This window comes from Pseudomonas sp. S12(2018), assembly GCF_024355235.1.
GTDB lineage: Bacteria > Pseudomonadota > Gammaproteobacteria > Pseudomonadales > Pseudomonadaceae > Aquipseudomonas > Aquipseudomonas palmensis.
In genome coordinates this window covers 618,431-710,822 of the sequence record NZ_QLAD01000003.1, presented here as the reverse complement: position 1 = coordinate 710,822, position 92,392 = coordinate 618,431, and the positions used below count along the sequence as shown (strand labels likewise).

77 protein-coding genes and 2 pseudogenes are annotated in these 92,392 nt (G+C 65.5%); 42 read left to right on the top strand and 37 right to left on the bottom strand.

Going from position 1 to position 92,392, the window contains the following annotated elements:
- From DN388_RS10340 to lexA, 3 genes are all read right to left on the bottom strand, one after another.
- Positions 1-1,171 (bottom strand): DNA polymerase Y family protein (locus DN388_RS10340; RefSeq protein ID WP_254999517.1); only part of this gene is annotated, 1,171 nt, incomplete at its 3' end.
- Positions 1,172-1,177: 6 nt separating this feature from the next.
- Positions 1,178-1,795 (bottom strand): translesion DNA synthesis-associated protein ImuA, encoded by a 618-nt coding sequence (gene imuA, locus DN388_RS10335; protein ID WP_043862945.1) that lies wholly within the window; start codon positions 1,793-1,795, stop codon positions 1,178-1,180.
- Entirely contained in the window at positions 1,795-2,412 is a 618-nt protein-coding gene (gene lexA, locus DN388_RS10330) for a transcriptional repressor LexA (protein WP_054915390.1), read from the bottom strand. Before lexA ends, imuA begins: the two co-directional genes overlap by 1 nt.
- A gap of 91 nt (positions 2,413-2,503) precedes the next feature.
- Here lexA and DN388_RS10325 point away from each other — a divergent pair, with 91 nt between their 5' ends.
- The 11 genes from DN388_RS10325 to DN388_RS10275 all read left to right on the top strand — a co-directional run bounded on the left by DN388_RS10325 (position 2,504) and on the right by DN388_RS10275 (position 17,475).
- The gene (locus tag DN388_RS10325) at positions 2,504-3,160 is read left to right on the top strand and encodes an HAD family phosphatase (RefSeq protein ID WP_054915391.1); all 657 of its coding nucleotides are present in this window, start codon (positions 2,504-2,506) and stop codon (positions 3,158-3,160) included.
- A gap of 428 nt (positions 3,161-3,588) precedes the next feature.
- Entirely contained in the window at positions 3,589-5,151 is a 1,563-nt protein-coding gene (gene glgA / locus DN388_RS10320; protein WP_058541106.1) for a glycogen synthase GlgA, read from the top strand.
- Between the two features lie 13 nt (positions 5,152-5,164).
- On the top strand, positions 5,165-6,937 hold the full coding sequence (treZ, locus tag DN388_RS10315; RefSeq protein ID WP_058541107.1) for a malto-oligosyltrehalose trehalohydrolase: 1,773 nt from the start codon (positions 5,165-5,167) through the stop codon (positions 6,935-6,937).
- On the top strand, positions 6,930-9,002 hold the full coding sequence (malQ, locus tag DN388_RS10310) for a 4-alpha-glucanotransferase (protein WP_054915393.1): 2,073 nt from the start codon (positions 6,930-6,932) through the stop codon (positions 9,000-9,002). The genes treZ and malQ overlap by 8 nt, the downstream gene beginning before the upstream one ends.
- Complete coding sequence (locus tag DN388_RS10305) at positions 8,999-11,803, top strand: malto-oligosyltrehalose synthase (RefSeq protein ID WP_254999512.1); 2,805 nt, start codon at positions 8,999-9,001, stop codon at positions 11,801-11,803. Before malQ ends, DN388_RS10305 begins: the two co-directional genes overlap by 4 nt.
- A complete protein-coding gene (locus tag DN388_RS10300; protein ID WP_043862952.1) occupies positions 11,800-12,102 on the top strand; it encodes a DUF2934 domain-containing protein in 303 nt (100 codons plus the stop codon). The genes DN388_RS10305 and DN388_RS10300 overlap by 4 nt, the downstream gene beginning before the upstream one ends.
- A gap of 102 nt (positions 12,103-12,204) precedes the next feature.
- Complete coding sequence (gene glgX, locus DN388_RS10295; protein WP_043862953.1) at positions 12,205-14,370, top strand: glycogen debranching protein GlgX; 2,166 nt, start codon at positions 12,205-12,207, stop codon at positions 14,368-14,370.
- 318 nt (positions 14,371-14,688) lie between these two features.
- Positions 14,689-15,747 (top strand): autotransporter outer membrane beta-barrel domain-containing protein, encoded by a 1,059-nt coding sequence (locus DN388_RS10290; RefSeq protein WP_043862954.1) that lies wholly within the window; start codon positions 14,689-14,691, stop codon positions 15,745-15,747.
- Between the two features lie 118 nt (positions 15,748-15,865).
- Positions 15,866-16,951: a helix-turn-helix transcriptional regulator gene (locus DN388_RS10285; protein WP_043862955.1), complete on the top strand. Its 1,086-nt coding sequence runs from the start codon at positions 15,866-15,868 to the stop codon at positions 16,949-16,951.
- On the top strand, positions 16,948-17,193 hold the full coding sequence (locus tag DN388_RS10280; RefSeq protein ID WP_058541109.1) for a hypothetical protein: 246 nt from the start codon (positions 16,948-16,950) through the stop codon (positions 17,191-17,193). The genes DN388_RS10285 and DN388_RS10280 overlap by 4 nt, the downstream gene beginning before the upstream one ends.
- 30 nt (positions 17,194-17,223) lie before the next feature.
- Complete coding sequence (locus DN388_RS10275; protein ID WP_043862957.1) at positions 17,224-17,475, top strand: hypothetical protein; 252 nt, start codon at positions 17,224-17,226, stop codon at positions 17,473-17,475.
- Here DN388_RS10275 and DN388_RS10270 read toward each other — a convergent pair.
- Entirely contained in the window at positions 17,472-17,822 is a 351-nt protein-coding gene (locus DN388_RS10270) for a hypothetical protein (RefSeq protein ID WP_043862958.1), read from the bottom strand. The two genes, DN388_RS10275 and DN388_RS10270, sit on opposite strands and share 4 nt — an antisense overlap.
- Positions 17,823-18,126: 304 nt before the next feature.
- On the opposite strand from DN388_RS10270, the gene DN388_RS10265 reads away from it, so the two are divergent.
- The 5 genes from DN388_RS10265 to fdhE all read left to right on the top strand — a co-directional run bounded on the left by DN388_RS10265 (position 18,127) and on the right by fdhE (position 23,995).
- The gene (locus DN388_RS10265) at positions 18,127-18,273 is read left to right on the top strand and encodes a YceK/YidQ family lipoprotein (protein WP_254999503.1); all 147 of its coding nucleotides are present in this window, start codon (positions 18,127-18,129) and stop codon (positions 18,271-18,273) included.
- A gap of 230 nt (positions 18,274-18,503) precedes the next feature.
- Positions 18,504-21,554: a formate dehydrogenase-N subunit alpha gene (gene fdnG, locus DN388_RS10260; protein WP_254999500.1), complete on the top strand. Its 3,051-nt coding sequence runs from the start codon at positions 18,504-18,506 to the stop codon at positions 21,552-21,554.
- 19 nt (positions 21,555-21,573) lie between these two features.
- Positions 21,574-22,464 (top strand): formate dehydrogenase subunit beta, encoded by an 891-nt coding sequence (fdxH, locus tag DN388_RS10255; protein ID WP_269210608.1) that lies wholly within the window; start codon positions 21,574-21,576, stop codon positions 22,462-22,464.
- The gene (locus DN388_RS10250; RefSeq protein WP_043862960.1) at positions 22,461-23,108 is read left to right on the top strand and encodes a formate dehydrogenase subunit gamma; all 648 of its coding nucleotides are present in this window, start codon (positions 22,461-22,463) and stop codon (positions 23,106-23,108) included. Before fdxH ends, DN388_RS10250 begins: the two co-directional genes overlap by 4 nt.
- The gene (gene fdhE / locus DN388_RS10245; RefSeq protein ID WP_236176885.1) at positions 23,105-23,995 is read left to right on the top strand and encodes a formate dehydrogenase accessory protein FdhE; all 891 of its coding nucleotides are present in this window, start codon (positions 23,105-23,107) and stop codon (positions 23,993-23,995) included. Before DN388_RS10250 ends, fdhE begins: the two co-directional genes overlap by 4 nt.
- Here fdhE and DN388_RS10240 read toward each other — a convergent pair.
- A complete protein-coding gene (locus tag DN388_RS10240; protein WP_100633888.1) occupies positions 23,992-24,444 on the bottom strand; it encodes a GNAT family N-acetyltransferase in 453 nt (150 codons plus the stop codon). The two genes, fdhE and DN388_RS10240, sit on opposite strands and share 4 nt — an antisense overlap.
- 112 nt (positions 24,445-24,556) lie before the next feature.
- Between DN388_RS10240 and DN388_RS10235 the strand changes: the two genes are divergently transcribed.
- The gene (locus DN388_RS10235; RefSeq protein WP_254999476.1) at positions 24,557-26,080 is read left to right on the top strand and encodes an FAD-dependent oxidoreductase; all 1,524 of its coding nucleotides are present in this window, start codon (positions 24,557-24,559) and stop codon (positions 26,078-26,080) included.
- 5 nt (positions 26,081-26,085) lie between these two features.
- On the opposite strand, the gene DN388_RS10230 is transcribed toward DN388_RS10235, so the two are convergent.
- Positions 26,086-27,279, bottom strand: coding sequence for a sugar transporter (locus tag DN388_RS10230; protein WP_043862964.1), 1,194 nt, complete (start codon positions 27,277-27,279; stop codon positions 26,086-26,088).
- Between the two features lie 368 nt (positions 27,280-27,647).
- Between DN388_RS10230 and DN388_RS10225 the strand changes: the two genes are divergently transcribed.
- The 4 genes from DN388_RS10225 to DN388_RS10210 all read left to right on the top strand — a co-directional run bounded on the left by DN388_RS10225 (position 27,648) and on the right by DN388_RS10210 (position 31,007).
- Complete coding sequence (locus DN388_RS10225) at positions 27,648-28,361, top strand: GNAT family N-acetyltransferase (protein ID WP_229589264.1); 714 nt, start codon at positions 27,648-27,650, stop codon at positions 28,359-28,361.
- 137 nt (positions 28,362-28,498) lie between these two features.
- Positions 28,499-29,191 (top strand): N-acetyltransferase, encoded by a 693-nt coding sequence (locus DN388_RS10220; protein WP_254999467.1) that lies wholly within the window; start codon positions 28,499-28,501, stop codon positions 29,189-29,191.
- 234 nt (positions 29,192-29,425) lie between these two features.
- Entirely contained in the window at positions 29,426-30,115 is a 690-nt protein-coding gene (locus DN388_RS10215) for a hypothetical protein (RefSeq protein ID WP_043862966.1), read from the top strand.
- A 304-nt stretch (positions 30,116-30,419) separates the two neighbouring features.
- The gene (locus DN388_RS10210; RefSeq protein ID WP_254999464.1) at positions 30,420-31,007 is read left to right on the top strand and encodes a biliverdin-producing heme oxygenase; all 588 of its coding nucleotides are present in this window, start codon (positions 30,420-30,422) and stop codon (positions 31,005-31,007) included.
- Between the two features lie 90 nt (positions 31,008-31,097).
- Here the strand turns inward: DN388_RS10210 and DN388_RS10205 are convergent, their stop codons facing one another.
- On the bottom strand, positions 31,098-32,498 hold the full coding sequence (locus DN388_RS10205; RefSeq protein ID WP_054915402.1) for an amino acid permease: 1,401 nt from the start codon (positions 32,496-32,498) through the stop codon (positions 31,098-31,100).
- A gap of 334 nt (positions 32,499-32,832) precedes the next feature.
- Here DN388_RS10205 and gcvA point away from each other — a divergent pair, with 334 nt between their 5' ends.
- From gcvA to DN388_RS10165, 8 genes are all read left to right on the top strand, one after another.
- Positions 32,833-33,723: a transcriptional regulator GcvA gene (gene gcvA / locus DN388_RS10200; RefSeq protein ID WP_088515400.1), complete on the top strand. Its 891-nt coding sequence runs from the start codon at positions 32,833-32,835 to the stop codon at positions 33,721-33,723.
- A gap of 90 nt (positions 33,724-33,813) precedes the next feature.
- Positions 33,814-35,064 (top strand): aspartate aminotransferase family protein, encoded by a 1,251-nt coding sequence (locus DN388_RS10195; RefSeq protein WP_054915403.1) that lies wholly within the window; start codon positions 33,814-33,816, stop codon positions 35,062-35,064.
- Positions 35,065-35,134: 70 nt separating this feature from the next.
- Entirely contained in the window at positions 35,135-36,043 is a 909-nt protein-coding gene (locus tag DN388_RS10190; RefSeq protein WP_254999460.1) for a YncE family protein, read from the top strand.
- Between the two features lie 128 nt (positions 36,044-36,171).
- Entirely contained in the window at positions 36,172-36,630 is a 459-nt protein-coding gene (locus tag DN388_RS10185) for a (2Fe-2S)-binding protein (RefSeq protein ID WP_254999459.1), read from the top strand.
- Positions 36,630-38,888 (top strand): xanthine dehydrogenase family protein molybdopterin-binding subunit, encoded by a 2,259-nt coding sequence (locus DN388_RS10180; protein ID WP_254999457.1) that lies wholly within the window; start codon positions 36,630-36,632, stop codon positions 38,886-38,888. Before DN388_RS10185 ends, DN388_RS10180 begins: the two co-directional genes overlap by 1 nt.
- Positions 38,889-38,912: 24 nt before the next feature.
- Positions 38,913-40,262 carry a cytochrome c gene (locus DN388_RS10175; protein WP_123752488.1) on the top strand — a complete coding sequence of 450 codons (1,350 nt, stop codon included), beginning with the start codon at positions 38,913-38,915 and terminating at the stop codon, positions 40,260-40,262.
- Positions 40,263-40,315: 53 nt separating this feature from the next.
- Positions 40,316-41,362 (top strand): XdhC family protein, encoded by a 1,047-nt coding sequence (locus DN388_RS10170; RefSeq protein WP_254999448.1) that lies wholly within the window; start codon positions 40,316-40,318, stop codon positions 41,360-41,362.
- Positions 41,346-41,933, top strand: coding sequence for a nucleotidyltransferase family protein (locus tag DN388_RS10165; protein WP_254999446.1), 588 nt, complete (start codon positions 41,346-41,348; stop codon positions 41,931-41,933). The genes DN388_RS10170 and DN388_RS10165 overlap by 17 nt, the downstream gene beginning before the upstream one ends.
- Before the next feature lie 45 nt (positions 41,934-41,978).
- On the opposite strand, the gene DN388_RS10160 is transcribed toward DN388_RS10165, so the two are convergent.
- Entirely contained in the window at positions 41,979-43,124 is a 1,146-nt protein-coding gene (locus tag DN388_RS10160; protein ID WP_236176877.1) for a serine hydrolase domain-containing protein, read from the bottom strand.
- A gap of 187 nt (positions 43,125-43,311) precedes the next feature.
- Positions 43,312-44,379: a fatty acid desaturase gene (locus DN388_RS10155; protein ID WP_043862977.1), complete on the bottom strand. Its 1,068-nt coding sequence runs from the start codon at positions 44,377-44,379 to the stop codon at positions 43,312-43,314.
- Positions 44,380-44,676: 297 nt separating this feature from the next.
- On the opposite strand from DN388_RS10155, the gene DN388_RS10150 reads away from it, so the two are divergent.
- Positions 44,677-45,240 (top strand): recombinase family protein, encoded by a 564-nt coding sequence (locus DN388_RS10150; protein ID WP_043862978.1) that lies wholly within the window; start codon positions 44,677-44,679, stop codon positions 45,238-45,240.
- 56 nt (positions 45,241-45,296) lie between these two features.
- Here the strand turns inward: DN388_RS10150 and DN388_RS10145 are convergent, their stop codons facing one another.
- Positions 45,297-46,790 carry a DUF1254 domain-containing protein gene (locus DN388_RS10145; RefSeq protein WP_043862979.1) on the bottom strand — a complete coding sequence of 498 codons (1,494 nt, stop codon included), beginning with the start codon at positions 46,788-46,790 and terminating at the stop codon, positions 45,297-45,299.
- 33 nt (positions 46,791-46,823) lie between these two features.
- Positions 46,824-48,278 carry a DUF1254 domain-containing protein gene (locus DN388_RS10140; protein ID WP_254999440.1) on the bottom strand — a complete coding sequence of 485 codons (1,455 nt, stop codon included), beginning with the start codon at positions 48,276-48,278 and terminating at the stop codon, positions 46,824-46,826.
- Positions 48,279-48,453: 175 nt separating this feature from the next.
- On the opposite strand from DN388_RS10140, the gene DN388_RS10135 reads away from it, so the two are divergent.
- From DN388_RS10135 to DN388_RS10105, 7 genes and pseudogenes are all read left to right on the top strand, one after another.
- The gene (locus DN388_RS10135) at positions 48,454-50,628 is read left to right on the top strand and encodes a TonB-dependent siderophore receptor (RefSeq protein WP_254999438.1); all 2,175 of its coding nucleotides are present in this window, start codon (positions 48,454-48,456) and stop codon (positions 50,626-50,628) included.
- A gap of 279 nt (positions 50,629-50,907) precedes the next feature.
- Positions 50,908-51,426: a sigma-70 family RNA polymerase sigma factor gene (locus DN388_RS10130; protein ID WP_054915411.1), complete on the top strand. Its 519-nt coding sequence runs from the start codon at positions 50,908-50,910 to the stop codon at positions 51,424-51,426.
- Entirely contained in the window at positions 51,423-52,376 is a 954-nt protein-coding gene (locus DN388_RS10125) for a FecR domain-containing protein (RefSeq protein WP_054915412.1), read from the top strand. The genes DN388_RS10130 and DN388_RS10125 overlap by 4 nt, the downstream gene beginning before the upstream one ends.
- A 117-nt stretch (positions 52,377-52,493) precedes the next feature.
- Entirely contained in the window at positions 52,494-54,941 is a 2,448-nt protein-coding gene (locus DN388_RS10120; protein WP_254999436.1) for a TonB-dependent receptor, read from the top strand.
- An 80-nt stretch (positions 54,942-55,021) separates the two neighbouring features.
- Positions 55,022-56,152 (top strand): annotated as a pseudogene (locus DN388_RS10115) (PepSY-associated TM helix domain-containing protein); the annotation flags it as partial.
- An 810-nt stretch (positions 56,153-56,962) separates the two neighbouring features.
- Positions 56,963-57,595 carry a hypothetical protein gene (locus tag DN388_RS10110; protein WP_054915425.1) on the top strand — a complete coding sequence of 211 codons (633 nt, stop codon included), beginning with the start codon at positions 56,963-56,965 and terminating at the stop codon, positions 57,593-57,595.
- Between the two features lie 420 nt (positions 57,596-58,015).
- On the top strand, positions 58,016-58,324 hold the full coding sequence (locus DN388_RS10105; protein ID WP_058541125.1) for a DUF3077 domain-containing protein: 309 nt from the start codon (positions 58,016-58,018) through the stop codon (positions 58,322-58,324).
- 126 nt (positions 58,325-58,450) lie between these two features.
- Here DN388_RS10105 and DN388_RS10100 read toward each other — a convergent pair whose 3' ends face one another.
- Positions 58,451-59,419: an AraC family transcriptional regulator gene (locus tag DN388_RS10100; RefSeq protein WP_043862992.1), complete on the bottom strand. Its 969-nt coding sequence runs from the start codon at positions 59,417-59,419 to the stop codon at positions 58,451-58,453.
- Between the two features lie 103 nt (positions 59,420-59,522).
- Here DN388_RS10100 and DN388_RS10095 point away from each other — a divergent pair, with 103 nt between their 5' ends.
- Positions 59,523-60,770, top strand: coding sequence for an MFS transporter (locus DN388_RS10095; protein WP_254999424.1), 1,248 nt, complete (start codon positions 59,523-59,525; stop codon positions 60,768-60,770).
- 95 nt (positions 60,771-60,865) lie between these two features.
- Here DN388_RS10095 and DN388_RS10090 read toward each other — a convergent pair whose 3' ends face one another.
- The 18 genes and pseudogenes from DN388_RS10090 to paaF all read right to left on the bottom strand — a co-directional run bounded on the left by DN388_RS10090 (position 60,866) and on the right by paaF (position 80,217).
- The gene (locus tag DN388_RS10090; protein ID WP_147303882.1) at positions 60,866-61,255 is read right to left on the bottom strand and encodes a hypothetical protein; all 390 of its coding nucleotides are present in this window, start codon (positions 61,253-61,255) and stop codon (positions 60,866-60,868) included.
- A 128-nt stretch (positions 61,256-61,383) separates the two neighbouring features.
- Entirely contained in the window at positions 61,384-62,250 is an 867-nt protein-coding gene (locus DN388_RS10085; protein ID WP_043862995.1) for a transporter, read from the bottom strand.
- A gap of 88 nt (positions 62,251-62,338) precedes the next feature.
- Positions 62,339-64,432, bottom strand: a complete 2,094-nt coding sequence (locus DN388_RS10080) for a PQQ-dependent dehydrogenase, methanol/ethanol family (RefSeq protein ID WP_054915430.1) — start codon at positions 64,430-64,432, stop codon at positions 62,339-62,341.
- A 235-nt stretch (positions 64,433-64,667) separates the two neighbouring features.
- A complete protein-coding gene (paaZ, locus tag DN388_RS10075) occupies positions 64,668-66,722 on the bottom strand; it encodes a phenylacetic acid degradation bifunctional protein PaaZ (protein ID WP_254999420.1) in 2,055 nt (684 codons plus the stop codon).
- Between the two features lie 32 nt (positions 66,723-66,754).
- A complete protein-coding gene (locus DN388_RS10070) occupies positions 66,755-67,996 on the bottom strand; it encodes an OprD family porin (protein ID WP_043862998.1) in 1,242 nt (413 codons plus the stop codon).
- Between the two features lie 31 nt (positions 67,997-68,027).
- A pseudogene (locus tag DN388_RS10065) lies at positions 68,028-69,590 on the bottom strand (cation acetate symporter); the annotation flags it as partial.
- Entirely contained in the window at positions 69,587-69,895 is a 309-nt protein-coding gene (locus DN388_RS10060; protein ID WP_043863000.1) for a DUF485 domain-containing protein, read from the bottom strand. The gene DN388_RS10060 and the pseudogene DN388_RS10065, both read right to left, overlap by 4 nt.
- 170 nt (positions 69,896-70,065) lie before the next feature.
- Positions 70,066-71,142: a 1,2-phenylacetyl-CoA epoxidase subunit PaaE gene (gene paaE / locus DN388_RS10055; protein ID WP_254999416.1), complete on the bottom strand. Its 1,077-nt coding sequence runs from the start codon at positions 71,140-71,142 to the stop codon at positions 70,066-70,068.
- Between the two features lie 31 nt (positions 71,143-71,173).
- Positions 71,174-71,707 carry a 1,2-phenylacetyl-CoA epoxidase subunit PaaD gene (gene paaD / locus DN388_RS10050; protein ID WP_054915435.1) on the bottom strand — a complete coding sequence of 178 codons (534 nt, stop codon included), beginning with the start codon at positions 71,705-71,707 and terminating at the stop codon, positions 71,174-71,176.
- Positions 71,694-72,458: a 1,2-phenylacetyl-CoA epoxidase subunit PaaC gene (paaC, locus tag DN388_RS10045; protein WP_254999414.1), complete on the bottom strand. Its 765-nt coding sequence runs from the start codon at positions 72,456-72,458 to the stop codon at positions 71,694-71,696. Before paaC ends, paaD begins: the two co-directional genes overlap by 14 nt.
- 8 nt (positions 72,459-72,466) lie before the next feature.
- Entirely contained in the window at positions 72,467-72,748 is a 282-nt protein-coding gene (paaB, locus tag DN388_RS10040) for a 1,2-phenylacetyl-CoA epoxidase subunit PaaB (RefSeq protein WP_043863004.1), read from the bottom strand.
- A gap of 25 nt (positions 72,749-72,773) precedes the next feature.
- Complete coding sequence (paaA, locus tag DN388_RS10035) at positions 72,774-73,763, bottom strand: 1,2-phenylacetyl-CoA epoxidase subunit PaaA (protein ID WP_054915436.1); 990 nt, start codon at positions 73,761-73,763, stop codon at positions 72,774-72,776.
- Between the two features lie 228 nt (positions 73,764-73,991).
- Positions 73,992-75,308, bottom strand: coding sequence for a phenylacetate--CoA ligase PaaK (paaK, locus tag DN388_RS10030; RefSeq protein WP_054915437.1), 1,317 nt, complete (start codon positions 75,306-75,308; stop codon positions 73,992-73,994).
- A gap of 82 nt (positions 75,309-75,390) precedes the next feature.
- Positions 75,391-76,596 carry a 3-oxoadipyl-CoA thiolase gene (gene pcaF / locus DN388_RS10025; RefSeq protein WP_123752470.1) on the bottom strand — a complete coding sequence of 402 codons (1,206 nt, stop codon included), beginning with the start codon at positions 76,594-76,596 and terminating at the stop codon, positions 75,391-75,393.
- The gene (gene paaI, locus DN388_RS10020; protein ID WP_043863008.1) at positions 76,589-77,038 is read right to left on the bottom strand and encodes a hydroxyphenylacetyl-CoA thioesterase PaaI; all 450 of its coding nucleotides are present in this window, start codon (positions 77,036-77,038) and stop codon (positions 76,589-76,591) included. The genes pcaF and paaI overlap by 8 nt, the downstream gene beginning before the upstream one ends.
- On the bottom strand, positions 77,031-78,605 hold the full coding sequence (gene paaH / locus DN388_RS10015) for a 3-hydroxyacyl-CoA dehydrogenase PaaH (protein ID WP_043863009.1): 1,575 nt from the start codon (positions 78,603-78,605) through the stop codon (positions 77,031-77,033). The genes paaI and paaH overlap by 8 nt, the downstream gene beginning before the upstream one ends.
- 2 nt (positions 78,606-78,607) lie before the next feature.
- Positions 78,608-79,399 (bottom strand): 2-(1,2-epoxy-1,2-dihydrophenyl)acetyl-CoA isomerase PaaG, encoded by a 792-nt coding sequence (gene paaG, locus DN388_RS10010; RefSeq protein ID WP_043863010.1) that lies wholly within the window; start codon positions 79,397-79,399, stop codon positions 78,608-78,610.
- A 44-nt stretch (positions 79,400-79,443) separates the two neighbouring features.
- Positions 79,444-80,217 carry a 2,3-dehydroadipyl-CoA hydratase PaaF gene (paaF, locus tag DN388_RS10005; protein WP_254999403.1) on the bottom strand — a complete coding sequence of 258 codons (774 nt, stop codon included), beginning with the start codon at positions 80,215-80,217 and terminating at the stop codon, positions 79,444-79,446.
- Between the two features lie 261 nt (positions 80,218-80,478).
- On the opposite strand from paaF, the gene paaY reads away from it, so the two are divergent.
- The 3 genes from paaY to feaR all read left to right on the top strand — a co-directional run bounded on the left by paaY (position 80,479) and on the right by feaR (position 83,047).
- A complete protein-coding gene (gene paaY, locus DN388_RS10000; RefSeq protein ID WP_043863012.1) occupies positions 80,479-81,075 on the top strand; it encodes a phenylacetic acid degradation protein PaaY in 597 nt (198 codons plus the stop codon).
- A 73-nt stretch (positions 81,076-81,148) separates the two neighbouring features.
- The gene (gene paaX / locus DN388_RS09995) at positions 81,149-82,072 is read left to right on the top strand and encodes a phenylacetic acid degradation operon negative regulatory protein PaaX (RefSeq protein WP_054915441.1); all 924 of its coding nucleotides are present in this window, start codon (positions 81,149-81,151) and stop codon (positions 82,070-82,072) included.
- 66 nt (positions 82,073-82,138) lie between these two features.
- The gene (feaR, locus tag DN388_RS09990; protein WP_043863014.1) at positions 82,139-83,047 is read left to right on the top strand and encodes a transcriptional regulator FeaR; all 909 of its coding nucleotides are present in this window, start codon (positions 82,139-82,141) and stop codon (positions 83,045-83,047) included.
- Between the two features lie 23 nt (positions 83,048-83,070).
- Here feaR and DN388_RS09985 read toward each other — a convergent pair whose 3' ends face one another.
- The 7 genes from DN388_RS09985 to DN388_RS09955 all read right to left on the bottom strand — a co-directional run bounded on the left by DN388_RS09985 (position 83,071) and on the right by DN388_RS09955 (position 91,148).
- A complete protein-coding gene (locus DN388_RS09985) occupies positions 83,071-84,570 on the bottom strand; it encodes an aldehyde dehydrogenase family protein (RefSeq protein ID WP_058541132.1) in 1,500 nt (499 codons plus the stop codon).
- Between the two features lie 179 nt (positions 84,571-84,749).
- Positions 84,750-85,178 carry a MarR family winged helix-turn-helix transcriptional regulator gene (locus tag DN388_RS09980; RefSeq protein WP_043863016.1) on the bottom strand — a complete coding sequence of 143 codons (429 nt, stop codon included), beginning with the start codon at positions 85,176-85,178 and terminating at the stop codon, positions 84,750-84,752.
- The gene (hemE, locus tag DN388_RS09975; protein WP_054915444.1) at positions 85,171-86,256 is read right to left on the bottom strand and encodes a uroporphyrinogen decarboxylase; all 1,086 of its coding nucleotides are present in this window, start codon (positions 86,254-86,256) and stop codon (positions 85,171-85,173) included. The genes DN388_RS09980 and hemE overlap by 8 nt, the downstream gene beginning before the upstream one ends.
- A 27-nt stretch (positions 86,257-86,283) precedes the next feature.
- Positions 86,284-86,970: a ribulose-phosphate 3-epimerase gene (gene rpe, locus DN388_RS09970; protein ID WP_043863018.1), complete on the bottom strand. Its 687-nt coding sequence runs from the start codon at positions 86,968-86,970 to the stop codon at positions 86,284-86,286.
- Between the two features lie 12 nt (positions 86,971-86,982).
- Positions 86,983-87,909 (bottom strand): alpha/beta fold hydrolase, encoded by a 927-nt coding sequence (locus tag DN388_RS09965; RefSeq protein ID WP_043863019.1) that lies wholly within the window; start codon positions 87,907-87,909, stop codon positions 86,983-86,985.
- A 58-nt stretch (positions 87,910-87,967) separates the two neighbouring features.
- Positions 87,968-89,545: a class I adenylate-forming enzyme family protein gene (locus tag DN388_RS09960; protein ID WP_254999374.1), complete on the bottom strand. Its 1,578-nt coding sequence runs from the start codon at positions 89,543-89,545 to the stop codon at positions 87,968-87,970.
- Complete coding sequence (locus DN388_RS09955) at positions 89,532-91,148, bottom strand: phosphopantetheine-binding protein (protein WP_254999364.1); 1,617 nt, start codon at positions 91,146-91,148, stop codon at positions 89,532-89,534. The genes DN388_RS09960 and DN388_RS09955 overlap by 14 nt, the downstream gene beginning before the upstream one ends.
- 451 nt (positions 91,149-91,599) lie before the next feature.
- On the opposite strand from DN388_RS09955, the gene DN388_RS09950 reads away from it, so the two are divergent.
- A partial coding sequence (locus DN388_RS09950) for a cbb3-type cytochrome c oxidase subunit I (RefSeq protein WP_254506365.1) occupies positions 91,600-92,392 on the top strand: 793 nt, incomplete at its 3' end.

Here is a 92,392-nt window from a genome sequence, read left to right as displayed (position 1 = left end):
CGCCGCCAGCCGCCTGCCAGGCGCACTCGGGGCGGTGGTCGGCAAAAGCCTGCACAGCCCGCACGCTCTCATCGCCCAGGCGTGCACGCAAACGCTCGCGCAACTGCTCCCAGCCCTGTTGCTGCTGGGGCCGCGCATTGAACAGCTCACCCGGTTGCGGCACGAACGCCGGCAGGTCGTCGGCCACCAGGCGCACGCTGCGCACCGGTGCGGGCAGGCTCAACTGCTCCAGGCGCCCGCGTGCCAGCTCGAACAGCATGCCCGCCTCGCGTTCGGCGGCCAGCAGGCCGACCACCACCGGCGTGGCGACGCCCCGGGCATGTTCCAGGTGCAGGGTAAAACGCTGCACGCCGCCGTCACGGCTGGCCAGGAACGCCGCCAGGTCGGCAATCAGCCGGCGCAACGGAAACAACAGCGCCTGGTGCGATTCCACATCGAAGTTGAGTTCCAGGCGCGCCTCGAACCGGTCCGGCGGCCGGTAGCACGCCAGCGCCATGGGGCGCAGGCCCAGCAGGCGATCCAGGTGCACCTGCACGCTGGCGGCAAAACGCCTGGCCAGGGTGTCGCGCGGCAACCCCAGCACCTGCCCAAGGTCGCGCAGGCCCATGCGCGACAAGGCCGTGGCGGCCTCCACCGGCAGGCCGATGCGGTCCACGGGCATCTGCGCAAGGGCGGCGCGGGTGGCCTGGGGGTCGTTCAGTGCCAGCCCGTCATGGGCGTTGGCCAGCATGCGCGCCGCCACCGGGTTGCTGGCCAGCACGATGCGATGACGCAGCCCCAGCTCGCCCAGCTCCTTGCGCAGGCGGGCCTCGAACAGCGGCCAGGGCCCGAACAGGCCCAGGCTGGATTCGACTTCGAGCAACACGGTGCGTGGGTAATGCAGGCTGACCTGCGAACTGAACTGGTAGGCCCAGGCGGCCAGCAATTGCTGCAACTGCTCGACCGCCGCCGGGTCATGCTCGACGCAGGTAAAACTGCTGGCCAGCGCCTGCGCGGTGCTCAGGCTCTGCCCGGCGCGCAGCCCCAGGGCCCGGGCCGCCGGGTTGACCGCCTGCAATACGCGCCGCTGCGCCGGGCCGCTGAGCAGCACCAGCGGTGCCTGGGGGTCGTCGCGACCGCGCAGCACGCTGTCGAGTGCCAGTTGCGGCAGCAGGATGCAGGCCCACAGCATCGCCCATCACCCTCGCCCGGCCATGGCGATCGGGGTGGCCGGGGCCAGCCCGCCACGGCACTTGAGCACCCGCCACTGCGCCGGGTGCAGGTCGACGGCAATGCGCAGCGCGGCCGGCGACGGGTTGAGTGCCGCCTGCTGCGGGCGGCAGGCAAAGGCCAGGGTCTGGCCGGTTTCGGCAGCCACCTGCAGGCGGCGCAGGGCGCGGTCGTCGACCTGCTGCGGCCAGCACAGCACCGCGCCGCAACTGCCCGAGCGCAGGCACTGCTCGGCGGCCCACAGGGCCTCGACGCGGGAGGCCTGGATCAGCGACAGCCAGCGCAGGTCGACACCGGCTGCCAGCCAGGCGGGCGGGTACGGAATGAACGGCGGCGCCACCAGCACCACCCGTTCGCCGCTGGCAGTCAGGCGCGCCAGGCTCGGCCAGAGCAGGTGCAGCTCGCCGGCGCCCTCGGCAGCCAGCAGCAGTTCGCTGAGCGCACCCGGTGGCCAGCCGCCGCCGGGCAGCACCGCGTCCAGCGCGGCATGCCCGGTGGGTTGCAGGCCCCGGGGCTGGGCCAGCGGGCGCCCCTTCCAGACCCGCCGCTCGTCGAGCAGCCCGTCGAGGCTGACCACCGCGCCCATCAGTCGCGCCTCAACAGGCCGCAGAACACCCCTTCGATCACGAAGTCGCGTTCTGGCCCCACGTCTATCGGTGCATAGGCCGGGTTGCGCGGCAGCAGGCGGTAGTGCGTGCCTGCGCGCTGGAAGCGCTTGATGGTGACCTCGCCATCGAGCCGGGCCACCACGATCTGCCCGTCGCGGGCATCGGGCTGCTGGTGAATGCCCACCAGGTCGCCGTCGAAGATACCGTCGTCGATCATCGAGTCGCCGCGCACCTTCAGCAGGTAGGTGGGGGTACGGCTGAACAGGTGCGCATCGAGCATCAGCTGTTCGTGGATGTCCACGTCGGGCCCGATCGGGCGGCCGGCGGCCACCTGGCCCAGTACCGGGATCTCCAGCACCTCGGGGCGGCGCAGCGCACCGGCCAGGCGGATGCTGCGCGCCTGGTTGGGGGTGACCTCGATGAAGCCGGCCTCGCACAGCGCCTGGATGTGCTTGCGCGCCACGCTGCGCGAGGCAAAACCGAAGGCCTGGGCGATGTCGGCCAGGCTCGGGGGCTGCCCTTGCTGCGCGATGCGGTCGCGGATGAAGGTCAGGATGGCGGCACGTTTGGGCGATAGTCTGTTCATGGAGCACATTTGTACTCTTTTCGGGTTTATCTGACCAGCCCCGCTGATCGCCACGGCAAAATGGTTATGATGGCCCGCCGTGCAATGGAAACCGCGCCCCATGCTTGAAGCCCTGCTGTTCGACCTCGATGGCACCCTGACCGACACCGATACCCTGCATTTGCAGGCACTGCAGCAGTTGCTGCGTGAGCAGGGCCGCGAACTGAGCGAGGCCGAGTTCGACGCCCACGTCAGTGGCCGGGCCAACGCCGACATGTGCCGCTACCTGTTCCCCGGGCGCCCGGTGGCCGAGCATGAGGCATTCGCCGACCGCAAGGAGGCGCGCTTTCGTGCGCTGTCGCCGACCTTGCAGCCCACTGCCGGCCTCGAACGCCTGCTGGCGCATGCCGAGCGCCGCGGCATCGGCATGGCCGTGGTCACCAATGCGCCACGGGCCAATGCGCAGCACATGCTGGCAGCCATGGGCCTGGCCGAGCGCTTCGAGCATGTGCTGGTGGCCGAGGAACTGGCACGGGCCAAGCCCGATCCCCTGCCCTACCTCACCGGCCTGGAGCGCCTGGGGGCCAGGGCAGACCATGCGCTGGCGTTCGAGGATTCGGTGCCGGGCGTGACGGCAGCGAGCCGCGCGGGGATCCTTACCGTGGGCCTGTCGACCAGCCAGGCGCCGCAGGTACTGCTGGAGGCCGGTGCGCAGCTGGTGGTGAAGAATTTCGACGATGAGCGCCTGTGGCAACTGATTGCGCAGATGAGCGGCTGAAGACCCACCGCGCCGGTTTCGCCAGCCGGGCTGGCACGTGCACCATCGGGGGTCACCTTCGAGCGGTGCACGCTCGCTGTCGGTGCACCCCTGTGCCGGCCAATTCACAAAACATGACCAACGGGTCACATTTATCCCGCCCCTCTCCTACACTGTTCAATCGACCTGATACCGTCCGGAAAACTCGATCGAAAATAGTCGAAACTTCTGCAAACCCGGTAGGTCAGCAACTAAGTAGGCCAACGACTCTGGTTACCCAGGCGCAGCCCACCCCCCACTCGTCAGCACGCCATCGGCAGGAGCGCCGGCTGGCGTAGCGCTTGCACGTGTGTCCGGGGCGTTTCACCGCATCACATGACATAGCGAGAACAACAGTACAGACATGCAGCGGGTGGGATACGCCCGCAGAACAAGGGACGGAGACAAGTATGATCAGCGCCGCTGTCGAACCTCATGCAGAGCATTTCAACCCGGATACCAGCGCGCAGGTGCGTGCTGCCCAGATCGTCACGACAGCCAAGGCCCCTGCCCTCGATACCCGGCGCAACCCGAACAAGCGCAAGGTGCTGTTCGTGACCTCGGAAATCGCCGACCTGGTCAAGACCGGCGGCCTGGGCGACGTCTCCGCCGCCCTGCCCCGCGCCATGCGCCACCTGCACGATGTACGCGTGCTGATCCCCGGCTACCCGCAGGTACTCGAAAGCGACAACCCGATCCACCTGGTGGGCGAGCTGGGCGGCCATGCCGCACTGCCCCCGTGCAAGATCGGGCGCATGGACCTGGCCGACGGCCTGGTCATCTATGTACTGATCTGCCCCGAGCTGTACCAGCGCGAAGGCACCCCCTACGGCGCCAACAATGGCCGTGACTGGCCCGACAACCATATCCGCTTCGCCCGCCTGGGCCTGGCCGCCGCCGAAATCGCCGCGGGCGAGGGCATGGTGCACTGGAAGCCCGATCTGGTGCACGCCCACGACTGGCCTGCCGGCCTGGCCCCGGCCTACATGCACTGGCGCGGCCTGAACACCCCCACCCTGTTCACCATCCACAACCTGGCCTACCAGGGGGTGGTCAGCCGCGGCTGCTGCCCGGAACTGGCGATTCCCGAACACGCCCTGCAACAGGAAGGCATGGAGTTCTACGGCAAGCTGTCGTTTCTCAAGGCCGGCCTGGCCTACTCCAGCCACATCACCACGGTCAGCGCCACCTATGCCCGGGAAATCACCACCCCGGCCTTCGGCTGCGGGCTCGACGGTTTTCTTGGCAGCAAGGCGCAGCAGGGCCTGCTCAGCGGCATCCCCAACGGCATCGACGAAAGCTGGGATTCGGCCACCGACACCCACCTGACCCACCGCTTCAGCATCAACGACTGGGAAGGCAAGGCGGCCAACAGCAGCCAGGTGCGCGAGCTGTTCGAGCTGGAGCCCTCCACCGGCCCGCTGTTCGCCGTGGTCTCGCGCCTGGTGTACCAGAAGGGCCTGGACCTGACCCTGGGGGTGGCCGAGTACATCGTCGAACAGGGCGGCCAGATCGCCATCATCGGCCGCGGCGAACCGGAGGAAGAACAAGCCATGCGCGAGCTGGCCAGCCGCTTCCCGGGCCGCGTGGGGGTGCGCATCGGCTTCAACGAGACCGACGCACGGCGCATGTTCGCCGGCAGCGACTTTCTGCTGATGCCCTCGCGCTACGAGCCCTGCGGCCTGAGCCAGATGTACGCGCAGCGCTTCGGCTCGCTGCCGGTGGCGCGCAACACCGGCGGCCTGGCCGACACCATCGAGAATGGCGTCACGGGCTTTCTGTTCGACGAATCGAGCGTGGAGAGCTACCGCGAAGCACTCTCGCGGGCCTTCTACGTATACGGCAAGAAACACCTGCTCAATGCCATGCGCTGCCTGGCCATGACCCAGCCATTCAACTGGTGTCAGGCCGTGGAACCCTATGCCCACCTGTACGAGGAACTGGTGACGCGCGCCACGCTCAACGCAGGCTGAGGAGAACTGCCGTATGCCCTTCAGGTCACAGGAACACGCGACCCACGGGGCCGTGATGCTGGACAGCCACACCACCCGCTTCGCCCTCTGGGCGCCCGATGCCCGGCAGGTGGAGGTGGAATGTGAAAACGCCGCCCCGCAACCCATGCAGCGCAGTGACGACGGCTGGTTCGTGCTGCGCCTGCCCTGCCCGGCCGGTACGCGCTATCGCTACCGTATCGACGGCGACCTGTCGGTCGCCGACCCGGCCAGCCGTGCCCAGCCCGACGGCGTGCACGGCCCCAGCCAGGTGCTGAGCACCGAATATGCCTGGCAACACCCCGACTGGCAGGGCCGCCCGTGGCACGAGGCAGTCATCTATGAAGTGCACGTGGGCCTGCTGGGCGGTTACGCCGGCGTGGCCAGGCACCTGCCGCGCCTGGCCGCACTGGGCGTGACCGCCATCGAACTGATGCCCATCGGGCAGTTTCCCGGCCAGCGCAACTGGGGCTATGACGGCGTGCTGCCGTTCGCCCCGCAAGCGAGCTATGGCACTGCGCAGCAACTCAAGGCGCTGATCGACCAGGCCCACGCGCTGGGGCTGATGGTGCTGCTGGATGTGGTGTACAACCACTTCGGCCCCGACGGCAATTACCTGCACCGTTATGCCCAGGGCTTCTTTCGCGAAGACCGGCATACGCCCTGGGGCGCGGCCATCGATTTTCGCCGCCGCCAGGTGCGCGACTTCTTCATCGAGAACGCCCTGATGTGGCTGCACGACTACCGCTTCGACGGCCTGCGCCTGGATGCGGTGCACGCCATCGACGACCCTGATTTTCTGCATGAGCTGGCCCGCCGCGTGCGCGCCAGCACCGCACCGGGCCGGCAGGTGTGGCTCACCCTCGAGAACGAGCGCAACCAGGCGCACCTGCTCCAGGAGGGCTACGATGCCCAGTGGAACGACGATGGCCACAACGCCCTGCACGTGCTGCTGACCGGCGAGCAGGAAGGCTACTACGTCGATTACCGCGAGGCGCCGCTGAACAAGCTGGCGCGTTGCCTGAGCCAGGGGTTCGTGTTCCAGGGCCAGCCGGACCGCAACGGCGAACCGCGTGGCGAAGCCAGCGGCCATCTGCCGCCCAGTGCCTTCGTGCTGTTTCTGCAGAACCATGACCAGATCGGCAACCGCGCGCTGGGCGAGCGGCTCGAGCGCCTGTGCCCGCCCCAGGCCCTGCGCGCCGCCACCGGGCTGCTGTTGCTGGCACCGATGATCCCGCTGCTGTTCATGGGCGATGACTGGGGGTGCCGCCAGCCCTTCCTGTTCTTCACCGATCACCACGACGACCTTGCCACCGCCGTGCGCGAAGGCCGACGCGCCGAGTTCAAGGGGTTCAAGGCCTTCGCCGACCCCGAGCAACGGGCGCGCATCCCCGACCCGAACGCCGCCCAGACCTTCCTCGACTCGCAACCGCAATGGGGCGAGGACAGCGAGCAGTGGGTGGCGCTGTACCGTCGCCTGCTGTACCTGCGCCACCAGCACATCATCCCGCGCCTGCCGGGCACCCGCGCCCTGGGCGCCCAGGTGGTCGACGGCCAGGGCGTGAGCGCCCGTTGGCAACTGGGCGATGGCAGCGAGCTGCGCATCGACCTCAACCTCGGCCAGCAGCCACTGGCCCTGGACCTGCCGGCCCGCGAGCGGCACCTGTTCGAAAGTTGCGAACTGCCCCCGGGCCCACCCTGCCTGCCGCCGTTGAGCTGCGTGGTGAGCCTGACCCCTTCCTGCCCCACGGAGCCTGTGCATGCCTGACCTACCCTTGCTGCAACTGGCCGAACGCGCTGGCCTGGCGGTGGACTGGATCGACGCCAACGGGCGCGCCCAGCGTGTCAGCGAACCGGTCCTGCGGCGCATCCTGGCCGCCCTTGGCCACCCGGCCGCCGACGACATCGCCATCGCCAACAGCCTCAAGGCCCTGGAAAAAGCCCACGATTCCCGTCACCTGCCGCCACTGCTGACGGTCGACCAGCACCAGCCGCTGGACCTGTCGCGCTACTTCGCGGCCAACAGCCGCTGCGAGGTGCAGCACGAGGACGGCACCCGCCAGCAGCTGCAGCTGGATGCCCAGGCCCTGCTGCCGCCAGGGCTGCCACTGGGGTATCACCAGCTGCATATCGACGCCACCACCTTCACCCTGGCCGTGGCCCCGGCGCAGTGCTACAGCCTGGCCGATGCGCTGGGCACCCCGCACCCACGGTGCTGGGGCCTGAGTGCCCAGCTGTACAGCCTGCGCCGCCCGGGCGACGGCGGGCTGGGCGACTGCCTGGCACTGGAGGGCCTGGCACGCAGCGCCGCCGAGCGTGGCGCCACGGCCCTGGCCATCAGCCCGGTGCACGCCATGTTCACCCGCAACCACCCCAGCTACAGCCCGTATTCGCCGTCCAGCCGGCTGTTTCTGAACAGCCTGTATGCCAGCCCCCAGGCGGTGATCGACGAGCGCACGGTGCGCATCACGGTCCAGGCCCTGGGCCTTGAGGCCCAGCTCGAACAGCTCGAAGGCCTGCCATTGATCGACTGGCCACGGGCGGCCGGGGCACGCCAGCAGATATTGCAGGCGCTGTACCAGGGCTTTATCAAGGGCGAGCAACCGCAGCGCGCCGACTTCGACAGCTTTCGCCACGCCGGCGGCCAGGCGCTGGAAGACCACTGCCGCTTCGAAGCGCTGCTCGATGCCGCCGCCGAACGCGGCGAAAGCCAGGACTGGCGCCAGTGGCCGGCCGCCTGGCTCGACCCGCGCAGCGCCGAGATTGCCGCGTTTGCCGCCGACCACGTCGAGCAGATCGGCTTCTATGCCTTCTGCCAGTGGCTGATCGCACGCAGCCTGGAACGTGCCCAGGAAGCGGCGCGCGGCAGCGGCATGGCGGTGGGCCTGATCGCCGACCTGGCAGTGGGGGCCGACGGCACCGGCAGCCAGGCCTGGAGCCGCCAGGACGAGCTGCTGGCCGAGCTGCACGTCGGCGCCCCGCCCGACATCCTCAACCGATCGGGGCAAAGCTGGGGCATCTGCGCGTTCTCCCCCGAGGGCCTGCGCCGCAACGGCTACCGCGCCTTCATCGAGATGCTGCGGGCCAACTTCGCCCACGCCGGGGGCCTGCGCATCGACCATGTGATGGGCCTGCAGCGCCTGTGGCTGATCCCCCAGGGCGCCGCCCCCAGCGAAGGCGCCTACCTGCACTACCCACTGGACGACCTGCTGCGCCTGCTGGCCCTGGAGTCGGTGCGCCACAAGGCCATCGTGCTCGGCGAAGACCTGGGCACGGTGCCCGAAGGCCTGCGCGAAAAGCTCGCGGCCCGCGCGATCCTGGGCATGCGTGTGCTGCTGTTCGAGCAGGACCCGCCCGGGCAGTTCACCCCCATCCTCGACTGGCCCGACAACGCCCTGGCCACCACCAGCACCCACGACCTGCCCCCGCTGGCAGGCTGGCTGCAGGCCCGCGACATCGACTGGGGCCAGCGCCTGGGGGCGATCGACGCGATCACCGAGCGCGACTGGCGCGACAGCCGCCAACATGAAATCCAGGGCCTGCGTCGCCTGCTGCACAGCAGCTACGGCGACACCAGCAGCGAAGCCGACACCCTGATCGACGCCAGCCTGCGCCTGCTCGGGCATACCCGCGCGCCGCTGGTGCTGGTACCGCTGGAAGACTTGCTGGGCGTGGACGAACAACCCAACCTGCCCGGCACTGTCGACACCCACCCCAACTGGCGCCGCCGCTTCGCGTTGCCCGCCGCACAGCTGCTGGACGACAGCGATGCGGCGCGACGCCTCGAGCTGCTGGCCCAGGCCCGTGAACAAGCCTTCGAGCGTGACCGATGAACAGCCTCACCGCCACACTGCGCCTGCAATTTCATGCCGACTTCAGCCTCGACGATGCGGTGCCGCTGGTGCCCTACTTCGCCCGGCTGGGCATCAGCCACCTGTACGCCTCGCCCCTGTTGCAGGCGCGGCCCGGTTCGCGCCACGGCTACGACGTGGTCGACCCGACCCGGGTGAGCCCCGAACTGGGTGGCGAGGCGGCGCTGGAACGCCTGGTGGCCGCGCTGCGCCAGCACGGCATGGGCCTGATCCTGGACATCGTGTCCAACCACATGGCCGTGGGCGGCGCACACAACCCCTGGTGGCAGGACCTGCTGGCCTGGGGCCGGCGCAGCCCCTACGCCGAGTTCTTCGACATCCAGTGGCATTCGCCCGACCCGTTGCTCAAAGGCCAGTTGCTGTTGCCGTTCCTGGCCAGCGACTATGGCGCGGTGCTGCAGGCCGGGGAAATCCCGCTGCGTTTCGACGCCCGCCACGGGCGCTTTCACATCGAGCACCACGAACACCGCTTCCCGATCAGCCCGCCGGACTATGCGCGCATCCTGTGCGTCAGCGGCCACCCGGAACTGAGCGAACTGGGGGCACGCTTTGCCGCCTTCGAGGGCCAGCGCCACGCCCCGGCCAACGTCGAGGCGGTGCACCAGGCCCTGGCCGAACTGGCCCGCGAGCCGCGCATCGGCCAGGCCATCGAACAGGTGCTGGCCGCCTTCGACGGGCGCACCCCCAGCGGTTTCGAGCACCTGCATCAACTGCTCGAACAGCAGCACTACCGCCTGGCCAGCTGGCGCACCGCCGGTGACGACATCAACTGGCGGCGCTTTTTCGACGTCAACGAGCTGGGCGGCCTGCGCGTGGAGCGCCCGGCGGTGTTCGAGGCCACCCATGCCAAGGTGTTCGAGCTGATCGAGCGCGGCCTGGTCGACGGCCTGCGCATCGACCACATCGACGGCCTGGCCGACCCACGCGGTTACTGCCGCAAGCTGCGCCGACGCGTAGACGGCCTGCTCCCACGCCGGCCGCTGAGCGCTGCGCTCGAGCACTTTCCGATCTACGTGGAGAAGATCCTCGGCCCCGGCGAGCGCCTGCACGACGACTGGCGGGTGGACGGCAGCACCGGCTACGAATTCATGAACCAGGTCTCGCTGTTGCAGCATGACCCGCAGGGCGAAGCCGAACTGACCGCGCTGTGGCACGACCTGAGCGAGCGCCCGGCGTTCGTCGAGGAACTGCGCCTGGCCCGCCAGCTGGTGCTCAATGCCAGCCTGGCCGGCGACTTCGAATCGGTGGCCCAGGCCCTGCTGCAGGTGGCGCGCAACGACATCATGAGCCGCGACCTGACCCTGGGCGCCATCCGCCGCGCGTTGCAGGCGCTGGTGGAGCACTACCCGGTGTACCGCACCTACATCAATGCCTGCGGGCGCCCGGCGATGGACGAGGGGTTCTTCCAGCAGGCCCTGGCCGATGCGCGTTCGAGCCTGGGCGAAGCCGACTGGCCGCTGCTGGACTACCTGCAGCGCTGGCTGGGCGGCCAGCCCTGGCGCGAGCTGGGCCCGGGGCGGGCGCGCAAGCAGTTGCGCCACGCCTGCGTGCGCTTCCAGCAGCTGACCTCGCCCACCGCCGCCAAGGCCGTCGAAGACACCGCCTTCTATCGCTCGGCGGTGCTGTTGTCGCGCAACGACGTGGGCTTCGACGCCGAGCGCTTCAGCGCGCCGGCCGAGGCCTTCCATGCCAGTTGCCAGCAACGCCTGGCGCACTTCCCCGACAACCTGCTGGCCACCGCCACCCATGACCACAAGCGTGGCGAAGATTGCCGCGCACGCCTGGCGGTGATCAGCGAACGCAGCCACTGGTTCTGCCAGCGCGTGGAGCTGTGGCGTGAACTGGCCTGGCCCCTGCGCACACAACTGGCCGATGGCGTGGCACCGAGTGCCGGCGATGAACTGCTGCTGTACCAGACCCTGCTCGGCAGTTGGCCGATGACGCTGCGCTGCGATGACACCCAGGCCTTGCGCGGCTACGCCGAACGCCTGCGCCAATGGCAGCGCAAAGCCCTGCGCGAGGCCAAGCTGCGCAGCAGCTGGAGCGCCCCCAACGAGGCCTACGAGCAGGCCTGCGCACGCTTCATCGACGCCCTGCTGCTGGAGCCGCAATGCCAGCAGCTGCGCCAGTCGGTGGCCGAGGCGGCGCAGGCCCTGGCCTGCCCGGGCGCGCTCAACAGCCTGGTGCAGAGCCTGCTGCGCATGACCGTGCCGGGGGTGCCCGACCTGTACCAGGGCAACGAATGCTGGGACCTGAGCCTGGTCGACCCGGACAACCGCCGCGCGGTGGACTACGCCGCGCGCCGCCAGGCCCTGGACGACAGCCTGCCCCCCGCCGAACTGCTCGGGCACTGGCAGGACGGGCGGGTCAAGCAGGCCCTGATCGCCCAGGTGCTGGAGCAGCGCCGGGCCTACCCAGAGCTGTTTCGCCACGGCCGCTACCAACCCCTGGAGGTACGCGGCAAACACGCCGAGCGGGTGCTCGCCTTTGCTCGTATCGGCGAGGCGCAACGTGCGGTGGTGGTGGTGCCGCGGCTGGCCTCGGGCCTGCTGGGCAACGCCACGCAACCCTTGATCCCGGCACAGAACTGGGACGATACCCGTGTGCTTTTACCGTTCGCCTTGTGCGCTGCCAATTGCACGGGACTTTTCGCCCAGGGCGCAGTCACACCCTCTAACGAGCTGTGGCTGAGCACTGCGCTCAAAGCCTTCCCCGTCAATCTCTTCATAGAACAGACTGAGTCATCAGGAGCGTCGAGATGAGTGCTGAGGAAAAACGTATCCGCGAATTCGCCTACCAGATCTGGGAGTCGGAAGGTAAACCCGAAGGCCAGGAGGAGCGCCACTGGGAGATGGCGCGCAAGTTGGCCGAAGCCGAGGCCATTGCGCCCAAGGCCGCCCCGCGCAAGCCCCGTACCACCCCGCCAGGCGCACCGCCGGTAGCCCCTGGCGCCAAGCCAAAGCCCGGCGCCGCGGCGTCCAAGGCCAAGCCACCGGCCCCTGCGGCCAAGCCCGACCCGGCAAAGAAGCCGCGTACCGCGAAGAAGCCCGCCACGCCCTGACGCCGCCGTACCTTGCGTCACTACCGCCCCGGGGCAGCGCAACGCTGCCCCGGCGCCCAGTGCGTCGCCTTTCGCCCCCCAAGGATCGCTACAAGGATTGCCATGACCCAGCCCAAGTCCAAACACAACACCCAGCCCGACGCCATTGAACCTTCGCGCATCCGCGAGGGCCTGCCCTTCCCCCTGGGCGCCACCTGGGACGGCCTGGGTGTGAACTTCGCACTGTTTTCGGCCAACGCCACCAAGGTCGAACTGTGCCTGTTCGACGCCAGCGGCGAACATGAGCTCGAGCGCATCGAACTGCCCGAGTACACCGACGAGATCTACCACGGCTACCTGCCCGACGCGCACCCGGGGCAGATCTACGGCTACCGCGTGTACGGCCCCTACGAGCCGCAGAACGGGCACCGTTTCAACCCCAACAAGCTGCTGATCGACCCGTATGCCAAGCAGCTGGTCGGCGAGCTGCGCTGGTCCGAGGCGTTGTTCGGCTACACCATCGGCCACCCCGATGGCGACCTCAGTTTCGACGAGCGCGACAGTGCGCCGTTCGTGCCCAAGTGCAAGGTCATCGACCCGGCCTACACCTGGGGCCGCGACCAGCGCGTGGGCGTGCCGTGGGACCGTACCGTGTTCTACGAAGCGCACGTGCGCGGCATCAGCATGCGTCACCCGGCGGTGCCGGAAGCGGCGCGCGGTACCTTCGCCGGGCTGATGAACGACGAGCTGCTGGGGCACATCAAGGGCCTGGGCGTCAGCTCCATCGAGCTGCTGCCGATCCACGCCTTCGTCAACGACCAGCACCTGCTGCAAAAGGGCCTGAACAACTACTGGGGCTACAACAGCATCGCCTTCTTCGCGCCCCACCCGCGCTACCTGGCCAACGGCAAGATCGCCGAGTTCAAGGAGATGGTCGCGCACCTGCACGACGCCGGCCTGGAGGTGATTCTGGACGTGGTCTACAACCACACCGCCGAAGGCAACGAGCAGGGCCCCACGCTGTCGATGCGCGGTATCGACAACGCCTCGTACTATCGCCTGATGCCCGACGACAAGCGCTACTACATCAACGACTCGGGCACCGGCAACACCCTGGACCTGAGCCACCCCTGCGTACTGCAACTGGTCACCGACTCGCTGCGCTACTGGGCAGGCGAGATGCACGTTGATGGCTTTCGCTTCGACCTGGCGACCATCCTGGGCCGCTACCACGAAGGCTTCGACGAGCGGCACAGCTTTCTGGTGGCCTGTCGCCAGGACCCGCTGCTGAGCCAGGTCAAGCTGATTGCCGAACCCTGGGACTGCGGCCCCGGTGGCTACCAGGTGGGCAACTTCGCGCCGGGCTGGGCCGAATGGAACGACCGCTTTCGCGACACCGTGCGCGCCTTCTGGAAAGGCGACGAAGGCCAGCTGGCCGACTTTGCAGCGCGCATGACCGCCTCCGGCGAGCTGTTCAACCGCCGCGGCCGGCGCCCCTATGCCTCGGTCAACTTCATCACCGCCCACGACGGCTTCACCCTGCGCGACCTGGTGTCGTACAACGACAAGCACAACGAGGACAACGACGAGAACAACCAGGACGGCAGCAACAACAACATCTCCTGGAACCACGGGGTCGAGGGGCCCACCGACGACCCCGAGATCAACAGCCTGCGCCAGCGCCAGATGCGCAACTTCTTCGCCACCCTGCTGCTGGCCCAGGGCACGCCGATGATCGTGGCCGGCGACGAGTTCAGCCGCACCCAGCACGGCAACAACAACGCCTACTGCCAGGACAGCGAGATCGGCTGGATCAACTGGGACCTGGACGAGCAAGGCAGCGCCCTGCTCAAGTTCGTCAAGCGCCTGACCAAGCTGCGCCTGGCCTACCCGATCCTGCGCCGCAGCCGCTTCCTGGTGGGCGACTACAACGAGGCGATCGGGGTCAAGGACGTGACCTGGCTGGCGCCGGACGCCAGCGAGATGAGCGTGGAGCAGTGGGAAGACCCGCAAGGGCGCTGCCTGGGCATGCTCATGGACGGGCGCGCGCAGGTCAGCGGCATCCTGCGCCCGGGGGCAGACGCCACCTTGCTGCTGATCGTCAACGCGCACCACGACGGCGTGGACTTCACCCTGCCCGACGTGCCCGAGGGCGAGTACTGGAACTGCCTGATCGACACCGACCGGCCGCAGCTGCGCAAGGCCCAGCGCCTGGAATTCGGCAGCGTGTTCAACGTCACCGGACGCTCGTTGCTGCTGTTGGAACTGCAACGGGACGAGGACGCCTGACGCTTTAGCAATCATTCGAAATAGCCAGCCGCGTTGTCATTCGCAACGCGGCTATGCCCAATCAGGAACCGCTATTTTTCAACCGCTTACCCCCTCCAACACGGCCATCACAAAATAATCACACTATCTTGACGCCTGCCTGCGACTCTCCTTAGCTACACCTAGAACCACCGTGTTCAACTTCATTCCGGGCCTCTGGCACGCGGCTTTGCGCGCGCCATGGGGCAGGTTTGCTGGTTTGGGTCGCTCTCTGTTCCTGCCTTACAGCCCGTGACATCAGGCCAGACCTTTGGCTGTAACACACAGAGGAGATCGGCCATGAAAAGCGCACCCTGCCCTTCGGGGCTCGAGTATGTTTTCTACGCACTGTCGACGTCGCTGCTGCTGGCAACCCCGCTGGAAAGCCTGGCGGCGGGGCTGGAAGACGACGACCCGATGTTCAACCCGGCACACGGCCTGGCGCTGCCGTCGCTGGTCCCGGCCAGCGTGTCGGGGCTGAGCCTGGGTACGCTGGGGGCGTTTTCCGAACGCCTGGCAGAGCGCACGGCGGTGTTCGGCGACGAAGGCATTGCCAGCCAGTGGGCGCAGTTCTTTCCCACCCCGGTCAGGACCGCCCCGCAACGCCTGGATGCCCCCAACCAGAACCTGCAGATCGCCCCCGACCTGTTCGTGCGGGAAACCGCCGGCGGCAACACCCACCGCGCCGGGATCTTCATGGGCCACAGCAACCTGCAGGGCGGCCTGGACAATCGCCGGCCACAGCTGGGCGACAAGCAGAACGCCGTGCGCCTGGAAGGGCAAAGCCTGGGCATGTACTGGAGCCTGCAGCATGACCAGGGCTGGCATGTGGATGCGGTGGCCATGGGCACCCGTTTCGACGCCAGCGGGCGCGGCAGCGACGGCGAACGGCTCGATGGCAACGGCCACGCGCTGACCTTCTCGGTGGAGGGCGGCTTCCCCATCGGCCTGGGCAAGCACTGGGTGATCGAGCCCCAGGCGCAGTTGATCAACCAGCAGTACTACCCCGGCAACGACGCCCAGGCCCAGACCCTGCAGGCCTATGACAGCCAGCCGAGCTGGACCGGCCGGGTGGGGGCGAAGCTGTCGGCCCGCTACGAGGTGCGCGGCATGCCCATCGAACCCTATGTGCGCACCAACGTGTGGTACGACTTCTCGAACGCCGACACGGTGAGCCTGGACAAGGTCGACAAGATAAGCAGCGGACGCAACGCCACCACCGTGGAGGTGGGCCTGGGCCTGGTGGCACGGGTGACGCCCAAGGTGGCGCTGTTTGTCAGTGCCGATTACAGCAGCGACGTGGACGACAACGACTTGAACGGGTTGATCGGCAACCTGGGGGTACGTGTGCGCTGGTGAGCGGCGCTGAATGCATCGCGGGTCAGGCCCGCGATGCGACGCGCATACCCCCGTCAACCTGAGGTTGACAGCTTATGTATACTGGCCGGCCATGCCCTCGCCAAGGACACCCCAGCGCATGACCGAAAACAGCTTCGCCTTTCGCCTCAAGGAACTGCTCGAACACCACAAGCTGACGCTGCAGGCGGTAGGCACGGCCCTGGGGATCTCGCGCACCGCCGTGCACAAATGGACCCGCGGCGGCGAGATCGACTACGCCAACCTGCGCAAGCTGGCCGACTTTCTCAAGGTCAACTGGATCTGGCTGCGCTACGGCGAAGAAGCCCTGCAGGACGTGCAGCAGACCCAGGTGGTGGAGCTGCCGATGACCGACCTGCGCCGGCGCTACACCGCCGAGATCATGGAGAGCGAAACCCGCATGAAGCTGGCCCAGGAAGGCGCCCGCATCGTGACCTGGGAATGGAACCTGATCAGCGACGAACTCACCTACTCGCCCAACGTCGAGGCCGTGTACGGCTGGCAGGTGATCCGCAACGAAGACTTCTGGGTGCACCTGCCCCCCGAAGACGTCGAGATGCTGCAGGCGCTGTACAGCAAGACCCTGCTCGAAGGCGAAGGCTGCGAGTGCGACTTTCGCATCTATCGCCCCGACGGCGAGATGCGCTGGATCGCCTCCCGCGCCACGGTGGTGCGCGACAGCGCCGGGCGCGCGGTGAAGATGGTCGGCATCAGCATGGACAACACCGAGCGCAAGGTCGCCGAAGAGCAACTGCGCAACAGCGAGGAACGTTTTCGCGCCATCTTCGAACTGGCCTGGGGCGCGCTGGCCTACATCGACCCGGACGGCACCTGGCAGCGGGTCAACGGCAGCTTCTGCGAGCTGCTGGGCTACAGCGCCGAAACGCTGTACGGCATGACCTTCCAGCAACTGACCCACCCCGACGACCTGGCCGCCAACCTGCAGTTGCTGCAGCGCCTGCTGGCCGGCGAGATCGAGCGCTACGAAGTGGAAAAGCGCGTGCGCCACAAGCAGGGCCACTACATCTGGGTACGTGCACGTACCGCCCTGCAGCGCCGCCAGGACGGCCAGCCGCAGCATCTGATCAGCGTGTTCGAGGACATCGGCGCCGAACGCCAGGAACGCGAACGCCTGCAGGCACGTATCGAGGCGCTTGAAGCACAGCGCGGGGCTTCGCAGGCATGAGCCGCTTCGTGGGGGTGTTTCACCTGCGAAGCCGGCATGCCGTGGACAGGGGCTTCAAGGTGCACGCGCTACACAGCGACAATCATGCCGATGCGCACCTTGAAGCGGGCGACATACGCAATGAACAGGGCTACCAGGACGATCAGACCTGCGACTTCACCGTGATCGAGATTGCCAGCACTGCCCTGGCGCCCCGGCGCCTGAGCTGGCTGGAGCGCATCACGGGCAAGCTGCATGCATGACCCCATCCCTGATCTGACTACGGGGCGCACATGAGCCGCTTTGTCGCTGTGTTTCACCACTGGCATATCACCAAACGCAACCTTGGCTTCGAGGTGCACAGCCTGGCAGGTCGCGATCAGGCACAGGCGCACCGCGAAGCCTGCGCACGGTTGGCCGATCAGGAAGTGAGCGATATCGTGCGCTGCGCCTTCACCCTGGTTGAGATCGGCGCGCATGAACACGTTGCGCGCCCGCTGAGCTGGCGCGAGCGCATCACCGGGCGTTTCGAGGGGCGTGGCTAGAGGCAGGTGGCCAACGCCGCCATGCGCCGCTGGGCCAATGCATCGTCCTTGAGGGTGTAGAACTTGACCACCGTGCCGCCGGCTTCGGCGCGCACATCGGCGAAGTATTCGGCATCGCGTGTCGACACCGTGGCCCCACCGTTGGGGCCGGCGTCGAGGTAGCCGCTGGCATCCACGCCGAAGACGGCTTCGTCCTGCCAACCGAACTGGATGCACTCGGCCACCAGCGGCTCGGCCTTGGCCGAGGTGAAGGTCTTGTGCGGTGCGCCCAGGCGAGCCTGGTTCATCGTCGACGAGGCGCATCCGGCCAGCACCAGTGCCGTACCCAATAGCATTGCTGCGCGCATGGTTGTCTCTCCCGTTGGTTGTGTGTCGGCAGTACCGGGCTCTTCGCTGGCCCTGCAGAAGCTGGCCTTGCCAGCGAAGAGCCCTGGCCTGCTGATTGAAAAAGGAGCGACTGTAGCATTGCCCCAGCCCCCGGTGAGAGAATGCCGCGCAGAAAAACGGACCCTCCCCCCTGTGCCAAGGAACAGCACCATCCGAATCCTCTCGCTCGCCCTCATCGTCTCTACCCTCGCCCTCACCAGCTGCGGCACCATGATGCGCGGTGGGTACTGCGCCGAATGTGCATCCCCAGGCATGTACCGGGGCGTGCGCAACAACTTCTCGTTCCTGTTCAGCGCCACCTCGGCGCAGTTCTGCTGGCCGCTGATCGTGTGCCCGCTGGCGTTTATCGTCACCGCGCCCGTGGATATCGTGATCGATACCGCGATGATCCCCGCCGACCTCTCGCGCTGAGTGCCAAACAATCGAATCCCTCTATAGGTTCATCGACAAGGTCGATTAGTCACAAATTAAGTAAGGGCATAAACTGCCCCCGAATGCGCGCAATTCACCCACGATAGAAAGGGTCTTGGCGCGCACCCTCTGTGACTAGCCTGCATACCACTTACCGATCCTGACGCTGATCTCGGCGGGCCTGCGCGTGCGCGGCCGATTCTGGAGCTCGTTTGTACAAGGAGATAACCATGGGACTGGGCAGAAGACAGTTCTTCAAGCTGTGCACCGTCGGCGCTGCCACCGCCACTGCGGCCAGCCTGGGCTTCGCCCCGGGCATGGCCCAGGCCACCCAATCACGCCAGTACAAGCTGCTGCGCGCCAAGGAAACCCGCAACAACTGCACCTACTGCTCGGTGGGTTGCGGCGTGCTGATGTACAGCCTTGGCGACGGCGCCAAGAACGCCAAGGCGCGTATCTTCCACATCGAAGGCGACCCCGATCACCCGGTCAGCCGCGGCTCGCTGTGCCCCAAGGGCGCGGGCCTGGTGGACTACATCCACAGCGAACAACGCCTGCTCTACCCCGAATACCGCGCCCCTGGCTCGGACAAATGGCAGCGCATCAGCTGGGATCACGCCATCGAGCGCATCGCACGCCTGATGAAGGACGACCGTGACGCCAACTTCATCGAGAAGAACGACAAGGGCACCACGGTCAACCGCTGGCTGAGCACCGGCATGCTGTGCAGCTCGGCCGCCAGCAGCGAAACCGGCTCGCTGGACCAGCGCTTCACCCGCGCCCTGGGCATCCTGGGCACCGACAGCCAGGCCCGCGTGTGCCACGCCCCTACCGTCTCGGCCCTGGCGCCGACCTTCGGGCGCGGCGCCATGACCAACAACTGGGTCGACATCAAGAACGCCAACGTGGTGCTGATCATGGGCGGCAACCCCGCCGAGGCGCATCCGGTGGGCTTCAAGTGGGTGATCGAGGCCAAGATCCGCAATGGCGCCAAGGTCATCGTGGTGGACCCGCGCTTCAACCGCAGCGCCGCCGTGGCCGACCTCTACTCGCCGGTTCGCGCCGGCTCCGACGTGACCTTCCTGATGGGCGTGGTCAACTACCTGATCACCCACGACAAGATCCAGCACGACTACGTGCGCGCCTACACCAACGCCAGCCTGATCGTGCGCGAGGACTACAGCTTCGACGACGGCCTGTTCAGCGGCTACGACCCGGCCAAGCGCAGTTACGATCGCAGCTCCTGGACCTACGAGCTGGACGCCGACGGCTTCGCCAGGCGCGACATGACCCTGAGCCACCCGCGCTGCGTGTGGAACCTGCTCAAGGCCCACGTCAGCCGCTACACCCCGGACATGGTCACCAACATCTGCGGCACGCCCAAGGCCGACTTCCTGCAGATCTGCGAAATCCTCGGCACCACCAGTGCCCCGGACAAGACCGCCACCTTCCTCTACGCCCTGGGCTGGACCCACCACACCAACGGCGCGCAGATGATCCGAGGCTCGGGCATGATCCAGCTGCTGCTGGGCAACATCGGCATGGCCGGTGGCGGGGTCAACGCCCTGCGCGGCCACTCCAACATCCAGGGCTACACCGACCTGGGCCTGCTCTCGCTGCGCCTGCCCGGCTACATGAACCTGCCATCGGATGCGCAGACCGACCTGGCCACCTACCTCAAGCAGACCACGCCCAGCGCGGTGCTGCCCGACCAGGTCAACTACTACAAGCACACCCCCAAGTTCTTCGTCAGCCTGATGAAGAGCCTGTGGGGCGACAAGGCCACCAAGGACAACGACTGGGGCTTCGACTGGCTGCCCAAGTGGGACGACAGCTACGACGTGCTCAACTACAGCAACCGCATGTACGAGGGCAAGGTCAACGGCTACATCGCCCAGGGCTTCAACCCGGTGGCGGCGTTCCCGGACAAGAACAAGGCCCAGGCCGCGCTGGAGAAACTCAAGTTCCTGGTGATCATCGACCCGCTGGCCACCGAGACCTCGAGCTTCTGGCAGAACCACGGCGAGGAGCACGACGTGGACACCGCGGCGATCCAGACCGAAGTGTTCCGCCTGCCCTCCTCCTGCTTTGCCGAGGAAGACGGCTCGATCGTCAACTCCGGGCGCTGGCTGCAATGGCACTGGGCCGGCGCTGCGCCGCCCGGAGAGGCCTGGCACGACGGCAAGATCCTCGGCCACCTGTTCCTGAAGATCCGCGAGCTGTACGAGAAGGAAGGCGGTGCCAACCCCGCGCCGATCCTCAACATGGCCTGGGACTACGCCGACCCGTTCGACCCCAAGCCCGAGGAAGTGGCCAAGGAATCCAACGGCCGCGCCCTGGCCGACCTGCACGACGAACAGGGCAACCTGATTCTGCGCAAGGGCCAGTTGCTCGACGACTTCTCGCAGTTGCGCGACGACGGCACCACTGCCAGCTTCAACTGGATCTTCGCCGGCTCCTGGACCGAAAAGGGCAACCAGATGGCACGGCGCGACAACGCCGACAGCGGCCTGGGCTGCACCCCGGGCTGGGCCTGGGCGTGGCCGCAGAACCGGCGCATTCTCTACAACCGCGCCTCGGCCGACCCCCAGGGCAAGCCGTGGGACCCCAAGCGCAAGCTGATCGGCTGGGACGGGGCGCGCTGGAGCGGCGTGGACGTGCCGGACTTCGCCGTCACCGCTGCACCGGGCAGCAACACCAACCCGTTCATCATGCTGCCTGAAGGCCTGGGCCGGCTGTTCTCGGTGGGCGCGATGAACGACGGGCCGTTCCCCGAACACTACGAGCCCACCGAAAGCCCGCTGGCGAACAACCCGCTGCACCCGAACGTGACCTACAGCCCCACCGCGCGGGTGTACGAAAGCGATCGCAAGCGCATGGGCAGCCGCGAGCAGTTCCCGTATGTGGCCACCACCTACTCGATCACCGAGCTGTTCCGCCACTGGACCAAGCATGCGCGGCTCAACGCCATCGTGCAGCCCGAGCAGTTCATCGAGATCGGCGAGAAGCTGGCCGCCGACAAGGGCATCGTGCAGGGCGACCTGGTGCGCGTCAGCACCCAGCGTGGCTACATCAAGGCCAAGGCCGTGGTGACCAAGCGCATCCGCCGCCTGGCCATCGACGGGCAGGACGTCGACACCATCGGCATCCCCTGCCACTGGGGCTATGAAGGCACCACGCGCAAGGGCTTTCTGGCCAATACCCTGACCCCGGGGGTGGGCGATTCCAATACCCACACGCCGGAATACAAGGCGTTTCTCGTGAACATCGAAAAGGCCTGAGGGAGCGAACTTCATGTCCATGCAATCCCAAGACATCATCAAGCGCTCGGCCACCAACGTGCTGACCCCGGCGCCGCGTGCGCGCGACCACCAGGCCGAAGTGGCCAAGCTGATCGACGTGAGCATCTGCATCGGCTGCAAGGCCTGCCAGGTGGCCTGCAACGAGTGGAACGACCTGCGCGACGAGGTCGGCCACAACGTCGGCGTGTACGACAACCCGGCCGACCTGTCGGCCGAAACCTGGACGCTGATGCGCTTCGATGAAGTCGAAGATGAAAGCGGCAAGCTCGAATGGCTGATCCGCAAGGACGGCTGCATGCACTGCGCCGACCCGGGCTGCCTGAAGGCCTGCCCGCAACCGGGGGCGATCATCCAGTACGCCAACGGCATCGTCGACTTCCAGTCCGACCACTGCATCGGCTGCGGCTACTGCATCGCCGGCTGCCCGTTCGATGTGCCGCGCATCAGCAAGAAGGACAACAAGGCCTACAAGTGCACCCTGTGCGTGGACCGCGTGTCGGTCGGCCAGGAGCCGGCCTGCGTCAAGACCTGCCCCACCGGGGCGATCAACTTCGGCAGCAAGCAGGACATGCTGCACCAGGCCAGCGAGCGCGTGACCGAGTTGCAGGGCCGCGGCTTTGCCGGCGCCGGCATCTACGACCCGCAGGGCGTGGGCGGCACCCACGTGGTGTACGTGCTGCAGCACGCCGACAAGCCGCACCTGTACCACAAGCTGCCCACCGACCCGCGCATCAGCAGCGCCATCCATGGCTGGAAGGGCTGGCTCAAGCCGGTGGCGGCCGTGGCCTTCTTCGCTACCCTGGCCGGCACCCTGTTCCACTATGTGGGCGTGGGGCCGAACGAGGTCGAGGAAGCCGACGAGAAACACGAGGAGGACACTCACGCATGAACAAGGACAAACTGATCCTGCGCACCCGCTTCATCGAGCGTGCCAGCCACTGGGTAATGGTGCTGTGCTTCCTTGCCGTGGCCCTGTCGGGGCTGTCGTGGTTCTTCCCGTCGCTCAACGGGCTCAACGCGGTGTTCGGCACCCCGCAGCTGGCGCGCATCCTGCACCCGTTCTTCGGGGTGGTGGTGTTCCTGCTGCTGGCGTTCCTGTTCGTGCGCTTCGTCAAGTACAACCTGCCCGAGCGTGAAGACCTCGCGTGGTTCAGGAACGTGCGCCAGGTGCTGGCCGGCGAGCACGAGCCGGCGCTGCAGATCGGCAAGTACAACGCCGGGCAGAAGATCCTGTTCTGGGGAATCATGGGCCTGATCAGCGTGCTGCTGGTCAGTGGCGTGGTGATCTGGCGGCCGTACTTCGCGCCGTGGTTCAGCATCCCGTCGATTCGCATCGGCCTGCTGGTACACGCCATTGCCGGCATCTGCCTGATCCTGCTGATCATCGGCCATGCGTACCTGGCGTTCTGGGTCAAGGGTTCGATTCGTGGCATGGTCACCGGGTATGTGAGCCGCAGCTGGGCCAAGACCCACCATGATCGCTGGTACCGACAGATCAGCAACAAGCAGAGCGGGAGTGGCAAGCAGCAATGAACAGCATCCAGATGACCCCTGCCGAGCAGCGTAGCGCCGGCGTTGGCGAAATACCTGCCGTGCTGCTGCCGACCCTGGGCGAGCGCTACCGCCAGCGCGCCACCCGCCTGCGTCAGCTGGCCGAGGGGCACCCGATGGCCGACTACCTGCAGTTCGTGGCACAGGTGGCCGATGCCCAGCAGCAATTGCTCGAACGCCTGCCGCTACCGGCAACGCTGGTGAGCAGCCTGGCCGGGCGGGTAGCCGCCGGCAAGGCGCCGCTGGCCTGGGCCAGCCTGCCGCGCGATGCCTACTGGCAGCAACTGTTGCGCGGGCTTGGCGAGCACATCGAGCACGCCACCCTGCAGGGCCTGTGCGCGCAGGGCGAGGCCGCCCTGGACGTGGCGGCCGATGCGTTGCTGGCAGGCCGCTTCAGCGAGATCGACAGCGGTCAGGCGCTGTTCCTGTGGGCGGCCCTGTCGCTGTACTTCACCCAGCTGGCGGCGCACCTGCCCGCCATCGGCAATGCCGGCGTGGGCGAGCAGCGCCAGCATTGCCCGGTGTGCACCGGGGCGCCGGTGGCCAGCGTGATCATGACCGGTGCCCAGGCCGGGCTGCGCTACCTGCACTGCGGGTTGTGCGAGAGCCGCTGGCACATGGTGCGGCTCAAGTGCAGCAACTGCGAAGAGACCGGCAGCCTGGACTACTGGTCGCTGGATACCCATGAAACCGCGATCAAGGCCGAGAGCTGCGACGACTGCCACAGCTACCTGAAGGTGTTCTACCCCGAGCACGAGCGCGACCTTGAGCTGGTGGCCGATGACCTGGCCTCGATCGCGCTGGATGCCGAGGTGGAGCGCCAGGGGTTCGATCGCAGCGGCGTGAACCCGTTTCTGTTCCCGGGCTAGAGCGGGTACTGCATCAGCCAGTGTGATTTGCCCCAGGCCTGGAACTGCTCGAGGTACTGCCACCCCCGCTTGTGGTAGTACTCGGCGCGGTCGTGGGTGTGCAGGTAGAGGTGCGTGTGCCCCAGGGCCCTGGCCTTGGTGCAGATGCCCTCGATCAGCGTTTCGGCCAGGCCTTGGCCGCGGGCTTGCGGGCTGACGAACACGCAGGCCAGCCAGGGGCTCAGGTCGGGCCGCAGGGGCAGGTCGTCGCGGGCCAGTGAAGCGCTGCCCAGCAGGTTGCCGTCATCCAGCGCCAGCAGGCTGTACAGGCTGCCGTCAGCCTGGCCATGGGCGAACTCCTGTTGCCATTGGGCCAGCGGTACATCGGCGTATTCGTAGGCGAACTGCTCGTGCAGCCAGCGGGCCAGGGTATCGCTGTGGTGTGGGTGGTTGCTGAGCCAGTCGATCATGGGTGTGCTCTGGGCGTTGGGGGGATGCAAAGGTACACCGAATTGGATGAGGGGTGTGGCCACCTGCATCTACACTTGTCAGTGCCACCGCACCTTCCCGGAGGACCGCGCCATGCCCCACTCTGACGTCCTGATCATCGGCGCCGGGCCCACCGGCCTGGTCCTGGCCCTGTGGCTGAGCAAGCTGGGCATCTCGGTACGTATCCTCGACAGGACCAGCGCCGCCGGCACCACCTCCCGCGCGCTCGCCGTGCAAGCCCGCACCCTGGAGCTGTACCGCCAGCTGGACCTGGCCGACGCGGTCGTTGGCGCCGGCCACCAGGTGCCCGCCGCCAACCTCTGGGTCAAGGGCGAGCCCGCCGCACGGCTGCCTTTGGACAGCATCGGCGCCAACCTCACGCCCTACCCCTTTCTCGAAATCTACCCGCAGGACCAGCACGAGAACCTGCTGATCGAGCGCCTGCGCGGCCTTGGCGTGGAGGTCGAACGCAGCACCGAACTGCTCGGTTTCACCCAGCACGACACCACCGTCAGCGCACGCCTGCGCCTGCCCGACGGCAGCGAGCAAGACTGCGAGGCGCATTACCTGGCCGGCTGCGACGGCGCCCATTCGACCGTGCGCAACGGCCTGCATGTCGACTTCCCCGGCGGCACCTACCAGCAGCTGTTCTACGTGGCCGACGTGGATGCCAGCGGCCCGCCCATGAACGGCGAGCTGCACGTGGACCTGGACGAGGCGGACTTTTTGGCGGTGTTCCCACTGGCCGGCGCAGGCCGCGCGCGGTTGATCGGTACGGTGCGCGACGCACGCGCCGAACACCCCGAGCAACTGCGTTTCGAGGATGTCAGCCAACGCGCCATCGAGCACCTGCAACTGCAGGTGCTCAAGGTCAACTGGTTTTCCACCTACCGCGTACACCATCGCGTGGCCGGGCATTTCCGCCAGCAGCGCGCCTTCCTGCTCGGCGACGCCGCGCACGTGCACAGCCCGGCCGGCGGCCAGGGCATGAACACCGGCATCGGCGATGCAATCAACCTGGCCTGGAAGCTGTGCAGCGTACTCAAGGGCAAGGCCCACGATGACCTGCTCGACAGCTACCCGGTCGAGCGCATGGCCTTCGCCCGGCGCCTGGTGGCCACCACCGACCAGGTGTTCACCTTCGCTACCGCCGATGGCAGCATCGCCAACCTGTTGCGTACGCGCCTGGCACCGGTGCTGATACCGCGCATGGCGGCATTCGCCAAGGCGCGCAGCCTGCTGTTTCGCACGGTCTCGCAGCTGGGCCTGAACTACCGCCTGATGCCGCTGAGCTTCGGCAGCGCCGGCCATGTGCAGGGCGGCGACCGCCTGCCCTGGGTGGTCACGCAGGAACACGACAATTTCAGCGCGCTGTCGCACCTGGGCTGGCAGGTACACGTGTACGGCCTGGCCAGCAAGGAACTGAGCGCCTGGTGCGCCGCACGCCAGCTGCCACTGCAGGTTTACCCCTGGTCGGCCGCCTGCACGGCCGCCGGCCTGGCACGCAACGCGCTGTACCTGCTGCGCCCCGACAGCTACGTGGCGCTGGCCGAACCCTCGGCCTCCACCGCCGCCGTGGAGCGCTACTTCAGCGAGCGGGGCCTGCGCCCCTGGTGAGGTGCTTACGCCGGTTTGTCGGCGCCCAGCACCCCGGCATAGCGGTAGGTGGTCACGCAACACAGCACCAGGCCGCTGACCGCGACCGCGCCGCCCACCAGGCCGATGTCGCCAAGGCCCATGTGGGTGCTGACCAGGCTGCCCAGCAACGCCCCGCCACCGATGCCCACGTTGTACAGCCCGGAGAACATGGCCATGGCCACGTCGGTGGCATCGGAAGCCAGCACCAGCACCTTCGATTGCAGGGCCAGGCTGAAACACATGATCGCCATGCCCCATACCATGCTGAGCGCGCAGAGCAGGGTCGGGTTGACTGCCAGCGGGGCCAGCAGCAACAGGCTCAGGGCGATGGCGCCGATGGCGCCAATCGCGAACCCCCGCGGGAAACGCTCGCTGTAGCGACTGAACAGGATCGAGCCGAAGATGCCCGCCCCGCCATACAGCAACAGCAGGATGGTGGTCATTTCGCCGCTCATCGCCGCGACCTGCTGGCTGAACGGCTCGATGTAGCTGTAGGCGGTGAACTGCGCGGTGATGCCCAGCACCACCAACGCATACACCGAGAGCAGCGCCGGCCGCTTGAGCAGCATCGGCAGGCTGCGCAGCGAACCGGAGTTCTGGCTGGGCAGGCGCGGCAGCGAGCGCATCAGCCAAAGCAACGTCAGTACCGAGACCCCGGCGATGCCCATGAAGGTGGTGCGCCAGCCCAGCGCCTCGCCCACCACTCGCCCCAGCGGAATGCCCAGCACCATGGCCAGGGTGGTGCCGGTGGCCAGCACCCCGAGGGCCTTGGCCTGCTTGCCCGGCGGCGCCACCCGCACCGCCAGCGACGCGGTGATGGCCCAGAACACCGCGTGGGCCAGTGCGATACCGATGCGGCTGAACAGCAGCATGCCGAAGCTGGTGGCCATGCTCGACAGCACATGGCTGGCAATGAACAGCACGAACAGGAACGCCAGCAGCTTGCGCCGCTCGATGTTGCGGGTCATCAGCATCATCGGCAGCGAGGCCAGCGACACCACCCAGGCATAGATGGTCAGCATCAGCCCGACCTGGGCGGTGGGCATGTCGAAGCTGCGGCCGATATCGCTGAGCAGGGCCACCGGCACGAACTCGGTGGTGTTGAAGATGAATGCAGCCAGGGCCAGCGCGAAAACGCTGAGCCAGCTGCCATTACGGGTATCTGCGGGGTTGTTCATCGGACGGGGCAAGGCTCCGGGGCGGGCGCGTCAGACGCGACCCTGGGTTCAATGAAACCTGCGCGGCAAAAGGCGCGCAGGCAAAAGCCACCCCTGGGCCGGCGGCCTGGGTGTTGCGCTGCAGAAGGTTGTTATAGGTAGGTGCGGGTCGCAGGCCCGATGGTACGTCATGCGTCGGGGGGCGACAATAACGCTCGCCGCGCCGCGCCGGCCCCACCGATGAAACTTGCCACGGACATGCAGTGTCTTTGTCATGAGCCCGTAGTAGTGCAAAGCCTGACAAGGGCTGCAGCATTGTCCGATGGTCAGGGTTTACCGACACACGCCTAATCGGGGTCCCTTGAGTACCGGATCTGCCAGGAGGCCGTATGCGCCTAGTTTCGCAACTGCTCCAACGTCTCAGACAAAAAGGCCTGCGTCGCGCCTTGCGCCCGCTGTGGCAACGCCACGTGTTCCAGCACTGGCAACTGGTGTGGCTGGACCGCGACCCGTTGGCCAGGGTGCCTCGACAACGCACCCGCCCCTGCCCTCCCGTGCGGCTCGTCCAGATCACCCCGAGCAATACCGACGCGTTCGCGCGCCATTTCCCCGGCCAGTTGCAGGCCATGAACGACCTTGCACGCGAAGGCCACACCGGCCACATGTACCTGGACGAAGCCGGTGACGCGGTGGCGATGGTGTGGGCCAGCACCCGTGACTATCACGACCGGCACTACTACGGCTGCACCTTCCCGGTACAGCCCGGCGAATACTTCCAGTTCGCCGGCGAAGTCGAGCGCGCCTACTTCGGCACCGGCCTGTCCACGCGGGTACAGACCGAGCTGTGGGAGGCCATGCTCGCCAAAGGCTGCACGCGCATCGTGGTGGTGGTGGCGCTGGACAACGCACAGGCAGTCAAGATGCACCTGCACCTGGACTACCACGAACAGGGTCGCATCACCCACGCGTACAGGTTCTTCGGGCGCTGGTACTTCTCCCGCGTGACCCACTACAGCGGCTCGCGCCTGGCCCACCTGGCCCCGCGGGCCAGACGCAAGGCCGACAGCGAGCCGGCGCCGCAGTTGCACGACACCGACGCCTGAGCGCCTACGCCCCGGGTTGCAAGGTCATGCAGCGCGCATGACCTTCAGCTTACCGGGGCTGTAGAGAAGGCCGATGGCATGCAACTGCCGGTGGACGCCTAATCGGAGCTCCTGGAATAGAACCTGTCGGAGTTCTCATGCAATTGATCGAAATCGCCCACCAGCGCATCAGACAAAAAGGCTTGCTGCGTGCGCTTCGCCCGCTGTGGCGCCGCTACATCTTCTCGCACTGGCAACTGGTGTGGTTGCAGCGCAGCCCCCTTGCGCCCGTCGCCGCGCAACGCAGGCGCACCTGCCCGCCAGTGCACCTGGTAGTGATAACACCCCACAATACCGAGGCCTTCAGCCGTTACTTCCCTGGCCAGGTGCAGGCCATGACCGACCTCGCCGAACAGGGCCACACCGGCCACATGTACGTGGACAGCCACGGCAACGCGGTGGCGATGGTGTGGGCCAGCACCCGCGATTACCACGACCGCCATTACTACGGCTGCACCTTCCCGGTGCAGCCGGGCGAATACTTCCAGTTTGCCGGGGAAGTCGACCGCGCCTACTTCGGTACGGGCCTGTCGACCCAGGCCCAGCTTGACCTGTGGTCCGCCATGCTGGCCAAGGGGTGTACGCGCATCGTCAATGTGGTGGCGCTGGACAACGTGCAGGCGGTGAAGATGCACCTGCAGCTGGATTATCAGGAACAGGGTCGCATCACCCACGCCTACAGAGTGTTCGGTTGCTGGCGGTTCTCGCGCACCACCCACTACAGCGGCAAGCGCCTCGCTCACCTGGCGCCGCGGGCCCGGCCACGGGCCCCTGACACCTTCATCGCCTGAGCAGAACCGCGCCTTGATTCAGGCGCCATTAAATCGTCAAAAAAGCGTCAGACCTTTCCGATCAACTGCTCTATGCCGGTAACCTCCGGTGTAGAGCGGTTCACCCTTGTTACACATATTTTGAAACAACCGCTGCGATGGCTTTTTGACACGCCGTCAAAACGCTGGGCTATACCATGAAAAAGATTTCATCAAACCCACCGTTTCATCCGCCCTATCCGGCAAGGAGGCACCATGGGTGCTTTGCAGAACGTGCGCGACAAGATCAGAAGAAAAGGCCTGCGCCGCGTCGCCAGAACCCTCTGGGAACGCCATGTGTTCTATCACTGGGAACTGCTGTGGATGGAGCGCGACCTGGTCAGTGCGGTACCGCCGCACAACCTGCGACCGCACAAGCCGGTGCGCCTGGTGACCATCACCGAGGACAACGCCGTCGCCTTTGCCCGCCACTTCGGCGACCGTGTGCAAACCATGGCCGAGCTTGCCCGCGAAGGCCACACCGGGCACATGTACCTGGACGATGCCGACAATGCGGTGGCGTTCATCTGGGGCAGCAAGCGCGACTACCTGGACCGTCACTATTACGGCTGCACCTTCCCGGTCAAGGAGGGCGAGTTCTTCGAGTTCGGCGGCGAGATGACCCCGTCGTACTTCGGCACCAGGCTGTCGGTGGATGCCCAGGTCAACCTGTGGGCGGCCATGCAGGCCCAGGGCTGCAACAAGGTGGTGGACGTGGTCGAGACGCACAACGTACCGGCCATGAAGCTGCACCTGCGCATGGGTTATCACGAACAGGGGCGCGTGGCGCACGTGTACTGCCTGTTCGGGCGCTGGAAGTTCTTCCGCGAGACCACCTACAGCGGTTCACGCCTGGAACAGCTGCGCAAGCCGCGGGCAGTCAAGACAGCCGCCGCACCGGCATGAACCTGGCAGCCCCTGCGCCCGCGCTGCGGGTGCAGGGGCCTGCTCGACACTCCTGCTCAACCCCGCATCTACCCGCCCTGCGCGGCGCTTGACCGTACCTGGAGCGCATGCAAGCATCCGCCGGCCATGACGCCCACGAATGCAGTTCAGAGACGAATGCCCCGGGATGAAGATTCCATTGCAGATCCACGCATTGAAGACGCTCGCCTGGCAGGCCGGGTGCTGCACGGAACGACGATGGCGCGAGAGAGTCTAGGCATTGGCATTACCAATGCCTGCTCACTGCCGACATGAGACCCCGACCATGAATGCCCCCGCCTCCCCTGCGCCCGAAACCGGCCGCTGCCAACGCCTCAAGGCCGCCAGCCGCCGCGAGCACGACAGTGTCGATACGCTGGTGCTGGGCGTTCGACCGTTCGAGAGCCGCGAGCGCTATGCATTGTTTCTGCAGGTGCAGCACCGCTTTCATGGCAGCCTTCAAGCCTTGTATGGCGATGCGCAGTTGAACCGCACATTGCCCGGGCTGGCGGCGCTGTCGCGGTTCGAGGCAGTGCAGGCCGACCTGCGCGACCTTGGCCTGCCGGTGCCCGGTGTACCGGCCCCTGTGCAGCTGTCTGCGCCAGCTGAAGCACTGGGCTGGCTGTACTGCAGCGAGGGCTCGAACCTGGGGGCGGCGTTTCTGTTCAAGCAAACCCAGCAACTGGGGCTGGACGCGCAGCGTGGCGCCCGGCATCTGGCGCCGCACCCGGACGGGCGTACGCTGCAGTGGCGCCAGTTCGTGGGGTTGATCGATGCACTGGTGCTGAGTGAGGAACAGGAGCGCCAGGCGGTGGATGGGGCGCTGGCGGCGTTCGAGTTCTATCGCAGCAGCGTGCGCGACATTTTCGGCTGAGGCCTGTAGCGACGTCTTCGCCGGCTCCTGCAGGAGTCACGATGATCCTGCAGGAGCCGGCCTTGCCGGCGATCGAGTGCGCAGCGCTCGCTAACCCTGCTCGGTCATCGCCTGCGGCTGATGCTCGATACGCGCCCGCTTGCGGTAGAACGCGATGCCCAGGATCAACGCCGTCACCGCCGCCGTCATCAAGGTCTCGTAGCGGTAGTCGGGGCTGAACAGCATGTAGCCCAGCACCAGCGAAATCACCACGATCACCAGCCAGGTCAGCCACGGGAACAGCCACATCTTGAACGCCAGCTCGGTGCCCTCGCGCTCGACGATGGCACGCATGCGCAGCTGCGACACGGCAATCACCAGGTACACCAGCAGCGCGATGGCCCCGGTGGTCGACAGCAGGAAGCCGAACACCTTGCCCGGGAAGGCGAAGTTCACGAAGCAACCGACAAACCCGGCCAGGGTCGACAACAGCACCGCCACGGTGGGCACGCCACTGCCGGAAATACGCTTGGTCAGCGGGTGCGCCTCACCCCGTGCGCCCAGCGAATAGAGCATGCGCGAAGCGGTATACAGCCCCGAGTTCATGCAACTGGTCACCGCCACCAGTACCACCACGTCGATCAGGAACTTGGCGCCCGGCACGTTGAGGATTTCCAGCGCGCGCTGGAACGAACCCACCTGCAGCAGGCGCGGGTCATTCCACGGCACCAGCGCGACGATGAAGAAGATCGAGAACACGTAGAAGATCGCGATGCGGTACACCACCAGGTTGGTGGCGCGGCGGATCTTGTCTTTCGGGTTGGCGGTTTCGTCGGCGGCAATGGTGACGATCTCGGCACCGAAGAACGAGAAGATGGTCACCAGCACGCCGGCCAGCACGGCGCCGAAGCCGTTGGGCATGAAGCCGCCATTGGACCACAGGTTCTCGACGCCCGAGGTCTGCGCCAGCGGCCATACACCGCTCACCCCCATCAGGCACACCACCAAAAAGCCGATGATCGCCACCACCTTGACCAGGGCGAACCAGTACTCGAACTTGCCGAAATTCTTCACGCTGATCAGGTTGCTGCACGACAGCACGATCATGATCAGGAAGGCAAAGGCCCAGGACGGCACGTCGGGGTACCAGGCGTGCAGGATATCGGCACCGGCGATTGCCTCGACCGGAATGATCAGTACCCAGAACCACCAGTACAGCCAGCCGATGGTGAAGCCTGCCCATGGCCCGATGGCCCGCCCGGCGTAGGTGGAGAACGAGCCGCTGTTGGGGTCGGCGATGGCCATTTCGCCGAGCATGCGCATCACCAGCAGCACCAGCAGGCCGGTAATCATGTAGGAGATGAGGATGGCCGGACCGGCCTTGGCGATGGCGTTGGACGAACCGATGAACAAACCGGCGCCGATGATGCCGGCGATGGAGATCATCGAGACCTGACGCGAGGTCAGGCCGTGCTTGAGCGAGCGTTGCGGTTTTTCTTGTAGGGACGACATGGTTGCCTCTCTGGCCAATGCCTGCTGCACCTGGTTGCGCGATGACCGCGCAGGTCAGGCCAAGGTCTTCATGGAAAGTGTGCGGCAGCAGAAATGTAAGGAGCCGTTATTGTTTTTTGGGCATCAAACGTAATGTAACGGGTACTGATCGGCCTCTTTTCGATAAGTTTCGGACGCACTTTTCCCGGTCCCTCGGGGCATCGAAACTAGCAGTTGAAATGATTGACGCAGGTCAGTATTAATCTGCGAACAGGCTGCTTACAAACGACCTTTTATCACCACATGATTCCTCCATGGAATGAACTCAGTCCTTTTCATCTGCCCGGTGCCCTCGATGTCCAAGCGTTTGATGCCCTCCACCACCACCCTGCAATGCTTCGAAGCGGCGGCCCGCCACCTGAGCTTCACCCGCGCCGCGCAGGAGCTGCACCTGACCCAGAGCGCGGTGAGCAAGCAGGTGGCGCAACTCGAGGAAATGCTCTGCCACAACCTGTTCCAGCGCGTGCGCCGGCGCCTGCACCTGACCCCTGCAGGCTCGCTGTACCTGGCCGAGGTGAACAAGATCCTCACCCAGCTGGACATCTCCAGCCGCTACATCCTGACCTACGGCGGCGAGACCCAGGTGCTGACCGTGGCCACCCAGCCCACCTTCGGCGCACGCTGGCTGGTGCCCAACCTGCACGGTTTCAGCCGGCAGCACCCGAACATCCATCTGGACATCAAGAGCGAGCTGGAACCCTTCGACCTGCTCAACAACAAGGCCGACATCGCGTTTTTCTTCGGCCAGGGCACCTGGCCGGGGGCCACCTGCATCGAGCTGTTCCATGAAGAGGTGGTGCCGGTGTGTCACCCCGAGCTGATCGCGGCAGCGCTGCCACGCAGCGCCGAAGACCTCGCCCACCACCCGTTGCTGCAATGCACCTCGCGCCCGGAGGCCTGGCACGAGTGGTTCCTGCAGCAGGACCTGCAGTCCCAGCACAGCTACCACGGGCCGCGTTTCGACACCTTCTACCTGTGCATCCGCGCGGCCCAGGCCGGCTGCGGCATCGCCCTGGTGCCACGCTACCTGGTGGCCGAAGAACTGGCCGAGGGCAAGCTGGTGGTGGCCTGGGCGCACACCATGCCCAGCGAGGGCGCGCACTTCATCGCCCATGCCGAGCATGCGGCGCAGGTGCCGAAGGTGAAGGCGTTCGTCGAGTGGATACAGGGCAGGATCACGATTTGACGGAATGATTGCTCGACTTTATTTCGCTTGTGGCGTTTGCCGGATGTTGGCTTAGATATATAAAAACTTCCGTCACCCAGGTACTTGCCCATGACGCACGAAACAATCAGCCGATCTCTTTCCATTGTGCATCCCATTACACTTTCACACGGGCGCAATGCCCAGGTGTGGGATACCGATGGCAAGCACTACATCGACTTCGTGGGCGGTATCGGCGTACTCAACCTGGGGCATTGCAACCCGGCGATCGTCAGCGCCATCCAGCACCAGGCCACGCAACTGACCCATGCGGCGTTCAACGCCGTTCCGCACGGGCCCTATGTGCAGTTCATGCAACGCCTGGAGGCGTTCGTGCCACTGAGCTACCCGATGGCAGGCATGCTCACCAACAGTGGCGCCGAGGCGGCGGAGAACGCCTTGAAAGTGGCCCGCGCCGCCACCGGGCGTACGGCGGTGGTGGCCTTCGATGGCGGCTTCCACGGACGTACCCTGGCCACGCTCAACCTCAATGGCAAGGTGGCACCCTACAAGCAGAAGGTCGGCGTGCTGCCCGGCCCGGTGTTCCACCTGCCCTACCCCAGCGCCGACAACGGCGTGACCGGCGAGCAGGCGATGCAGGCGCTGGAGCGCCTGTTCAGCGTCGAGATCGACGTCAACGAAGTGGCCTGCTTCATCTTCGAGCCGGTGCAGGGCGAAGCCGGCTTCCTGGCAATGGACCCCACCTTTGCCCAGGCCCTGCGCACGTTCTGCGATGCACACGGCATCCTGATCATCATCGACGAGATCCAGTCGGGCTTTGGCCGCACCGGCCAGCGCTTCGGCTTCCCGCGGCTGGGCATCGAGCCGGATCTGCTGCTGTTGGGCAAGAGCATTGCCGGCGGCGTGCCGCTGGGCGCGGTGGTAGGCCGGCGCGAGCTGATGGCCAGCCTGCCCAAGGGTGGCCTGGGCGGCACCTATTCGGGCAACCCGCTGGCCTGTGCGGCAGGGTTGGCGACCCTGGAACTGATGAGCGATGCCAACCTGGCGACCTGGGGCGAGTTGCAGGAGCGCGCCATCGTCGGGCGGTATGAAGCGTGGAAGGCCCGCGGGTTGACGCCGTACCTCGGGCGCCTGACCGGTGTGGGCGCCATGCGCGGCATCGAGCTGGTCACGCCACAAGGCAAGCCGGCCACGGCACAACTGGCCGAGGTGCTGGAGAAGGCACGCGCGGCCGGGCTGCTGCTGATGCCGGCGGGCAAGGCGCGGCACATCATCAGGTTGCTGGCGCCATTGACCGCCGAGGCAGACGTGCTGGAGCGCGGGCTGGATATCCTGGAGCGCTGCCTGGCAGAACTGTCATGAGCAAGTGCTTTTGCCCAGCGCAATCAGGCTTTATCCTGCATCGTTTCGCACGCTGGCCCTGGGAGTTCCAATGTACATCGATGTACCGCGCCGCCTGGTGTTCTTCGACAAGGACGACACCGTTCGCCCGCCCTGCCTCGTGCAGTACCATCCCGACACCGGCACCCTGAGCCGGCCGACTTTCGCCCAGCCCGACGACAGCGTGTGGGACATCGCACGCGACCAACGCCGCATCGCGCTGAGCGGGGTCAAGTGGCTGGTGGTGCGCGGGGCCAGCCGCTCGCGGCTGAACCTTGTGCACGACGGCGCGCCGCTGCATGCAACCCAGAACCTGCTGTCGTACTGGGCACGCTTCGACCCCAGCGCCCGCTACGCGCTGGTCAGCGTGGCCAATGGCAAGAAACGCCCGGTGATCATCGACCTGGACAGCGGTGAACACAGCGACCCTGTGGAGCGTGACGTGGACGCCAGGTTCGGCAGCATCGACCCGCTGCAGGGCAGGCTCTGGGCCCCCGACGAGCGTGCCCGCAATGGCGTATTGACGGTCGATTGCGCCAGCGGCGAAGTCGGCAGGGTCAGCGTGCCGCTGGAGGCAAAGGTGCGCAGCCTGCGCTTTTCCCGCGACGGGCAGTACCTGTTCGTGACCGGGGAAAACAACCGGCTGTTGTGCTGCGACCGCGAGGGCGCAACGGTATGGACCAAGGACGTCAGTGCGTATGGCCATGTCGGCTCGGGCCGGATCCTGTTCAACGAATCCGGCAGCCACCTGTGCCTGCCGACCTCGCCCACCGACAGCTCCACGCTCGCCGGCGATCTCATCATCGCAACCGCCACCGGCCATACCGAGACCACCATCATGCCCAAGGCGCGACTGGCCGCTGACTGGTTTGGCGACCACGTGCTGAGCCATCGTGGCGAGGTGGTGGACTTCTTCACCGGCGCCATCGTGGCCAAGCTGGACCTGGCCAGCCCCTGCTGATCGTCACCTGACCCGCCCCTTCAACGGCCCCCGCCGCCCCGTGTGCTAGCGTCTATGGGTGGCCTGCGCCTTGCGCACGGCCACGCCCATAAGAAATCAAGACCTGACCGACTGATGACGGGTGAGCCATGCAACTGCGAATCAACCAGACGACCTACGAGGTCGATGCTGACGCGGACACGCCCCTGCTGTGGGTGATCCGCGATGACCTGGGCCTGACCGGTACCAAGTACGGCTGCGGCCTGGCCCAGTGCGGCGCCTGCTCGGTGCTGGTGGACGGCGTCGTGGTGCGTGCCTGCGTGACCCCGGTGGCCGGCGTGGTGGGACGCGAAATCACCACCATCGAAGCCGTGGAGGCCGACGCCGTGGGCAAGCGCGTGGTCAGCGCCTGGGTCAAGCACCAGGTGGCCCAGTGCGGTTACTGCCAGTCGGGCCAGGTGATGGCGGCCACTGCCCTGCTCAAGCACTCCCCGCACCCGAGCGATGCCCAGATTGCTGCCGCGATGGTCAACCTGTGCCGTTGCGGCACCTACAACGCCATCCATGCCGCCGTGCACGACGTGGCCGCCGCGCAGGAGAACGCCTGATGAACGACAGCCTGCGCGTTACCGGCGTGGCCCAGCCCTTCCCTGTGGGCGAGCCGGTCAATATCTCGCGCCGCAGCTTCTTGCTGGCAAGCGCCGGCACGGCAGTGGGCGCACTGGTGCTGGGCTTCGGCCTGCCCCTGGGACTGAGCCGTGTGCAGGCCGCCACGGGCAACGCAGCGGCGCCCGGCACCCAGGTGCCGGCCTTCCTGGAGATCCGCCCGGACGGCCGCATCCGCCTGCTCAGCCCGTTCATGGAGGGCGGCCAGGGTATCTTCACGGCCATGGCGCAGATCGTGGGCGAAGAGCTCGATGCCGACCCCGCCACCTTTTTGATCGACAGCGCACCGCCCGGCGAGCAGTACGTGGTGATGGACAATGGCATGCGTATCACCGGCGGCAGCATGTCGGTGCGCACCAGCTACCCGACCATGCGCCGCCTCGGCGCCCTGGCCCGCGCCATGCTGCTGCAGGCCGCTGCCGAGCGCCTGGGCGTGCCGGTGGGCGACCTGAGCACCGAGCCCGGCCGGGTGATACACGCCGCGTCGGGGCGCACGCTGGGCTATGGCGAACTGGCAGCCCAGGCCATGGACCTGCCCGTGCCAGACCCTGCCAGCGTGACGCTGCGCGACCCCAGCCAGTTCCGCTGGATCGGCAAGCCGGTGCAACGGGTGGACGCCTATGACAAGTCCACCGGCAAGGCCGTGTACAGCATCGACGTGAAGGTCGACGGCATGCTGCATGCCGCGGTGCAGCATGCACCGCGCCTGGGCATGCGCGTGGGCGAGCTGCGCAACGAGGCGCAGGTGAAAGCCATGAAGGGCGTGCATTCGGTGCATCGGCTGCCCGGTGCGGTGGCCGTGGTGGCCGAGCGCTGGTGGCACGCCAAGCGCGCGGTGGAGGCCGTGCAGGTGCAGTGGCTGGAGGCATCGGCCGACTCGAAGGTGCGCCAGATGCCTGCGGACTTTTCCAGTGACGCCTTTCGCGACCAGTTGGCCGCGGCCACCGGCCCGGCCCGCGACGAGGAGAATGAAGGCGACTTCGGCAAAGCCTTTGCCGACGCCGCCACCCAGGTGGAGGCCACCTACCACAACCAGTTCCTCAACCATGCGCAGCTGGAGCCGCCTTCGGCCCTGGCGCGCTTCAACCCCGACGGCACGCTGGAGGTGTGGCTGCCCAACCAGGCGCCCGACATGTTCCGCGCCGACATGGCCAAGCGCACCGGCCTGGACCCGTCACAGATCACCCTGCACTCGCCGCTGCTGGGCGGCTTTTTCGGCCGCCACTTCCTGTACGACAGCGCCAACCCCTACCCTCAGGCGATCCTGCTGGCCAAGGCGGTCGGGCGCCCGGTCAAGCTGATCTGGAGCCGCGAAGAGGAGTTTCTGCGTGACGCGCTGCGCCCCATGGCCGTGGTCAAGTTCCGCGCCGCACTCGACGCCCAGGGCCTGCCGGTGGCCATCGAGGCAGTCAGCGCCACCGAAGGCCCCACCGAAGCCATCGCCGGCAAGCAGGGCGAGAAAATCGACCCCACGGCGCTCGAAGGGCTGTCGGGCAAGGCCTACGCCATCCCCAGCAAACGTATCGCCCAGGTCTATGTGAAAGGCCCGGCGATGCTCGGTTACTGGCGTTCGGTGGGCAACTCGCTGAATGACTTCTTCTATGAGGCGTTCCTCGATGAACTGGCCGACAAGGGCAAGCAGGACCCGTTCGAACTGCGCCTGCACCTGCTGCGCGATAACCAGCGCCTGACCAACCTGCTGCAGGCGGTGGGCGATCTGTCCGGTGGCTGGAAGCGTGGCCCGTTCACTGCCGAGGACGGCTCGCGGCGCGCTCGGGGTGTGGCCATGGCCTCGCCGTTCGGCTCGGAGGCGGCGGTGATCGCCGAGGTGTCCATCGAGCAGGGCCAGGTGAAGGTGCACGATATCTGGGAGGCCATCGACCCCGGCAGCATCGTCAACCCGGCGATCATCGAGGCGCAGGTCAATGGCGCGGTGTCGCTGGGGCTGTCGCAGGCACTGGTGGAGGAAGCGGTGTACGTGAACGGCCAGCCGCGCGCGCGCAACTATGACCTGTACCCGATCCTGTCGGCGCAGCGCATGGCGCGGGTGCATGTACGCATCGTCGAGAGCGGCGCGAAGATGGGCGGTATCGGCGAGCCGCCATTGCCGGCGGTGGCCCCGGCGGTGGCCAATGCGGTGGCGCACCTGACCGGCCAGCGCATCCGCAGCATGCCGCTGTCGCGCTACACCTTCAGCTAGGCCTCGATCAGGGACACCGCGCACATGACCAAGAGTCGACTCGCAACAACGCTGGGCTGTTTCGCGCTGCTTTGCCTCGTCATCGCAGCCGTGCTGGCCTGGTACGTGACCCGCACGCCGGCGTCGCCCTTCGCTGCCCAGGCCAGTGCCGCACCGCCAGACCCGGCCCTGGTGCAACGCGGCGAGTACGTGGCGCGGCTGGGCGACTGCGTGGCCTGCCACAGCCTGCCAGAGGCGGCGCCGTTTACCGGCGGGCTGAAGATGGCCACCCCGCTGGGCGCGATCTACGCCACCAACATCACCGCCGACCGCGCCACCGGCATCGGCGCCTACAGCCTGGCCGACTTCGACCGCGCCGTGCGCCATGGGGTGACCCCGGACGGTCGCCGGCTGTACCCGGCCATGCCCTACCCCTCGTACGCCAAGCTCAGTGACGACGATATCCGCGCGCTGTATGCCTTCTTCATGCACGGGGTGAGCCCGGCGGCGCAGGCCAACAAGCCCAGCGAAATCCCCTGGCCACTGAACCTGCGCTGGCCGATTGCGCTGTGGAACGGCCTGTTCACCGACCCCGCGCCCTACCCGGCCAAGCCGGACCAGGATGCGCAGTGGAACCGCGGCGCCTACATCGTGCAGGGGCCGGGCCACTGCGGCAGTTGCCATACGCCGCGCGGCCTGGCCTTCAACGAGAAGGGCCTGAGCGAGGCCAGCAAGACGTACCTGGCCGGCGGGCTGCTGGATGGCTGGTATGCGCCGAGCCTGCGCAACGACCCCAACACCGGGCTTGGGCGCTGGAACGAGGCGGATATCGTCAGCTTCCTCAAGCACGGGCGCAACCGGCACGCGGTGGTGTACGGCTCGATGACCGAGGCGTTCAACAATTCCACGCAGTTCATGAGCGACGAAGACCTGGGCGCGATCGCGCACTACCTCAAGTCGCTGCCCGGCGACCCCGGCCGCGACGGGCCGGCATGGCAGTACCAGGCGAGCGAGCTGTCGGCCGCATCCACGGCCCCCGGCGCCCACACCTACGTGAGCCGCTGCGCGACCTGCCATGGCCTGGACGGGCGCGGCCAGGCCGAGTGGATGCCACCCCTGGCCGGCGCCACCTCGGCGCTGGCCGGGGAGGACGCATCGGCCATCAACATCACCCTGAACGGCTCGCAGCGCATCGTCGCCGCGGGCGTGCCGGACGCCTACCGCATGCCGGCATTTCGCGAACAGCTGTCGGACCGGGAAATTGCCGAGGTGCTGAGTTTTGTGCGCAGCACCTGGGGCAATCACGGTGGCGCGGTAGAGGCCAAGGCGGTGGGCAAGCTGCGCGAGCACACCGGGCCGGCCAGCAGCAACCCGATCATCTTGCAGATGCGTTGAGCATCACTACCAGGAAGCCCCCATGCCATTGCAACGCCTGTCGAGGACACCCCATGGAAAGCATTGACCTGCTGGTGCTGCGAACTGCCCGGGAGTGGCTTGCCGGCGGCGAGCGCTGCCTGCTGGCCACCGTGGTGCGCACCTGGGGCTCGTCGCCGCGACCGGTGGGCTCGATGATGGTGCTCAGGCAGGACGGGCGCGCGGTGGGCAGTGTGTCGGGCGGGTGCATCGAGGACGACCTGATTGACCGGTACAGCAGCCTCCATGGCGGGCCGGGGATACCCGGCGGCGCGCCACAGGTGGTGCGCTACGGCGTGAGTGCGGACGAGGCGCACCGGTTCGGCCTGCCATGTGGCGGCACCCTGGAACTGGTGCTGGAGTTCGCACCCTGCGCGCAGGCGCTGGGCCGTTTGCTGGCGCTGCTTGATGAGGGAGTACTGATGCGCCGCGAGCTTGACCTGGCCTCGGGTGAGGTGACGGTGCAGGCCGACCAGCCCCATGCACCGTTCAGCTTCGATGGGCAGCGGCTGAGCAACCCGCTGGGGCCGGCTTACCGGATGCTGCTGATCGGCGCCGGTGTGCTGGCCGAGTACGTGGCGGTGATGGCGCTGTTCAACGGGTTCAAGGTGTCGGTGTGTGATCCGCGGCCGGAGCACATGGACGTGTGGACGGTCGCCGGGGTAGAGAAGCTGATGGGCATGCCGGACGACGTGGTGCGCGCGTTTGCGGTGGATGCTCGCACCTGCGTGATTGCCCTGAGCCATGACCCCAGGCTGGATGACCTGGCGCTGATCGAAGCGCTGCGCGGGCCGGCGATGTACATCGGGGCGATTGGCTCGCGGCGCAACAGCGAGAGCCGCCGCCAGCGCTTGATCGGGCATTTTGGCCAGACGCCGGAATCGCTGCGGCGCCTGCATGGGCCCATCGGGCTCTACATCGCCAGCAAGACCCCAGGGGAGATTGCGGTGAGCGTGATGGCCGAGGTGCTGGCGGTGAAGAACGGCGTGCCCCTGCCCGGCGCTGTCGGCGCGGGGCCGACCCAGCCCCAGGTGGAGCACCCGCCACCGACTCAGGCATCGTGTTGTGCGCACCCAGGGTGACTGCATCGCCCTGGTGCTGGCTGCAGGCCGTGCCAGGCGCTTTGGCAGCGACAAGCGCCTGGCACGGCTGGCGTCGGGGCAAACGCTGCTGGCAGCCACGCTGGCACGGGCATTGGAGGCGTTCGACGACGTCCGGGTGGTACTCAGGCCCGGGGACGATCCCGCGACCCTGGCAATTGACGGGCGGGTACGGGTTCTGTGGGCCGAGCAGGCCGACCAGGGCATGGGCAGCAGCCTGGCAGCCGGGGTGCGTGCGCTGGAACAGTCACCGGCCCCGGCCGTGGCGGTGTTGCTGGGCGATATGCCGTGGGTGCAGGCGCAGACGCTCAAGCAGTTGAAGGCCCTGTGCAACGCCCGGCAGATCGTGCTGCCGCTACATCACGGGGTGCGTGGGCATCCGGTGATCTTCGGTCGACAGTTCTGGCCGGCCCTGGCATGCCTGCAGGGCGATCAGGGCGGCAAGGACATCGTGCGCGGCGCGCACGACGCCTGCGTCCAGGTGCCGGTGGAAGATGCGGGCGTCATCAGGGATGTGGATCAGCCACGGGACATCCCGGCCGGCTCGAGGTGAGCGACGCCACCCGCACGCAACTGCCGCTGCACGCTGGCGCCGCGCTCAAAGCGCCGCATAGACAAGGGCTGACAGCCGGCCGGGGCGCGGATCGATCATGCTGTGGCCACCCGAGGTCGTGGTGACGAAACCGAAACTCACGCGCCGCTCGGGGTCGGCAAAGCTGATCGGGCCGCCAAGCCCGATATGGCCGAAGGTGTCCGGGCCCATGGCGTGGGTAGCCGCCGGGTCGACCTGCTGCTCCAGCATGCAGCCCAGCCCGTAGCGCATCGGCCGCATCCATACCCGATCCATGCCATGACTGTGCTCTCGGGTGAATTCGTCGAGCAGTTCAGGGCCGATGAAGTGGCCCGCCAGCAGCGCACTGTAGAAACCGGCCAGGCCGTGAGCGGTGGCATGGCCACACACCCCCGGTTGCCGATAGGCCCACCAGCGCGGGTCACTGGTGCGCCTGGGCACCATGCCGGGGTTGGTGAAGGCGAATGTGGCGATATGCGAGGGCTCGCTCTTCACCACCGTGCGCAGCGCTTGCGAGTAGGGGTCGCCAACGCGCCCGGTGGCACTGTCGAAGCGAGCGATACGGTGAAACTGCGTCTCGTCCACGCCAAGGTGCACGTCCAGGCCGTGAGGGTCCAGCATCTGTTCATGGATGAAGGCGCAGGGGTCGCGCCCGTCCACCCGACGAATCAGCTCGCCCAGAATCCAGCCAAAGGTGGTGGTGCCGTAGCCCAGGTCGGTGCCCGGTTCCCACCACAGCGGCTCGTCTTCCAGCACCCGCACCATGTGCTCCCAGTCATACATCATCGGGTTATGGTCGGGGCCCCGCAGCGCCGGCAGGCCAGCGGTGTGGTTCATCACCTGACGCACACTGACCCTGGCCTTGCCGTTGCGGGCGAACTCGGGCCAGTAGCGGGCCACCGGCGCATCCAGTTCCAGCCGGCCCGCCTCGACCAGCATCAGGATGGCCACTGCCACATAGGGTTTTACAACACAGAAGGTGTTGGCCAGCGTGTCGTGCGTCCAGGGCCTGCCGCCCTCCTGGTCCGCCACACCGGCCCACAGGTCGACGACCCGCTCCCCGTCCACCTGCACACAGAGCCCGGCACCCCGCTCCTGCGGATCATCGAACATCGCTTCGAAGGCCTGCCGGACCGCCTCGAAGGGCTGGGCACATATCCCTTGCGCTTTCATGCCTCGTCTTCCTCGTCGTTGAAGTGTTGCCCTGTAACCGAGCGACGTTGCTGCGTAGCAGATCTGCCAGGCGACAATGATTGTCTCGGCGCCTGACAGACCCGAACGCATTACTGTTGGCTCGTGAACCTGACTATCGACTGCGCCCCCTGGGGCGCCCCCTCAAACACACAGGTTGATGGAACATTCATCCACGCGAGCGCGTGTGCGTGTGTGCCAGGGAATAACGATTCGCGCGTTTATAGGTGCCGAAGTCATTGAACCGAACACCGGCCTCGGCCATGACTTGATGCGCATAAGGCGCGGTCATCTGGCGCAGGTAGAACGGGTCCCTGACAACGAAGTGGTGAATACTGTGGGTGCTGCCGAAGTTGAAGCAGAACAATTGAAACGGCCATAGCCACCAGGCGTTCATGACCTGAGTTTGCTGCAGCGCATTGCGCGGTGCCACATCACCGTAATAGTGCATGTTCGAACTGATGAAAAACAGGCAGAACTGCCGGATCAGGTTGGGCGCGACCAGGATCACGACCACACTGTTGACCACGTCCATCACCGCCAGTGTGGTCGCGGAACTGTGCACCTCGTGCCCGCTGACCGCGCCAAGCCAGGCATACAGGTGGTAGCCGAGAAACACATACCAGCAACCCCAGTACAACAGCCCGAAGGGTGTATTGAGCCGGACGATCTTGACCAGCAAGCGGACTTTCTCCCGCCAGCCTGGGGCAAATACCGCATTGAGAAAACCGAAGATGAACCCGTCCACCAGTTTCAACAACCGCAGTACACCCCAGGGGCTGCCACTGGTGGTGATCCAGGCTTCCACATCCGTCTCGGTGCCCGATTCCTTATGGTGATGAAAGTGCAAACTTCGCCTTAACCAGGGGCTGGGCATTCCCGGCCGAGCCAACCAGCATAAAAACATCATGGCATTGTGCGCCAGCGGCTGTTTTCTGAAATAAAGGCGATGAATCAGATCGTGTTCTATTTCATGAATGAACGAGGTCAGCAGCGCGTTTATCAGAATGCAGCCCCAGGCAGGAATGGACCCCTGCAGGTAGAGCCCCCCACTCACCACCATGCCGATCAGGGACACCGCCATGACACCTGCGCCCAGCGCATTCTGATGTTGCAGGATCGGATAGCGCTGGCGCAGGTAATTACCATGTTCGGTAATACGCCGGGTAACATGATCAATCTTTTGCTGATCGGTAGTGGGGCGTTCAAGTTCCATTGCTGCCTCCAAGACTTTCATACCTCATCCTCTGTTTGTGTCGGACAATCCCCCGCCAGGTTAAACCGGCCGCGTCAATTGTTCGGGCTATACAACGGGTAGGTGAATGCATGCGCGCATTATATAAACGCAAATCGACTGTTTGCGTGAAGCTTGTTAAAATCATTTCAAGCTTCAAAATGATAAGGCAAGTAAAAGTCTTTGCAACTGTGTATTTTGGGTGGGTTCAGCGTGACAGTTACGTGTAAGGATATTTAATTTAGTTACAGGTTGTACAAATATAAAACGACGCTGTACAAGTATTGCCAAGGAGGCACCATGAGATTGCATCGCATCAGATATTGCCGGCTCGCCTCACCGAAACCAGACGCCAGCGTACCCAGCCCAGCCAGCCCCGATGCCTTCGACGCGGTGTTTTACGATGCCCCTGCAGACACGGCCACCCACCGCGCAGGCTTTGAAAAGCTGCTGCGTTACCTGCAGTGCGGGGATACCGTGATCGTGGACAGCATGGCCTCGCTTTCGGCCAATACCGAGCAGTTGTGCAACTTCATTCGCCGCTTGATCGAAAAACAGGTCACGCTCAAGTTTGTGGATGAAAACCTGACATTCCGAGATGACGGCCGTGAAGTTGCGGGCCCCATTGTCGCGGCCATGGAGTTGCTTGCAGAGTTCGAGCGCGCGGCACTGCGCGAAAAACAGGCCGCTGGTATTGCAACTGCAAGAAATCGGGGTTCCTACCGAGGTCGAAAGAAGAAACTGTCCGACAATCAGGTTGTAAGTTTAATTGAGCGCGCCCGCGCGGGAGAAAGTAAATCCCGGCTGGCGCGTGATTTCGATATCAGTCGCCAGACGTTATATCGGTATTTGAAATCGACCTAGGGCTCTTCAGAAGAAGAGCCCTAGGTACTAGTTGTTCCAGGCCGGCTGGACTACCCTCACTGCTTGACCAGGTCGCTCGGCTTCCAGCTCTGGTCGAAGAACGCCTGTTTGGGCCCATACAACCGCACGATCACCAGAAAGCCCTTGTCTGGCAGGGTCTTGATCCAGTTCTTGCCCTCGCCCGGCGAGGTGGGGCCGAAGTAGATGTCGGTGGAGCCGTCGCTGTTGGGCGTCGGCTTGTCCATCTGGTTGAGCGACGGGAACGGCTGGCCGTTGTCCAGGCCCGATGCCGTGAGGTTGTCGTAGGCGGTAACCGACCAGAACAAGGCCGCCGGCACATTCGCCGGCAGGTTGAGCTTGTAGGTGTGGGCACCGTCGAGGAACTTGCCCTCGGCATCGCGGGTGGTGGCCGGGTATTTGGCACCGGCGCCGACCAGGTTCATCACCATGCCCGGGCTGTCCGAATAGGCCGAGGTGAAGAACGCCACGCGCTGCTCCAGGTTGGTGAAGGTGCCACTGGCCTGGAACTCGGTGTTCTCCCCGGCAAAGGTGTTCACGAACTGGCGATCCTTGTAGTACAGGCCGCCAGGCTCTTTGGGCAGCAGGTGGCTGGTGACCACCTTGCTCATCTTGAACGCGGTGCGCGCCGCTTCATCGAGCAACTTGCGCCGTTCGGCATCCGGGGCGAAGGGCTTGCCCTTCTCGATGCCCAGGGTGTGCAGGAACCCGCGCATGTCCATGTCGGCCGGGTCCACCGCTTCGGCGTCGATGAAGCGCGACAGCATGTCGAAGTAGCGACCGTCCTCGGGGAACAGCATGTTGATCGGTGCGCCGGTGGCATCGGGAAACTGCATCGCCAGTGCCGAGTCCTTCTTGCCCAGCGGATAGATCCTGGTGCGCTCGACCTCGGCCACCGGCACGCTGAGGTCGTTGGGGTCCTTGAAGAAAGTGCGCCAGAACAGGAACACGTTGTTGGTGCGCGAGCGATAGACGTAACCCTCGGTCGGCTCCGGGCCATTGTAGCCCGGCGGCAACAGCACGTAGGTGCCACCCTTGCCCTTGTCAGGGCCGGCCAGGCCCACGTCGCCGCGCCAGGTCTTGCCGTCGATGGTCGGGCCGACGATGGGGCGCTGGAAGAAGTCGTCGAACATGCCCTGCACCCCAGGCGGGGCTTCGACCACCAGCGGGCCGTACTTGGCCAGGTCCAGGTAGCTCATGGCGTAGACCAGGTCGGAGTTGGGCGTGGTCACCAGTGTCTTGGCGTTGATGCGTTTCTTCCAGGTGGGCAGGATGTTGTAGCCGGCGCCGAAGTGCTTCTCGGAGGCCTCCTTCATCGACCAGATGTTGATCGCCGGCAACGCCCACAGGTACGACTGCACGGCGCGCTGGAACACCAGCTCGTCGATGAGGCTGCGTGCGGTTGCTTCGGTCGGGAAGCCCTTTTCGAAGGGCTGGTTGGCCAGTTCTTCGTACCGGGTGGCGGCATTGGCCACGCTGCTCAGGGAAATGGCTACGGCCAGGGCCGTCACGGTGCTGCTCAAGCGGTTCATGAGGTGTCCTCGTGGCGCGATGGGGTAATCCGTTCAGTTGACCTTGACCACTGCCGGCGGCGTCCACTGGCCGTTCATCGCCGCCGCCTGTGGCCAGTAGGCCCGCACGTAGAGCGAGAAGTCGGCCCCCTTGGGCGCGGGCAGCCAGTTGCTCTCCTTGTCCGCGCCGGGCGAATCGCTTTGTACGTAGAGCGTCAGCGAGCCATCGGGGTTGGTCTTGAGCGACGTGTTCTTGGTACCCAGGGAGTAGCGCCCCAAGGGGTTTTCGGCGAAGAAGTGCTGCTGGTTGTACAGCGTCAACGACCAGAACCCCTTGACCGGCGGCAGCGCGCCCTTGGGGAAGGTCACGCTGTAGCGCTGGCCACCGTTGAGCCGGGTGCCGGAGGCATCCAGGTCCTGGTAGAAGTACTTGGTCTCGATCTGCTTGTTGACGAAGATGTTCGAACGGGCCACCGCGGTGCGCAGGAAATAATCGGTGCCGAACGCCGCGCCGTTGCTGATGGTGCTCCAGTGGTGGGGCAACTGCTGGCCGTAGTTGCGAAATTGCAGCAACGGCTTGACCACCTCGCTGTCAGCCTTCTGCGCCTCGTCGATCATGGCTTTCTTCAGCTCGGGATCGCGCTGGGCTATCTGCGCCAGCACCGTCAGTTGCGCATAGCGCGCCTCTTCGCCGGGCAGCGGCCTGGCATCCTTGAGAATCGCCGGCAGCTCGTCGAAGAAGGTTTCCGGGAACACCCAGCGGGTTTCCTCTTCACCCGCCGCCTCGGCCGGGAATTTCGGCGACTGGCTCCAGTCACGCTGCTTGGGCTTGCCGTCGTACTTGGACAAGGGGTACATGTCGATGCCCGACAGATAGTGCTGGATGGCCTTGCGATCGTCGTCTGTATCGTCCTGGAACACCCGTGGAATCACGAACCCGGTGTTGGTGCTGGCGCGGAACACCTGGGTGATGCCCTGCGGCACCTTGCCGTTCCAGTCCGGGCCCACCAGCAGGTAGAAGCCGGGCTTGGTGCCGTACATCTTGCCCAGCTCGGCAAAGCTGTCGGAGCGCAGGTCCACCATCTGGTACACCCAGAAACGGTCGCCGAAGTCCGGTACCTGGATCACCACGGGTTCGACGTCCAGGGCGATGCTGCCTGCGCCATACACCACATCCTGGTTGGGGCAGGCCACGAGCCGTTCCCCGGGCGAGATGTAGTCGGTGAGCATCGACAGGTGGTTGATCGGCGCCACAGGCACGATGCCGCCCATCAACCCCGCCTCGGGCAGGTCCTTGAACTTCTGCCGGCGGTTGAAGATGTTGGCCATGGGCCAACCCCAGAAGTACGCCTCCCTGGCCATCATCCGCACGTAGGTTTCCGTGACCTTCACATCCGCTTCGGGCCCGGCAACCTGCACTACCGGCTGGGTCTGTGCCTGGGCCGCTGCGCTACCGAGCAGTACCGCGGTAGCGAGCAATCCACTGAAAAACAGTGGTGTCTTGTTCATCGGGTGCTTCCTTGCCTGTATGCCTGGGGGTGGGGTGACAAAAGGTGATGGTTAGAAACCTAGCAGAGGACGCGGCATCGGCCAGAACGCCGCTATTTATTGCGACACACCTTGACACATCATTTGGTAACGATTCTCATATGTATTATATTTATCACTACCACTGGAACCCTTCATGTCGCGCCCTACCCCGCCGCATTGCTCCGGCCTGCCCCGCAATCTGTTGGCCATGGCCATCTGCATGGCCACCCTGACCCCCGCCCTGGCCGATGACAGCTCTGAGACACCGCAGCCAGCCAAGGCTGCGACCCTGGAGCTGGGCGCCACCGAAATCGTCAACACTCAACTGGGCAGCACCACCGAAGGCACCCAGTCATACACCACCGGCGCCATGTCGACGGCGACCAAGCTGCCGCTGACCCTGCGCGAAACGCCCCAGGCCGTTACCGTGATTACCCGCCAGCGCATGGACGACCAGGCCATGACCAGCATCAACGACGTGGTCAAGGCCACCCCGGGGCTGTTCCTCGACTTCTCCAGCGGCCCTGGCCGGCAGACGTATTCGGCGCGCGGTTTCGATATCGACAACCTGATGTACGACGGCATCCCCAGTGGCTACCAGGGCTGGACCGTGGGCGCCCAGCCGAACCTGGCGATGTTCGACCGGGTGGAGGTGGTGCGCGGCGCCACCGGGCTGGTGACCGGTGCGGGCAACCCTTCGGCTGCCATCAACCTGGTGCGCAAGCGCCCGCTGGCCGAACAGAAGGTCACCCTCACCGGTGCGGCCGGCAGCTGGGACGACTACCGCGGCGAGGTCGATGCCTCCAGCCCGCTCAACGACAGCGGCACCCTGCGCGGTCGGGTGGTGACGTCCTACCGCGACAGCAACAGCTTCGTCGATGGCGTGGACGAGACCCACGGCCTGTTCTACGCCATCACCGAGGCGGACCTGAGCGACGACACCACCCTGACCCTCGGCTTCTCCAACCAGAAGGACAAGACCAACTACTTCTGGGGCGCCTCGATGGTCGGCCTGGATGGCCATCACCTGAACCTGCCGCGCTCGTACAACCCGGGTACCCCCTGGGAGAACAAGGACCAGGAGATCAACACCGTCTTTGCCGAGGTACGCCAGCGCCTGGCCAACGACTGGAAGCTGCAGGTCAACGCCAACTATTCCGAACAGAACGCGCTGTTCTCCGGCTCGTACCAGTCGCGCTGGGTCAACAACACGCTGGCACGCACCGTGTACCAGTCGGCCCACGATGAAAACCAGGCCGGCGTGGATGCCTTTGTCAGCGGGCCCTTCGAGGCGCTGGGGCGCACCCATGAACTGGTGGTGGGTGCCAGCAAGCGCATCTACGACATGACCACCCACAACTATGCCCCCTACGACCCCAACTGGCCGATCGATGCCGGCAAGCCGAACTTCACCCACACCGGCAACAGCCGCGAAGTGACCACCCAGGATGGCGTGTACCTGACCACCCGCCTGAGCCTGGCCGACCCGCTCAAGCTGATACTGGGCGGGCGCCTGGACTGGTATGACTACGACAACCGCGATGGCGACGGCGACTACAAGGTCACCCGCAACGTCACCCGCTATGCCGGGCTGATCTACGACCTGGACGAGCATCACTCGGTCTACGTCAGCTACAGCGACATCTTCACCCCGCAGAGCAGCAAGGGCACCTCCGGCACCCCGGTCAAGCCGATCGTGGGCAAGAACTACGAGGTGGGCATCAAGGGCGAGTACTTCGAGGGTGCGCTCAACGCCAGCCTGGCGCTGTTTCGCATCGACCAGGAAAACCGCGCGGTGCAGGTGTTCGTGCCGAACTGCCCGCAGACCGAATGCTACGAGGCCTCGGGCGAGATCCGCAGCCAGGGTATCGACTTCGAGCTGCAGGGTGCGCTGACCGAGAACTGGCAGGTGGGCGGTGGCTACACCTATGCCCGCGTGCACACCCTCAAGGACGCCGCCAACCCGCAGAACGTCAACCAGCGCTTTGACACCGACACGCCCGAGCACCTGTTCAAGCTGACCACCACCTACCGCTTCCAGGGCCCGCTGGAGAAACTGCGCGTGGGTGGCAACGTGTCGTGGCAGAGCCGCCTGTACAACGACGTGGCGCTGGCCAACGGTGGCAGCTATCGCCTGGAACAGGGTGGCTACGCCGTCACCGATCTGATGGCCGGCTACCGGCTGACCCGCAACCTGGACCTGCAGCTGAACGCCAACAACGTGTTCGACCGCAAGTACTACTCGTCCATCTCCAACTCGACCACCTATGGCAGCGACACCTACGGCACACCGCGCAACATGATGCTCACGGCCAAGTACAGTTTCTGATGTGAAGTGGCGCAGGGATGCGCCGTGTTGTTGTCTGTGCGCGGTGCGCCACGCACGTCCTGCCTTTCGATCGACACACCGTTGCGTACACCCCCCGCCCCTGCTCGCGCCCTGCGAAATCCTTCAGCTGCCATCCAGGATGACTCGGCGAACGCCTGGCAAGCACCCTTTCGTGGCGAGTCAGCGCCCCCGCTGCCACGTCGCACTGGCACCTGCCGATATTGCCACCTCCTCGTGATCCGAATAATAATGCAACCAATTCCCATTTGAGATGCAATCATGCCGGTCGAGTCACCTGCCCTACCTGCTGCTGTCGGCGCGCTGTATGCGCAGCACAGCTCATGGCTGCACGGCTGGCTGCGCAAGCGCATGGGCAGCCACTGCGATGCGGCGGACCTGGTGCAGGACACGTTCGTCAAGCTCCTCAAGACCCGCACATCACTGGAAATCCGTGCACCCCGCCAGTACCTGTCGACGGTGGCCAAAGGCCTGATGATCGACCTGTTCCGCCGTCGCTCGCTCGAACAGGCCTACATGGAAACCCTGGCCAGCATTGCGCTTGCCGACATCCCCAGCGCCGAAGCGCAGGCAATCATGTTCGAAACGCTGGTGGAGCTGGACCGCATGCTCGCCGGCCTGGGCGCCAAGGTGCGTGAGGTGTTCATCCTGTCCCAGCTCGAGGGCCTGCCCTACGCGCAGATCGCCACGCGCCTGGATATTTCCCTGCGCTCGGTCAACAACCACATGGCCAAGGCCATGGAACATGTCTGCCTGATGCAGTGGGAAAGCGTCGAATGAATCGCTCCCCCTCCGCCGCCCAACGCGAGGCGGTGCGTGAGGCCGCGCGCTGGTACGCACAACTGTCATCCGGCACCGTCAGTGCCGAGGATCAGGCCTCGTGGCAACGCTGGCACGACAGCGACCCGCTGCACCGCCAGGCCTGGCAACGCATGCAGGCGGTCAGCCACAGCTTTGCCGGGCTGCCGGGGCGTATCGCCGCCTCCACCTTGCTGGGCAGCGGCAACAGCCGCCGCCAGGTGCTGTACGGCCTGGCCATGCTGCTGGGCGGTGGGGTCCTCGGGACGCTGGGCTGGCGCAGCGACACCCGTCGCCAATGGTACGCCGACTACCGCAGTGGCGTCGGCGAACGCCGTGCCGTGCGCCTGGCGGATGGCAGCCAGATGCTGCTGGACACCGACAGCGCCGTGGACGTGGATTTCGATATGCAGCAGCGGCGTGTGCTACTGCACCGCGGCCAGGTGCTGATCACCACCGCCCGCGACGATGCCGCCCGGCCTTTCAGGGTCGATACCCGCCACGGCAGCGTCCTGGCCCTGGGCACCCGCTTCACCGTCAGCGTCGACGACCATAGCAGCGAAGTCGCGGTGCTGGAAAAGGCCGTGGAGGTGTCGGTGCAGCCGATCGAGCGCCTGCGCCTGCATGCCGGTCAGCGGGTGGCGTTCGGCCCGGCCGGGATCGGCAGCCTGCGCAGCAACGACGCCGCTGTGGCGGCGTGGGAGCAAGGCAGCGTGATCGCGGTCGATACCCCGCTGCAGACCCTGCTGGCGCAACTCGCGCGCTATCGCCCCGGCGTACTGAACTGTGACCCGGCGGTGGCGCAGATGAAGATTTCCGGCGCGTTCCCCATCACCGATACCGAACTGGCCCTGACGGCGCTGCAAAGCGCATTCCCGCTGACCGTACAGCGCCGCACGCGCTACTGGGTGACGGTTGTGGCGCGCACCTGAGCCAGCCGGCACCACGAATGAAAATAATTTTCACTTACTTGCACTTTCATCGACGCTCATCCGGCCTTCCCTCCCACAAGTTCAACTGAGTGTTCTGGGGAAGGAAACATGAGCGTCATGCAACGATCACACACCGCACTGGCCCTGGCGGCCCACCTCGCCCTGGGCAGCGTTGCCGCCTGGCCGCTCGCCGGCCTGGCCGCGCATGCGTCCAGCGAGCAAACCCGTGCCTATGACATCGCGCCCGGCACGCTGACCGAAAGCCTGGGCCGCTTTGCCAGCGCCGCCGGGGTGGTGTTGTCGTTCGATGCCGCGAGCACCCAGGGCCGCCGCGCCCCCGCCCTCCAGGGCGACTACAGCGTCGCAGGCGGCTTCGCCACCCTGCTGGTGGGCAGCGGCCTGCAGGTGGCACGCCAGGCCAATGGCGTGTACCTGCTGATCGCGTCCAACCCCGGCAACGGCTCGCTCGAACTGAGCGCGATCAACGTCAGCGGCCAGACGCTGGGCAGCACCACCGAAGGTACCGGCTCCTACACCACGGGCACCGTCACCATCGGCAAGAGTGAGCACAAGCTCAAGGACATCCCGCAAAGCGTCACGGTCATGACCCGCCAGCGCATGGACGACCAGAACATCACCAACCTGCCTGAGCTGTTCGCCAACGCACCGGGCATGACCTTTGCCAAAAGCCCCGGTACCGGTGGCTTCATCACCTCGCGCGGGTTCGAGATCGAATCGCTGCAGTACGACGGCGTGCCCATGACCCGTGGCATCTATGCACTGGGCAGCTACCTCACCGAATCCACGGCCTTCTACGACCGGGTGGAACTGCTGCGTGGCGGCGCGGCCCTGCTGCAAGGCGCCAACAGCCCGGGCGGCGCGGTGAACCTGGTGCGCAAGCGCGGCCAGGCCAAGCCCACCGTGACCCTGACCGCACAGGCCGGAAGCTGGGACCACTACGCTACCCAGGCGGATGTCGGCGGCCCGTTGAATGAGGCGGGCACCGTGCGCGGTCGCGCCGTGGTCGACTACGACACCCGCGACTCGTTCATCGACCACGTTGGCGGATGGGAGCAGAAGGTCTACGGCGCCCTGGACTTCGACCTGTCGGAAAACACCACCCTGGGCGTTGGCATCAGTGATCGCAAGACCCGCTTCACGCCCATGGTCGCCGGCCTGCCACGCTACAGCGACGGACGTGACATCGGCCTGTCCCGCTCGACGTACACCGGCTCCGACTGGAACCGCGGGCTGACCGAACAACTGGCCCTTTACGTCGACCTGGAGCACCGATTCAACGACCACTGGAAGTTCAAGACAGCAGCGGTCGCGATCAACGAACGCAACGAAATGACCTATGCCTACATCGTGACACCCACCGGTGTGGCGAACGATGGCAGCGGCGTCGCCAACTGGCGCTATGCGACAGACTTCAATTCGCACAGCCGCGGCCTGGACCTGTTCGTGGACGGCGACTTCAATGGCCTGGGTTTCGATCAGGAAGTCGTGCTCGGGGGCAACTACTCGCGCTACACCAGCGACAACACCATGGCCGTAGTACGCAGCGTAGGCGCCAACATCTTCGACCTGGACAACCACCTGCCGTACGAAAACTACGACAGCCTGGCGGCGCGCGGCACGCGCACCGACAGCCAGTACAAGATCGTGCAAAAAGGCATTTACGGCACCTGGCGCGTCAAGCTCACCGACCCCCTGACACTGATCCTGGGCGGGCGCACCAGCTGGTACTCCTACGAGTACGACTCGCAGATCTACGATCGCAATGCCTTCAGCTACCCCAGCAACAGTGACAAGGCCAACAATGGCGTGGTCACGCCCTACGCCGGGCTGGTCTATGCGCTGACGCCCGAGTGGTCGGCCTACGCCAGCTATGCGGACGTGTTCATTCCGCAGAGCGCCATCGGGGTGGGCGGCTCCACGATCGAGCCGATTACCGGCAGCAACTATGAAGTCGGCCTCAAGGGCGAGCTCAACGACGGGCGGCTCAACACCTCGCTTGCCCTGTTCCGTTACGACCACCAGAACCGCGCCGTCACAATGCTCAACACCGAGTCCCAGTGCGGGGGCTCGAACTGCTCCGAGGCATCCGGCAAGGTGCGCAGCCAGGGGCTGGAGGCTGAAATCAACGGTGAAGTGCTGCCTGGCCTGCAAGCGTCTGCCAGCTATGTCTACAACACCACCAAGTTTATCGAGGACAACACCTTCGAAGGCAAGATCTTCTCCACCTGGACCCCCAAGCACACGGTGCGCATCTGGTCCGACTACACATTGCCAGGCGACTTCAACCGCTTCAGTGTCGGCGGTGGCTTGAACAGCCAGAGCAGCGCCGTCGCCTACGACCGCAAATTCGAGACGCCAGGGTTCACGATCTGGAATGCACGCATCGGCTACAAGGTCAGCGATGAGATCGGCCTGGCGGTGAACTTCAACAACCTCTTCGACAAGGTCTACTACATTCCGTCCTACACCGCAGTGGCCTCCAACAACTACTACGGCGACCCGCGCAACGTCATGTTCACCGTCAAGTACACACCGCAGTTCTGAGCAGGTTTCGGGCCCCTGGCATGGGTGTTCATGCCAGGGGTCCGTCGTCCTTCTTGCACTCCCCTGACGACGGCTGAGTCATGTCCAAGAAATCGCGCTCCAAGTTATGGTTCCTGATCCACAGCTGGCTGGCATTGCCGATCTGGTGCTTTGCCCTGCTCGTCTGCGTCACCGGTACCCTGGCAGTCGTCAGCCAGGAGCTGGTATGGCTGGCAAAGCCGCAAATGCGTGCCAACCCGCCGACGCAAGACGCCCGCCGGCTCGACTACGACCAGATCCTCGCGGCCATTCATCGCGACCGCCCCGACCTGGACGTGCAGTACATCCTGCGTCCCGACCAGGACTCGTTCGCCCTGCAGGTCCAGGTGGTACAACCGGACCACAGCACCCGCAACCTCTATGTGAACCCGTACACCGGCAAGATCCAGGGGGTGAGCCCGGCGTTCGACGTGCGCGGCTTCACCCGTGCGCTGCACGGCTGGTGGCTGGTGCCCTTCGGTAATGGCTACCCCTGGGGCTGGTACCTGGTGTCATTGCTCGCCTTGCCGATGCTGGCCTCGCTGGTGACCGGGCTGGTGGTCTACAAGCGTTTCTGGAAGGCCTTTTTCAAACCGACCCTGCGCTTGAACCAGGGTGCGCGGATTTTCTGGGGCGACTTCCATCGCCTGAGCGGTGTGTGGTCGATCTGGTTCATCGCGATCATTTCGGTCACGGGCCTCTGGTTTCTGATCCAGGCGGTGCTGGCCGACAACCACATCTCCATTTCCAGCCGGCCTGCCATTGGCCTTGTCGCGAGGGAGACGGTGCCCCTGGCCGCACCTGGCGAGCAACCCGCGCGCATCAGCGTGGAACAGGCCATCGCGAATTTCTCGGCGCAGGTGCCCGGCTTCAAGGCGAGCTTCATCAAGCTGCCGGGCAATGCCTATGACACCCTGCAGGTGCGCGGGCGTGGCGCCTATCCGCTGATGAAGCAGAGCGCGAACCTGAACCCGTACGACGGCAGCGTCATCACCTCCTACACACTGTCGGATCGGCGCGCGCTGGAGTTCGTCACCGAATCCATGCGCCCGCTGCATACCGGTGACTTTGGTGGGCTGTGGCTGAAGCTGGTGTGGTTTGTCTTCGGCCTGCTACTGAGCGTGATGGTGCTCAGCGGCCTGCTGATCTGGAGCAAGCGCACGCTGCAGGCCACTGCAGCTGCGCTCAAGCGAGGCAAGGCGATCGAGGTGAGTGGCTCGCCGCTGCGGCGCTACTTGCTGAAATGGCGGTTTCATCTGAACGTGGTGCTGGTGGTGGTGCCCCTGGTATTTTTGCCCAGGTACTTCGCTGATCAGGCGTTGTTCAAGGGTGAGGCGGGGCTCGGCGAGCGAGAGATCGGTGAGGTTACGGTCGGGCCGTGGAGCCTGCGCCTGGCGGAGTTTCGCGCCCAGCCGCCGCGCAACGAAGGGCCGGCGGGGTATATCAAGAGTTTCAGCGCGGCCTTGTGCGAGGCCTGCATCGGCGAAGTGAAAGCGACCTATCTGCGCGTGGGCAAACCCCGCAGCCTGCGCGCGGCGGGCGGGATCTTCTTTGGTTCGCCGCACAGCATGGGCACCTCGATTCCGATATCCCCGAAGACACCGGTGGATACCCTGCTGTGGGTGACGATGGAGGGCTGGGACGGCTCGGTGCACCAGGGCTCGATTGCGTTGAGCCAAGCGTCGCCCGCTTCGGTGGCGTGGTTGCAGGCGCAGGCGGCAGGGTCTCCGTGAGTGGCGGGGGCTCTACAAAACCTCAGCAGATGAGGCGCGTCTATTGGGTTCTCGGGATTTTGTACAGCCTAGAGGCCTTCGACTGGCTCCTTTTGGCCGAAAGCGGTCGTTTGTGAGTGGCAGCTATCGGCCAAAAGCGGTCATACGACGCGTCTACAAGCGGGGCAATTCAATTGATGAGGTTGATTTTGCCATTAGATAAATTTACAACTCTACCGTGCACTGGCTAGAATCAAGTAAACTTAAAAAAACCATGCCCTGGGCGAGCTCATGAAAAGTATCAACATTGCATATATCCTGTTCGGCTCCGCGCTTTCTTTAAAAGTGATGGCGAGCGGGCTAGACGTCGAGCACACACTAATTGAGCATCGCTGGTACACTTTTGAAGACGTGATAGAAAAGAGAAAAATATACAACAGGGTGGATATTTCGCGAGGGTACATTGAATACCATTTCGAGGGTGATGAATATAAACCCAAGCAGCCAGAAGAGAAATTGACGCCCCGACAAAAATTCTATTCCAACCATGGCAGCGTTGGAACATACGCGGCTGCTGATTATGAGACCGCGCTAGACAAGGAGTGCATAGATGTTGTCTCCGGTTCTTTAGGGTCATTTATAGGCGACTATGAAAACTCCAAAAGGCCTGATAGACAAAAATACAAGCGCACCGTTGTTGGCATAAAATCCTTAATGTACAAAGGCCCTGAGTATAACTTCAAGAGCCCTTCATCCTGGTCGCCTGCAGTGTTGCCCAAGAACAACAAAAGCCTTCTTTGTGAAATTTATGAAGTCAAGAGCAAAGAAAGTGATGTGAAATACATTGTTTATGCTGCTTCAGTGGCAACCGCTATGTTTGACGAAATTCATACGGCCCCATTGCCAGGTAACAAGGTCGAGTAATTAAAGGTCTTCGCACTCATGCTGCGGCGCCCACTGCTGCGGCATTGGCCGATTGCGGCCCTTCGTGAAGCTACTATGGGTTGTTAGCGGTCTTTCACCCAAGACCGCATACGGCCAGAATCTCTAGCTGCCGCAACAGACTGCAACGTATTGGTCAGCCTCAAGCGCAGGCCACTCTGCGCGCCTCAAACCTTTGAAATTCAAAAGCAAGCCAGATCGTCAAAATGAATGCATCAGCACTCAGACGGGAACGCCTCCTCCTCCTTCCCTCTACCAGAAACTTGAATCCCCACCTCAACCCCTTTAACCTTGCCCGGTCGCTGTAAACCCAGCGTCCAGGTTTGGTCACCTGAAATAAATCAAGGCGCAAAAAGCGCCGAATCCGAATCAGGGTCGGCTCCACTAATCAAGGAGCACCACATGGCTAAGTTCGTCCCGAATCCCCCACTCCCCAACACCCCGCGCAAACCCGCCTACACCTCCTTCGGTTGTTGCCACGGCGATCACCCTCCCCTGTTTTCCGTGCGCGAAGACATCAAGCTCGAAGATGCGCTGGTCTACCTGTCGATCATGATCCAGTGTGCAAGGGACACCACCGCACAAGCCTGCGAACGCGCCGATGAGCAGTTCAAAAGCCTGCTGATGGCCTCGCAACATTCGCTGGAATTGAGCAACGCATTGATCGAGTCGGTGCTTGATGGCATGGAGGCGAAAGCGGTCAGTAACTGATGACGCAACACACGGGCCGCACACGCGGCCTATCGAAAGCAAAGAGGTGCGAGCGACCGCGTTCGGCCTTGTCTCAAATAGTGCCAAGGCCGCCCAAGATGGCCCACTCGCCCATCCCACTCAGCTTCAGACGGCAGCCGACTGCCTTAACCTGCGACTCAACCCAGGCGTCTTACCCGTAACACGCTTGAACGCCCGACTGAACGCCGCCTGAGACGTATAGCCCAAACGCTGCGCGACCTCTTCAATCGGCAACCTTTCCAGCGTCAGCCACTGGCTGGCAAGCCGCATTCGCACTTCGGTGACGTAGCGCAGCGGGGTCATGCCAATCGTCAATTGAAAACGCTCCGCAAAGACCGAGCGGGACGTATTGCATTGCTCCGCCAACTGCTCGACGGTCCAGTCGCGGCCCGGCTGTTGATGCAGCGCCAGCAGTGCACCAGCCAGGCGCGGATCGCGCAGGGCGGCAACCAGGCCAGAGGCGTTACCGCAGGCGCACTCGACCCAACCTCGAACGACCATGGCGGCGACCACGTCGGCCAACCGCGCGAGGATGCCGGCGAAGCCGATGCGTGCGGCGCTGACCTCGCGCTCCATGGTGGTGAGAATCGGCACCAGCCCGGGGTAACGCTGGCCGCCGGCATCAATCAGCATCAGGCCCGGCATCAGCTTGCCAAGGCCATGCAGGCTGCCCAATTCGAACTCCATGCAGCCACTGAACAAAAGCGTGGTCGGCATGGCACCGACATCGGTTCCGGTGTCCACCGCGCTGACGGCGTCGCCCAGCGGCTCGCCGTCCAGAAGGTCGATTTGCTGCACGGGCACGTGTGTATCCGAGAGCAATTGATGGGCCGCGCCATGGGAGATGAAGACGGCGTTACCGGCGCACAGCGCATAGGTTGTGCCGTCTTCCATGCGCAGCACCGCGTTGCCGACCGCCAGGAAGTGGAACCAGGCATGCCCGGGTTTGGCAGCGAAGCCCAAGCCGAAGGCCGGGCCCGCCTGGATACGCCGGTAGTCGACACCGCGCAGGCGCATGCCGCGCAACAGCTCGTTGATGAGATCGGAAGAGAAGGCAGAGGGGTCCGTCGGCATGATTCAGGTGTTCTGGTCAAAAAATCGAGTTTTTCGATCATAGATCATCCGGATTCTCGCGCCTAGACTGCGGGTCGCAATTGAAGATTGGGAGATCCGTGCAATGACTGACCTTGTTTGCAATGCCGTACCCGACAGCCGTCCCGGCGCCGGGCCGGATGCAGAACCTGCAACCCCCGCGTGGATGGCCGTGTTCTCGCTGGCCATGGGCGTGTTCGGCTTGCTGACTGCGGAGTACCTTCCGGCCAGCCTGTTGACGCCAATGGCGACCGAGCTGGGGGTATCCGAAGCGCTGGCTGGCCAGGCGGTAACGGTGACAGCCGTGGTGGCGCTGTTCGCCGGCCTGTTGGTGCCAGGCCTGACTCGCAGTATCGATCGCCGCTGGGTGTTGCTGGTTTTTTCCACGTTGATGATCGCGTCCAATCTGTTGGTCGCCGTTTCCTCCAGTTTCGTGGTGCTGTTGTTGATGCGTATCTTGCTGGGCATTGCGCTTGGCGGGTTCTGGAGCATGGCGGCGGCGGTGGCGATGCGTTTGGTGCCGGGGGCGCTGTTGCCGCGAGCGCTCTCGATCATTTTCAGTGGCATCGCCGTCGGGACGGTGGTTGCGGTCCCGCTGGGTAGTTATCTGGGTGGGCTATATGGCTGGCGCAGCGCGTTCTTTGCAGCGGCGGCGGTGGGGGTGGTGACCCTGGCGTTCCAGTCAATCACGCTGCCGAGCCTTGCGCCGCGCCGCCCGGCACGCCTGCGCACAGTGCTTGAAGTATTGCTGCGCCCAGGCATTGCCATGGGGATGTTCGGTTGTGTGCTGGTGCACAGCGGCCACTTCGCGATGTTCACGTATGTTCGGCCATTGCTCGAAGGCACGACCGGCATTGGCCCGCAGGGGCTGTCGCTGATGCTGCTGGGTTTTGGTGTGGCGAACTTTGTCGGCACCCTGGTGGCCGGGTGGATGCTTGCTCGCCACCCGTTGGCCACCCTGGTGTCGATGCCCGCGCTGGTGGGCGTTGCGGCACTGGCGCTGGTCCTGTTGCCGGCGTCGGTGCCAGGGCAGGCCGTACTGCTGGCGGTGTGGGGCCTGGCCTTTGGCGGTGTGCCGGTGGCGTGGTCGAACTGGGTCGCCAACGCGGTCCCTGACCAGGCGGAAAGCGCCGGGGGCATGGTGGTAGCGTCGGTACAGTCGGCCATCGCCACAGGCGCAGCCGCGGGTGGGGCAATGTTCAGCCTCGGTGGCAGCGCAGGCGTATTCGTGGCGGCGGCGGTGCTGATGCTGCTTGCCGCGGTGCTGATTGCACTGCGGGTGCGAGTTCCTTCGGTAGAGGCCGCTGTGCTGAACCGGTCGGCACGCCACTGATGATTCAGCTCTGCGGCGCCGATCCGCGATAGCGCCTTGCGCGCCGCCCTCCCCTTGGTCGATACACGCCAGGCGACACGGCAGCGAAGAATCGGTCAGCGGCCCCGGGGGCTATCTGCGAGCCAGTAATAGTCTGGCCAGTAAGGCCAGACATGGCGGTCGCGATGCACATGCTTGAGCGACAGGGTCTGGCCCGGGTGAAAGTGATCAGCCGGGTACTGACCTGACAACAGCACGGTGCGCGTTGTTGCGATCAGCGACTGGCAATAGTCACGCGTGGCTTTGTCGGCCCCCAGCACCTGACTGTGCGCAATTGAAAAGCCGAAGGCCGTCATCGGATGCCCGTCATTTTTCAGCCGGGTGAAGACAGGGGTCGGCTGCCGATACTCGGCAACGGGAACGATCTTGCCACCCAGTTGGCAGGCGAACTCCTGGGCCAACAGCGGTGGGCAGACAAGCAGCAGCAGGCACAGTTTGAGCTTCATGTTCACGTCACAGTTCAAGTGTCCGGCCCCGCGCGTGGCGACTGACAGGCCCAAGCCACGCAGTCTAAGCCCGGCCATGGCGTGTGACCACACCGGGTGCCCCTCACCCGGTGTGCGTCAGGCTCGCCTCAGTAGATATACGCCAACCTGAACTGCAGCGAGTGGTCGGTCATGGGCCCGGAACGCACGTCCACATCCCGCCAGTACTGCCCCATTACCTGCCACTGCTTGCCCAGCATGGTGGTCGCCGACAGGCCGACCGTGCCGTTGTTGTGGCTGGTTTCCAGGGTCTGCCCGTCCAGCGTCTCGCGCGAGCCCCAGTTGTGCCGGTACGACAGCGCCACCGAGGTGGCCGGGGTGAAGTTGTAGCGCAGGTGGTTGTGCAGCTGGATCAGCGGGTCACGGTGCGCACCGGTGTCGCGCTGCTCCTGGTAGAACTCGGTCTCGGCGATCACGTCCCACGTCCAGCGTTCGTTGAAGCCGTGCACATAGCCCACCTGGAAGTCCGCCGCCCAGCGGTTGCCGCTCAGGGCAAAGCCCTGGTTCTTGTCGGCGCCGGTGGGCGCGGTGACGAACAGCGACCAGCCCAGGTGGCGGTTGCGTTCCATGTCGGCCAGGCTCCACACCGTGGCGCCGAAGGTGATGTCGCCCAGGCCGCTGTTCTTCTGGCCGGTGGCGCCGATTTCCTGATGGCCGTAGGGGATGATGATCTGCGGGTCCCAGATCAGGCCGGTGTTGAAGAACTCGGTGAAGTGCACCAGACGCAGCACGCCCACGGTCAGGTCCAGGTCGAGGTTGTCGGCGGCGCGCTTGCCGCCCATATACGAGCGGTCGATGCGCGGGTTCTGCTGGTACAGCAAGGCCAGGTCGGTGCCCGGTGGCAGCGCGGCATAGTCGCCGGAGTCGGGGCGTACATCGGCCAGCGCGGGGCTGGCGCACAGGGCAAGGAACAGCGAGCACGGCAATGCGCCGCCTTTGTGCAAAAGCGCTTTCATGGGGATCACCTGTCTACCGGTTAATTGTTATTGGAACGGGTTGAGGCTGCCCCGCTCGCACGCCTGGCGAGCGGGGTCGAGGGGTGGCTTACTGCGCCGCAGTGGCGTCGGCGGCGGCGCGCAGGTCAAGGCTGCGCTTGATGATGTATTGCTGGATCAGTTGCATCTGCGGCATGTCCAGCACCCCGGCAAAGCTCGGCATGCCCTTGCTCATGAACGCACCGCTGACGATGCCGACGAAGGCCTGGTGCTTGTCCGGGCTCAGGTAGCGCAGGTCGGGGATCACCCCGCCGCTGGCGGCGTTGAGGCCGTGGCAGGCGCCGCACATGCCGTTGAACAGGGTGCGGCCCTGGGCGATTTCATCCGCCGAAGCGGTCAGCGCGGGCACCTGCGGTGGCAGCACCGGGGCCTTGCGCGGCGGCGGCAGTTCGCCCTTGGCGCCAAGCTTGAACACCAGCACGCGGGATTCGGGTTGCACCTTGCCCTTGTCGGTCAGGCCGCCTGCGATCAGCGGCATGATGCCGCCCCAGCCGGCCATGAACGCCACGTACTGCTCGCCCTTGACCTCATAGGTGACCGGCCCGCCGAGCACGCCGGAGTTGGCGCGGTGCTCCCACAGCTGCTTGCCCTTGTCGGCGCTGAAGGCCATGACGCGGCCGTCCGAGGTGCCCTGGAACACCAGGTTGCCGGCGGTGCTGAGGGTGCCGCCGTTGCCGGACTCGACATAGTCGTGGGTCCAGGCGGCCTGCTGTTTGACCGGGTCCCAGGCAATCAGGTGCCCGCGCCAGGCGCTGCGGATCTGGTTGAACACCTTCGGGTCTTCCGGCAGGTCGGGCACGTCCAGGCCGAAGTTCACCACCGACTTGGTCGGCAGGAACAGTGGCTTGTCGGCGGCCTTGAGTTCGGCCACGGTGTCCTGGGCCGGGATGTACACATAGCCGGTGTTGGGGTTGTACGACATCGGGTGCCAGCTGTGGCCGCCGAGGAAGCTTGGCTGTATCACCTTCGGCGCCTTGGCGTAGTCGGCCTGGTCGGTGAGGATGGGGCGCCCGGTCTTGGGGTCCAGGCCGCTGGCCCAGTTCACCTGCACGAAGTTGTTGCCCGAGATGAACTCGCCGTTGGTGCGGTCGATCACGTAGAAGAAACCGTTCTTGGGTGCCTGCATCAGCACCTTGCGGGTCTTGCCGTCGATCTGGATGTCGGCCAGCACGATCTGCTGGGTGGCGGTGAAGTCCCAGCGATCGCCGGGCGTCACCTGGAAGTGCCACACGTACTCGCCGGTTTCCGGGCGCAGCGCGACGATCGACGACAGGTACAGGTTGTCGCCCTCGCCCTGGCTGCGGAACTGGTAGTTCCACGGCGAGCCGTTGCCGGTGCCCACGTACAGCAGGTCGAGTTCGGGGTCGTAGGACATCGAGTCCCACACGGTGCCGCCACCGCCCCACTTGACCCAGCCATTGCCCTTCCAGGTTTTCATGGCCTTGGCCATGGCCTCGTTTTCCGGTGGCAGCGCCGGGTCGCCGGGCACGGTGAAGAAGCGCCAGGCCTGCTTGCCGGTATCGGCATCGTAGGCGGTGATATAGCCGCGCACGCCGAACTCGGCGCCGCCGTTGCCGATCAGCACCTTGCCTTTGACAATGCGCGGGGCGCCGGTGATGGTGTAGCTCTTGTTGGGGTCCAGAACGGTGTCGACGCTCCACACCTCCTTGCCGGTGGCCGCATCGAGGGCGATCAGGCGCCCATCGAAGCTGCCCACGTAGACCTTGCCCTGCCACACGGCCACACCGCGGTTGACCACGTCGCAGCAGCCCTGGCTGAGTTTCTCCATGGGGATCTTGGGGTCGTACTTCCACAGCGGCTTGCCGCTGGCGGCGTCGAAGGCATACACGATGCTGAAGGCACCGGTGGTGTACATCACGCCGTCGACCACGATGGGGGTGGCTTCGGTACCGCGATCGATGTCGAGCTTCTGCGTCCAGGCCAGGCCAAGCCCGGCGACGTTCTGGTCGTTGATGCGGGTCAGCGGGCTGAAGCGTTGTTCGTCGTAGGTACGCCCGTGGGCGAGCCAGTTGGCGGCGTCCTGGTTGGCGTTGAGCAGTCGGTTGGCGTCGATGTTGCCGGGCGTGCCGGCATGGGCGAGCGTTGACACGTAGAGCACGGCAAGCGGCATCAAGCGTTTCATTTTTTATTGTTATCCCGTTCTGGGTGGATCAATGAGTGGCGTGGCAGGCCATGACGGGATTAGAGCAAAGTCGGAGGGGGTAAAGCGCTTGCGTGTGTGCCAGGTATTTTTGTGTGCGTGCCATATTGCGGAGGCTGCTGCGTAGCCCATCGCGGGTCAAGCCCGCTCCCACAGGGATGGCGATAATCCTTGTGGGAGCGGGCTTGACCCGCGATCGAGCGCGCAGCGCTCGGCGTTACACCGGGCGCTTGAGCACCAGTGTCAGGATGTCGTAGCTGGCCACCAGTTCACCCAGCTGGTTGGTCACTTCCACATCCCACGCCACCACCCCTTGCGGCTGGCCCAGCGGGCTGGATTTGCCCTGATCGATCTTGCGCTTGCAGGTCAGGCGCGCCTGGATGGTGTCGCCAATGCCCACCGGGCTGATGAAACGCAGGGTGTCCAGGCCATAGTTGGCCAGCACCGGCCCCTCGCCCGGCGACACGAACAGCCCCGCCGCCGCCGACAGCACGAAGTAGCCATGCGCAATGCGCTTGCCGAACTGCGACTGCCTGGCCGCAATGTCGTCGAAGTGCATGTAGAAATGATCCCCCGACAAGCAGCCGAAGTTCACCAGGTCCGCCTCGGTCACGGTACGCCGATGGGTCAGCAGCGACTCGCCGATGCGCAGCTCTTCGAAGTGACGACGGAACGGGTGCACCTCGCTCTCGTACACCTGGGCACCGCGCACATACTCGCCGGTCACCGCCATCAGCATGCTCGGCGAACCCTGCACTGCCGCACGCTGCAGGTAGTGCTTGACCGCCCGCAGCCCGCCCAGCTCTTCGCCGCCACCGGCACGCCCAGGGCCGCCGTGCTTGAGCTGCGGCAAGGGCGAACCGTGCCCGGTGGACTCCGCCGCCGCCTCGCTGTCGAGGATCAGCAACCGACCGTGCCAGGCTGCAGCCACCGGAATGGCCTTGGCTGCCACCTCGCGGTCGGCGGTCACCAGGCTGGCCACCAGGCTGCCCTTGCCGCGCGCGGCCAGCGCCAGCGCTTCGTCCAGGTCGTCGTAGGCCATCAGCGTGCTCACCGGGCCGAAGGCCTCGATGTCGTGGGCACCGCCGTCGGCATGCGGGTCGCGTGCCTGCAGCAGGGTCGGCGCAAAGAACGCCCCTTCGCCCACGCCCTCGCCCCGTGGCTCGAAACCATCGCTGGCACCGAACAGCTGGTCGCAGCTCTGCAGCAGGCTGCGCACCCGCTCGCCCACGTCGCGCTGCTGGTCATGGGAAGCCAGCGCGCCCATGCGCACGCCCTCCACCGACGGGTCGCCCACCACCACCTTGCTCAGGCGCTCGCGCAGGCGCGTGGCCACGGCGTCCAGGTGCTTGGCCGGCACGATGGCGCGGCGGATGGCGGTGCACTTCTGCCCCGCCTTGGTGGTCATCTCGCGCACCACTTCCTTGATGTACAGGTCGAACTCGGCATCGTCCGGCTTCACGTCCGGGCCCAGGATCGCGCAGTTGAGCGAGTCGGCCTCGGCGGTGAACGGCACCGAGTGGCGGATCAGGTTCGGGGTCACCCGCAGCTTGGCCGCGGTGTCGGCAGAACCGGTAAAGGTCACCACGTCCTGGCCTTGCAGGCGGTCGAGCAGGTCGCCGGTACTGCCCACCACCAACTGCAGGCTGCCGGCCGGCAGCAGGCCGGACTCATCCATCAGGCGCACCACCGCCTCGGTCAGGTAGCTGGTGGAGGTGGCCGGCTTGACGATGCACGGCATGCCGGCCAGAAAGGTCGGCGCGAACTTTTCGAGCATGCCCCAGATCGGGAAGTTGAACGCGTTGATGTGCACCGCAAGCCCCGCACGCGGCACCAGGATGTGGCTGCCGGCGAAGGTGCCCTGCTTGCCCAGCGGGATGGCCGGGCCTTCGTGCAGCAGGTTGCCCGAGGGCAGTTCGCGGCTGCCGATGCCGGCATAGGCGAACAGCGTGGCGTTGCCGCCCTCGATGTCGATCCAGCTGTCGGCGCGGGTTGCGCCGCTGTGGTGGGACAGTGCGTAGAGCTGTTCCTTGCGCTCGGCCAGGTACAGCGCCAGGGCCTTGAGCCGCGCGGCACGCTGCTGGAAGTCCATCGCCATCAGGCTGCGCAGGCCCTCACGGCGCGCATGCTCGATGGCTTCGGCAAAGTCGGGCCGCTCTTCATGGCTGTACGCCAATACGTGCCCGTCCAGGGCGCTGCGCAGCGGCTGCGCGCCATGCTGGCCGAGCCAGCGGCCGGCGATGAAGCTTTGCAAGGTTGGGGCAACAGACATGAGGTGTCCTCCGGTTCTTTTAAGGGGCGCGCTTACCACAGCGCCAGGGTGTAGCCGATGATCAGGCGGTTCTCGTCCAGGCTGTTGGTCAAGCCGTTGCCTGAGCGGAAGGTGACGTTGCGCCAGCGCAGGCTGACGTTTTTCAACGGGCCGCTCTGCACCACGTAGGTGATGTCGGTGTCGCGTTCGCGCTCGCGGCCGTTGTCCACGGTCGCGGTCCTGGCATGACGCCCGTCGGTGTAGCGGGTCATGAAGCTCAGGCCCGGAATGCCCAGGGCGACGAAGTCGTAGTCGTAGCGCAGTTGCCAGGAGTCGAGCCCGGCGCGGGTGTAGGTGTTGTAGGTCACCAGGTTGACGGTGTACGGGTCGCCGCCGTTGAGGAACGGGAAGGCGCTGTCGCCCGACATCTGCTGGAAGGTGGCACTGACCTTGTGCGCGCCGCTGGCCAGGGTGAACATGCCATTGAAGTTGCGGTTGTCGATGCGCCCTGCCCGCTCGGCGCCGTCGCCACGGCTGTCGAAATAGCGCAGGTCGCTGCGCAGGCTCAGGCCCTCGCCCAGCGGTTGGGTGTGCACCAGGCCGACGAACTGCTGACGGTAGATCTGGTCGAGCTTGGCGTAGTAGTAGGTCAGGTTCAGTTGCGGGGTGAAGGCATAGGTGCCGCCACCAAAATCGAAGCGGTCGCTGCTGGCCGCGCCGTAGCCGATGTCGTCGCGGCTGGAGGAATCGCGCAGGTTGGCCTTGGTCAGCCGCCCGGCGTTGAACGTCAGGCCGTCGATCTCCTGGCTGGTCAGCAGGCCACCCTGAAAGCTTGCGGCCAGCAGGCGGGTGTCGTTGTACACCACCACCGGCAGGATCGGCTGCAAGGTACCCAGGCGCAGCACGCTCTTTGAGGCGCGCAGCTTGGCGGTCAGGCCCAGCTCGCTGTAGTCGTCGGCCGGTTCCAGGCTGTCGGGCCCGAACGGCAGCAGCCCGGTGCCGCGCCGATCACGGCTGGAGTCGAGCTTGATGCCCAGTTGCCCCATGGCGTCGACGCCTACCCCGATCGGGCCATCGGTGAAGCCGGACTCGAACTTCACGGTAAAGCCCTGGGCCCACTCCTCGGCCTTGGATTGCGGCGCGTTGCTCTGGCGAAAATCGCGATTGATGTAGTGGTTGCGCAACTCGACCTTGGCATGGCTGTCGTCGATGAAGTCGGCCAGGGCCGGCGCGGCGACCAGGGGCAAGGCAAAGCCGGCCAGCAGCGAAGCCGGCATGAAGCGAATGTGGTTCATTATTTTTATACCCGACAATCGTTTTGGTTTATTAGTGTTTGCTTGCGCCTGCGGCACCGATGCCGGTCATCGAGCGGATGAACTGCGCCAGGTAGCGGCCGCGTTCCTGCGCTGCCCGCTCCGAGGTGTCAGTGACCGAGAACACCCAGGCGCCCAGGAACGCCAGGCTCATGGAGAACAGCGCCGGGTTGCTGTAGGGGAACAGCGCCGTTTCGTTGTGCAGCACGTTGACCCACACCGCCGGGCTGAGCACCAGCAGCACGATGGCCGAGACCAGCCCGCTCATGCTGCCGATCACCGCGCCACGGGTGGTCAGGCCCTTCCAGTACATCGAGAGGAACAGCACCGGGAAATTCACCGAGGCGGCAATCGCCAGCACCAGCCCGGACAGGAACGCGATGTTCTGCGACTCGAACATCAGGCCCAGGATGATCGCCAGCACGCCGATGGCCAGGGTGGCGATGCGCGACACGCGCATCTCTTGCTTCTCGGTGGCCTGGCCCTTGCGGATCACGCAGGCGTACAGGTCGTGGGACACCGCCGAGGCGCCGGACAACGCCAGCCCGGCCACCACCGCCAGTATGGTGGCGAAGGCCACGGCCGAGATGAAGCCCAGGAACAGGTTGCCGCCCACGGCCTGGGCCAGGTGCACGGCGATCATGTTGCCGCCGCCGATGATCGCGCCGTTGACGTCGCGGTAGCTTGCGTCGGTGCCGACCATCACGATGGCGCCGAAGCCCACCATGATCAGCAGCAGGTAGAAGTAGCCGATGAAGCCGGTGGCGTAGAACACGCTCTTGCGCGCTTGCTTGGCGTCACTCACGGTGAAGAAGCGCATCAGGATATGCGGCAGCCCGGCGGTGCCGAACATCATGCCCAGGCCCAGGGAAATCGCATCGATGGGGTTGGACAGCAGCCCGCCCGGGGCCATGATCGCGGTGCCCTTGGCGTGCACCTCGGTGGCGGCGCTGAACATCGCCTCGGTGCTGAAACCAAAGTGCTTGAGCACCATGAACGCCATGAAGCTGGTGCCCGAGAGCAGCAGCACGGCCTTGATGATCTGTACCCAGGTGGTGGCGAGCATGCCGCCGAAGGTCACGTAGAACACCATCAGCACGCCCACCAGCATCACCGCATACAGGTAGCTGATGCCGAACAGCAGCTCGATCAGCTTGCCGGCGCCGACCATCTGCGCCACCAGGTACATCAGTGCCACGGTCAGGGTGCCCAGGGCCGAGGTCAGGCGCACCGGGGTCTGGTCCAGGCGGTACGACACCACGTCGGCGAAGGTGTACTTGCCCAGGTTGCGCAGGCGCTCGGCAATCAGGAACAGGATGATCGGCCAGCCGGCCAGCACGCCCAGGGCGTACAGCAGGCCGTCATAGCCGTTGAGGAACATCATCGCGGAGATGCCCAGGAACGAGGCGGCGCTGATCATGTCGCCGGCGATGGCCAGGCCGTTCTGAAAGCCGGTGAGGCCGCCGCCTGCGGTGTAGAAGTCACTGGCCGAACGGGTGCGCTGTGCGGCCCAGCGGGTGATACCCAGGGTGAACACGACGAACAGCAGGAACATGCTGATGGCTGTCCAGTTCATTTCGCGCACTCCTGGCGGACCTTGTCGTTGAGCGGGTCGAGCACGTTGTTGGCGCGGTACACGTAGATCCCGGTGAGGCCGAAGGACACCAGCACCACCAGTACGCCGACCAGCATGCCGACGGTGGTCACGCCGCCGCTGAGCGATTGCCCCAGGGTGCTGGGGGAGAACGCCACCAGCAGCACGAAGCCGTAGTAGATGACCAGCATGGCCAGGGTCAGCGACCAGTTCAGGCGCTGCTTGCGCCGTACCAGTTGCTTGAAGTCGGGGTGCTTGCAGATGCTGTCGATGTCTTCGGGGGTCATTGGGGCGCTCTCTTGGTGTTGTTGTTTTAGTTTTCAGGGCACACAGGTGTTGCGGTGTTCAGGCGGGCCTCATCGCGGGTCAAGCCCGCTCCCACAGGGTCTGCACTCTCCTCAAGACCGGTGCTGTACCTGTGGGAGTGGGCTTGACCCGCGATTGAGTCGACGCGGTATCAGACCTGATCGAAGTCCAGCACCACCCTGTCGCTGACCGGGTACGTCTGGCACGACAGCACATACCCCGCCGCCACTTCGTAGTCCTCCAGGGCGTGGTTGCTGTCCATCTCCACCTCCCCTTCGATGACCTTGCACTTGCAGGTCGAGCACACCCCGGCCTTGCACGAGTACGGCAGCTCGGCGCCGATGGCATTGCCGGCATCCAGCACGCTGACGGTGTTGCGCGGCAGGTCGAAGGCCAGCGCCCGACCGTCGCTGATCACGGTGATCTGGCTGACGGCGGCGTCCAGCTGGCGCGCCGCCTCGCGGGCTTCACGCTTGCGTTCGTCGCCCGCCGCTGCAAACAGCTCGAAATGGATCTTCTCCCCCGCCATGCCATTGGCCTTGAGGCTGGCGCGCACGGTCTCGGTCATCGCCTGCGGGCCGCAGATGAAGGCGGCGTCCAGCGCCCTGGGGTCGAGCCAGCGCGAGAACAGCTGACCGCACTTGTCGGCGTCGATGCGCCCGTTGTACAGGTCCACGTCCTGCTGCTCGCGGCTGAACACGAAGATCAGGTTCAGGCGTTGCAGGTAGCGGTTCTTCAGGTCTTCGAGCTTGTCGCGAAACAGCGCGCCGGAGCTTGAGCGGTTGCCGTAGAGCAAGGTGAAGCGGCTGTCGGGTTCGCGCTCCAGGGTGGTCTTGATGATCGACAGGATCGGCGTGATGCCGCTGCCCGCCGCCACCGCCAGGTAGTTGCCGCGACGGTTCGGGTCCAGTGGCACGTGGAAGCTGCCCGAAGGCGGCATCACTTCGAGGCTGTGGCCGACCTTGAGCACCTCGTTGGCAAACGCCGAGAAGCGCCCGCCGGCCACGCGCTTGATCGCCACGCGCAGCTCGCCGTCTTCCACGCCGCTGCAGATCGAGTACGAACGGCGCACTTCCTCGTCGTCCAGTTGCGTGCGCATCACCAGGTACTGGCCCTGGGTGAAACGGAAATCGTCCTGCAGGTGCGCCGGCACTTCGAAGGCAATCGACACCGCATCGCGGGTCTCGGCGCGCACATCCTTGATGGTCAGGCTGTGAAATTGACTCATGCTGTTCTCCCGCTGCACGGCGCCAGCGCGCTCAGATGCATTTGAAATAGTCGAAAGGTTCCAGGCACTCGCGGCACCGGTACAGGGCCTTGCAGGCCGTGGAGCCGAACTGGCTGAGCAGCTCGGTGTGGCTGCTGGCGCACACCGGGCACAGCACCTGCGGGCTTTCGCCCAGCAGGCTGCGCTTGCTGGCACTGCCCACGGGCGGCGCGATGCCATAGGCACGCAGGCGCTCGCGCCCCTGCTCGGTGATCCAGTCGGTGCTCCAGGCCGGCGTCAGGCGCCGCTCCAGGCACGGCGCGGCGAACCCTGCCTGCTCCAGCGCCTGGCGGATATCGCCCTCGATCACCTCGGTGGCCGGGCAGCCCGAATAGGTCGGCGTGACCACAAGGTGCAGGTGGCCGGCCTGCCAGTGCAGGTCGCGCACAATCCCGAGGTCGACCACGCTGACCACCGGCACTTCCGGGTCCATCACCTGCTCCAGCACCGTCCAGGCGTGGCTCAGGTCATCGGCCCGCAGTGCCCGCGCACCGTGGTCGCTGGCGATCAGCTCACCAGGTTGCATCGGGGTAGGCCCGTGGCAAAAACTGCATTTCGGCCAGCAGGATGCCCAGGTGCTCGGTGTGCATGCCGGTACGCCCGCTGAGGTAGAAGTGGCTGGCCGCAGGCGGCAGCGGCAGTTCGACCGAGGCGAAGGTGGCCTCGACCTGGTGTAGCCATGCCGCGCCGACCTGCGCCGGGTCGACGCCGATGCCCGCTGCGGCCAGGCGGGTTTCAGCCTCGCTGCCGCTGGCCAGCTCCACGGTGAAGCGCCACACCTGCGTGATGGCCGCGAGCATGCGCCGGCGACTTTCGTCGGTGCCGCCACCCAGGCGCTGCACCCATTCACTGGAGCGACGCAGGTGGTAGGTGACCTCCTTGAGCGCCTTGGCGGCGATGCCGGCGATGCGCAGGTCGGTGGAGTCGCACAGGCCCTTGAGCACCTGCAGGTGCCAGGCGTCGAACAGGAACTGCTTGGCCATGGTCACGGCGAAATCGCCGTTGGGCTGCTCCACCAGCAGCAGGTTGCGGTAGGCGCGCTCGTCGCGGCGAAACGCCAGGTCGTCGGCATCGCGGCCGTCGGCCAGCAGCTCGGCGGCGTAGTCCAGCCAGTTGCGCGCCTGGCCCACCAGGTCCAGGCCGACGTTCATCAGCGCCAGCTCTTCCTCGATGGCCGGCGCCTTGCCACACCACTCGCACAGGCGCTGGCCCTGGATCAGGGCGCTGTCGCCCAGCAGCAGCAGGTAATGGATCAGATCGTCTTGGGTGCTGTTCATGGTCGACCTCACATGTGTCCGACTTCGTCGGGCAGCTCGTAGAAGCTGGCGTGCCGGTAGACCTTGTCGTCGGCCGGGTCGAACAGCGGGTCCTTCTCGTCCGGCGAGGAGGCCACGATCAGCGCCGAGGGCACCACCCACAGGCTTACGCCTTCGCTGCGGCGGGTGTACAGCTCGCGGGCGTTCTCGATGGCCATGGCGTCGTCGGCGGCATGCACACTGCCTACATGCTTGTGGTTCAGGCCGTGCTTGCTGCGCACGAACACTTCGTAGAGGGTCCAGACAGACATCGTGTATCTCCCATCAGTCGCCAGTTCAGGCGGCGTTCTTGTTCTGTTGTTTGCGGGCGTAGGCGACGGCGGCTTCACGCACCCAGGCGCCGCTTTCGATGGCATTGCGTCGGGTGGCCAGGCGTTCCTGGTTGCACGGGCCGTTGCCCTTGAGCACGTCGAAGAATTCCTGCCACTGGATGGCGCCGAAATCGTAGTGGCCGCGCTCGGCGTTCCACTTCAGGTCGGGGTCGGGGGCGGTGCAGCCCAGCAGTTCGAGCTGCGGGATGGTCTGGTCGACGAAGCGCTGGCGCAGTTCGTCGTTGCTCTGGCGCTTGATCTTCCAGGCCATCGACTGCGCGCTGTTGGGCGAGTTGTCGTCGCTGGGGCCGAACATCATCAGCGCCGGCCACCACAGGCGGTTGATCGCGTCCTGCACCATGTCCTTCTGGGCCTGGGTGCCGTGGCGCATCATGGTCAGCAGAATCTCGTAGCCCTGGCGCTGGTGAAAGCTCTCTTCCTTGCAGATGCGCACCATGGCCCGTGCGTAGGGGCCGTAGGAGGTGCGCTGCAGCACCACCTGGTTGACGATGGCCGCGCCATCCACCAGCCAGCCCACCGCGCCCATGTCGGCCCAGTTGAGGGTCGGGTAGTTGAAGATGCTGGAGTACTTGGCCTTGCCGCTGTGCAGCTTGGCGATCTCTTCGTCGCGATCGGCGCCCAGGGTTTCCATGGCGCTGTACAGGTACAGGCCGTGGCCGGCTTCGTCCTGGATCTTGGCCATCAGCTGCAGCTTGCGCTTGAGGGTCGGGGCACGGGTGACCCAGTTGCCCTCGGGCAGCATGCCGACGATCTCGGAGTGGGCGTGCTGGGAAATCTGGCGGATGAGGGTCTGACGGTAGGCGTCGGGCATCCAGTTCTTGGCTTCGATCTTGATTTCGGCGTCGATCTTTTCCTGGAAGGCACGTTCCTGGGGCGACATCTCGTCCAGGGACTTGATGCGTTTGACGCCGGTTTCGACAAGCTGTGCGTACATGTTCGGGCTCCCGCCTCAAGGCTGGTTGGGCATGGGAGTATTTATAAGCGATACACAATTCAATATCAAACAGCTTTTTAGTGTATCTAATGTTTTTTTGTATCGCTTTGCACTGAAAGCGGACCGCTACGCGCTCCATCGCGGGTCAAGCCCGCTCCCACAGGAACACGCTTTATCCAAGAACAAAAAAAGCCCCGACCAGGTCGGGGCTTCGGCAGCCATCAGCTATCAGCTGGCCAGACGCTTGTCATACACATGACAGGCCTTGCCTTCCGAACGTTTCAGCGTGCCCAACGGCTGCAGCACGATGCGCGTGCTGATGCCGATGTAGGTCTTGATCTGCTTGCCCAGCTCGGCGGTCAGCAGCCTGCGCTGGGCCTCGTCGTAGTGCTGGCATTCGGCACGCAGCTCCACGTGCACATCCACCGTGTCGAGATTTCCATCACGATACAGATAAATCTCATAGCACTCTGAAAACTGTTTTATTTTCAGAACCTGTTCCTCGACCTGGGTCGGGAACACGTTGACCCCGCGCACGATGAGCATGTCGTCGCTGCGCCCGGTGATCTTGTCAATGCGCCGCATTGGCCGCGCGGTACCGGGCAACAGTCGCGTCAGGTCGCGGGTGCGGTAGCGGATCATCGGCAGCGCCTCCTTGCTCAGCGAGGTGAACACCAGCTCGCCCATCTGCCCGTCGGGCAGCACCGCACCGGTCACCGGGTCGATGATTTCGGGGTAGAAGTGGTCTTCCCAGAGGGTCGGCCCGTCCTTGGTCTCGGCGCACTCCATGGCCACGCCCGGGCCCATGATTTCCGACAGCCCGTAGATATCCAGCGCGGTGATACCCATGCGCTGCTCGATGGAGCGGCGCAGCTCGTCGGTCCACGGCTCGGCACCGAAGATCCCCAGGCGCAGCGCCAGCTTGTGCGGGTCCAGCCCCTGGCGCTCGATCTCGTCGGCCAGGTTGAGCATGTACGAGGGCGTGACCATGATGATGTCCGGCTGGAAGTCGTTGATCAGCTGCACCTGCTTCTCGGTCTGCCCTCCCGACATCGGGATCACCGTGCAGCCCAGGCGTTCGGCGCCGTAATGCGCGCCCAGCCCGCCGGTGAACAGCCCGTAGCCATACGACACATGCACCTTGTCGCCCTTGCGCCCGCCCGCGGCGCGGATCGAGCGCGCCACCACGTTGGCCCAGGTGTCGATATCGTTCTGCGTGTAGCCCACCACCGTCGGCTTGCCGGTGGTGCCGCTGGAGGCGTGCACCCGCACCACGTCATGCATGGGCACGGCGAACATGCCGTAGGGGTAGTTGTCGCGCAGGTCGGTCTTGGTGGTGAACGGGAATCGGGCCAGGTCGTCCAGCGAACGCACCTCGTCGGGGTGCACCCCCAACTGGTCGAAGCGCTGGCGGTACAGCGGCACGTTCTGGTAGGCGTGGGACAGGCTCCAGCGCAGGCGGTCAAGCTGGTGCTGGCGCAGTTCATCGATGCTGGCGGTCTCCAGCGGGTCGAGTACAGCAGTGTTCAAGGCGGCCATGTTCATGTGTTCACTCTGATTCTTTTTATGGTTCAGCCCCTGACGGGCCCGAGTGTGGGAGCTGCACGGCTCCCGCTGTGTTGCCGGCTCAGGTTCGCTCGATGATCATCGCGATACCCTGCCCCACGCCGATGCACATCGTGCACAGCGCGTACCGCCCGCCGCGCTGCTCCAGTTCCACCAGTGCGGTGGTCACCAGGCGAGCGCCGCTCATGCCCAGCGGATGCCCCAGGGCGATGGCGCCGCCATTGGGGTTGACCCGCGGGTCGTCGTCAGCCAGCCCGAGCTCGCGCAGCACCGCCAGGCCCTGCGCGGCGAAGGCTTCGTTCAGCTCGATGACATCCATGTCGGCCAGGTTCAGGTTGGCCAGTTCCAGTACCTTGCGCGTGGCCGGCACCGGGCCGATGCCCATGATGCGCGGCTCGACGCCGGCCGTGGCCATCGCCACCACCCGCCCACGGGCCTTGAGCCCGAAGCGCGCAGCCTGCGCCGGGCTTGCCAGCAGCAGCGCACAGGCACCGTCGTTGACCCCCGAGGCATTGCCCGCCGTGACACTGCCGCCCTCGCGAAACGGCGTACCCAGGCGTTGCAGCATCTGCAGCGTGGTGTCGCCACGCGGGTGTTCGTCGTGCTCGACGCGCCTGGGCTCGCCCTTGCGCTGGGCAATCGACACCGGCACGATCTCCTGCGCCAGGCGCCCGCTGGCCTGGGCAGCCGCCGCACGTTGCTGGCTGCGCAGGGCGAAGGCGTCCTGGTCGGCACGGGAAATGCCGAACTGTGCGGCGACGTTTTCGGCAGTCTCCGGCATCGAGTCGATACCATACGCCTTTTCCATCGCCGCGTTGACGAAGCGCCAGCCAATGGTGGTGTCGTACAGTTGCGCCTGGCGCGAGAAGGCCTGTTCGGCCTTGCCCATCACCAGCGGTGCGCGTGACATCGACTCTACCCCGCCCACCAGCAGCAGGCCGGCTTCGCCACTGCGGATCGAGCGTGCGCCCAGGCCGATGGCGTCCATGCCCGAGCCGCACAGGCGGTTGACCGTGGTGCCCGGCACTTCTATCGGCAGGCCGGCCAGCAGCGCCGACATGCGCGCCACGTTGCGATTGTCTTCGCCGGCCTGGTTGGCGCAGCCGAACAGCACGTCGTCCACCTGCGACCAGTCCACCTGCGGGTGGCGCGCCATCAGCGCACGCAGCGGCACCGCGCCCAGGTCGTCGGCACGTACCGTGCTCAGCGCGCCGGCATAGCGCCCGATGGGGGTGCGCACGGCGTCGATGATAAGGGCGTCATTCATCTGCGGTCTCCTGGGCAAGCACTGTGCCTTGCACCTTGTAAGATTTGCCATGGAACAGCGCGATCAGCTGCCCGTTCTGGTTTTCCACACGCACGTCGTAGTTGCCGGTGCGTCCACCACGGCTCTGCTCGACGCAACTTGCATTGAGCGTGTCGCCCATCAGTGCCGGGGCGATGTAGTCGATGCTGCAGCCCAGGCCGATGGTGACCTGGTTGTAGGTGTTGCAGGCCACGGCAAACGCCGAGTCGGCCAGGGTGAAGATGTAGCCGCCATGGCAGGTGCCATGGCCCTGGATCATGTCGGCGCGCACCGGCATGCTCAGGCGCGCCCTGCCCGGCGCGACGCTCAGCAGTTGCATGCCCAGCGCGAGGCTGGCGCGGTCACGGGCGAGCATGGCCTGGGCACATTGGCTGGCAAGCTCGGTGGCGTTCAGGTCAGTCATGCAATGCCCTCCCCTCGGCGACCGTGCGCCGCAGCAGCAGTGATGGCCGGTAGCGGCTTTCGCCGTAGGCGGCCTGCAGATTGTCGAGTACCGCCAGCACCTGCGTCGGGCCGATGGCGTCGGCCCAGGCCAGCGGGCCTTGGGGGTAGTTCACGCCCTTGCGCATGGCCAGGTCGACATCCGCCGCCGTGGCCACGCCCTGCAGCACCGCGTCGGCGGCTTCGTTGGCAAGCATGGCCACGGTGCGCATCACCAGCAGCCCCGGCACGTCGGCCAGCGGGCTGACCACCAGGCCCGCGGCTTGCAGCAAGGCCACAGCCTGGTCGCGGGCAGCGGGGGTGGTGTCGGCGGACCAGCTGATGCCGATGCGCCCAGCGGTGGCGTAGTCCAGCGCCAGGTCGAACAGCACGAGGTTGTGCAAGCCTTCGTCGCGGGCACGCTGGCTGGCCAGGCGACCGTCGGTCAGGGCCAGCACGGCGTCGCCCACGCGTATGACTGCGTGCCCGCATCGCGGGTCAAGCCCGCTCCCACAACGACCGGTGGGCGCGGGCTCGACCCGCGACGGGGCCCGCGACACCTTGATGCCGTGCGCCTCGATACGCGCCAGCAAGCCCTGCGCAATGCCCAGGTCGCCTTCGACTTCACAGGCCTCGATGCGCAAACCACTGCGCAGCTCGCTGACCACCGGGCGCGCGGCCGAGGGCCCATAGTCATAGAACCCCTGCCCGCTCTTGCGTCCCAGCCGGCCGGCATCCACCAGCGCCGCCTGGATCAGCGACGGCTGGAAGCGCATGTCGCCGTAATAGGCATCGAACACCGAACAGGTGACCGCGTAGTTGACGTCATGCCCGATCAGGTCGGTCAGCTCGAACGCACCCATGCGAAAGCCGCCGGCCTCGCGCATCAGCGCATCCAGCGTGGCGCACTCGGCCGCACCCTCCTGCAACAGGCGCAGGCTTTCGGCATAGAACGGACGCGCCACGCGGTTGACGATGAAGCCCGGGCTGGAGCTGGCATGCACCGGCGCCTTGCCCCAGGCCCTGGCCGTTGCATACAAGCTGGCCGCTACCTGCGGCGCCGTGGCCAGCCCCGAGACGATCTCGACCAGCGCCATGACCGGCGCAGGGTTGAAGAAGTGCACCCCCACGAACCGCTCGGGCCGCGCCAGGCCGGCCGCGATGCGGGTGATCGACAGCGACGAGGTGTTGCTGGCCAGCACGCAGTCGGCCGTGCAGATTGCTTCCAGGCGAGCGAACAGCTCGCGCTTGGCGTCGAGGTTCTCGACGATGGCCTCGATCACCAGCCCCGCATCCGCCAGCTCGTCGAGCGCCTGCACCGCGTGCAGGCGCGCCAAAGTGGCCTCGCGCTGCGCGGGGTCGAGCTTGCCCTTCTCCACCCGCTTGCCCAGTTGCACACCCAGCCCCTCGATGGCCGCGCTCGCCGCCCCCGGGCGGCTGTCGTGCAGCAGCACCGGATGCCCGGCCTGCGCCGCCACCTGGGCAATGCCGGCGCCCATGGCCCCGGCACCGATCACCGCCACCACAACGCTTGTGTCCAGTGCGCTCATGCTCAGCACCCCTTGAACACGGGGGCGCGCTTGGCCATGAAGGCGGCCACGCCCTCGCGGTAGTCCTCGCTGCGCCCGGCCAGGCGTTGCAGGTCGCGCTCCAGGTCCAGTTGCTGGTCAAGGCTGTTGTCCAGGCTGGCATTGAGCCCGCGCTTGATCAGTGCCAGGCCCGAGGTGGGCTGTGTCGCCAGCTGTCGCGCCAGGCCCAGGGCCTCGTCGCGCAGGGCCTCATCGTCGACACAGCGGTAGATCAGCCCCCACTGCTCGGCCTGCTCGGCCGACAGCTTGTTGCCCAGCAGCGCCAGGGCCTTGGCCCGCGCCACGCCGACCAGCCGCGGCAGGAACCAGGTACCGCCCGAGTCGGGCACCAGGCCGAGTTTGCAGAACGCCTGGATGAAGCTGGCCGAACGCGCCGCCAGCACCAGGTCGCAGGCCAGCGGGATGTTCGCCCCGGCGCCGGCGGCCACGCCATTGACCGCGCAGATCACCGGCAGCGGCAAATCGCGCAGGGCGCGAATCAGCGGGTTGTAGAATTTTTCGATGGACTCGCCCAGGTCGGGCATCTGCGCACCGGGCGCGACGTTGCGGTCGGACAGGTCCTGCCCGGCACAGAAGCCGCGCCCCTCACCGGTAAGCAGCAGCACACGCACCTGGGCATTGGCGCGTACCTGCTTGAGCGCCTCCTTCACTTCGGCGTGCATCTGCGCGTTGAAGCTGTTGAGTTGCTCGGGACGGTTCAGGCGCAGAAAGGCCACGCCGTCGTCTATGTCGAAAAGAATGTGCTCGAAGGTCATGACCAGTACCGCTCGCAAGGTTGAAGTAAAAGGGGCCGGCGCACTCAGCGGCCGGTGAACACCGGTGCGCGTTTTTCGCGAAAGGCACTGATGCCCTCGCGCCGGTCATCGGTGGCGGCCAGCACAGTGAAGGCGTGGCGCTCGAAACGCAGGCCGCTGGCAAGGTCGGTATCCATGGCCTTGAGCAGCGATTCCTTGGCCAGGCGCACGGCCAGCGGGGCCTTGCGCGAGATGGCCTGGGCGATCTGCACGGCGCGCTCGACGGTGAATTCGGGTTGGGTGATTTCGCTGACCAGGCCGGCCTGTTGCGCGGTGCGCGCATCGATGGGCTCGCCGGTGAGCACCATCTGCATGGCCATGGACTTGCCCACCGCGCGCAGCAGACGCTGGGTACCACCGGCGCCAGGCATGATGCCCAGGTTGATTTCCGGCTGGCCGAAGCGCGCATCCACGCCCGCCACGATGATGTCGGCGTGCATCGCCAGCTCGCAGCCACCGCCCAGGGCAAAGCCGTTGACGGCCGCCACCAGGGGCTTGCTGAAGCGGCTGATCTGCTGCCAACAGGCAACACGCGGGTCGTTGAGGATGCCCACCGCATCGCGCTCGGCCATCTCGTTGATGTCGGCGCCGGCGGCAAACGCCTTGCGGCTGCCGGTGAGCACCACGGCGCGGCAGCTGTCGTCACGCTCCAGGCGCTCGAGTTCGGCTGCCAGCTCGCCGAGCAGGCGGGTGTTGAGGGCATTGAGCACCTCGGGGCGGTGCAGCGTCACCAGGCAGATGCCGGCGTGGGAGTTATCAAGCAACAGGGTGTCAGGCATGACGGTCACCGCACGGGCCAGTCGAGGCTGGCTGTTATTGTTGGGTCGAGGCCGATTGCGGCAGAGTATAGCCACAATACGATACACAAAATCAACATTACTGCGACTTGTCTGTGTCTATTTGTTTTCCATGCGTGCCAAACAAACCCAGCAAACACTGCACTTATAGCGAGTAAAGCGCCAAGAAGCGATACATCGAAGCATTGCAAACAAGTAACAATACGTTATATTCGCTGTCATCCCCGTCCACAGGAAACCGACATGACCTGCTACAGCCTTGGCGGAATCACCCCGGTCATCGACCCCAGCGCCTACGTGCACCCTTCGGCGGTGCTGATTGGCGACGTGATCGTCGGCCCCGACTGCTATGTAGGCCCGCTGGCCAGCCTGCGCGGCGATTTCGGACGCATCATTCTCGAACAGGGCGCCAATCTGCAGGACACCTGCGTGATGCACGGCTTCCCCGACAGCGACACGGTGATCGAGCGCAACGGGCACGTGGGCCACGGCGCCGTGCTGCACGGCTGCCGCATCGGTGCCGATGCGCTGGTGGGCATGAATGCGGTGGTCATGGACGGCGCCGTGATCGGTGCCTGCTCGATCGTCGGTGCCACCGCCTTCGTCAAGGCCGGCTTCGACTGCCCGCCCCGCTCGCTGGTGGTGGGCTCGCCGGCCCAGGTCAAACGCAGCCTGAGCGACGCTGAAGTGCACTGGAAGCAAGGCGGCACGGGCGAGTACCACGCACTGACCCGGCGCTGCCTGGAGCAGATGGTGGAATGCAGCCCCTTGAGCCAACCCGAACAGGACCGCAGACGTGTCAGCGACAGTACGTTCCGCCCGAAAAACCACACGGCCTGAAGTGCCGGCGGCAACGCTGGCCTTGAAGGACAAACGGCAGTTATATTCCGGGGTTTCACCCAGCGGATCCTCCATGTCGTCGCTCGCGCCCCTCAATCAGCTCGTCACCCGTTTCCAGGAACAGATCCCGATCCGTGCCAGTTCGCTGATCGTCACCCTGTATGGCGATGCCATCGAACCCCACGGCGGCACCGTCTGGCTGGGCAGCCTGATCCAGTTGCTCGAGCCCTTCGGCATCAACGAGCGGCTGATCCGCACCTCGATGTTCCGCCTGACCAAAGAAGGCTGGCTGACCGCCGAAAAGGTCGGCCGGCGCAGCTACTACAGCCTCACCGGTGCCGGGCGGCGGCGTTTCGACAAGGCCTTCAAGCGGGTGTACAGCTCGGTGGTGCCGCAGTGGGATGGCTCCTGGCACCTGGCGATGCTCACCCAGCTGTCTGCCGACAAGCGCAAGCAGGTGCGCGAAGAGCTCGAATGGCAGGGCTTTGGCGCCATCTCGCCGGTGGTGCTGGCCAGCCCGCGGGCCGACCGCACCGACATCAACGCCACCCTGCTGGACCTGGACGCGCTGGAAGACACCATCCTGTTCGAGACCACCGGCCAGGACGTGATGGCCTCCCGCGCCTTGCGTGCCCAGGTGCGCGAAAGCTGGCGTATCGAGGAACTGGGGGCGCAGTACAGCGAGTTCATCCAGCTGTTTCGCCCGGTGTGGCAGGCGCTGCGCGAGCAGGACAGCCTGCAGCCGATGGACTGCTTCATGGTGCGCCTGCTGCTGATTCACGAGTACCGCAAGCTGCTGCTGCGCGACCCGCACCTGCCCGACGAACTGCTGCCGGGCGACTGGGAGGGCCGCGCCGCACGCCAGCTGTGCCGCAACCTGTATCGACTGACCTGTGCCCCGGCCGAACAGTGGCTGAGCAGTGCGATGGAAACCGCAGACGGCCCGCTGCCCGATGCCAGCGAAAACTTCTACCGGCGCTTCGGCGGGCTGCGCTAACCTGCAGCGCGTGCCCCCAGCCATCACATGCACCCTAACAACAATGCCAGGTGTGAGGTGTGACCCATGAATACCGCTACTGCCCAGCAGCACTTCCAGCAATGGCTGGCCGACATCAACCATGCCTGCGGCGAGTTCGACGGTGCCGCGCTGGGGGATGCGTTCAGCGGTGAGATTCGCCCCCGCCAGCTGGGCGCCCTGCGCTTCAGTCACGTGAGCAGCTCTCACGCGCGGCTGCTGCGCACGCCGCGCGAGGTGCAGCGCAGCAGCGAACACAAGTACTTTGCGGTGTTCCAGCTCAAGGGCATGGCCAACATGGCCCAGGACGACGCCCGCGAAGTGCTGATGCCGGGGGACATCCTGCTGATCGACAGTGCACGCCCCAGCGACTTCACCTTTGGCGATGCCTCCCAGCAGATCTCGCTGATACTGCCCCACGACCGGGTCGACCAGCTGCTGCGCTTCACCCCGGTGGAGATCGGGCGCAAGATCCCGGCCGGCTCGCCGGTCGCCCTGCTCGCCCAGCAGATGCTGTTGTCCTCGACCCAGCTGGACGAGGTGAGCCTGGCCGAAAGCGAAGCGGTGATCGATGCGCTGATCAGCCTGATGCGCCCGGCACTGTGCGGCAGCGACAGCAACCCCGACCCGCATGAACGCATCTTTCGCAAAAGCCTGGCGCTGATCGAGACGCACATTGCCGACGAGGCGCTGTGCCCGGAGATGATCGCGCGGGACATCGGCGTGTCGATGCGCGGGCTGTACCGGGTGTTCGCCAAGAAGGGCCTGGTGATCGCGCAGTACATCAAGAACCGGCGCCTGGACATCTGCGCCGAAACCCTGCGCAACCCGCAGTCGACCCTCAAGCTGTCGGCGCTGGGGTACACCTGGGGCTTCTCCAACAGCAGTTACTTCACCACCGCGTTCAAGCAGCGCTTCGGCGTGTCGCCCGGCGAGTACCGCAAGCGCTACAGCTGAGCGCCTGCGGCCTGCCAGCCGCCTCAGTGGCGGATGCACACCGACTTGGTCTCGGTGAAGGCGTCCAGCCAGTCGACGCCGAAATCACGCCCGGTACCGGATTGCTTGAAGCCGCCAAACGGCATGTTGGCATCGATCAGGGTGTGGCTGTTGACCCACACGGTACCGGCCTCGATGCGCGGGGTGAGGTCCATGGCCGACTTGAGGCTGGTGGTCCACAGGCTGGCGGTCAGGCCATAGTCGCTGTCGTTGGCGCGGGCCAGCGCTTCTTCCACATCGGCCACGCGGGTCAGGCTCAGCACCGGGCCGAACACTTCGCTGCGGGTCAGGCGCAGGTTGTCGTCGGGGTTGAGGATCAACGACGGGCTGACGTAGTAGCCATTGGCATCCGGCGCGCTGGCACCGCTGATGATCTGCGCGCCCTGCTCGCGGGCATCGGCCAGGTAGGCCTGCACCGACTGCTGGTGCGCGCCGGAAGCCAGGGCGTTGATCTGCGCGCTGGGGTCCAGGCCCGGGCCTACGCTCAGCCCCTTGATCGCCTGCTCGAAGTCCGCTGCCAGGCGGTCGAACAGCGGCGCCTCGACATAGATACGCGAACTGGCGGCGCACACCTGCCCCTGGTTGAGGAAGCTGCCCATCATCAGGCCTTCGATCACCTGCTGCGGATCGGCGTCGGCCAGCACGATGGCCGGGTTCTTGCCACCCAGCTCCAGTGACAGGCGCGTCAGGCGGTCGACTGCCGAACGGGCAATGTGCTTGCCGGTGGCGGTAGAGCCGGTAAAGCTGATCTTCGCCACCCGCGGGTGGCTGGTGAGGGCGCTGCCGCATACGCTGCCGCTGCCGGTGATCAGGTTGAACACGCCGTCCGGGATGCCGGCCTCGGTGGCCAGCTCGGCCATGCGCATCAAGGTCAACGGGGTGATCTCGGAGGGCTTGATGACGATCGAGCAGCCGGCCGCCAGGGCGGGCATCACCTTCCACATGCCGATCATCAGCGGGAAGTTCCACGGCACGATGCCAGCCACCACGCCGACCGGCTCCTTGCGCGTATAGGCGGTGTAGCGGGCGCCTTCAGGCACCGGGATCGACACATCCAGGGTGCGCCCGCAGATCTTGGTGGTGAGGCCGGCGGTGTAGCGCATCCAGTTCAGGGTGCTGCCGACTTCGAAGGCGCGGGCGATGTTGATCGACTTGCCTTGTTCCAGGGTTTCGAGCTGGGCCAGCTCTTCACCGTGCTGTTCGAGCAAGTCGGCGTAGCGCAGCAGGATACGCTCGCGCTCGGCCGGGGCGCGGCGCGCCCACACGCCACTGACGAATGCCCGATGCGCCGATTGCACGGCCTGGTCGACATCCTCGGCGCTGGCATCGGGGGTCACGGCAATGGGTTGGCCGTTGGCCGGGTTGAAGACGGTAAGGGTCTGGCTGGAGGTGGACGGCCGCCAGCCGCCATTGATGTACAGGCCGTGTTGGCGTCCGAGAAAACGCTGGACACTGGCTAGCAGGGGTACGGTGCCGGCAGTCATGAACACTCCTTTTGTTATGGTTGGGAACATCCCAGGAGAGTGTATGGCGCCGCCGCAGGCGGGATGTTTCGCTGGCTGCCAGGGTGGTTGGCGAGTGTGCCAATGTGGTGGGTGGTGTGGCTGTTCGCCAGCAAGGCTGGCTCCTACAGGAGCAGGCCTTGCTGGCGAATGGGTGCGGGTCAGCGCAGGCGGGTACGGATCCGGTGGCACACGTTGAGCACCTGCTCCACCTCGCCCTCGCCCAGGTCGATCTTGCACGCCATGTTGCTGAACACCTGCGCCGCCTCGGCCTTGAGCTCACGGCCCTTGTCGGTCAGCAGCAGGTTGCGCCGGCGTCGGTCGCTGGGGTCCAGGTACACGGTGATGAACCCCGCATCCGCCAGGCGCTTGACGATTGGCGTCAACGTGCCCAGGTCGAACAGGGTGAGCTCGCTCAAGGCGCTGATCGACACATCATCCTTGCCCCACAACCCGGCCATCACCAGCAGTTGCGGGTAGGTGACGCCACGTCGCTTGAGCGGTTCGGCATAGTCCCGAACCATGGCGTTGGCTGTCGAATACAGCGAGAAACACAGCATCTTGTCGAAGTCGAACGTCGGGTCAAGCATGCACACCTCCCGCGACGCGGCTGTAGTGATGCACCGCGTCGACCAGTACTGCAACCGCCTCTGGCGAAGTGGCCGGCGAAATGCCCTGCCCCAGGTTGAACACGTGGCCGAAACCGGCCGCCGGTGGTCCGAACGTCTGCAGGGTGCGTCGCACCTCGCGGCGAATGCTCGCCTCGTCTGCCAGCAGCACGGCCGGGTCGAGGTTGCCCTGCAGCGCCACGCAGTTGCCCACCAGCTGGCGTGCCAGCGCCAGGTCACACGTCCAGTCCAGGCCCAGCGCATCGGCGCCGCTGTCGGCCAGCGGGCTGAGCCACTGGGCGCCACCACGGGTATGCACGATGGAGGGAATGCGCACGCCATGCTGGGTCTTGTGCAGGCGCGCCAGCACTTCACGCAGGTAATACAGGGAGAAACGCCGATAGGCAGCGTCGGCCAGCACACCGCCGAAGCTGTCCACCAGCATCACCGCCTGGGCGCCGGACTCGATCTGTGCATTGAGGTCGGCAGCCACCGCGTGACCGAGCACCTTGAGCAACCGGTGCAGCAGTTCCGGGCGACGGTACAGCATCTTCTTGATCAACTGGCAGTCGCCCGGCGGGCCACCCTCGACCATGTAGCAGGCCAGGGTCCAGGGGCTTGCGGCAAAGCCCACCACCGGCACCTTGCCCTCCAGCTCGTGACGCACCTGGGCGAGGGTCTGGTAGGTGTGCTCCAGCGCCTCGGGTTCGGGCACGCGCAGGCGCTCGATGGCCGCCTCGTCACGCAAGGGGTGACGAAAGCGCGGGCCATCGCCGTTCACGCAGTACAGGCCCAGCCCCATGGCGTCGGGCAGGCTGAGCATGTCGGCAAACACCACGGCGGCGTCCAGGCTGAAACGGCGCAGCGGTTGCAGGCTGGCCTCGGTGGCCAGGTCCGGGTTCTTCACCAGGTCCAGGTACGAGCCGGCCCTGGCACGCAGGGCACGATGCTCGGGCAGGTAGCGGCCGGCCTGGCGCATCAGCCAGACAGGCGTATGCGCCGTGGGTTGGCGCAGCAAGGCCTTGATAAACGTATTATTGTGCAAGGACGGGTAACTCATGCTGGTTCGCGAAATTCACTGCACAGCTCATGACTGGCGCCGCGGGGCGGCATCGGCAATCGTGCTGCGCAAGGCGTGGAGCGTGGCGCGGTAATCGGGCTGGGAAAAGATCGCCGTACCGGCCACGAACATGTCGGCACCGGCCGCAGCGACCTGGCCGATGGTGTGAAGGTTGACCCCGCCATCCACTTCCAGGCGGATGTCACGGCCACTGGCATCGATCAGCTTGCGCGCTGCTTCGATCTTGGGCAAGACCGCCGGGATGAACGACTGCCCGCCGAAGCCGGGGTTGACCGACATCAGCAACAACAGGTCGAGCTTGTCGAACACATACTTGCATTCCTCCAGCCCTGTGGCCGGATTGAAGGCCAGGCCCGCCTTGCACCCCAGATCCTTGATCAGTTGCAGGGAGCGGTCCAGGTGAACGGTGGCCTCGGGGTGAATCGAGATGTAGTCGGCACCCGCCTCGGCAAATGCCTGGATCATCGGGTCCACGGGGGTGACCATCAGGTGCACATCCAGCGGCGCGGTGATGCCGTAGCTGCGCAGCGCCTTGCAGAACTGCGGCCCCATGGTCAGGTTGGGTACGTAGTGGTTGTCCATCACGTCGATGTGGATGACGTCGGCACCGGCAGCCAGAACCCGCTCGGCTTCCTCGCCCAACCGGGCAAAATCGGCCGCCAGCATCGACGGGGCAATCCAGAACTCTTTCACACGCCTACTCCGTTACTCATTGGCTATTCGTCGCACCGGGCCCTGCTCGTTTTGCGCAAGGGCGGTGTTGATCTGTGCGATCAGGCTGTCACTTGCCGCTTCGAGATGAAAATGGTGCCCGCCATCATGCCAGTGCACACGGCTGGCCCAGGGCAACGCTTTTTTGCGCTTGTCGAATTCCGGGCCGGCAAACAGGCCCTGGCGCCCGAGCATCACATGCAGCGGGCAACTGATCTGGCGCAGGAAGTCGCAGGCCTGACGCTCGGTCAGCTGCATCGGTTCGGGCAGCACCAGCCGCGGGTCGTGACGCCAGCGGTAGCCATCCCCCACGCTGAGCAGGTCGCGCATGGCCAGCAGGCGTGCCGAGGCCGGCGAGAGCAGGCCGTCGATACTGTTGCGCCGCTCGTTGACCGCCGCCTCGACGCTGCTGAACTGCACGCTGTCGGGGGCCGAGAACCCGTGCAGGCGGGTGCGCAGGGCCAGGCGCATCAGGCGATGGGCCTTCTTCAGGTGCTCCACGGTGTCTTCTTCGGCGATGGTGAACGGAGCGCCCATGCCATCGAGGAAGATCATGCTGTCGATGGACTTGTTCATCGCCCCCAGGATCGACGCGATGCCGCTGCCCATGGAATGGCCGATCACCGAAAAGCGCTTCCAGCCCATGCACTCGACCAGGGTATTCATGTCGTCGGCATGTTCCCACAGATAGTAGCCACTGTCGGCACGCCGATGGTCCGAGCGTCCGTGCCCGGCGAGGTCCGGTGCCACCACGAAGCAATCCTTCAGGTACGGCGCCACCTGTTCGAACGAGGCGGCGTTGTCCAGCCAGCCATGCACGGCCAATACCGGATGAGCCCCCTCCTCGCCCCAGACCCGCAGGGCAAACGTCTGCCCGTTGACGTCCAGGGTCTGGTCCCTGCCTTTATTGCCAAGACGCATGTAGATACTCCCTGCGTAAGCACTGTTTCGAGGTAACGGGCAACACCCGCAGCGCCTGTCAGCCGGCGGCCGCCAGCTGTGCCGAGCGTGCCGTGTGTTGCAACTGCTTGAGGTCGAACTTGCCGTTGGCGGTGCGCGGCAAGGTGAGCTCGATACTGATTGCCAGTGGCACCTTGTGCGGCTCGAGCCCGGCGCGGCAGCGTTCGAGCAACTGCTCGGCGCTGAGCGTGACGCCCTGGCTCAAGGTCACGAAAGCCCACAGCCCTTCGCCGGCCGCAGTATCCTCGACACCGACCACCGCTGCCGCGTCGATGCCTGCCATGGCATAGAAGAAGTCTTCCACTTCCGCCGGGCTGACCTTCATGCCGCGGGACTTGATCACGTGGTCCATCCGGCCTTCGAAATACAGGTAGCCGTCTTCGTCCAGGTGGCAGTAGTCGCCGGTATGCAGCACGCTCTCCCCGGGATAGGGGCCGGGCTTGAGCTTTTTCGCCGTAGCCTGCGGGTTGCGCCAGTAGCCGGCCATGACCGTGGCGCCGCGAATCACCAACTGGCCCACCTGGTGGGCCTGGTCGATGCGCTGGCCATGCTCGTCGATCAGCCACAACTCGGTGTTGGGAATGGCGATGCCGACGCTGCCCGGCTTGCTGTCGATGTCCTCTGGCGGCAGGTAGGTGCAGCGCTTGCACTCGGTCAGGCCGTACATGGAGAAGATCTGCGCCTGCGGAAACAGCGCCTTCATCTGCGCAATGTGCGGCGGCTTGAGCGCCGCGCCGGTATTGGTGACCATGCGCACGTGCTCGAAACTGGCGTTGCGCTTGCTCGCGTACTCATGCAGCAGCATGAGCATGGTGGGCACGAACGGGATGACCGTGATCTGGTACTGGCGGATCTTCTTGATCAGGAAGATCGGCCAGGTGAATTCCTTTTCCAGTACCAGGGTGGCGCCCGCGCTCAGCGCCATGATCATCTGGTACAGGCCATAGTCGAACGACAGCGGCAACGAGCAGAGCACGTGGTCGCTGTCGTTGTAGCCCAGGTAGGTGTGCAGCGACGACAGCGCCGCGAGCATGTTGCGATGGGTCAGCATCACGCCCTTGGGCTCGCCGGTGGACCCGGAGGTATAGATGATCGCGGCCAGGTCCAGGTCCAGCGTGCCGCAAGGCACCGGAGCTCCGTTGCCCTGCATCAGCACACCCTCGAAGGTGCGTGTCAGCGCCGAGTCGGCCTCGCCGTCCAGCAGCACGATGGTGCGCAGGTACGGCAGGCTCGGGGTGTCCACCGACAGGCTGGCGAACTTCTCCGAGGTGGTGATCAGCACCGAGGCCTCGGCGTCCCGCACGATGTAGTCAAGGCCCTCGGCATGAGTCTCCAGGCCGACATTGACCACCACGCCACCGGCCTTGAGCACACCCCAGAAGGCACAGATGGTTTCTACCCGGTTGCCCAGGCACAGCACCACCCGTTCCTGACGCTGCAGGCCACAGGCCTGCAAGCCCGAGGCCAGCCGCGAACTGGAATCGTCGAGGTCGGCATAGGTGTAGGTTTCATCGGCATAGATGACTGCCGCCTTGCGCGGGTACAGGCCGTTGCTGGCCTCCAGTACCTGCTGCAGGAGCACGCTAGACCGGCTCATACTGTACCTCTGGCTGGCCTTGCGAGGCGGTTTCGGGGGCGTTCTGGCGGTTGGCGTCGATGTACTGCGCCAGCGTCGTCACGGTATTGAAGTGCCCGGGGGCAATGGTGTCGGGGTTGACGAAGAAGCCTTCGATCTCGTCCTCCAGGCTGACCAGCAGCTCCATCGAGGTGAGCGAGTCGAGCCCCAGGTGGTCACGCAGGTGCGAGTCGGCACGCACCTCGGTACTGGCTGGCAGCTTGAGCACCACCCGCAGGATCTCGATCAGTTGCGCCTGCGTGGCGCCGCTGGCCGTCACGCCCGGTGCGCTGCTGGCAGCAGGTGCGCTGGCCGGGGCGGCGAGCATGTCGTCCAGCGCCACGTCGGCGTGGCTGTCGCGGATCTCCAGTGCGGTCTGACGGGCCCTGGCCAGGAACAGGCGGCCGTGGCTGACGATCACCTCGGCCGGGTGACCATGGCTGTGGAACAGGGTGGGCGAGGCCGTGGGGCCATAGGCACCGGAGGCCGTCACCGCCAGCAGGTCGCCTTCGCTCAGGGTCTCGATGCGCACGTCACGCCCCAGCAGGTCGTCGGGGCTGCACAGCGGGCCGGAGATATGGTACTCGCGCAGCGGCGCGCCATTGCTGCCGGTGGCGTGCACGATGCGGAAGTTGCGCTTGAGCACCTGGCCACTGCCCGCCGCAGCACCGTGGCAGTTGGTGCCGCCGTCGGTCACGGCGAAGGTCTTGCCGTGGTTGTGCTTGATGTTGTCGACGGTGACCAGCAGCGCGCCGCATTTGCCGGCCACGAAACGGCCGGACTCGACGATGATGCGGGTACGCGGGAACTGGCGATGGAAACTGTCGAACAGCGGCGCCAGCAGCTGCTTGAGCTGACGGGTGTCGAGTTCCTTTTCGTTCTCGTAGTACTTGATGCCCAGGCCGCCGCCGACGTCGACCATGCTCAGGTCCAGGTCGTAGCGAAGGGTGAGGTTGCGGTACAGGTCGAGGATGTAGCTGGCATTGTCATACACCGACTGGGCGTCGAGGATCTTGGTGCCGTTGTAGACGTGAATGCCCTTGATATGCAGGTTGGGCAGCGCCAGGTACTGGCCGAAATTGGCCACTGCGGTGTCTTCCTCGATACCGAAGTGGGTCGGGCGCCCGCCCATCTTCCAGGGCGAGCCCGAGGCCGAGAAATTGGGATTGATGCGAATGGCCACCGGAGCGGTACAGCCCAGCGAGCCGGCCAGGGCAGAGAGCGCGCGCAGTTCGGTTTCGGATTCGACGACGATGGCGAACACCCCCACTTCCAGCGCCCGGCGGTGTTCCTCGGGCTTCTTGTAGGGGCCCAGGAAAATGATGTCCTGGGGTGCAACGCCCGCCTTCAGGGCGATTTCCAGCTCGCCCAGCGAACAGACCTCGGTGTTGCCGCCGTACGAACGGATCAGCTTCACCAGCGACAGATTCGGATTGACCTTGAGCGCGTAGAAGATATCCACGCATTCGGGCAAGGCGTCGCGCAGTTCATTGAAACTGCTGCGCAGCACCGCCTCGTCATACAGGTAGGTAGGCGTACCGAATGTCGCCTTTGCCTGGAGGACCAATTCTTTGGAAAGCTTCATCTGTTGCTCCCTTCGTTATTATATTTTCCGGTGCCGAATGCGTGCGCGGGATGCGCACCTGCGTCGTCCCGTTAGCCCTGGCGCGTTAAGTGTCGTATCGGATCGCGCAACGCCTGCAACAACGACAGAAAGCCCCTGCCTGCAAAACTTTGCGCGCAAAGTTTGTGAAATTCTCTACTGCGTTTCGCGGTGATGTCAAGATAATTCCAATGAACCCTGGCTGCGGCCGATGGTCACCCCGTTGGCTGCGATTTAGGCCGCATAACAGCGTTCAAATGTCGCACCTGTTACAGATCAGTAGCGATTTTGCCCAATGAATACAGGGCTTTTATCTGATCCGTATATAAGGCCTGTTTCTGAGTCTGTTTTGTCTGCGGCAGGCTTTCTAGAGTCAGCGCCTGTGCTCGTCCCGTCGGGGGGTGGGCTAGGAAGGAAACGCGGATAAACAGCCATGAGTACTCATCAACAGGCACAGGCCTACAACTACAAGGTGGTCCGGCAGTTCGTGGTCATGACGGTGGTGTGGGGCATCGTCGGCATGGCCATGGGCGTATGGATCGCCTCGCAACTGGTCTGGCCGGAGCTCAACCTGGACCTGCCCTGGACCACCTTCGGCCGCCTGCGCCCCCTGCACACCAGCCTGGTGATCTTCGGTTTCGCCGGCAGCGCGCAATTTGCCGCCAGCTACTACGCGGTGCAGCGCACCTGCCAGGTACGCCTTTACAGCGACTGGCTGACGGCCTTCACCTTCTGGGGCTGGCAGGCAACCATCGTGATCATGCTGCTGAGCCTGCCCCTGGGCCTTACCACCACCAAGGAATACGCCGAGATCGAATTCACCGGCGCGGTGTGGATGGCGATCGTGTGGGTGGCCTATGGCGTGGTGTTCTTCGGCACCCTGCTGCGCCGCAAGGGCACGCACATCTATGTCGGCAACTGGTTCTTCGGGGCCTTCATCGTGGTCATCGCGATGCTGCACGTGGTCAACCACCTGTCGATTCCGGTCAGCTGGTTCAAGTCCTACCCGGTGTACGCGGGGGCCACCGATGCGATGGTGCAGTGGTGGTACGGCCACAACGCGGTGGGCTTCTTCCTGACCACCGGCTTCCTGGGGATGATGTACTACTTCGTGCCCAAGCAGGTCGGCAAGCCGGTGTATTCCTACCGCCTGTCGATCGTGCACTTCTGGGCGCTGATCACCCTGTACATCTGGGCAGGCCCGCACCACCTGCACTACACCGCCC

What these genes read in the sequence shown, in the direction of transcription:
- imuA (WP_043862945.1), bottom strand. Translation starts at nt 1,795, where the DNA reads ATGGGCGCGGTGGTCAGCCTCGACGGGCTGCTCGACGAGCGGCGGGTC.
- lexA (WP_054915390.1), bottom strand. Translation starts at nt 2,412, where the DNA reads ATGTGCTCCATGAACAGACTATCGCCCAAACGTGCCGCCATCCTGACC.
- DN388_RS10325 (WP_054915391.1), top strand. Translation starts at nt 2,504, where the DNA reads ATGCTTGAAGCCCTGCTGTTCGACCTCGATGGCACCCTGACCGACACC.
- glgA (WP_058541106.1), top strand. Translation starts at nt 3,589, where the DNA reads ATGATCAGCGCCGCTGTCGAACCTCATGCAGAGCATTTCAACCCGGAT.
- treZ (WP_058541107.1), top strand. Translation starts at nt 5,165, where the DNA reads ATGCCCTTCAGGTCACAGGAACACGCGACCCACGGGGCCGTGATGCTG.
- malQ (WP_054915393.1), top strand. Translation starts at nt 6,930, where the DNA reads ATGCCTGACCTACCCTTGCTGCAACTGGCCGAACGCGCTGGCCTGGCG.
- DN388_RS10305 (WP_254999512.1), top strand. Translation starts at nt 8,999, where the DNA reads ATGAACAGCCTCACCGCCACACTGCGCCTGCAATTTCATGCCGACTTC.
- DN388_RS10300 (WP_043862952.1), top strand. Translation starts at nt 11,800, where the DNA reads ATGAGTGCTGAGGAAAAACGTATCCGCGAATTCGCCTACCAGATCTGG.
- glgX (WP_043862953.1), top strand. Translation starts at nt 12,205, where the DNA reads ATGACCCAGCCCAAGTCCAAACACAACACCCAGCCCGACGCCATTGAA.
- DN388_RS10290 (WP_043862954.1), top strand. Translation starts at nt 14,689, where the DNA reads ATGAAAAGCGCACCCTGCCCTTCGGGGCTCGAGTATGTTTTCTACGCA.
- DN388_RS10285 (WP_043862955.1), top strand. Translation starts at nt 15,866, where the DNA reads ATGACCGAAAACAGCTTCGCCTTTCGCCTCAAGGAACTGCTCGAACAC.
- DN388_RS10280 (WP_058541109.1), top strand. Translation starts at nt 16,948, where the DNA reads ATGAGCCGCTTCGTGGGGGTGTTTCACCTGCGAAGCCGGCATGCCGTG.
- DN388_RS10275 (WP_043862957.1), top strand. Translation starts at nt 17,224, where the DNA reads ATGAGCCGCTTTGTCGCTGTGTTTCACCACTGGCATATCACCAAACGC.
- DN388_RS10270 (WP_043862958.1), bottom strand. Translation starts at nt 17,822, where the DNA reads ATGCGCGCAGCAATGCTATTGGGTACGGCACTGGTGCTGGCCGGATGC.
- fdnG (WP_254999500.1), top strand. Translation starts at nt 18,504, where the DNA reads ATGGGACTGGGCAGAAGACAGTTCTTCAAGCTGTGCACCGTCGGCGCT.
- fdxH (WP_269210608.1), top strand. Translation starts at nt 21,574, where the DNA reads ATGCAATCCCAAGACATCATCAAGCGCTCGGCCACCAACGTGCTGACC.
- DN388_RS10250 (WP_043862960.1), top strand. Translation starts at nt 22,461, where the DNA reads ATGAACAAGGACAAACTGATCCTGCGCACCCGCTTCATCGAGCGTGCC.
- fdhE (WP_236176885.1), top strand. Translation starts at nt 23,105, where the DNA reads ATGAACAGCATCCAGATGACCCCTGCCGAGCAGCGTAGCGCCGGCGTT.
- DN388_RS10240 (WP_100633888.1), bottom strand. Translation starts at nt 24,444, where the DNA reads ATGATCGACTGGCTCAGCAACCACCCACACCACAGCGATACCCTGGCC.
- DN388_RS10235 (WP_254999476.1), top strand. Translation starts at nt 24,557, where the DNA reads ATGCCCCACTCTGACGTCCTGATCATCGGCGCCGGGCCCACCGGCCTG.
- DN388_RS10230 (WP_043862964.1), bottom strand. Translation starts at nt 27,279, where the DNA reads ATGAACAACCCCGCAGATACCCGTAATGGCAGCTGGCTCAGCGTTTTC.
- DN388_RS10225 (WP_229589264.1), top strand. Translation starts at nt 27,648, where the DNA reads ATGCGCCTAGTTTCGCAACTGCTCCAACGTCTCAGACAAAAAGGCCTG.
- DN388_RS10220 (WP_254999467.1), top strand. Translation starts at nt 28,499, where the DNA reads ATGCAATTGATCGAAATCGCCCACCAGCGCATCAGACAAAAAGGCTTG.
- DN388_RS10215 (WP_043862966.1), top strand. Translation starts at nt 29,426, where the DNA reads ATGGGTGCTTTGCAGAACGTGCGCGACAAGATCAGAAGAAAAGGCCTG.
- DN388_RS10210 (WP_254999464.1), top strand. Translation starts at nt 30,420, where the DNA reads ATGAATGCCCCCGCCTCCCCTGCGCCCGAAACCGGCCGCTGCCAACGC.
- DN388_RS10205 (WP_054915402.1), bottom strand. Translation starts at nt 32,498, where the DNA reads ATGTCGTCCCTACAAGAAAAACCGCAACGCTCGCTCAAGCACGGCCTG.
- gcvA (WP_088515400.1), top strand. Translation starts at nt 32,833, where the DNA reads ATGTCCAAGCGTTTGATGCCCTCCACCACCACCCTGCAATGCTTCGAA.
- DN388_RS10195 (WP_054915403.1), top strand. Translation starts at nt 33,814, where the DNA reads ATGACGCACGAAACAATCAGCCGATCTCTTTCCATTGTGCATCCCATT.
- DN388_RS10190 (WP_254999460.1), top strand. Translation starts at nt 35,135, where the DNA reads ATGTACATCGATGTACCGCGCCGCCTGGTGTTCTTCGACAAGGACGAC.
- DN388_RS10185 (WP_254999459.1), top strand. Translation starts at nt 36,172, where the DNA reads ATGCAACTGCGAATCAACCAGACGACCTACGAGGTCGATGCTGACGCG.
- DN388_RS10180 (WP_254999457.1), top strand. Translation starts at nt 36,630, where the DNA reads ATGAACGACAGCCTGCGCGTTACCGGCGTGGCCCAGCCCTTCCCTGTG.
- DN388_RS10175 (WP_123752488.1), top strand. Translation starts at nt 38,913, where the DNA reads ATGACCAAGAGTCGACTCGCAACAACGCTGGGCTGTTTCGCGCTGCTT.
- DN388_RS10170 (WP_254999448.1), top strand. Translation starts at nt 40,316, where the DNA reads ATGGAAAGCATTGACCTGCTGGTGCTGCGAACTGCCCGGGAGTGGCTT.
- DN388_RS10160 (WP_236176877.1), bottom strand. Translation starts at nt 43,124, where the DNA reads ATGAAAGCGCAAGGGATATGTGCCCAGCCCTTCGAGGCGGTCCGGCAG.
- DN388_RS10155 (WP_043862977.1), bottom strand. Translation starts at nt 44,379, where the DNA reads ATGAAAGTCTTGGAGGCAGCAATGGAACTTGAACGCCCCACTACCGAT.
- DN388_RS10150 (WP_043862978.1), top strand. Translation starts at nt 44,677, where the DNA reads ATGAGATTGCATCGCATCAGATATTGCCGGCTCGCCTCACCGAAACCA.
- DN388_RS10145 (WP_043862979.1), bottom strand. Translation starts at nt 46,790, where the DNA reads ATGAACCGCTTGAGCAGCACCGTGACGGCCCTGGCCGTAGCCATTTCC.
- DN388_RS10140 (WP_254999440.1), bottom strand. Translation starts at nt 48,278, where the DNA reads ATGAACAAGACACCACTGTTTTTCAGTGGATTGCTCGCTACCGCGGTA.
- DN388_RS10135 (WP_254999438.1), top strand. Translation starts at nt 48,454, where the DNA reads ATGTCGCGCCCTACCCCGCCGCATTGCTCCGGCCTGCCCCGCAATCTG.
- DN388_RS10130 (WP_054915411.1), top strand. Translation starts at nt 50,908, where the DNA reads ATGCCGGTCGAGTCACCTGCCCTACCTGCTGCTGTCGGCGCGCTGTAT.
- DN388_RS10125 (WP_054915412.1), top strand. Translation starts at nt 51,423, where the DNA reads ATGAATCGCTCCCCCTCCGCCGCCCAACGCGAGGCGGTGCGTGAGGCC.
- DN388_RS10120 (WP_254999436.1), top strand. Translation starts at nt 52,494, where the DNA reads ATGCAACGATCACACACCGCACTGGCCCTGGCGGCCCACCTCGCCCTG.
- DN388_RS10110 (WP_054915425.1), top strand. Translation starts at nt 56,963, where the DNA reads ATGAAAAGTATCAACATTGCATATATCCTGTTCGGCTCCGCGCTTTCT.
- DN388_RS10105 (WP_058541125.1), top strand. Translation starts at nt 58,016, where the DNA reads ATGGCTAAGTTCGTCCCGAATCCCCCACTCCCCAACACCCCGCGCAAA.
- DN388_RS10100 (WP_043862992.1), bottom strand. Translation starts at nt 59,419, where the DNA reads ATGCCGACGGACCCCTCTGCCTTCTCTTCCGATCTCATCAACGAGCTG.
- DN388_RS10095 (WP_254999424.1), top strand. Translation starts at nt 59,523, where the DNA reads ATGACTGACCTTGTTTGCAATGCCGTACCCGACAGCCGTCCCGGCGCC.
- DN388_RS10090 (WP_147303882.1), bottom strand. Translation starts at nt 61,255, where the DNA reads ATGAAGCTCAAACTGTGCCTGCTGCTGCTTGTCTGCCCACCGCTGTTG.
- DN388_RS10085 (WP_043862995.1), bottom strand. Translation starts at nt 62,250, where the DNA reads ATGAAAGCGCTTTTGCACAAAGGCGGCGCATTGCCGTGCTCGCTGTTC.
- DN388_RS10080 (WP_054915430.1), bottom strand. Translation starts at nt 64,432, where the DNA reads ATGAAACGCTTGATGCCGCTTGCCGTGCTCTACGTGTCAACGCTCGCC.
- paaZ (WP_254999420.1), bottom strand. Translation starts at nt 66,722, where the DNA reads ATGTCTGTTGCCCCAACCTTGCAAAGCTTCATCGCCGGCCGCTGGCTC.
- DN388_RS10070 (WP_043862998.1), bottom strand. Translation starts at nt 67,996, where the DNA reads ATGAACCACATTCGCTTCATGCCGGCTTCGCTGCTGGCCGGCTTTGCC.
- DN388_RS10060 (WP_043863000.1), bottom strand. Translation starts at nt 69,895, where the DNA reads ATGACCCCCGAAGACATCGACAGCATCTGCAAGCACCCCGACTTCAAG.
- paaE (WP_254999416.1), bottom strand. Translation starts at nt 71,142, where the DNA reads ATGAGTCAATTTCACAGCCTGACCATCAAGGATGTGCGCGCCGAGACC.
- paaD (WP_054915435.1), bottom strand. Translation starts at nt 71,707, where the DNA reads ATGCAACCTGGTGAGCTGATCGCCAGCGACCACGGTGCGCGGGCACTG.
- paaC (WP_254999414.1), bottom strand. Translation starts at nt 72,458, where the DNA reads ATGAACAGCACCCAAGACGATCTGATCCATTACCTGCTGCTGCTGGGC.
- paaB (WP_043863004.1), bottom strand. Translation starts at nt 72,748, where the DNA reads ATGTCTGTCTGGACCCTCTACGAAGTGTTCGTGCGCAGCAAGCACGGC.
- paaA (WP_054915436.1), bottom strand. Translation starts at nt 73,763, where the DNA reads ATGTACGCACAGCTTGTCGAAACCGGCGTCAAACGCATCAAGTCCCTG.
- paaK (WP_054915437.1), bottom strand. Translation starts at nt 75,308, where the DNA reads ATGAACATGGCCGCCTTGAACACTGCTGTACTCGACCCGCTGGAGACC.
- pcaF (WP_123752470.1), bottom strand. Translation starts at nt 76,596, where the DNA reads ATGAATGACGCCCTTATCATCGACGCCGTGCGCACCCCCATCGGGCGC.
- paaI (WP_043863008.1), bottom strand. Translation starts at nt 77,038, where the DNA reads ATGACTGACCTGAACGCCACCGAGCTTGCCAGCCAATGTGCCCAGGCC.
- paaH (WP_043863009.1), bottom strand. Translation starts at nt 78,605, where the DNA reads ATGAGCGCACTGGACACAAGCGTTGTGGTGGCGGTGATCGGTGCCGGG.
- paaG (WP_043863010.1), bottom strand. Translation starts at nt 79,399, where the DNA reads ATGACCTTCGAGCACATTCTTTTCGACATAGACGACGGCGTGGCCTTT.
- paaF (WP_254999403.1), bottom strand. Translation starts at nt 80,217, where the DNA reads ATGCCTGACACCCTGTTGCTTGATAACTCCCACGCCGGCATCTGCCTG.
- paaY (WP_043863012.1), top strand. Translation starts at nt 80,479, where the DNA reads ATGACCTGCTACAGCCTTGGCGGAATCACCCCGGTCATCGACCCCAGC.
- paaX (WP_054915441.1), top strand. Translation starts at nt 81,149, where the DNA reads ATGTCGTCGCTCGCGCCCCTCAATCAGCTCGTCACCCGTTTCCAGGAA.
- feaR (WP_043863014.1), top strand. Translation starts at nt 82,139, where the DNA reads ATGAATACCGCTACTGCCCAGCAGCACTTCCAGCAATGGCTGGCCGAC.
- DN388_RS09985 (WP_058541132.1), bottom strand. Translation starts at nt 84,570, where the DNA reads ATGACTGCCGGCACCGTACCCCTGCTAGCCAGTGTCCAGCGTTTTCTC.
- DN388_RS09980 (WP_043863016.1), bottom strand. Translation starts at nt 85,178, where the DNA reads ATGCTTGACCCGACGTTCGACTTCGACAAGATGCTGTGTTTCTCGCTG.
- hemE (WP_054915444.1), bottom strand. Translation starts at nt 86,256, where the DNA reads ATGAGTTACCCGTCCTTGCACAATAATACGTTTATCAAGGCCTTGCTG.
- DN388_RS09965 (WP_043863019.1), bottom strand. Translation starts at nt 87,909, where the DNA reads ATGCGTCTTGGCAATAAAGGCAGGGACCAGACCCTGGACGTCAACGGG.
- DN388_RS09960 (WP_254999374.1), bottom strand. Translation starts at nt 89,545, where the DNA reads ATGAGCCGGTCTAGCGTGCTCCTGCAGCAGGTACTGGAGGCCAGCAAC.
- DN388_RS09955 (WP_254999364.1), bottom strand. Translation starts at nt 91,148, where the DNA reads ATGAAGCTTTCCAAAGAATTGGTCCTCCAGGCAAAGGCGACATTCGGT.